General features: G+C 48.5%; 95 protein-coding genes and 1 tRNA gene (1 of these 96 only partly in view). 23 read left to right on the forward strand and 73 right to left on the reverse strand.

Annotation, left to right across the window (positions count from 1 at the left end):
* Positions 1-187: 187 nt before the first annotated feature.
* Positions 188-466: a hypothetical protein gene (locus ACFVU8_RS19850; RefSeq protein ID WP_387429576.1), complete on the forward strand. Its 279-nt coding sequence runs from the start codon at positions 188-190 to the stop codon at positions 464-466.
* 100 nt (positions 467-566) lie between these two features.
* Here ACFVU8_RS19850 and ACFVU8_RS19855 read toward each other — a convergent pair whose 3' ends face one another.
* Positions 567-1,775, reverse strand: coding sequence for a GTP-binding protein (locus tag ACFVU8_RS19855; RefSeq protein ID WP_387429578.1), 1,209 nt, complete (start codon positions 1,773-1,775; stop codon positions 567-569).
* Positions 1,776-1,825: 50 nt separating this feature from the next.
* A complete protein-coding gene (rpmG, locus tag ACFVU8_RS19860; RefSeq protein WP_175370466.1) occupies positions 1,826-1,975 on the reverse strand; it encodes a 50S ribosomal protein L33 in 150 nt (49 codons plus the stop codon).
* Positions 1,976-2,169: 194 nt separating this feature from the next.
* On the opposite strand from rpmG, the gene ACFVU8_RS19865 reads away from it, so the two are divergent.
* Genes ACFVU8_RS19865 through ACFVU8_RS19875 form a run of 3 tightly spaced genes read left to right on the forward strand, consistent with a single transcriptional unit; the run spans position 2,170 to position 5,076 of the window.
* Positions 2,170-3,198: a CobW family GTP-binding protein gene (locus tag ACFVU8_RS19865; protein WP_387429580.1), complete on the forward strand. Its 1,029-nt coding sequence runs from the start codon at positions 2,170-2,172 to the stop codon at positions 3,196-3,198.
* Positions 3,195-4,184 carry a permease gene (locus tag ACFVU8_RS19870; RefSeq protein ID WP_379468652.1) on the forward strand — a complete coding sequence of 330 codons (990 nt, stop codon included), beginning with the start codon at positions 3,195-3,197 and terminating at the stop codon, positions 4,182-4,184. The genes ACFVU8_RS19865 and ACFVU8_RS19870 overlap by 4 nt, the downstream gene beginning before the upstream one ends.
* Before the next feature lie 16 nt (positions 4,185-4,200).
* Positions 4,201-5,076 carry a TIGR03943 family putative permease subunit gene (locus ACFVU8_RS19875; RefSeq protein ID WP_387429582.1) on the forward strand — a complete coding sequence of 292 codons (876 nt, stop codon included), beginning with the start codon at positions 4,201-4,203 and terminating at the stop codon, positions 5,074-5,076.
* On the opposite strand, the gene ACFVU8_RS19880 is transcribed toward ACFVU8_RS19875, so the two are convergent.
* The 5 genes from ACFVU8_RS19880 to ACFVU8_RS19900 all read right to left on the reverse strand — a co-directional run bounded on the left by ACFVU8_RS19880 (position 5,069) and on the right by ACFVU8_RS19900 (position 11,679).
* Positions 5,069-5,464, reverse strand: a complete 396-nt coding sequence (locus tag ACFVU8_RS19880) for a NusG domain II-containing protein (RefSeq protein WP_387430122.1) — start codon at positions 5,462-5,464, stop codon at positions 5,069-5,071. The genes ACFVU8_RS19875 and ACFVU8_RS19880 overlap by 8 nt on opposite strands.
* Before the next feature lie 138 nt (positions 5,465-5,602).
* A complete protein-coding gene (locus ACFVU8_RS19885; protein WP_387429584.1) occupies positions 5,603-9,082 on the reverse strand; it encodes a PAS domain S-box protein in 3,480 nt (1,159 codons plus the stop codon).
* A gap of 183 nt (positions 9,083-9,265) precedes the next feature.
* A complete protein-coding gene (locus ACFVU8_RS19890; protein ID WP_387429587.1) occupies positions 9,266-9,997 on the reverse strand; it encodes an ABC transporter permease in 732 nt (243 codons plus the stop codon).
* 15 nt (positions 9,998-10,012) lie between these two features.
* A complete protein-coding gene (locus tag ACFVU8_RS19895; RefSeq protein ID WP_387429588.1) occupies positions 10,013-10,771 on the reverse strand; it encodes an ABC transporter permease in 759 nt (252 codons plus the stop codon).
* Positions 10,768-11,679, reverse strand: a complete 912-nt coding sequence (locus tag ACFVU8_RS19900; RefSeq protein WP_387429590.1) for an ABC transporter ATP-binding protein — start codon at positions 11,677-11,679, stop codon at positions 10,768-10,770. Before ACFVU8_RS19900 ends, ACFVU8_RS19895 begins: the two co-directional genes overlap by 4 nt.
* 169 nt (positions 11,680-11,848) lie before the next feature.
* Between ACFVU8_RS19900 and ACFVU8_RS19905 the strand changes: the two genes are divergently transcribed.
* Both ACFVU8_RS19905 and ACFVU8_RS19910 read left to right on the forward strand, forming a co-directional pair.
* Positions 11,849-12,559: a response regulator transcription factor gene (locus ACFVU8_RS19905; RefSeq protein WP_387429593.1), complete on the forward strand. Its 711-nt coding sequence runs from the start codon at positions 11,849-11,851 to the stop codon at positions 12,557-12,559.
* Between the two features lie 4 nt (positions 12,560-12,563).
* Complete coding sequence (locus ACFVU8_RS19910) at positions 12,564-13,946, forward strand: sensor histidine kinase (protein WP_387429596.1); 1,383 nt, start codon at positions 12,564-12,566, stop codon at positions 13,944-13,946.
* 50 nt (positions 13,947-13,996) lie between these two features.
* Here ACFVU8_RS19910 and ACFVU8_RS19915 read toward each other — a convergent pair whose 3' ends face one another.
* Positions 13,997-14,401 carry a MerR family transcriptional regulator gene (locus ACFVU8_RS19915; RefSeq protein WP_175370472.1) on the reverse strand — a complete coding sequence of 135 codons (405 nt, stop codon included), beginning with the start codon at positions 14,399-14,401 and terminating at the stop codon, positions 13,997-13,999.
* 239 nt (positions 14,402-14,640) lie between these two features.
* Here ACFVU8_RS19915 and ACFVU8_RS19920 point away from each other — a divergent pair, with 239 nt between their 5' ends.
* Complete coding sequence (locus ACFVU8_RS19920; protein WP_387429598.1) at positions 14,641-15,561, forward strand: aldo/keto reductase; 921 nt, start codon at positions 14,641-14,643, stop codon at positions 15,559-15,561.
* Positions 15,562-16,350: 789 nt separating this feature from the next.
* Here the strand turns inward: ACFVU8_RS19920 and ACFVU8_RS19925 are convergent.
* From ACFVU8_RS19925 to ACFVU8_RS19945, 5 genes are read right to left on the reverse strand one after another with little or no spacing between them, the layout of a single operon-like run.
* Entirely contained in the window at positions 16,351-17,739 is a 1,389-nt protein-coding gene (locus ACFVU8_RS19925) for a hypothetical protein (RefSeq protein ID WP_387429601.1), read from the reverse strand.
* Positions 17,740-17,768: 29 nt separating this feature from the next.
* Positions 17,769-18,620, reverse strand: a complete 852-nt coding sequence (locus tag ACFVU8_RS19930; protein WP_387429603.1) for a carbohydrate ABC transporter permease — start codon at positions 18,618-18,620, stop codon at positions 17,769-17,771.
* A complete protein-coding gene (locus ACFVU8_RS19935) occupies positions 18,598-19,656 on the reverse strand; it encodes a carbohydrate ABC transporter permease (RefSeq protein WP_379468633.1) in 1,059 nt (352 codons plus the stop codon). The genes ACFVU8_RS19930 and ACFVU8_RS19935 overlap by 23 nt, the downstream gene beginning before the upstream one ends.
* A 13-nt stretch (positions 19,657-19,669) precedes the next feature.
* Positions 19,670-20,932: an ABC transporter substrate-binding protein gene (locus ACFVU8_RS19940; protein ID WP_387429606.1), complete on the reverse strand. Its 1,263-nt coding sequence runs from the start codon at positions 20,930-20,932 to the stop codon at positions 19,670-19,672.
* Between the two features lie 19 nt (positions 20,933-20,951).
* The gene (locus ACFVU8_RS19945; RefSeq protein ID WP_066372014.1) at positions 20,952-21,998 is read right to left on the reverse strand and encodes a LacI family DNA-binding transcriptional regulator; all 1,047 of its coding nucleotides are present in this window, start codon (positions 21,996-21,998) and stop codon (positions 20,952-20,954) included.
* A gap of 317 nt (positions 21,999-22,315) precedes the next feature.
* On the opposite strand from ACFVU8_RS19945, the gene ACFVU8_RS19950 reads away from it, so the two are divergent.
* The gene (locus ACFVU8_RS19950; protein WP_387429608.1) at positions 22,316-24,094 is read left to right on the forward strand and encodes a glycoside hydrolase family 36 protein; all 1,779 of its coding nucleotides are present in this window, start codon (positions 22,316-22,318) and stop codon (positions 24,092-24,094) included.
* 281 nt (positions 24,095-24,375) lie between these two features.
* Here the strand turns inward: ACFVU8_RS19950 and ACFVU8_RS19955 are convergent, their stop codons facing one another.
* From ACFVU8_RS19955 to ACFVU8_RS20015, 13 genes are all read right to left on the reverse strand, one after another.
* A complete protein-coding gene (locus tag ACFVU8_RS19955) occupies positions 24,376-24,984 on the reverse strand; it encodes a methyltransferase (RefSeq protein WP_387429611.1) in 609 nt (202 codons plus the stop codon).
* A gap of 727 nt (positions 24,985-25,711) precedes the next feature.
* Positions 25,712-26,335, reverse strand: a complete 624-nt coding sequence (locus ACFVU8_RS19960; protein WP_379468624.1) for an FMN-dependent NADH-azoreductase — start codon at positions 26,333-26,335, stop codon at positions 25,712-25,714.
* Positions 26,336-26,462: 127 nt separating this feature from the next.
* Positions 26,463-26,918 (reverse strand): MarR family winged helix-turn-helix transcriptional regulator, encoded by a 456-nt coding sequence (locus ACFVU8_RS19965; RefSeq protein ID WP_379468622.1) that lies wholly within the window; start codon positions 26,916-26,918, stop codon positions 26,463-26,465.
* A 47-nt stretch (positions 26,919-26,965) separates the two neighbouring features.
* Positions 26,966-27,322, reverse strand: coding sequence for a DoxX family protein (locus ACFVU8_RS19970; RefSeq protein WP_175370449.1), 357 nt, complete (start codon positions 27,320-27,322; stop codon positions 26,966-26,968).
* 177 nt (positions 27,323-27,499) lie between these two features.
* Positions 27,500-28,555: an LCP family protein gene (locus ACFVU8_RS19975; protein ID WP_387429613.1), complete on the reverse strand. Its 1,056-nt coding sequence runs from the start codon at positions 28,553-28,555 to the stop codon at positions 27,500-27,502.
* A 65-nt stretch (positions 28,556-28,620) separates the two neighbouring features.
* Positions 28,621-29,757 carry an FtsW/RodA/SpoVE family cell cycle protein gene (locus ACFVU8_RS19980; RefSeq protein ID WP_379470363.1) on the reverse strand — a complete coding sequence of 379 codons (1,137 nt, stop codon included), beginning with the start codon at positions 29,755-29,757 and terminating at the stop codon, positions 28,621-28,623.
* Positions 29,758-29,767: 10 nt separating this feature from the next.
* Positions 29,768-30,898 (reverse strand): putative lipid II flippase FtsW, encoded by a 1,131-nt coding sequence (gene ftsW, locus ACFVU8_RS19985; protein ID WP_387429616.1) that lies wholly within the window; start codon positions 30,896-30,898, stop codon positions 29,768-29,770.
* A 43-nt stretch (positions 30,899-30,941) separates the two neighbouring features.
* The gene (locus ACFVU8_RS19990; RefSeq protein WP_175370445.1) at positions 30,942-31,475 is read right to left on the reverse strand and encodes a hypothetical protein; all 534 of its coding nucleotides are present in this window, start codon (positions 31,473-31,475) and stop codon (positions 30,942-30,944) included.
* A 93-nt stretch (positions 31,476-31,568) separates the two neighbouring features.
* Positions 31,569-32,945: a sensor histidine kinase gene (locus ACFVU8_RS19995; RefSeq protein WP_387429618.1), complete on the reverse strand. Its 1,377-nt coding sequence runs from the start codon at positions 32,943-32,945 to the stop codon at positions 31,569-31,571.
* A 4-nt stretch (positions 32,946-32,949) separates the two neighbouring features.
* On the reverse strand, positions 32,950-33,654 hold the full coding sequence (locus ACFVU8_RS20000; RefSeq protein ID WP_387429621.1) for a response regulator transcription factor: 705 nt from the start codon (positions 33,652-33,654) through the stop codon (positions 32,950-32,952).
* 143 nt (positions 33,655-33,797) lie between these two features.
* Positions 33,798-35,120 (reverse strand): LLM class flavin-dependent oxidoreductase, encoded by a 1,323-nt coding sequence (locus tag ACFVU8_RS20005; protein ID WP_379470355.1) that lies wholly within the window; start codon positions 35,118-35,120, stop codon positions 33,798-33,800.
* 61 nt (positions 35,121-35,181) lie between these two features.
* Complete coding sequence (locus ACFVU8_RS20010) at positions 35,182-36,417, reverse strand: MFS transporter (RefSeq protein ID WP_379470353.1); 1,236 nt, start codon at positions 36,415-36,417, stop codon at positions 35,182-35,184.
* A 195-nt stretch (positions 36,418-36,612) separates the two neighbouring features.
* Positions 36,613-36,696 (reverse strand) — tRNA-Leu (locus ACFVU8_RS20015).
* Positions 36,697-36,940: 244 nt separating this feature from the next.
* Between ACFVU8_RS20015 and ACFVU8_RS20020 the strand changes: the two genes are divergently transcribed.
* Positions 36,941-37,699: a class I SAM-dependent methyltransferase gene (locus tag ACFVU8_RS20020; RefSeq protein ID WP_387429624.1), complete on the forward strand. Its 759-nt coding sequence runs from the start codon at positions 36,941-36,943 to the stop codon at positions 37,697-37,699.
* A gap of 210 nt (positions 37,700-37,909) precedes the next feature.
* On the opposite strand, the gene ACFVU8_RS20025 is transcribed toward ACFVU8_RS20020, so the two are convergent.
* Complete coding sequence (locus ACFVU8_RS20025) at positions 37,910-39,160, reverse strand: CynX/NimT family MFS transporter (RefSeq protein WP_387429626.1); 1,251 nt, start codon at positions 39,158-39,160, stop codon at positions 37,910-37,912.
* Positions 39,161-39,378: 218 nt separating this feature from the next.
* On the opposite strand from ACFVU8_RS20025, the gene ACFVU8_RS20030 reads away from it, so the two are divergent.
* Positions 39,379-41,094, forward strand: a complete 1,716-nt coding sequence (locus ACFVU8_RS20030) for an ABC transporter ATP-binding protein (protein WP_387429629.1) — start codon at positions 39,379-39,381, stop codon at positions 41,092-41,094.
* A gap of 239 nt (positions 41,095-41,333) precedes the next feature.
* On the opposite strand, the gene ACFVU8_RS20035 is transcribed toward ACFVU8_RS20030, so the two are convergent.
* Together ACFVU8_RS20035 and ACFVU8_RS20040 are read right to left on the reverse strand one after the other, a co-directional pair.
* Positions 41,334-42,779 carry a DEAD/DEAH box helicase gene (locus ACFVU8_RS20035; RefSeq protein WP_387429632.1) on the reverse strand — a complete coding sequence of 482 codons (1,446 nt, stop codon included), beginning with the start codon at positions 42,777-42,779 and terminating at the stop codon, positions 41,334-41,336.
* A 30-nt stretch (positions 42,780-42,809) separates the two neighbouring features.
* A complete protein-coding gene (locus tag ACFVU8_RS20040) occupies positions 42,810-43,460 on the reverse strand; it encodes an HD domain-containing protein (protein ID WP_387429635.1) in 651 nt (216 codons plus the stop codon).
* Positions 43,461-43,905: 445 nt separating this feature from the next.
* Here ACFVU8_RS20040 and ACFVU8_RS20045 point away from each other — a divergent pair, with 445 nt between their 5' ends.
* Positions 43,906-45,183 carry a histidine--tRNA ligase gene (locus tag ACFVU8_RS20045; protein WP_387429637.1) on the forward strand — a complete coding sequence of 426 codons (1,278 nt, stop codon included), beginning with the start codon at positions 43,906-43,908 and terminating at the stop codon, positions 45,181-45,183.
* 283 nt (positions 45,184-45,466) lie between these two features.
* On the opposite strand, the gene ACFVU8_RS20050 is transcribed toward ACFVU8_RS20045, so the two are convergent.
* From ACFVU8_RS20050 to ACFVU8_RS20090, 9 genes are all read right to left on the reverse strand, one after another.
* Positions 45,467-47,095, reverse strand: coding sequence for a response regulator transcription factor (locus ACFVU8_RS20050; RefSeq protein ID WP_387429640.1), 1,629 nt, complete (start codon positions 47,093-47,095; stop codon positions 45,467-45,469).
* A 753-nt stretch (positions 47,096-47,848) separates the two neighbouring features.
* Positions 47,849-49,882, reverse strand: coding sequence for a methyl-accepting chemotaxis protein (locus tag ACFVU8_RS20055; RefSeq protein ID WP_387429643.1), 2,034 nt, complete (start codon positions 49,880-49,882; stop codon positions 47,849-47,851).
* Positions 49,883-50,133: 251 nt separating this feature from the next.
* Positions 50,134-51,081, reverse strand: coding sequence for a radical SAM protein (locus ACFVU8_RS20060; protein ID WP_379470331.1), 948 nt, complete (start codon positions 51,079-51,081; stop codon positions 50,134-50,136).
* Between the two features lie 278 nt (positions 51,082-51,359).
* Positions 51,360-52,211, reverse strand: a complete 852-nt coding sequence (locus ACFVU8_RS20065) for an MBL fold metallo-hydrolase (protein WP_387429645.1) — start codon at positions 52,209-52,211, stop codon at positions 51,360-51,362.
* A 72-nt stretch (positions 52,212-52,283) separates the two neighbouring features.
* Complete coding sequence (locus ACFVU8_RS20070) at positions 52,284-53,534, reverse strand: stalk domain-containing protein (RefSeq protein WP_387429647.1); 1,251 nt, start codon at positions 53,532-53,534, stop codon at positions 52,284-52,286.
* A 113-nt stretch (positions 53,535-53,647) separates the two neighbouring features.
* Positions 53,648-54,598, reverse strand: a complete 951-nt coding sequence (locus ACFVU8_RS20075; RefSeq protein ID WP_387429648.1) for a nucleoside hydrolase — start codon at positions 54,596-54,598, stop codon at positions 53,648-53,650.
* A gap of 30 nt (positions 54,599-54,628) precedes the next feature.
* Positions 54,629-55,810 (reverse strand): MalY/PatB family protein, encoded by a 1,182-nt coding sequence (locus ACFVU8_RS20080; RefSeq protein WP_387429650.1) that lies wholly within the window; start codon positions 55,808-55,810, stop codon positions 54,629-54,631.
* A gap of 119 nt (positions 55,811-55,929) precedes the next feature.
* Positions 55,930-56,583, reverse strand: coding sequence for a deoxynucleoside kinase (locus ACFVU8_RS20085; protein WP_175370427.1), 654 nt, complete (start codon positions 56,581-56,583; stop codon positions 55,930-55,932).
* Positions 56,580-57,203, reverse strand: a complete 624-nt coding sequence (locus ACFVU8_RS20090) for a deoxynucleoside kinase (protein ID WP_387429653.1) — start codon at positions 57,201-57,203, stop codon at positions 56,580-56,582. Before ACFVU8_RS20090 ends, ACFVU8_RS20085 begins: the two co-directional genes overlap by 4 nt.
* 256 nt (positions 57,204-57,459) lie before the next feature.
* On the opposite strand from ACFVU8_RS20090, the gene ACFVU8_RS20095 reads away from it, so the two are divergent.
* Positions 57,460-58,941, forward strand: coding sequence for a stalk domain-containing protein (locus ACFVU8_RS20095; RefSeq protein ID WP_387429656.1), 1,482 nt, complete (start codon positions 57,460-57,462; stop codon positions 58,939-58,941).
* A gap of 197 nt (positions 58,942-59,138) precedes the next feature.
* Here the strand turns inward: ACFVU8_RS20095 and nspC are convergent, their stop codons facing one another.
* From nspC to ACFVU8_RS20135, 8 genes are all read right to left on the reverse strand, one after another.
* Entirely contained in the window at positions 59,139-60,275 is a 1,137-nt protein-coding gene (nspC, locus tag ACFVU8_RS20100; protein WP_387430124.1) for a carboxynorspermidine decarboxylase, read from the reverse strand.
* Positions 60,276-60,289: 14 nt separating this feature from the next.
* On the reverse strand, positions 60,290-61,489 hold the full coding sequence (locus ACFVU8_RS20105) for a saccharopine dehydrogenase family protein (protein ID WP_175370424.1): 1,200 nt from the start codon (positions 61,487-61,489) through the stop codon (positions 60,290-60,292).
* A gap of 292 nt (positions 61,490-61,781) precedes the next feature.
* Positions 61,782-63,155 carry a DUF5808 domain-containing protein gene (locus ACFVU8_RS20110; RefSeq protein ID WP_387429657.1) on the reverse strand — a complete coding sequence of 458 codons (1,374 nt, stop codon included), beginning with the start codon at positions 63,153-63,155 and terminating at the stop codon, positions 61,782-61,784.
* Between the two features lie 10 nt (positions 63,156-63,165).
* Entirely contained in the window at positions 63,166-63,561 is a 396-nt protein-coding gene (locus ACFVU8_RS20115; RefSeq protein ID WP_175370422.1) for a GntR family transcriptional regulator, read from the reverse strand.
* Between the two features lie 485 nt (positions 63,562-64,046).
* Positions 64,047-67,625, reverse strand: coding sequence for a M14 family metallopeptidase (locus ACFVU8_RS20120; RefSeq protein WP_387429660.1), 3,579 nt, complete (start codon positions 67,623-67,625; stop codon positions 64,047-64,049).
* Positions 67,626-67,991: 366 nt separating this feature from the next.
* Positions 67,992-68,264, reverse strand: coding sequence for a hypothetical protein (locus ACFVU8_RS20125; protein ID WP_387429663.1), 273 nt, complete (start codon positions 68,262-68,264; stop codon positions 67,992-67,994).
* A 721-nt stretch (positions 68,265-68,985) separates the two neighbouring features.
* Positions 68,986-73,332 (reverse strand): S-layer homology domain-containing protein, encoded by a 4,347-nt coding sequence (locus ACFVU8_RS20130; RefSeq protein ID WP_387429665.1) that lies wholly within the window; start codon positions 73,330-73,332, stop codon positions 68,986-68,988.
* 235 nt (positions 73,333-73,567) lie between these two features.
* Complete coding sequence (locus ACFVU8_RS20135; RefSeq protein ID WP_387429667.1) at positions 73,568-75,316, reverse strand: glycoside hydrolase family 13 protein; 1,749 nt, start codon at positions 75,314-75,316, stop codon at positions 73,568-73,570.
* A 279-nt stretch (positions 75,317-75,595) separates the two neighbouring features.
* Here ACFVU8_RS20135 and ACFVU8_RS20140 point away from each other — a divergent pair, with 279 nt between their 5' ends.
* Positions 75,596-76,591, forward strand: coding sequence for a LacI family DNA-binding transcriptional regulator (locus tag ACFVU8_RS20140; protein WP_387429670.1), 996 nt, complete (start codon positions 75,596-75,598; stop codon positions 76,589-76,591).
* A 43-nt stretch (positions 76,592-76,634) separates the two neighbouring features.
* On the opposite strand, the gene ACFVU8_RS20145 is transcribed toward ACFVU8_RS20140, so the two are convergent.
* Together ACFVU8_RS20145 and clpP are read right to left on the reverse strand one after the other, a co-directional pair.
* The gene (locus ACFVU8_RS20145; protein ID WP_387429672.1) at positions 76,635-76,841 is read right to left on the reverse strand and encodes a hypothetical protein; all 207 of its coding nucleotides are present in this window, start codon (positions 76,839-76,841) and stop codon (positions 76,635-76,637) included.
* A 31-nt stretch (positions 76,842-76,872) separates the two neighbouring features.
* Positions 76,873-77,454: an ATP-dependent Clp endopeptidase proteolytic subunit ClpP gene (gene clpP, locus ACFVU8_RS20150; protein ID WP_066372121.1), complete on the reverse strand. Its 582-nt coding sequence runs from the start codon at positions 77,452-77,454 to the stop codon at positions 76,873-76,875.
* 183 nt (positions 77,455-77,637) lie between these two features.
* On the opposite strand from clpP, the gene ACFVU8_RS20155 reads away from it, so the two are divergent.
* Entirely contained in the window at positions 77,638-78,369 is a 732-nt protein-coding gene (locus ACFVU8_RS20155; protein WP_387429674.1) for an RNA polymerase sigma factor, read from the forward strand.
* 36 nt (positions 78,370-78,405) lie between these two features.
* Entirely contained in the window at positions 78,406-79,287 is an 882-nt protein-coding gene (locus ACFVU8_RS20160; RefSeq protein WP_387429676.1) for an NAD-dependent epimerase/dehydratase family protein, read from the forward strand.
* A 59-nt stretch (positions 79,288-79,346) separates the two neighbouring features.
* Here the strand turns inward: ACFVU8_RS20160 and ACFVU8_RS20165 are convergent, their stop codons facing one another.
* Entirely contained in the window at positions 79,347-81,188 is a 1,842-nt protein-coding gene (locus ACFVU8_RS20165) for a methyl-accepting chemotaxis protein (RefSeq protein ID WP_387429679.1), read from the reverse strand.
* A 308-nt stretch (positions 81,189-81,496) separates the two neighbouring features.
* Here ACFVU8_RS20165 and ACFVU8_RS20170 point away from each other — a divergent pair, with 308 nt between their 5' ends.
* The gene (locus ACFVU8_RS20170) at positions 81,497-82,360 is read left to right on the forward strand and encodes a CPBP family glutamic-type intramembrane protease (RefSeq protein ID WP_387429681.1); all 864 of its coding nucleotides are present in this window, start codon (positions 81,497-81,499) and stop codon (positions 82,358-82,360) included.
* A 285-nt stretch (positions 82,361-82,645) separates the two neighbouring features.
* On the opposite strand, the gene ACFVU8_RS20175 is transcribed toward ACFVU8_RS20170, so the two are convergent.
* The 8 genes from ACFVU8_RS20175 to ACFVU8_RS20210 all read right to left on the reverse strand — a co-directional run bounded on the left by ACFVU8_RS20175 (position 82,646) and on the right by ACFVU8_RS20210 (position 92,112).
* Complete coding sequence (locus ACFVU8_RS20175) at positions 82,646-83,395, reverse strand: NADPH-dependent oxidoreductase (RefSeq protein WP_387429683.1); 750 nt, start codon at positions 83,393-83,395, stop codon at positions 82,646-82,648.
* 38 nt (positions 83,396-83,433) lie between these two features.
* Complete coding sequence (gene treR / locus ACFVU8_RS20180; protein ID WP_387429686.1) at positions 83,434-84,150, reverse strand: trehalose operon repressor; 717 nt, start codon at positions 84,148-84,150, stop codon at positions 83,434-83,436.
* A gap of 108 nt (positions 84,151-84,258) precedes the next feature.
* Entirely contained in the window at positions 84,259-86,349 is a 2,091-nt protein-coding gene (gene treP, locus ACFVU8_RS20185) for a PTS system trehalose-specific EIIBC component (protein WP_387429688.1), read from the reverse strand.
* A 39-nt stretch (positions 86,350-86,388) separates the two neighbouring features.
* Positions 86,389-88,092 carry an alpha,alpha-phosphotrehalase gene (treC, locus tag ACFVU8_RS20190; RefSeq protein WP_379464771.1) on the reverse strand — a complete coding sequence of 568 codons (1,704 nt, stop codon included), beginning with the start codon at positions 88,090-88,092 and terminating at the stop codon, positions 86,389-86,391.
* A 220-nt stretch (positions 88,093-88,312) separates the two neighbouring features.
* Positions 88,313-89,215: a LysR family transcriptional regulator gene (locus ACFVU8_RS20195; protein WP_175371320.1), complete on the reverse strand. Its 903-nt coding sequence runs from the start codon at positions 89,213-89,215 to the stop codon at positions 88,313-88,315.
* 86 nt (positions 89,216-89,301) lie between these two features.
* Positions 89,302-90,093: a helix-turn-helix transcriptional regulator gene (locus tag ACFVU8_RS20200; RefSeq protein WP_387430126.1), complete on the reverse strand. Its 792-nt coding sequence runs from the start codon at positions 90,091-90,093 to the stop codon at positions 89,302-89,304.
* Positions 90,094-90,217: 124 nt separating this feature from the next.
* Complete coding sequence (locus ACFVU8_RS20205; RefSeq protein ID WP_387429690.1) at positions 90,218-90,784, reverse strand: dihydrofolate reductase family protein; 567 nt, start codon at positions 90,782-90,784, stop codon at positions 90,218-90,220.
* A 104-nt stretch (positions 90,785-90,888) separates the two neighbouring features.
* On the reverse strand, positions 90,889-92,112 hold the full coding sequence (locus ACFVU8_RS20210) for a multidrug effflux MFS transporter (RefSeq protein ID WP_387429693.1): 1,224 nt from the start codon (positions 92,110-92,112) through the stop codon (positions 90,889-90,891).
* Between the two features lie 219 nt (positions 92,113-92,331).
* Here ACFVU8_RS20210 and ACFVU8_RS20215 point away from each other — a divergent pair, with 219 nt between their 5' ends.
* The 4 genes from ACFVU8_RS20215 (at position 92,332) to ACFVU8_RS20230 (ending at position 96,624) form a co-directional block, all read left to right on the forward strand.
* Positions 92,332-92,988 carry a helix-turn-helix transcriptional regulator gene (locus ACFVU8_RS20215; protein ID WP_387429695.1) on the forward strand — a complete coding sequence of 219 codons (657 nt, stop codon included), beginning with the start codon at positions 92,332-92,334 and terminating at the stop codon, positions 92,986-92,988.
* Positions 92,989-93,144: 156 nt separating this feature from the next.
* Positions 93,145-94,491, forward strand: coding sequence for a spore germination protein (locus ACFVU8_RS20220; RefSeq protein ID WP_387429697.1), 1,347 nt, complete (start codon positions 93,145-93,147; stop codon positions 94,489-94,491).
* The gene (locus tag ACFVU8_RS20225; RefSeq protein WP_387429700.1) at positions 94,484-95,548 is read left to right on the forward strand and encodes a GerAB/ArcD/ProY family transporter; all 1,065 of its coding nucleotides are present in this window, start codon (positions 94,484-94,486) and stop codon (positions 95,546-95,548) included. The genes ACFVU8_RS20220 and ACFVU8_RS20225 overlap by 8 nt, the downstream gene beginning before the upstream one ends.
* Positions 95,545-96,624: a Ger(x)C family spore germination protein gene (locus ACFVU8_RS20230; RefSeq protein WP_379464777.1), complete on the forward strand. Its 1,080-nt coding sequence runs from the start codon at positions 95,545-95,547 to the stop codon at positions 96,622-96,624. Before ACFVU8_RS20225 ends, ACFVU8_RS20230 begins: the two co-directional genes overlap by 4 nt.
* A gap of 103 nt (positions 96,625-96,727) precedes the next feature.
* Here ACFVU8_RS20230 and ACFVU8_RS20235 read toward each other — a convergent pair whose 3' ends face one another.
* From ACFVU8_RS20235 to ACFVU8_RS20265, 7 genes are all read right to left on the reverse strand, one after another.
* Positions 96,728-98,608, reverse strand: a complete 1,881-nt coding sequence (locus ACFVU8_RS20235; protein ID WP_387429702.1) for an amidase family protein — start codon at positions 98,606-98,608, stop codon at positions 96,728-96,730.
* 365 nt (positions 98,609-98,973) lie between these two features.
* Positions 98,974-99,870 (reverse strand): NAD-dependent epimerase/dehydratase family protein, encoded by an 897-nt coding sequence (locus tag ACFVU8_RS20240; protein ID WP_387429705.1) that lies wholly within the window; start codon positions 99,868-99,870, stop codon positions 98,974-98,976.
* Between the two features lie 207 nt (positions 99,871-100,077).
* Positions 100,078-100,947, reverse strand: a complete 870-nt coding sequence (locus ACFVU8_RS20245) for a LysR family transcriptional regulator (RefSeq protein ID WP_387429708.1) — start codon at positions 100,945-100,947, stop codon at positions 100,078-100,080.
* Positions 100,948-101,016: 69 nt separating this feature from the next.
* Positions 101,017-101,430, reverse strand: coding sequence for a VOC family protein (locus ACFVU8_RS20250; protein WP_387429710.1), 414 nt, complete (start codon positions 101,428-101,430; stop codon positions 101,017-101,019).
* 260 nt (positions 101,431-101,690) lie between these two features.
* Positions 101,691-102,383: an MBL fold metallo-hydrolase gene (locus tag ACFVU8_RS20255; RefSeq protein ID WP_379464782.1), complete on the reverse strand. Its 693-nt coding sequence runs from the start codon at positions 102,381-102,383 to the stop codon at positions 101,691-101,693.
* Between the two features lie 95 nt (positions 102,384-102,478).
* A complete protein-coding gene (locus ACFVU8_RS20260) occupies positions 102,479-102,916 on the reverse strand; it encodes a MarR family winged helix-turn-helix transcriptional regulator (protein ID WP_175371309.1) in 438 nt (145 codons plus the stop codon).
* A 69-nt stretch (positions 102,917-102,985) separates the two neighbouring features.
* Positions 102,986-103,246 (reverse strand): hypothetical protein, encoded by a 261-nt coding sequence (locus ACFVU8_RS20265; protein WP_175371308.1) that lies wholly within the window; start codon positions 103,244-103,246, stop codon positions 102,986-102,988.
* Positions 103,247-103,347: 101 nt separating this feature from the next.
* Between ACFVU8_RS20265 and ACFVU8_RS20270 the strand changes: the two genes are divergently transcribed.
* A complete protein-coding gene (locus ACFVU8_RS20270; protein ID WP_175371307.1) occupies positions 103,348-104,229 on the forward strand; it encodes a glycosyltransferase family 2 protein in 882 nt (293 codons plus the stop codon).
* 105 nt (positions 104,230-104,334) lie between these two features.
* On the opposite strand, the gene ACFVU8_RS20275 is transcribed toward ACFVU8_RS20270, so the two are convergent.
* A complete protein-coding gene (locus ACFVU8_RS20275) occupies positions 104,335-106,176 on the reverse strand; it encodes a UbiD family decarboxylase (protein WP_387429713.1) in 1,842 nt (613 codons plus the stop codon).
* Between the two features lie 153 nt (positions 106,177-106,329).
* Positions 106,330-106,956, reverse strand: coding sequence for a serine/threonine-protein kinase (locus ACFVU8_RS20280; protein ID WP_387429715.1), 627 nt, complete (start codon positions 106,954-106,956; stop codon positions 106,330-106,332).
* Positions 106,957-107,257: 301 nt separating this feature from the next.
* Between ACFVU8_RS20280 and ACFVU8_RS20285 the strand changes: the two genes are divergently transcribed.
* The gene (locus tag ACFVU8_RS20285; protein WP_387429717.1) at positions 107,258-108,460 is read left to right on the forward strand and encodes an MFS transporter; all 1,203 of its coding nucleotides are present in this window, start codon (positions 107,258-107,260) and stop codon (positions 108,458-108,460) included.
* 138 nt (positions 108,461-108,598) lie between these two features.
* Here ACFVU8_RS20285 and ACFVU8_RS20290 read toward each other — a convergent pair whose 3' ends face one another.
* The 6 genes from ACFVU8_RS20290 to ACFVU8_RS20315 form a co-directional block, all read right to left on the reverse strand.
* Positions 108,599-109,858 (reverse strand): MFS transporter, encoded by a 1,260-nt coding sequence (locus tag ACFVU8_RS20290; protein ID WP_379464788.1) that lies wholly within the window; start codon positions 109,856-109,858, stop codon positions 108,599-108,601.
* A gap of 120 nt (positions 109,859-109,978) precedes the next feature.
* Positions 109,979-110,656: a response regulator transcription factor gene (locus ACFVU8_RS20295; protein WP_387429719.1), complete on the reverse strand. Its 678-nt coding sequence runs from the start codon at positions 110,654-110,656 to the stop codon at positions 109,979-109,981.
* Positions 110,653-111,909, reverse strand: coding sequence for a sensor histidine kinase (locus ACFVU8_RS20300; protein WP_387429722.1), 1,257 nt, complete (start codon positions 111,907-111,909; stop codon positions 110,653-110,655). The genes ACFVU8_RS20295 and ACFVU8_RS20300 overlap by 4 nt, the downstream gene beginning before the upstream one ends.
* Positions 111,910-111,958: 49 nt before the next feature.
* A complete protein-coding gene (locus tag ACFVU8_RS20305; protein WP_387429725.1) occupies positions 111,959-112,414 on the reverse strand; it encodes a CcdC protein domain-containing protein in 456 nt (151 codons plus the stop codon).
* Positions 112,415-112,672: 258 nt separating this feature from the next.
* Positions 112,673-113,461: an ABC transporter ATP-binding protein gene (locus tag ACFVU8_RS20310; RefSeq protein ID WP_379464792.1), complete on the reverse strand. Its 789-nt coding sequence runs from the start codon at positions 113,459-113,461 to the stop codon at positions 112,673-112,675.
* A gap of 71 nt (positions 113,462-113,532) precedes the next feature.
* The gene (locus tag ACFVU8_RS20315; protein WP_379464793.1) at positions 113,533-114,240 is read right to left on the reverse strand and encodes a FadR/GntR family transcriptional regulator; all 708 of its coding nucleotides are present in this window, start codon (positions 114,238-114,240) and stop codon (positions 113,533-113,535) included.
* Positions 114,241-114,389: 149 nt separating this feature from the next.
* Here ACFVU8_RS20315 and ACFVU8_RS20320 point away from each other — a divergent pair, with 149 nt between their 5' ends.
* Positions 114,390-114,893 (forward strand): DUF3231 family protein, encoded by a 504-nt coding sequence (locus ACFVU8_RS20320; RefSeq protein ID WP_175371297.1) that lies wholly within the window; start codon positions 114,390-114,392, stop codon positions 114,891-114,893.
* 86 nt (positions 114,894-114,979) lie between these two features.
* Here the strand turns inward: ACFVU8_RS20320 and ACFVU8_RS20325 are convergent, their stop codons facing one another.
* A protein-coding gene (locus ACFVU8_RS20325; RefSeq protein ID WP_387429728.1) for an alpha/beta hydrolase crosses the window boundary here: on the reverse strand, positions 114,980-115,343 show its final stretch. It continues 566 nt past the right edge of the window; 364 of the gene's 930 nt are visible here — the last part of the coding sequence; its start codon lies off the right edge, out of view; it ends in the stop codon at positions 114,980-114,982.

The raw sequence follows: 115,343 nt of genomic DNA on the forward strand, positions 1-115,343 counted from the left end.
GTACGGGGTTACGGGGTTACGGGGTTACGGGGTTACGGGGTTACGGGGTTACGGGGTTACGGGGTTACGGGGTTACGGGGTTACGGGGTTACGGGGTTACGGGGTTCGCAGGGCTCGTGGGGCTCGTGGGGTTCGCGGGGGTCGCGGGGGTCGTGGGGGTGTGGGGGTCGCGGGGGTCGCGGGGGTCGTGGGGGTCGTGGGGGTCGTGGGGTTCGTCGGGTTCGTCGGGTTCGTGGGGTTCGTGGGGTTCGCGGGGGTCGCGGGGGTCGCGGGGGTCGTGGGGGTCGTGGGGGTCGTGGGGGTCGTGGGGTTCGCGGGGGTCGCGGGGGTCGTGGGGGTCGTCGGGTTCGTGGGGTTCGTGGGGTTCGTGGGGTCCCTCGGGTTACTGAGGTTTGGAATATTTGCGACCTTAAGCTCAAGCCTCTACTTCAGCAGAATAACGCCTGCACTTCTGTTTGAATCTTAATTTCACTTAATATAGATCAGGCATTGAGCAAAAAAACCGGAATCCCCATTTAGATTCCGGTTTCATAAATAGCAATAAGGAGCCTGCAGCTTAGCTCCTGCTATTCCGCAGCCGCTGCGAGCAATTGCTCCGCTGGCCATGGCAACGGATTATTGAACGTTGCCCAGTCCTGCTTCATTTCTTCAGCAGTCAGAAGGCAGCGATCCAGCCGGGCTTCGATCTCCGAGCGGTCTGCACTAACGCCGATGAACACGATCTCGTTGATCCGGTCGCCCCACTCTTCGTCCCACTTAGCCTTAATCTCAGGCTCGCTCTCCAATACCTCCAGTTGCTGTTCCTTCGCCATCGATGCCAGCCAGTACCCTGCCGGCCCGAATTGAATCGACGGGCCAGCCTGGCTCAGGCTGCCAGCAATATCGCCTTTCGCCGCCAGCCACACGAAGCCCTTGGCCCGTACGATTTCATCCGGCCAATTGCTGAAGAAGAAACTCAGCCGCTGCGGATGGAACGGTGTTCTGCGCCGGTACACAAAGGAGCTGATGCCATATTCCTCGGTCTCCGGCGTATGCTCCTCCTTATTCAGCTCGGCAATCCAGCCGGAGGACAGACTTGTTTTCTCAAAATCAAACAGGCCCGTGTTAAGAATTTCCTTGGGATCAACAACACCGTTAACGGTGCGGATGATCTTGGCTGTAGGCTGAAGCTTGCGAAGTACCGCTTCCAGCTTGTTCAGTTCTTTTTCCTCCACCAGATCGCATTTGTTCAGCAGCAGCACATCACAGGTCTCAATCTGGTCGATCAGCAGATCCACGATATCGCGGACATCCCCTTCACCAGCGGTTTCCCCACGATCCAGCAGGCTGTCTCCGGAAGCAAAATCATGCCAGAAGCGGTTCGCATCCACCACGGTAACCATCGTATCCAGGCGGGCCAGTGTGGTCAGATCAATATCCAGATCGGGATCTTCGTACGTAAAGGTCTGAGCTACAGGCACAGGCTCGCTGATGCCGGAGGATTCGATCAGAATATAATCAAAACGGCCTTCCAATGCCAGCTTCTCCACTTCACGCAACAGATCGTCACGCAAGGTGCAGCAGATGCAGCCGTTGGACATTTCCACCAGCTTTTCCTCCGTGCGGGACAACGCCCCGCCCGATTTCACCAGATTGGCATCGACATTGACTTCGCTCATATCATTGACGATAACAGCGACCTTCAAGCCTTCACGGTTGTTCAGAATATGATTCAGCAGTGTAGTTTTGCCTGAACCCAGATAGCCGCTGAGTACAGTTACAGGAATTTTTGTCATTGGTGTTTCCCCTTTCGGTGTTCAAATTTCAGGTTGTACTATGAACCGTCTTAACGAGTCTCGCGGTGCAGCGTCACTTTTTTCAAACGAGGGCTGTACTTTTTCATCTCAAGCCGCTCCGGGTGATTCTTCTTATTCTTGGTTGTGGTGTAATTGCGATCGCCGGTTTCTGTACATGCCAAAGTTACGGTAACTCTCATTTCATTCATCCCTTTCTTTATTCGTAATAATTACGATTAACAAATCATACACGCTTTATTCACCAGATGTCAACAACTAGGGCGTAAAATTTCGAAAGGCTGTTATTTATGGTCTTTCCAGTAGACCTATGACATAGAGATGGAAATATGAATCTATGATTCTTGTTACAAAGAATGAGGCAGGAGTGAGGAAAATGAAGATACCTGTAATCATACTCAGCGGTTTTCTGGGAAGCGGTAAGACCACGCTGTTATTGTCCCTGCTGCAAGAGAGCAAGCAGAGAGGCCTGAATCCGGGCATTGTGATGAATGAGCTGGGGCAACGGGATGTGGATGGCTATATTTTGCAGGAGCATACCGGAATGACTGTAGAAAAGCTACTGGACGGATGTATATGCTGCAGCCGCAAGGAGGAGCTCGGGGAATGTCTTCAAGTGCTGCTGGCAAGGCGTCCGGATGCCATATTCATAGAACTGACCGGCGTAGCGAATCCGGAAGAAATCGCCCATGCACTGCTGGAAACGCCTCTGCGGGACCGGCTTACGTTGCATTTTACCGCTACAGTACTGGATGCAGAGAATACGCTGGAATATAACAGTCGATTATCGGCTGACCGACACCTTGTACGAACACTGCGCCAACAGATCCGTTCGGCGGACCTCATCATCGTGAACAAGAGCGATCTCGTAGAGCAAGAGACGTTATGGAAGATAGAGAAAGCGGTGCGTAAGCAGAACATTGAGGCAGAAATCGTGTACACCCATTATAGTAAAATCAATCTGGTACCCCTGCTGGCCGGCATCACTCCCCGGGAACTTCACATTCCGGCGCCACAGCGCGCACCCCGGACCTTCAAAAGCGCTGCAATGACCAGGGTCCTGCCGGACTCCGGCGGAACGGCATTGAAGGAACATGACACCGCACAGGAAACTTCCTATTCCCAGGTCGCTGCATTGACGCTGACTTTTCCACAGGGAGCGCCAACACAGCTCACTAGAAGACAGTTCGAAACCTTCTTCCGAGAATGCGGCGACAGTCTGTTGCGCGCTAAAGGCCATGTGATCCTATCGGACGATGAGCCGGTCCAGCTTGTCCAATATGCTGGCATGCGGACAACTTGGGAAGCCTCCAGCTATCCCGGTCTGCCCTATGTGGTCTGCATCGGATTGAATCTGAACGAAGCGCTGCTGACTGAACGCTGGTCCGCCTTGTTCCGCTCTTGACCTCTTTTTCACCGGTAAAAATATTCCCGCTGCTCCTGCCCGCAGCCTTCCTGCTTATTCTTGGCATCGTGTGGCTGCCGGGCCATCTGGAGCTGCTGGATAACGCGTATCTCCATTCCTTCAAAGCAAGCTTCATCGGCATTCTGCTGGAGGCACTGCCATTTGTGCTTGCCGGGGCTCTGCTGTCCTCCCTGCTGCGGGTGTTCGTGCCGGACGAAATGATCTCGCGGTGGATTCCGCGCAGCCCTGTACCCGCCATTCTTTTCGCTTGTCTGCTGGGTGTGCTGTTCCCGGTCTGCGAATGCGGCATGATTCCGCTAGTCCGCCGCCTGATTCATAAAGGTATGCCTGTGTATGTAGCGATCGTCTTCATTCTCTCCGGTCCGATTCTGAACCCCGTGGTATACGGGGCCACAATTACCGCCTTCCGTACCCACCCGGAGCTGGCCTATGCCCGCATGGGCCTGGCCTTTGCAGTCGCTTTTATCATCGGCCTGATCGTTTATTTCACCAACACTAAGTCCCCTCTCCGTCTGTCTGCCCGGCAGGAGAATGGAGTGGATCATCATCAAAGTGCACGCGGTGGCAAAGCTGCTGCCGTATTCGTACACACCTCCGACGAATTTTTTGAAATGGGCAAATATTTGATCATCGGCTGTTTGTTGACGTCCGGTATCCAGACCTTTATGGTGCAGGATAGTCTGGCAGCCATCGGCGGAAAACCACTGGGCTCTTATTTTTTCATGATGGGACTAGCCTTCTTGCTCTCCCTCTGCTCCACCTCGGATGCCTTTGTAGCCTCAACCTTTCTGCATTCTTTCCCGGCGGGTTCCTTGCTGGCCTTTATGGTGCTGGGTCCGATGCTTGATTTTAAAAATGCGCTGATGCTGCTCTCGCTGTTCAAAACGCGATTTGCCTTATTCCTGTTCTTCCTGATCTTCTCAACGGTGTTCATCGGGTCAGTATGGATGTCAGGATGGTTGTAGTTAGGAGGGAAGGACCTTGAATGAATCCCGGAGCATTCGGCTCCATTATCTGCTCAGGGCAGTACTTCTGCTGGCCTTTGCCCTCTATATTGGTCATTTGACACAGCAGGATGCCCTACATTATTATGTGGCACCTAAGCTGGCACGCTGGATCAAACTCTGCCCCATCCCTTTGACCCTGATGGCGCTCAGCCTGACGGTACAGGCACTGTTTGGCAAGGGTGCTGCCTTATGCGACTGCGACCACCGTCTTCCCCGGTGGGGTATCAGAAGCACTGTCCTGTATGGATTGTTTCTCCTGCCGCTGCTGTTCGGCTTCCTGCTGCCCGATCGGCCACTGGGAAGTCTGGCTGCATCTGTGAAGGGGATTGAGCTTACGTATAACATTAAGGAACCGGACCGCGAGGTCCAATTTAATACCAACGATCCTTTTGAAGTCGAGTTTGCCCAGTTGGCGAAGCTGCTGTACAGTCAGCCTGTAATTCCGGTCTATCCGGATATTTTCTCCGAGACTTTCGGGGCTATAGAGAGATATAAACAGGACTTTGAGGGCAAAGATATTGCCGTATCCGGTTTTGTGTACCGAGAGAATGCCACAACTACTGATGGCCCGTTTGCCTTGAGCCGCTTTCTGGTACAATGCTGTACCGCGGATGCCACACCGTTTGGGATTATGGTGTATCCCGGAACGCAAAAAAGCCTGCCCGCAGACACCTGGGTAGAGGTCCGGGGCAAGCTTCATGTTGGAAAATACAAAGGCAAGGATGTCGTGCAGATCGCTGCGGTGTCGGTCACACCCATCCCGCGGCCTGCTACACCCTATATCTATACCAGTCCCGACTCCGTAGCGGAGTGGTCAAAGTTACAATCCTCTGGCAAAAGTATTAGATAATAGCATCCAGCTCATCTTCATCACCCGATGACTTATTCGGATTAAAGACCTCAACCATAATCCGGGCCGGTATGCAGATGATCTGCTGCCTAGGTCTGGAGATAAAGCCCATTTCCAGCGCAATCCGCAGCGGTGCGTCTGAATAAGTCATCTGGATTCCGTAATCGAACACCTTGAGCGTGTTGTGTCCGTATTGGGTCTTGATATCGATAATCTGCTCTTCTTTGGTCAGGGGTACGGTCTTGTACTCCTTGCCATCCACTGTAATCAGGGCCATCAGATCCCCTTGTTTGTAATGGTCATTCAAGCTGTTGAACCATTTGATTCCATAAATAGAGCCGGCTGCGAGCAGCACCAGCAGAATGATAATGAAATCGCCGCGCTTCATCTTTTGCAAAGTAGATACCCTCTCACTAACCTAATTAAAATTTAAAATACGTAATAATTACGAACAAACTAAATATAGTTAGTGGATGGTTATTTGTCAACACTCAAGCATCCTTCGCGATCTGCTCAAGTCTTGACTTCAAGCGCCACTGCGAATCCGGGCCGACCAGTCACGCAGCACCCGGTCCAACTCCTTAACGTGAAGCGGCTTCGAGATGAAATCCTGCATACCTGCTCTCATGCACATTTCCTTGTCTTCTTTCCGGGCAAAGGCGGTCGCAGCGACAATCACCGGGCTAAGTCCCAGCCGCTCCCGGATAAGGCCCGTAGCCTCAATCCCATCCATCACAGGCATCTGGATATCCATGAACACCAGGTCATAGGAGCCGGACAGCACCGCTTCCACTGCCTCAGCACCGTTCAGGGCCACATCCGCTGCGTACCCCCGCTTTTTCAAGTACGCCAGCAGCAGCTGCCGGTTGACCGGGTGATCTTCAGCGACCAGAATAGACAACGGCCCATATTTGCCTCCGGCCAGTTCACCCGCCAAAATTGCGGGTTTATCATGCCGGGATTTTCCAGCTGAGCTGTTACTAACGGGCTCCGGCTGCCATTCTTCTCCCGGTAAGGTAACCTGTACGGTAAAGTAGAACTCAGAACCTTCGCCTTCCCGGCTCACTGCTCCAATTCCGCCACCCAGCAGTTCGGCCAGTTTCTTGCTGATCGCAAGTCCAAGACCCGTTCCGCCATACTTCCGGTTGATAGAAGGATGCAGCTGGGAGAAGGACTGGAAGAGAAGTCCCTGACTACCCAGCGGAATACCGATCCCCGTATCCTCTACCGAGAACTTGAGGACAACTTGTCCGGAATCCAGCCGCTCGTGGAGCTTCACAGAGATGCGGATATCCCCTTCCTCCGTGAATTTCACCGCATTCCCCACCAGGTTAACGAGAATCTGCCGCAGCCGCGCTTCATCAGTGACAACCACTGGCGGCAGGGCTGGATCAAGTTCGCTTGTCAGGAGCAGCCCCTTCTCCTTCACTTTGGGGTAGAACACCTCGCTTACATTTTGGATAACCTGAGTAAGCTCCAGTGGTCGTGGTTCCAGTGTCATCATCCCGGCTTCAATTTTACTAAAATCGAGAACTTCGTTCAGAATATGCAGCAGAGCCTCGCCGCTTTTATTGATAATATGCGTATAATAGCTTTGCTCCTCGTTAAGCTCCGTTCCCGTGAGCAAGTCAGCCATGCCGATAATACCGTTCATCGGGGTCCGCAGCTCATGGCTCATAATCGCCAGGAATTCTGATTTAGCCCGATCCGCCTGCTCGGCGGATTCCTTAGCGCGTACAATCTCTTTCTCTTCCGTGATATCACGGAAGACGACGACGGCTCCCTTGCGCTCACCGTTGTCAAACAGTGGAGTCAGGCGGTATTTTACGAGGAAGCTGGAACCGTCCTGCCGCCAGAACACTCCCTCCCGCTCTTCATATGTAACATTCTCCGACAAAGCCTGAATCAGCGTCTTCTGGCTGCCGGAATACGGCTCACCGTCCAGCCAAGTCTGCTGGATAGTCAGCAGATGACTGCTGGCCGACCACTCTCCCGGCTCATATCCGAGCATTCCCGCAGCGGCTGGATTAATGAACATCATCTCACCAGCCAGATTCACCCCGAAGATACCTTCAGAGACGGAGTTCAAAATCAAAGCATGTTCGTAGCTCAGCTTCTCGATCTGCTCCAAGTGGCGTTTGCGTTCCGTAATATCACTGGTGATGGCGAACACACCCGCCACCTCACCACTGACCATAATCGGCACATAGATAACGCTCACCTCGACCACATGTCCGTCCCGGTGAATGAGACGGCTCTCGAAGGTCTGGGCCTCTCCGCCTGAAGCCAACTCGAAGCGCCGGAGAACGTTGTCCATTTCATCCGGATCGACCACTTCGGTGAATTCGGACAACAGCAAATTGTCCCGCGAGTACCCGGTTAGATGCAGCAAGCTTGAATTCACAGAAAGAGTCCTGCCCTGCAGATCCATGGCACTGATCGCCGACGGATTGTATTCAAACAGGGATTTGTAGCGGTTTTCACTTTCCAGAAGCTTCATTTCATACTGCTTCCGTTCGGCAATATCTCGGGTCACACCTACAAGTTCGGACACCTCTCCGTCGCCGGAGTAGATATAACGGAAGGTCGTCTCTGTCCAGATATATGACCCGTCCTTGCGCCGAAAGCGGAACACTACCGGCTCCAGCTTCTCGCCGTTCATGCAGCTTTGCAGATAAATCTGTACCCGGTCCGCATCCTCGGGATGAATGTAGGCTATACCGGAAGTCCCGACCATTTCCTCAGGGGTATAGCCCAACATGGCCTGACAGATCGGAGATGCATACAAATAGGTTACATGCTCATCCGCAGCATAGCGGGTAATAAAGTCCAGAGAATTCTCCGAAATCAGGCGATAATTCCGTTCACTCTCCCGCAGCTGCGCCTCCATGCGGCGACGTTCCGTTACATCCTGCACCACTCCGCTGAGCTGGAGCGCCTTCCCACCTTCGTCCAGTGTGACCTGCCAATGAGATTCAATGTATTTGACTTCCCCTTCATTGGTCATGATCTGGAAAATCGCCTCACCGTCAGTTCCGTCCTTCACCGTCTTCCTGAGCATGCCTAGAACCTTCATGAAGTCCTCTGGCTTGATGCAGGAAATAATCTGCTTGTGGTCACAAAGCGAATGATTGCCATAGTCCTCCCTGAAGCCGAAAATATAACGCAGCTCCTTCGAGACAGTCAGGGCGCTGTTCACAATATCCCATTCCCAGGAACCCATGCCCGCCAGGTATTGGGCTGTCGCCAGCATATCCTCATATTTCTTACGCTCTGTGATATTACGGGCGATGGCGAGTACCTTCTCAACCTCACCTTCTTCATTGCGCATGGCCTGGAATGTACTTTCGATCCACAGGTACCGGCCATCCTTATGCCTGGCTCTGCGCACAGCTACCTCATTATCCGAATATAGCTTACCTTCTTCTATCATCTCACGGACATCCTGGGGATGATAATAGTCAACTCTCTTGTTTCCTAGCATTTCCTGCGGCGTATAGCCAAGCAGATTCTCTACCGAAGGTGACACATAATATAGCGTACCGTCTGGCTCCCCGTAAGAAATCATATCCGGTGTATTTCGGGTAATAAGATTGTACAGGTGCTGGCTCTCCAGATTGCGTTTCTCCGCATGTTTGCGCTCCGTAATATCCGTCGCCTCCGCGACCAGATACAACGGCCCCTCTCCAGCTTCTCCGTGAATCAGAAACACATGGAGCGAGGCCCAGATGACCGAACCATCACTGCGTAACAAACGCACCTCCAGATCAACTGCCGATCCGGACTCTTGAAGAAGACGATTCACCAGAAGATCCGGTTCTGGGAACTCACAATCGTCTTTATGTACCAAATTGGAATAATGTCTATTTAAAAGATCTTCCTCTATGTATCCCAGCATTTCGCAAAGCGCAGGATTGGAATGCAAAAGAGTCCCCTCTTTCACAGAGACTACCGCGATGCCGCTGGAAGATTGCATATACAATTGCTTAAAGATAAAGTCATGCACTGGTGGAGCCTCCTCTAAAGAATGGGGACGACAAACGTAATTGACAAATTTTAATATCAGTATACCTTTATTTCGGTAAATAAGCCTGATAATTGAGGCCTAAATGTATTGAATGCAAAAAACGAAAGCTCCCTTGAACATTTCAAGGGAGCGCATGAATACACTTAGAGGACGGTAAACCGGTCAGGCGATAACATCTCTTTGACTCATCCGCCTGATAGAATAAATGCTGAGAATAATAAAATACAGAAGATTCATGAGCACCCAGATAAATTGCTGATGCGGGGACAAACCGCCCTGTCCAAGCACCCCCATGCCTATGGTGAGCAGTGAATGGGGAAAGAACATCCCCAGTTTTGCCACATACATGCCAAGCCCGGCAAAAGCCGCGCACAGCCCAATCCCGATCGGCAGTGCAAAGCTGCGGATCACCAAGGACAGACTGAATTGCAAGGCGGCTACGGAGAGCGAGGCAACCCAGCCGCGTACCATCCACCCTATGACTTCGGGAGGGAACTGCGCCGGAAGTCCTAATAAATGCCCTGCAGCTATATAGAGCAGGAAGAAAAAGAACTGAACCAGTAACAGCAGCGCGGCACAAATCGCCATTTTGGCATAATAAATACTCGCTACAGAGACAGGAGCCGTCATGATCATGTTCCAATTCTTGTTCATGTGCTCCAGCCTGCACAGGGCTGCGCAGCAGATAGCAATGAGCACAGGAAAGAAAAATTCGCTGTAGAACAAGCCCACTTGTGTCCACAGGCTATACCATTCTTTTTGCAGCACACCCTGGTTCATGGCATAGTTCGCACTTCCAATCAGAACACTGGCCACAGGCAGAGCTAGCAGCACAATCCAGATGCGCAAGCGGCGCAATTTCAGCCACTCCGCAGACAATGTTTGCTTCAGCATACGAATCCCCTCCTCTTATATGTCCTGTCTGGAAATGTGCCGGCTTCCCGCGATATAGATAACAACACCGAGCACGACAAGAATGGACGCTTGCGGCAGCAGGGCTCCCCAATCAATAGCAGTAAACTGTATGGCATTGTTAACATAGCTTTGCCGTACCGGGCTTAACCCGTTGTAGTTCGACCATATGAAATATTGGCGCACGGCCTGAGGAAAAAAATCACCCGTCATGCCGAAGAATCCACCAAGCATCCCGAGACAGAGCGCAAAGGACTGGTTCTTCACAGCCAGAGACAGCCATTGCTGCAGGGCGATTATGACCATATTGGTCAGTAAAGTCCCGGCCATAAATTGCACCATAAGACCTAAAGGAAATGATTCCCATAACCCTTTGCCGATCCCGAAAGCCGCAGCAGCAGCGATTTGCAAGAGTGAGACCCCCAGCAGGATGACGCAGGCACAAATATATTTGGCTAAGTACAGCTGTCCCCTCCTAACCGAAACAGACAAAAGTAGCTTCCATGTGTTTCCTTTATGCTCCATGTCACTGATCCGGGACACACATACCGCCGACAGAATCGGCAGAAACAAGCCATTCATAGAGGAAAGTGTAGCCAGCAGTGGCATCCATTCTTCCTGATCCGGATGACGGGCCAATGACATACTTACTGCCATAAAAGCTCCAGCGAGCTCAACGCCAAGAAACAGCGTGGCCATCAAAAACAGCCGTTTACGCCGAATCTTATAAAATTCAAGGGAAATCAGCTGAATCACAGGCTCCGCTCCTTTCCTGTCAGCTCCAGGAAGATATGCTCCAGGTTTTTTTTATGCTCCTCGATCCGCAGCACGTCAATATTCGCCGCCACCAGCCTCCGGTTGACCGCCGCGGCCTCTTCATCCCCGAGCCCTGCAAAAGCGATCCGGTCCTCGAACAGCTGTGGCGAATAGCCTTCTGCAGCGAGAAAACGCTGTGCACGGGAATTATCAGCGGTTTTTATCATAATCATGGGATAACTTCTTCGCTGCAGTTCCTCCATACTTCCTTGAAACAGAAGCTTTCCTTGGTGGATAATCCCCACGGAAGTGGCAATCTGCTCAATCTCGGCCAGCAAATGACTGGACAGCAGCACCGTCATACCAAAACGCTCCGGCAGGGACTTGATCAGCTCGCGGATTTCTCCGATCCCAGCGGGATCAAGACCATTAGTCGGCTCGTCCAGAACAAGCAGCTTCGGCCAGGACACCAGAGCCATAGCAATACCCAGACGCTGCTTCATGCCAAGGGAATATTGCCCCGCCTTCTTGTCCTTATGCTTATCCAGCCTCACGATCTTCAAAGCCTCCGTCACATTATTGTCTGGCACTCTCCTAAGCCGCTGCACCACCCGCATATTCTCAAGCCCGGTGAGATGCCCGTAATACGATGGGGATTCAATAAGCGAACCCGTCCGGTCTAGAATCTGGCGGCGTTCCTCTGCAAAATCCTTCCCGAACACCTTTACCTTACCTTCTGTAGGTTTAGCAAGTCCGAGGATCATTTTCAACGTAGTAGACTTACCAGCGCCGTTAGGACCGAGAAAACCATAGATGTCTCCTTCTCTTACAGTTAGATTCATATCCTGCACGGAGTAGGTGCTGCCGTATCGCTTTGACAATTTGCTGGTGGAAATCACTTCACTCATAAGGTTGGCTCCTGTCTTTGTGGATTTAAGAATTCTAACCAGAGTATGGCAGAGAGACCTTTACCCAAACTGACGGCTACCTTACGTTAAGCTTAAATTGCTTCCAAGGATCTCATAGGGACAGAAATCAGGATGGAAATTCTGTATAATTAACACAGGTGATCAATAAATGGAAAATATAAAGAACAAAAAATTGCTTATCGTTGACGACGAACAAGCAATCAGGGAAATGATTGACGGATTTTTACGCAAGGATGGTTTTACCCGTATCTATCACGCATCCCATTACGCCGAAGCTCTGGACTTATGCCGCACCGTCAAGCCAGATATAGCCATACTTGATGTCATGCTGCCGGATGGTGACGGTTTCTCCCTGTTGACGGCACTGCGCCAATTCTCAAGTATGCCCGTTCTTTTCCTGTCTGCAAAAGGTGAAGATGAAGACCGTCTGCTCGGGCTCGGCCTGGGCGCGGACGATTACATAGTCAAACCGTTTCTGCCCCGGGAATTGTTGCTCCGCCTGATTGCCGTGCTGCGACGGGTCTATGCGCCGCCCAAGGAAGAACCGCGACCTGTCTTTACGCTGGGGAACCGGATTATTGATCTGGAAAGCGGCATGGTTAAAAGCGCCAGCGGAGAGCAGGCTCTGACTGCGAAGGAACATGCCCTGCTAACCAAACTGCACGCCCAGCAGGGTCGCATCGTCACCAGTGACATGCTGTGCCAGGCCGCTTGGGGGGATGACTACTACGGCTACGAGAATACGTTGATGGTCCATATCCGCAGAATTCGCGAGAAGATTGAAGCAGACCCATCCGCGCCCACTTCCCTGTTGACTGTCAGAGGCCTGGGATACAAGCTGATGATCAAGGGGGAATAACCTCATGGATGGCACTATCACCATCTTGAAGCGTTTTATCAGTACCACCATGCTGATCTCCATCCTGCTGCTCGTGCTTAATCTGCTTCTGCTTGGGCTATGGATCTTTAAAGGAATGAATGAGGGGAATTCGCCGAACACCGTAGTCCGGCAAGTGGCGGAAAATCTCAAGGTCTCCGGGCAAGCTTACTCCCTGGCCCCTGAAGCGGCCCAACTGCTGGATCAACACCGCGCATGGGCTATGCTGCTCGATCAGAGCGGCCAGTTGGTCTGGAGTCACAAGCTTCCAGAAGAACTCCCCGCAAGCTATTCCATCACGGATGTAGCCAAGTTCTCACGAAGCTTCCTGATGGACTACCCTGTCTTTGTCTGGGAGGTTGGTGAAGGGCTGGTGGTGGCGGGATATCCGAAGCACAGCTTGGCGAAATACCAGAATATCTATCCTGTGGGGTGGGTAGAAGAGTTGCCGACGAGAACCGCACTCCTTCTCATTGCCAACATCGTTCTGGTCCTGTTGCTGTCACTATTCATCGGTTCAAGACTGATCCGCTCTATTCGTCCACTAACCCGCGGAATTCAGGCCCTTGCGGATGATACAGAAGTACATGTGGAGCCTGTTGGCGTATTGAGGGAACTGGCCAAGCGGATTAATGGTGTATCCGAATTATTGAAGCAGAAGCGTTCCGCGCTGATCTCCAGGGACGAGGCACGATCCAATTGGATTGCCGGTATTTCCCATGATATACGTACCCCGCTATCGCTGGTGCTGGGCTATGCAAGCGTGCTTGAAGAGAACGCTGAACTTCCGGAGGAATCCAGGCATCAGGCAGGAATGATTACCCGGCAAGGTGAGAAGCTGCGCACACTGATCAGCGATCTGAACTTAGTTTCCATGCTGGAGTATGAAATGCAGCCGTTGCAAATAAAGTTGCTGCGCTTATCAGCGCTGGCACGGAATGCGGCCTCCGAGTACCTGAACAACGGTCTGGCGGAGCAGTTCGTGCTGGAGGTCGATATCGCCGATGAAGGCGTTCAGGTACAGGGCGATGAGAAATTGCTTCTGCGCGCAATTGCCAACCTGATCCAGAACTGCATTAACCATAACCCCGGCGGCTGCCGCATTGTTCTCCAGACCTTAACAGGCACGGATAAGAATATCGGCCGCCTCATTGTGGCAGACGATGGAGGAGGCATTCCGCCAGATATGATACCAGACTTATTAGAGCTGCCCTACTCGGCCAAAAGACAACGCCCCCTCCAGGATGGCCACGGCCTGGGGCTGCCCATGGTAGCCCGAATTGCCAAAGCCCATCACGGCAGATTGATCCTGAGCAGTGGATCAGATAGCGGGCTGACAGCCGAACTTGAACTGCCCCGTCACAAATAGAGTGTAAAAAAAACAGCTCCCGAGAAATACTCTCCTCGAGAGCTGTTTGTTCAATTCGCTTCTTCCTCTGCCTGCTGCTGGGGCTGGGAGGACGTTTCGTTTTCCAAGGAAGAGAAGTAGGCAATCTTGTGATCGATCTTTTTGGAAAACTGTTGGAAAAACTCGATTTTGCGGTCAATCTCCTGCTTGTGCTCCATCAGCAGCTTCCGCCGTTCCGGCAGAGTCCCGCCGCCTTCTTTGGACAAGGCAACAAACTGCTTAATTTCCGCAATCGGCATTCCTGTATCCTTCAAACAACAAATCAGAGAGATCAAGTCAATATCTTCGTCGTGAAAGCAGCGATTGCCATTCTCGTCTCTGGCGACCAGAGGCAATACGCCTTCTTTCTCATAGTAACGCAGGGTATATGGACTTAATCCGCTTTTTTGCGAGATGGTTTTGATACTGTATCCCATGGGTTGACTCCATTCTGCCGCTTGCTCCGGCACCGCTTAATCATCAAAAGAAAAAACTCTACTACTATATAGGTTTCAAACACAATACTAGTGGTTAACGCTAAATTAGGTCGCTACAAGTTCGAAGGGTTGTACCGATGACCCAATGACAATAATATAACATAAAACTATTGCCTTCTAGTAACCTCTAAGGTTTACAATTTATCATGAAGCTATCAAATGAAGGAGTGAATGTTGAAATGGCAGCGAAAATTAATGTAGGCAACGGTACACTTGAAGTCTCCCAGATTTCCCTGGGCTGTATGCGGATTGCGGATTTGTCCCCGAAGGAAGCGGAGGCGCACATCCTTACCTCACTGGAATTGGGTATTGATTTCTTTGACCATGCCGATATTTATGCCGGCGGCAAAGCTGAGGAAGTATTCGGAGATGTGCTCGTCAATAACCCTGGCTTGCGTGACAAAGTCCTGATCCAGAGCAAATGCGGTATCCGTAAAGGTTTGTTCGACTTTTCCAAGGAGCATATCCTGAGTTCCGTAGAAGGCAGCTTGAAGCGCCTGAAAACCGATTATTTGGATGTTCTGCTGCTGCATCGTCCGGACACCCTTTTCGAACCGGAAGAAGTAGCTGAAGCTTTCGATATTCTGGAGCAAAAAGGCCTGGTCAAACACTTCGGTGTCAGCAACCAGAAGCCGCTGCAAATTGAATTACTCAAGAAAAATGTTAAGCAAAAGCTGCTGTTCAACCAACTGCAACTGAGTATTACCAATACAGGTATGATCGACACAGGCTTCAATGTCAATATGGCGAATCCAGCTTCTATCGACCATGACGGTAGCATCCTGGAATACAGCCGTCTGCATGACATGACCATTCAGCCATGGTCGCCGTTCCAATACGGCTTCTTCGAAGGCGTATTCCTGGGAAGCGACAAGTATCCTGAGCTGAATCAGGTCGTTAACCGTCTGGCTGACGAAAAAGGCGTGGCCGATACAGCTATTGCTATCGCCTGGCTGCTGAGACATCCGGCTAAAATGCAGCCGATTGTTGGCACGACCAACACTCAGCGTCTGCGCGATATCGCCAAAGCTACAGACATCACTCTGTCCAAAGAAGAATGGTACGAGATCTACCGCGCTGCTGGTAACGTGTTGCCATAAAAAATTGGGCAGCGCCTCTGCTGCACATTTTGCCGACGGTATGTTTACGACTGCATGTTTACGACTGCGTGTTCACGACTGCGTGTTTACGACTGCGTGTCAGCCACTGAATGGGGACATCCTGGCCTCCGGGCTAGCTTGGATCCGTAACATCCACATGTGTCCGCGTCCGCCTACCAAATAAAAGCCTCAAATGCCACATGAATGTGGATTTGAGGCTTTTTTTCTCAGTGCTATACGGTTATCCCAAGCGCAAAGCTCTTTTTCCATAGGAGAATTAGCACCGTGTCATCATAGGCTGTCTGTCGACAGATTTCAACCACTAGAAACGGTATAGTCCCATTCACCAGTCGTCTTAGCAGTGAAAAAGAGGGCACCCTCCCCAACCAAGAGCATTTTTGTACCTTATTTCTCTTCAATATAGGAAAATGAGGGGAATAAGGGCATTATTGTATCTTATTTTTCGAAAAAGTACGCTGAATGGGGTATTCTGGAATATTTAAGGTACAAAATTGCACTTAATTGCCAAATTCATAGTTTCTCATGAAAATTAAGGTACCAAATTGCTCTTATTTCGAAGCCTCCCGATCCCATTCCCCCTCTTCACCCGCTCATGTAGAAAGGCTGGCTCAGAGAGCCAGCCTTAAGTTATGTTCTCGCCAGTCTGCGACAGCCTTGAGCTACGTTCTCGCTAACCCGGGCCAGCCCTGTACAAAGTGCATCTGACCAGCTATCCGTGTTTTGAATCCAATCAGCTTTAACCAACGCCTGTGGATTACAGTTTAAAGATTAACCTTGTGGCTTAGCGGACACCGCATGTGTTTCGCCTTCAGCGATCTCTACGGTAATATAGCTAACCTGTTCTCCGCCTACTGTGGTTTCCTGTTTTGCAGCTATGCCTTTACCGTTATAGTAGAGTGTATCCACATGACCAGGGAAAGCCGCCTTCCAGACAAAAGACTCCCCAGCTTGCAGCGTCACCGCACTCTCGGTGTTGCCCTTATGTTTTACTGTGATGGTGCGGTCGAGGATTGGGACTTCTCCCAGCTCCGCCCATTCCAGTGATTGCGCCAGTCTAGGCAGGGTGCTGATTACGGATGCTCCGTCACCGGCAATACCCATCAGTCCGGCAGCTACGGAACCAACCACACAATAAGACACTTCCGGGTAATCCCGGCGGTCCAGGGACGGGTCCACCAATTCCTTCAATTCCTTGAAGGCTTCTTCGTTCTCTCCGTACCGGTAGAAAATATCCGGCAGGTAGGTTTTACCTTCGACATTGGCCACACGATTGATTTTGACATCCTCCAGCGCTTTATTCAGCTTCTCACGATTCCCGATGGAACCATAATAGAGCGGGAGGAAATTACCCTCAGCATGATAGACCTTTACGAATGACCGGTCCTGTAGCATCGCACCATAGAAACGGTCTTTCCCTTCGTTCCACCAGTCCTTCTCATAACGCTGTTCCAGTTCATCTGCCTTGTTATCATACTGCTGGGCAACTTCAGCTAGACCTCTGAGACGGGCTAACTGAGCGAACGATCGGTATCCCGCAACCTGTGATCCGATCATGTCCCCGCCAAGCAGCGGGTGAAGTCCAGCCTCGTTAAAGGTAGCCAGACCTCTACGACCGTACTCAGGGTAATACTCCAAAATCCCGTCGCCGTCTTTGTCCCAAGTCTTTGTATATTCATTTAATGTTAGTTCGAAAAATTTCTGCAGCTGACTGTCATTCAAATAGTAGTCATCGCCTGTCCACTCATATTGACGCCAGCTGGTATGAATAATATCGAAGTTTGCCGGAAGATTGTACCAGAAATCCTCATCATTCTCGTAGTCCACCGGGGCAGGCACGTTGTCCTTGGTAATCTCCCAATACGTACACCAATCCCGTGATTCGGCAATGTTCTCGGCAAAACGCATGATCATATTTTTGGTATGATATCGAAGCCCCAGTACCGCAGCTCCAGTGCTATGATGCATTACATCACGGATACAAAATGCCTCACGTTCAGGCAATGCAGCTTCGTACCACAGCCCGACGGCATCTTCACCGAAATGAGCGTATTCAAGTGCCTGGCGTTTGGCCCAGACAAAACCTTCATTAAGATCTTTATCGGAGGATTGAAAAGTTACTGCACCAGCTTTGGCTTTAATCTCTCTCTCATTGGTCATGCTAAGGTCACTCCTGTCCTTTGTCTATATTAGCTTTCCTTGGAACCTGAGAAGGTCAGACCTTCCATAAATGCTTTTTGTGCTGAGAAGAACAGCAGGATACATGGCAATGTAATGACGACAGCCGCAGCCATCAGCAGGTTGGTATCTGTAGCATAAGTACCCTGGAATCCGGCCAACCCCAGCGTAAGCGTCTTCCATTTATCACTGTTGATATAAATCAGCGGTCCCATGAAGTTGTTCCAGGAGCCCATGAAGACCATAACACCGACAGCCATCAAGGCTGGTTTGGACAACGGAAGGAAGATCGTACGCCAGATTTTAAAATAACCACAACCGTCGATAATTGCCGCCTCTTCGAGACCAACAGGCAATCGGGAGTAGAATTGGCGCATTAAGAAAATATAGAACGCCGAGCCGAAGAAGGCAGGAACGATCAGCGGGTACAGCGTATCCAGCATGCCCAGCTTTTTAAATAGAATAAATTGCGGAATCATTGTGACTTCACCAGGTAGCAGCATCGTCGATAGAACCAGCACGAACAGGAACCCGCTTCCTCTCACCTTAAACCGGGCGAAAGCGTAGCCGACAAGCGAACAGGAAAGAACCGTACCGATTATCGGCAAGATGGTTGTAATCACGGTGTTAAGCAGATATTGCGGGAACGGAAAGGCAGTCAGTGCCTTGGCATAGTTACCCCAGCGCCAGTGTTCCGGCCAAATGCTCATCCCGGAGGCTGCAAGCTCCTCCAGACTCCGCAGTGAGGCGGAGACCATCCAGATAAAGGGATATAGAAATGCTACGCTCCCGATTAAAAGCAGGAGATAGGCCAGCCAATGCACCTTTTTCTTGGTAGAATTACGCTCTTTTTTGACGGACACGACGCTTCCTCCCTCCGTTTTGCTCTGTTTCGTAGTACACCCATAAAGCACTGCTGCGGAATACAATCGCGGTGAATATCAGAATAATCACGAAGAGTACCCAGGCCAGCGCTGATCCGTAGCCCATTTTGAACCACATAAAAGCATTTTGATACAGGTAATAAGCATAGAACAGCAAGGAGTTATCCGGCCCCCCGTTGATCATGAAGCCTTGGGTAAAGGTCTGGAATGCCCCGATCATACTTGTTACCGCGTTGAAGAACAGGATCGGCGAAATCTGTGGCAAGGTCACGTGCCATACCTTTCTCGCAGCCGTGGCGCCGTCGATCTCGGCCGCTTCATACAAGCTTTGCGGAATATCCGACAAGCCCGCCAGATAGATGATCATGTTGCCGCCGACCGTCCAGAGGCTCATAATAATGACCGCAGGCATCGACCAGTCCGGACTGGAGAACCAGCCAGGTCCTTCAATACCTACCAGACGCAGCAGTGAATTGACGAGACCAACATTCGGATTGAAAATCCAGATGAACAGTACCATCTGTGCAACACCCTGCACCAGGGTAGGAAGATAATAAATCGTACGAAAAATATAAATGCCGCGCAGCTTCAGGTTCATCAGAATCGCAATCGCAAACGACAGAATGACCTGCAACGGTACGCTTACCAGCGTGTAATAGAACGTCACGGATAATGATTTATAGAACAATGTGTCTTTGAACAACATCTTGTAATTGTTCAGCCCTATCCACTGCGGGTCGCTGACAACTTCCCATTTGGTGAAGCTGATATAGAAGGAGAAAATCATCGGACCTACCGTAAACAGCAGGAAGCCGATCACCCAGACCGAGACGAACATGTAGAAGCTTGCCGTTTTGGTATGCATGATTCTCTTCTTCACAAGCAGCCTTGTAATGGCAAAAATAATAGCGAACACCAGCGCGATAACGGTCAGAAAAGGGAGAAGCGGCAGCAAAGCTGCCGGCATCCCTATTCCTTCATAGAAATTGTAGATCCCTTCTATTAGTCCATTCATAAGTATGCTCCCGTTAGTTTTGTTGTAAAATATTGTTGATCTTCTCAGCTACCTGCGGGAATACTTCCTTGACATCCTTAGTGCCGATTCCGATCGGCGTTGTATCGTCGATGGCTTTCATCTCATTGTTGATCTCATTGGTACTCTTCTGAGCTTCTTGTGTATGCTGCTTCTCGGCGGCAAGCACGAAGGCTGCCATGTTTTTGTTAGGAGCGACAGCTTCGAATGCACTTGTAGCACTAGGGATAACAGGCACTCCGTATGCATTTTTATTGCCACCGATGATTTTCTGTGCCTCTTCGTTTTGTGTCATATGGCTAATGAAAAGCTTGGCTGCTTCTGCATTCTTGCTGCTCTTGCTGAGCGCCAATCCGTTAACTTCTTTGGAACCGCCGTTGCCAGGGAATGGCACGAGATCCCATTTAAAGTTCTGTACATCCGCCATCTGCGGCAGGTACCAAGGACCAAAGTCGGTAAACATGCCGATTCTGCCGCCCAGATACCAGTTCATCATGTTCTGGCCTTGTTTCTCACTATCATTAGGTACGATGCCCTCTTGTTTGGTGGAGACAATAAACTCGGCAGCTGCAATCGCTTCCGGTGAATCAAGTGCGGATTTACTCAGATCATCAGTGTAGAACTGGCCGCCGAACGAATAGATCCAGTTGCCGAGCCACAGCGGCTCCGAACCGAAAATTTTGTTGGTCCCTTCACCAGAAGTAAGCTTTTGGGAAATATCCTTGAATTCTTCAGTAGTCATCGGCACGGTTTGACTTGGAAGCGGAATATTATTTTTCTGGAAAAGATCCACATTAATCGCCATTACCTTTGGTTTGATAATGAAAGGCTCGGCATATACTTTGCCATCCACACTCATTGAATCCACAAAGGAAGGCGAGCTGAACAGCGATTTATCAATTTGTAATTCCTGGAAAGCGTTCGCAAAACCCGGTAAATCCCCTCCGGAGATCAGCATGACATCGGGGGTGGTTCCTCCGGCAATCATCGTCTGCAATTTGGTCAGATAGTCCTTTTGAATCCATTGACTTTCTACTTTGATATCAGGGTAAGTCTTCTGGAAGTTGTCAATGGCCTGCTTGATCGCATCAGCTTCACTTTGAGCTCCCCAGAAAGCAAACGTGATCTTCCCTTTGGCAGCCCCGCTGTTTCCGCCGGAATTCGAAGAGCTGCTATCGCTCCCTGAATTGCCGGAACAGGCAGATAAAGCGATTACAACAAGCAGAGATAAAACAATCAAAGACCACTTTTTCATCATGTATTCCCCCTAAGAATGTTTAACTAGTTGATGACCGAATTTCCGCACCACAGCTGCTTCTAATCATCAGCTTGGACGGCAGCACGATCTTTAACGGTACTTCTCTGCCCCCGATACGTTCGAGCAGCATTTTCACTGCGCTCTGTCCCATTTGCTCGGTATAGATCTTCACCGTGGTCAATGGCGGGTTGGCATAAGAGGCCATTTCAATATCATCAATGCCAACTAATGCGATATCTCTAGGTACCTTCAAGCCAGCTTCCTTCAGCGCCCTACCGGCGGCAATCGCCATAGGATCAGAACCAATCAGGAAAGCTTCCGGCAAATTCTGCTTCTCAATCACTTCCTGCATAAGCTGATATCCGGTGGACATGGAGAAATCTTTGCCGATGTGAACATGCTCTGGCAGGTACAAATTCTTTTGCTTCATATACGCTTCAAAGCTGCTTTGCCGTTGGTCCACAGAATCCGTACCGGAGTTGGAACCAAAACGGTTAATGAAATCGCGAGAGCTAATCAGACCGATCCTAGTATAGCCAAGTCCGGTAAGATGATCCAAAGCCGTTCGTGTAACTTTATCAAAATCAACCACAACAGAATCAAAGCGGTTCTCATCCGGCGAGTAATCGACAAAGACGACATTCTGAATCCGGCTAAAGAACAGATTATAAGGATCAAACTCAAACTTCCCGATGACGATCAAACCATCCAATCCTGAAAGGCTTTCATAAGAATCATGGTTCACCCAGCGGATCGTCCGCGTAATGTGAAGCCCCAATTGATTGAATTCCTTCTCAATTTGCAGTCTGATGGACAGGTAGTACGGGTCCTCCGATTCAAATTGTTCCGAACAGAAGGTCACTAGTCCAATCTTGTAATCCTTCAACTGTGCCGCCTGATTAGTCTGACGTCGTTGACTTCCTTTATATTGCAGCTGTTCCGCAGCGGAAATAATCTTTCTTCTTGTCTCTTCCAATACCGAAAGGGAAGGATCTCCGTTCAGCACACGGGAAACTGTGGATGCAGATACACCAGCTAGACTTGCGATATCACGAATAGTTGCCACGACTAATCACCTTTTCACTTCATATTTGGGAAACACCCCTTATGATCATTTTATAATTCCGCCAAGCTTTTGCCAATCAAAATGTATTTTGTTTACTAAACATTAGTGAACTAATGTGTGAATTCAATATAACAGAGATCAAAACGTTTGACAATACCTAATTGTCTCCGCTTACATATTACTTCAGGGTCTGATAATACGGTTATTCTAATCAATAATGACTAAATCAAAGTTTTTGTTTACTATACGTTTCGTAAATAATATACTCTAAACAGTAAACATTAGCCCATTATCTATTTTCGCAAGCAGGAGGCATTATGAAAACTTTAATCAACAACACTTGTCCCACTGTCACTGTCGTCAGCGACAGTCCCTTATTCGACAGCACAACTGAAATCGAAACCGTCACAGAAAATCTGTTCCTGGTTCATATCAAGCTCAAGGCCACACAGAAAGAATATCCTCCAGTGTGCACTGTTGAGTGGTCCATCCCTGCCGTAGATGTTCATTCCTTATGGCACCCTGGAACGGATCGCAATAAAGCGTTTCAGGTGGATTGGGGTGATGGCTTCCAGTCGAAGAGCACTTCCCTGGCACCTGTAGCTTCCCTATACAATCTGGACGGACGAAACCGTTTGACCTTCGCTTTTACCGACGCCTTGAACAATGTATCGATTAAAGCGGGTATCCATGAAGAAGACTCGACCTTCCTCTGTTCTGTTACGTTATTTGAGGAAGCCATGCCGAAGATAGATCATTATGAAGCCACTCTACGAATCGACCGCAGAGATATTTCTTACAATAAAGCGTTGGAGGAAGTAACCGCTTGGTGGGAGACCCTTCCTGGCTACAAACCTTCCGTAGTCCCTGATGTAGCTCTCCGTCCGATGTACTCCACCTGGTATTCCTATCACCAGGAGCTGACCGCAGCCGAATTAGAGGAGCAATCCAAGCTAGCCAAGGAACTCGGCTGTGACACTATCATTGTCGATGATGGATGGCAGACGGACGATAATAATCGGGGTTATGCTTTTACTGGTGACTGGGAAGTGTATGAGGGCAAGATTCCAGACATGAAGTCGCATGTCGATACCGTTCATAAGCTGGGCCTGAAATACATGTTATGGTACTCCGTACCATTCGTGGGCAAGTCCAGCAAAGTATGGAGCCAGTTCGAGAACAAGCTCCTGCGGATTGACGAGAAGCTGAACGCGGGCGTGCTGGACCCACGATACCCGGATGTGCGGGAATATCTGATCAACACCTACGAACAAGCGATCATTGGGTGGGATATCGACGGTCTGAAGCTTGATTTCGTGGATAGCTTCCGCCTAAGTCCGGATCAGCAGGAAGGCACAGCAGAAGGCCGGGATCATGAGTCGGTTCCTGAAGCAGTGGATCGTTTGCTCTCTGATGTCATGGAACGTCTAAGAGCTATCAAACCGGATATTCTCATTGAATTCCGCCAGACCTATATCGGCCCGCTGATGCGAAAATACGGCAACATGTTCCGCGCAAATGATTGCCCTAACGATTCCATTCAGAACCGGGTTCGCACACTAGATCTGCGGCTCCTGTCCGGAAATACAGCTGTTCATTCCGACATGATCATGTTCAATCCCAATGAACCTGTAGAGAGCGCGGCAATGCAATTGGTCAATGTGATCTTCTCTGTACCGCAAATCTCTTTACGACTTAACGAGATTGGTCAGGAATATTTGTCCATGCTGCGCTTCTGGCTGGCATTCAGCAGAGATCATGGAGATGTCCTGCTGCGGGGCGAGTTGTCTCCGCAACAACCGGAGCTGTTGTACCCGCTCGTGACTGCACGCAAGGACGACACTCAGATCATCGCCATTTATGCTGATGTTATTGTGCCTGTAGAGCAGGACTTTACTCAATTATTTATCGTGAACGGCACCTATAGCGAACGGGTAGTAATCAGAAGCACCCTCTCCCCTGCTCGCTATGAGATCCAGGTTAAGGACTGCTGCGGACAAATTATCAGCTCGGAGATCGCAGAAATGGGTAGAGGCTTACTTGAAGTAGCAGTTCCTAAAGCGGGGCTGGTGAGCTTTAAACGAGTGGACGCGTAGTAATCGTGTCTGAACAGATTGTCTTTCTGAGTACTAAAAGGGACTCCTGCTCACAGCGATCAAATATCATACGAACCCAAAAACCGCTGGATTCTTTTAATCCAGCGGTTTTTTATAGTGTTATCCTCTGCAGTAATGAGAAAAGGCATTACCATGTGCATCCTGTAAATGAACGCCCGCTGATAATCCCCCTATCGAATTGTTTCATTTCACATCAAAGCTTGAGCCGTAAACTATTATCCCACTCTTAAGAAAACACGAAGTACTGGCGTATCAGTTGTTTATGCAATTGCGCTTTTTCTGCGTAAAATGACAAAGCTGGCTGAGGAGTGATCAGGGTACAATTGCGGGATGCGCTCTACAATTTGAAAATCGCTGAACTGCGCGAGTCTGCTCAGTAAGTCCCGGTCTTTGATCGTATAAATGACCTGTTCATCATCACCGGTATCAAGTTTGGAGTAAATAACGACGACATCACGTGACGTATTAAGTACATGCGACAGTGTTGCCTGAAAGTGGCCTTCATCAATAATATGGTAAAGTACATCTAAACAGACTGTCATATCGGCCTGCAATCCTTGTTGATCTCCTGTCCAAGTCAGCGGATGGTACGTAGCAAAAGCTTTGGTATGGTCATCGCCGTACTTTTCCCGGCATATTCGTACCGATTCCGATGAAATATCAAGCCCAATGTATTCCGGATAGTTGATTAATCCCAGCTGATGTCCATCGCCGCAGCCAAATTCAATCACCTCGTTGACGTTATAACGCTCAATACAGGCGTTGACAACCGCGGCTTTGAACTCTGCCAGCACACCGTAAGATCCAGATCCCGAGTTTCCGCCTGTCTTATACGTTTGTTCCCAGTAGTTAATGTAATCAAAGGCCATTTGCATCCTCCGTTTGCTTAATTAGTTGTAAGCTCAGGTCCCGGCAATTCAAGAGCCCTTGTATAGAATTGGAACATTGGAAGTCGAGCCCTTCTATAATGGGAGTTGTTAGAAGCATATGCGGGGATTGATGCAATGTGACATTAAAAAGCAAAAAGCGATGATGAGCGAACCGGGAAGTTTGAAACTGTAGGCGCAAAGGTCTCGCCTGAAAGCTTTCCATAGGAAATCTAGCACTGGTACATAGACTGTCGACAGATTTCAACCACTAGAGAGGTTTGACCACCTCCTTGGGCTAAGTACGCCGTGAGGTGCACACGGTGCGGAAGAAGAGGGATCTTCCCCTCCACCAGTCGTCTTAACCGTGAAATAGAGGGCCACCTCCCCAACTAACAGCATTTTTGTACCTTATTTTTCTTTAATTTGTCTACATGAAGGGAACTAAGGGCATTTTTGTATCTTATTTTTCGAAAAAGCGCGCTGGACGGGGTGTTCTGGAAGATTTAAGGTACAATATTGCACTTAATCTTCATTCCCCCTTAGGCTACGGAGAATTTAAGGTACGAAAATGCCGTTAATTACACGTCGACACTTCTTATGGTAAGTTCCCCTTTTCTGGGCTGTGCTTGTTTTGTTTATTTTCCTGCCGATGCCGATTGTCCTGGCCGGCCTAGTAAATGAAACAAGCCCCCTGGCAAAAAGCCAGGGAGCTTGTTATGTCATCCTATTAGAATGTTGCAGCCACTTTAGCTACTTGTTCCAGTCCCTCGGCAATAATAGCTGCCGAACGATCTTGGTTTTGGTTATGACCTTCAATAATAATCTCTTCAGCTTGAATTCCGAACATACCCAGTGCAGTCTTCACTGGCTTCACAGCAGATTCCAAAGCAGACATCGGCTCACTGGAGTATACTCCGCCGCGGGCATTCAGCAACACAACTTTCTTGTCGCCCGCCAGTCCAACCGGACCCTCGGAAGTATATTTGAATGTCTTTCCTGCTTGTGCAAGATAAGAAATATATGTGATGAGCGGTGCAGGTGCCGTGAAATTCCAAAGAGGGAACGCAATGACCACTTTATCAGCAGCAAGGAATTGGTCCAAATAACCGTTCACTGTTGCAGTCAAGGATGCTTCTTCCGGCGTCAAATCCCAACCTTGGCTTATTTTATATAATCCAGTAATGGCAGTGTTGCCATAGTAGGGTAGGTTAGCTTCGTATAGATCCAGCTCTGTCACGGCATCCTGTGGATGTGACTCTTTGTACGCTCCCAAGAACGCTTCATACATTTTCACACTTACCGCTTGTTCTGCCGGACGATCATTTACCTTTACGAATAATACATTTGCCATTTTAATTTCTCTCCCTTTGTCTATTATATTTATAAAGTGCAGCTTCTAAAAATAAGCTTGTTTCTAATGACCTTGTACCTCCTGCGCTCCTTGCAGGTACTGGATCACCTCCTTATCAGAATTTCCATCAGGACTTCAACTTGCTCTGAGCCTGTAAGCCCAGCTTCTTTAACAATTCCGTCAGTTGATGCTTATCCTCATCCGTTAATACAGAGAACATATCGGCTATAGTCTGCGTATGTTTGGGGAAAATATCATCGAACAGAACTTGTCCTTCATCTGTCAGCTTAATCATCACCAATCTCCGATCCTCTGAGCTCACTTCCCTTTGAACAAGCCCCTTCTTTTCCAGCTTATCCACCACGTAGGTGACGCTCCCGCTAGGGATCGAGAATTTCTCGCCGATCTTTTGAATAGCATGAGGACCTTTATTGTATAGAAACTCCAGAATATGAAAGGCCCCGATATCCACTCCGTACCTGCTGATATCCTTCTTCATAAACTCGGATACAGATTGCGCGGATTTCATATATACCCTGAGCAAACGCAGGTCAAGCTGGTGTTGATCATTATCCAAATTCATTTCAATTACCACCTTCATTGACAACTAAAGGGGGATTTTTGAACGTTTTAACCGATTAACGCCCCCCAATTTATAAATAATACCACAAGCCCGAGAATCAATAATACGAAAGGCATTCCCAGCTTGGAGGCAGGATCTTTCACGCGGACATGTGTAGCAACTGCCCCGATCATGGTCACCACAACGACTATTCCACCGATAGCCGCAAATTGTTCTTTCCAGATCCCGATAGCCATGAATACGCCCCCCGCCAATTCAACCAGACCTGTGAAAATACGGAACGCTGCCGGAAGCCCGTAACGCTTGAACTCTTCCACCATCTGCTTCGAACCAAACTTCGTGAAACCGAACATAAGGAAGCCCAAAGCCAAGATGGACTGCAATACAATCGATAAAATACTCATAAATAATATCCCCCATCACTTATAATATAATTATTTATCTTAAAGATATTTATAATAATATTAGGATAATTATCGTAAGTCAATTACTTTTTTTCACTAACAAAAAAAAGAAACCCGAGATCATCAAAATGACCGGGTTTCTCGATACACAAAAAGCTGTAAAGCATCAACTTAACATCAATCCATCGTCCCCACTGCTTTCAGGTTGAACGAACTGCTTGTACTAATGCCGGCTTCATCTCGCAGGGTAGTGAGCGCCGTTTGTAGATCCTCTTTTTTCACGTAAACATAAGGGCTTTTCCAAAGGGTCTCCATATGTAATGAACGAATATGCTCCGGTTTGATCTTAGGGAAATTGAACACCCATTGCTGGAGCTCCTCTCCAGGAATATCTGACTTTACATTATTGCCGATAATGTCGAGCACTCTTCCCCATTGCGAAATCCCTTGAAAAGCACCCAGCTTGTCAACGATCTGCTTGATAACTTGCTGCTGCCGATCATTACGTGCAAAGTCAGAGGACTCGCCGGTGCCTTGATTCGATTTGCGATACCGGACAAAGTCCAGTACCTGTTTGCCATTTAGTTTCTGCAATCCCTTTTTCAAATCGATATTCGTCCCATCTGCAGTATCAATGTATTTCATATCCATGTCGACATCAATGTCCAGTCCGCCCAGCAAGTCTACCGTCTGCCTTAACACATCAAAATTCACCACGACCATATGATCAATTGGAATGCTTAGTAGATCGCTAAAAAATTGCTTCGTATTAGGAATGGCCTGCGACTTATCTTTAATATAGTGGTAAGCATAATAGTAATTGGCTTTGCGGGAAGGCAAAGATTTCGGTTTAAGCAGTAAATCACGCGGCAGCGATAATAGACTGGTGGACCTGGTTTGCGGATTATAGCTGACGAGCATCAGCACATCCGTATTCATCACCCCGCCGCCCCCATCCCGGCTATCTACACCGGCGAGCAGAAAGATCATCGGCTCAATGTTCTCCTTTTTATTATTGTTATCGGTCTCCATTGGAAGAGCCAAAGGTTGAACGACTGCCGCCGGGGCCGCCATACGCTGAATGGCCGTGTCTGTCTTTTGATACAAATATCCCACATACAGCCCCACTCCAACTAGGAGAGCAGCGATGACAAGACTTATACCCGTCACAACTTTGCGGGTCGTGCTCCACTTACTTTTACTTTTACTTTTACTTTTGCTCTTTCTAGACATGATTCTCTCCACTCCACTTCATTAGCGTTCAATACTGTATATATCCAATGTCCATAACCTGCCTTCTACTTCTCAGATGGTTCAATGAAAATTTCATCCTTATGAACTTTAACACTTAGCACCAAACCAATCGCCAGGATATTACTGAGCAGTGAACTGCCGCCATAACTGATGAATGGTAATGAAATTCCAGTCAGGGGCAGCAAACCGATATGCATTCCGATATTTACGGAAACCTGAAAGATTAACATGGCGATAAAACCGACAACCAAATAGGACCCTGCACGTTCTCTACTGTCCATAGCGATAAAGATCATCCGATACACGAGCAGTAAGTACAGAAGCAGCAGCACAGCAGAACCTATAAAACCATAATTCTCCCCAATGACGACATAGATTGAATCAGAATATGCGTAAGGAATAAATCCTCTACGAACATAAACCCCCTCACTTCCGGACAAGCCTCCGGCTCCTATTGCTGTCATTGCATTTTTAACATGCCAAGATTTATCAGGATCACTGGTTGGATCTAGAAAGACTTGAATCCTGGACATTTGATGGGGCTTTACAATCTTGGATAACAATTCGAAGTCGGCATTAAATAACCATAATATAGTTCCAATCGAAGCGATTACTGTGCCAAGAATCAGAATCATATAAATTGCCCGGATATTGCCAACCCAAAGCATGCTAAGTAGTATCCCTACAAAAACTAGCGCCGTACCCAAATCCGGTTGTTGCAAGATTAAGACGAAAGGGAGAACAAAAATTCCGCAGACCGGTAATAAATCTTGAATGAAGCGGAGCTCTCTCCCCTCTCGTTTTCCGAGCACATGGGCAATTAGCAGCACTGTGGAGATTTTCGCCAACTCCGAAGGCTGAAGCTGAAAGCTTCCGATACTAAGCCACCGGGAGGCACCATTAATGTGTTCTCCAACAAACTTGACCAACACGAGCATCCCAATACTCATTCCATAGAGAAGGTAAGCCAGCTTGCCCAATAGAACTTTGTAATCAATCAATGCGATCATTAACATCGGAATACAAAATGCACCAAAGAGATATAGATAATTAATTTGAAGTCCCGCTAGATGTGTATCTGCTGTTGCTCCATGAATAGCAAGGGTTCCAATGGAAACGAGACACGTCACAAGAATAAGTGTGGATAGATCCAGTTTTGCAAACTTGCTGGTGATAAACATATGACTACCTCTATTTTGTTGAATTTCTGGAGTTTTCTTGACGTCTTCTATGGTTATCTCGTGAAATGCTAAGAAGAATCCCGGTACTGGCCAAACATAGAATGAGCGATGATCCACCATAGCTAATAAAAGGGAGCGGTACTCCCGTAATCGGCAGACTGCCAATTACAGATCCAACATTCAGCAGGGATTGAATAAATATCATCATCACAATACCCATTCCCAGCATGAGACCGAATGGATCACTACTCCTTATTGCAGTAATAAACCCTCGCCAGATGAACAGAAAAAATACAACGAAGAGCATAAATGTACCGACAAACCCCAATTCTTCGCCAACCACAGCAAAGATAAAGTCGGTATGAGCTTCCGGCAAATATAATAGTTTCTGCACACCTTGGCCAATCCCGGTTCCAGTGAGGCCTCCATTGCCCAAAGCATATAATGACTGAGTAAGCTGATAGCCCGAGCCTTGCAGATCATCCAGCGGATTCAGAAAAGCGCTGACGCGATCAAGACGATAACTTTTACTAACCGCAAGATAAACAAACATAGGCACGAGAGCCATGCTAAGCAACAACATATGACGGAGGTCAACATCACCGACCCAGAGGATCGTTACTGCAATAAAGAATAGAATCAACACGGTTCCGAAATCCGGTTGTCTCATGATCAGCAGCAGGATCGTGCCGATGACCAAGATAATGGGCAGTAAGCCATTCCGGAAATTACGGATTCGCTCCCCTTTTCTGCTAATGATGGCCGACAAATATACGATAACGGTTAACTTACTAAACTCCGACGGCTGCAAATTAAAACCACCCAGAACAAACCATCGTCTTGCACCATTAATGTCCGCTCCTCCTATTAAGACGAGAACGAGCATGACTAAGGAGAACGTGAGCAGAATCGGCGAAGCTTTTTTCCATACAGAAAAAGGTATACACATAAAAATGAGCATCACAAATAATCCGGTGAGCGCAAATACGCCTTGTTTCATGACGTAGTGCCACGGACTATCATGTTTTATGAAAGCAGCAGGATAACTGGCGCTAAAAATCATAATCAAACCAAATCCGACCAGTAACAGCGTCAAGAAAAACAGGGAAAAATCGGGGCGACCTCTTATTTTAAGTTTCAAATCATAGATCACCTCCACCATGCCAGCACCATTCACGAAAGGATTACTTCAGATTGAGTTCCCCGTGATAAGCCTTCTTAGAAAATAGCTTTAGCTTATCCTGACTTAACTTATAAACGTCCAGACCATTGCCAGCCTCACCCAATGACCAGCCTAGGGCAAGCTCGTTAAAGCCGTCATGATCTAAATCCAGAAATCCGGCATACTCCAGACCATATCCAAAACCCTGGATCTCTGAAACCACTTTCCATTCTTCGTTTTGTTGCTTGAAAAGTGCGGCTTTTAACGGCTTCCCCGCCTCTTTGTTGTCTTCATAGACAACGACAGCTTCATCAATTCCGTCTCCATCCATATCTCCGAAAGAGATATCATGACCCTCTTGTCCCTGTAAAGGGGCGACCAGTTGCGCCTTATCCGGCAACAGCTTGATCAGCTCCTGACTGGTATCATAGCGCTGTTTGCTCGCTTCGGATAAGGGAGGCTTTATCATATCTATAGGTGTTGCCGGAACCCGGCATCCGCCAAGCAACCATAACGTTGTCAGCATGACACCTATTTTTATGAATTTGCTGGACATTGGGATCATCGACTCCTCGCTTATCCGCTCTTTACATATTTTATCTGCGGAAGGGATTAAAGTGGTTATGAAATAGTTAAATTTGCGGATCACTTATACTGGAAGTTCTATTTGAACCCATGTTCCCTCTCCTGGCACACTGTCTATTCTCAATACTCCATGATGCAGCTTAATGATCTGATCCGATATGGACAGACCGAGTCCGCTGCCAGAAGCATGTGGATCACCTTTATAAAATTTGTGCAGTACATTCTCTAAATCAGCCTCTGCGATCCCTGAGCCGGTATCTTCTACCGTAATCACAACTTTTCCCGGAATGGTGTGGGCTTCAATCAGAATATGGCCTGAAGGTGGAGTGAATTTGAGTGAATTATCAATAAGATTAATCATGATTTGCTTGAGACGATTCTCATCTGCTTGAAGGACAGGCAGGGGTTCCTTGACACTTACTTCGAGTGAGATACCTTGCCGGGCCGCTCTTGGGGCCAGTTGCCTCCCGATATGCTGCAGCAATTCCTTCAGATCCACTGGTGCGGGGTCTATGGCTATTCTGCCGTTATCCAGCTTGGAGAAATCGAGCAGCTCGTCCACCATATGAGTTAATCTGTCACTTTCGGATTCAATAATTTCAAGTCCATCTTGAAGCAGAGGCCGGTTCTCGCCCCCATTGGCCTTCAATGTGATGGCCCAGCCTTTTATGGAGGTTAACGGGGTGCGCAGTTCATGGGATACCGATGAGATAAAATCATTCTTAAGCTGTTCACTCTTGGAAATTCGACTCGCCATCATATTCAAAGTATCTGCCAAGGAACCCAGCTCATCCTGATAGCGCTTGTGCACTCTTATGCTGAAATCCCCTTCAGTCATTTTATCTGCGGCTTGTTTAAGGTCTTTGATGGATCTGGTAATAGTCCAAGATAGCAATAAACCAAGAATTGTCACAATCACAATCACCAGCAATCCGACACCGATTAGTAAAATTGTAATTTGATCCACTGTATGTATGGTCTCTGTTAAAGATGTGATGAACCTGACTTCCCCGACGATGACCTCATTTGCTTGTAACGGATAGGCGACTGCTAAAATGGACTCCCCAGTCACAGGGTCCTTCCCTCTCCAGGTGCCAGGCTGACCATGAATCGCTGACTGCACATCCGCAGTTATAACCTTATCGCCTTGAAGTCCATTCGAATCCTGCAAAAGCCGACCCGATGAACTAATAATCTGCACCTGCGCGTCAGAATGGTTAGCAAATCCTTTCAACAGGCGCTCCGATTCCTTCTCCAAATCTTCTTCGGCAAAATACTGCTGAAAAAAAGAAGCGGATAGCTCCGCTTGATTCATCAGGATTCGCTCTATATTGTGAAAATAATAATATCTCACGGATACATTAAGAAAAATCTCAAGTATGAGAACTGTCAGGCAAATGACTACCAGATAACTGCCTACTAATCTTTTCTGAATTCCCATCCCTTTAGCCGTCCTTCCTAAAACGATAACCTACTCCCCATGCGGTCTCGATCCAATACGGATTAGAATCGTCATCTTCGATCTTCTCCCGCAATTTGCGTACATGAACATCTACCGTTTTAGGATCGCCAATATAATCCTCACCCCATACGAGATTCATCAATTCATTCCTGGAGAGTGCAGTATCAGGATGTTCCAGGAACGTTCTGATCATTTGGAATTCCTTCGGCGTTAATTCAATTAAGACATCATGTTTAAAAACCTTATTGGCATTAAGGTCCATCCGGATCGGTCCGGCCTGCAGGACAAGCCTCTGCGGTTTTGCAACGGCTTCTGTACGGCGTAAGATGGCCTTGATACGTGCCACCAGCTCTAATGGATTAAAGGGCTTGACGATATAATCATCAGCGCCGATTTCAAGTCCTTTAATTTTGTCCAGATCCTGTCCACGTGCGGTTAAAAAAACAATAATGACCCCAGGGTCCTGCGCTCTTAGCTTCTGGCAGATTTCAAAGCCGTTACCATCCGGCAGCATAATATCCAGAACGATAACATCGGGATGATTCGTAGTGAAGCTCTGTAAAGCTTCTCCTTGATTTGCCGCCTCACTCACCACAAAGCCGTTATTGATTAAATTAATCGATATAAAACGTCTAATATTATCATCATCTTCAACAATCAGTACATGATTACGAACAGCAGTATCCACGATTTCCACCCCTATTAACCGGTTTCCTGATAAGTAAATACAAAAAAAGCTCTCCCTATAAAGAGAGAGTCTTGGGTGCAGAGGCATATTAAATCACATGTGGATATTACTCTATATTGAGGGGCTTGTCAAAAATAGCTGATTTATTGTACCGTCTCCAGTGTATAGCGGTTGGCCGGAACCTTAAGTCCCAGATTGCCCCTCAGCGTGTCATCCTCGTATTCTGTACGGAAAAGACCCCGCTGCTGCAGGACCGGAACGACCAGATCCACGAAGTCCGCCAGTCCGCCCGGTACAACGGTACGAATATTGAAGCCATCTGCAGCCCCGCCTTCAAACCATTCCTGTATCTGATCAGCAATCTGATCCGGTGTACCAATGAACGAGGTTCTTGGCGTAGAGGCCTGTAATGCTACCTGGCGCAACGTTAGTCCTTGCTCTCTGGCCTGCTGCTTGATCTTGTCCGTCGTACTACGGAAACTATTGCTCCCAAGATCACCGATCTCAGGGAAAGGTTCATCCAGCGGGAATTGGGTGAAATCGAAATGTTCAAAGTAACGGCCCAAATAATTTAGCGCCTGATCGATACTGACTAATTCAGCGATTTCCTGATATTTTTGCTCGGCTTCTTCTTCTGTTCTGCCAACGATTGGACCGATACCCGGAAAAATCAGAATATCCTCTGCTCTGCGTCCATACGCTATCGCTTTTTCCTTAACGTCACTATAAAACTCTCTTGCTTCTTCCAGTGTCTCATGGCCCGTATAGACGGCATCGGCTGATCTTGCCGCCAAATCCTTGCCGGATTCGGAAGAGCCTGCCTGAAATATGACCGGATACCCCTGCTTGGAACGCGCTACATTAAGCGGCCCCTGCACAGAAAAGTGTGTTCCTTTATGATTCAGCGTGTGCAGCTTGGTCCGGTCAAAGAAAACGTCGTTCTCCTTATCTCCGGTAAATGCATCGTCCTCCCACGAATCCCACAAGCCTTTGACTACCTCCAGATGCTCTTCCGCAATTTCGTAGCGCAAAGAATGGTTCGGATGCTCACCTTTACCAAAATTCAGCGCCGATCCTTCCAGTGGTGAAGTCACCACATTCCATCCGCTTCTTCCGCCGTTTATTTGGTCCAGAGAAGCGAATTGTCTTGCAACCGTGAACGGTTCACTATATGAAGTAGATAATGTAGCAACCAGTCCGATGTTAGAAGTGAAGCCCGCCAACGCAGATAGAAGGGTCAGAGGTTCAAAACGATTGAGAAAATGAGGATTGGACTTCTCGTTGATAAAAAGACCGTCGGCGATGAATAGCAGGTCGAACTTCCCTTCCTCTGCCTTGAGCGCCTGCTCTTTGTAGAAATCCAGACTTACGCTCGCGTTGATCGGAATATTAGGGTGGCGCCAAAAGGAGATACTGTTGCCCACCCCGTTCAAGTTTGCTCCTAACTTCAATTGTCTTTTCGCCATGTTTAAATCCTCCTCATATTGTGATATCTATATTGATCATCCTTGAAGACAGATAACGTTCTCATTTGTTCAAGCTGCTGCGAGCGGGTTCTCCCGCAATGCCCAGCTTTGTTCGATCCACCTGCTTAAATTCCTTCACCCTAACAGCCCATGCCGCTCCCAGCAGCGTAATACCCGTAAGGAGAAAAACAACAGGGATTCCAACCCAACCGCCCAGAAAACCGCCAATTAACGGCCCAAGCACAATTCCGAATTGATTTGCGGTCTGGCTCAGACTGACAGCTCTGCCCCGAAAATCGTTGTCGGCATATTTGATAATCAGTGCATTCATAGCCGGGTACACGGCGGCGAAGAACAACCCATAAATAAATCGCAGACTTCCAAAATAAATCAGGTTAAAAGCTGTCAGTTGCAGGAGACTGCCAATCCCGCCGCCCAGCAGACCGATAAACAATGTTTTCTCGTATCCGATCCGACCGCCAATTCTACCCCAACGAGGTCCCATGATCACCGTAGCAACGCCAATCGCTGAGAAGACGATTCCTGCACTAAGTGTGGCATTACTGATATCTCCGCCAATCTGAACAACGTAAATCGTTAGCACAGGTTCGATAATGAGCACGGAAGTCGAGACGAGTAAAATCAGACCATAAATCCGCATTAAACCAGGGTTGGACGCCGCTTTCTTCAAATCACCCAGGATGCTTGATTGCACTACAGTGCGGTGCTCGCGCGATTCTTTTACCCATAGAACCATAAGAGCAGACAAAAGTGTAATCACTCCTGATGCAATGAAACAGCCCCGTAGTCCGATCCAATGACTCAGCACACCACCCACAAGCGGCCCAAGAATCCCCCCGGCAGCGGTTGAGGTCGAGATGACACCCAGTGCATACCCCACATGTTTTTCAGGCGTATTCGTACCAACCAATGTGATGGAAGCTGGCGTGAAGCCGGCCATAAGTCCCTGAAAAATCCGCACCGCAATGAACATATAGGGATCATGGACAAAGTAATTCGCCATATGAGCGATAGCCAGTCCCACGCCTGAACGAATCAGCATCGACTTGCTGCCGTATTTGTCAGCCAGCGATCCCCAAAAGGGAGCACATAATCCGCTAATCAGAAAGCTGATGGAAATCGAAACGCCAGACCAAACCTCCAGTCCATTTTGAATGCCCAGATCTTCTTGCAGAAACAGAGGAAAAAACGGAACAGACAGGGTATAGGCCATATGATTGAAGAATAGTCCCAGCCACAAAATATACAGATTTCGCTTCCAATGCAGCATCATCATTCCTCATAATGTATAATTCCTATAAAATAAGTAGGTATTATTCATATTAGAATACCTCAGGTAGAATGTATAATTGAAAAGTTCAATAGGTTCATTCAAGAATTGAATCACTTCAATCCCCTGAGTTCTCCCAATGCAAAAAGGTTCGTGAATTGCTATATGAGCAATTCACGAACCTTTGTTGTTAAAACGCGATGCGGTCGAGAGGACTCGAACCTCCACAGTATTGCTACCACACGGACCTGAACCGTGCGCGTCTGCCAATTCCGCCACGACCGCATATTATGTATAGTTTGATTCATAACTGGTTTCTCTCAACCAGCGAATCAATCACCGTAATTAAGAATATACTCCTATTCCGAATGAATTGCAAGCATTATTTCAAAAAATCTATTTCATCTTTTAGATTCATAGAATGAATATAGGCATAACCAATCACCTCTATCCAATCTATATATTTCACTTATAAGACTTCGGTGTGTTACAACATAAGAAAGAGTTCACAACGAAGGGAGCATTACTTATGAATCAGTTATGGCATACCGGTACCTATGATAAAGATATGGCGTTTGTCTCACAGTTTGGGGAGTCACTGATTGACCTGCTTCAGCCCCGGCCGGGCGAGCAAATTATCGACTGGGGCTGCGGCACTGGTGATCTCGCAGCAACGATCGCTTCCCATGGCGCAGTCGTCACTGGCATCGATGCTTCTGCCGAAATGATCAGAACGGCACGCAGCAAGCATCCTGAGCTGACCTTTATTGAAGCAGACGGTCAGAACTACGTGGCGGAGCCAGCGGCAGACGCCATTTTCAGCAATGCAGCCCTCCACTGGCTGCTGGATGCTGATGGTGCGGCGGCTTCCATGGCCGCCAGCCTCAGGCCGGGCGGACGTCTGGTCGCAGAATTCGGCGCGCTGGGCAATATTGCGTCCATTGTCGCCGGGCTGCCCCGCGCCTTTGCCGCAATTGGCCAGAGCGACAAGCTGCGCCTGCCCTGGTATTTTCCCAGCACGGGGCAGTATGCCTCCCTGCTGGAGCGCCACGGGTTCACCGTGGACTTCGCCCTGTGCTTCGACCGCCCGACACCGCTGGAGGGCGCGGAGCAGGGCTTTGCGACATGGCTGAATATTTTTGCCAATGGAATTCTGACGACCCTCTCCCCTGCTGAACGTGCAGAGGTGACTTCTTGGATGGAAGAGGAGCTCAAACCGACATTGTTCCAAGAAGGGCGCTGGGTGATGGATTACCGGAGAATTCGGGTCGCGGCTTACAAACGGTAGACAAAACTCTTTTATACAATCATTACCTTGCTGTTGCCGATAGTTTGCCCCACAATAGAGATTGAACGGAAACGGACCGGTCCAAGGAATGCTGCAATACTGGGATTACGATGAAGCATGCTACCTGTATTAGATCGCTTCTGATATCACTATACGTACAGCAAAGCCGCCGGTAATTCCGGCGGCTTTACCCTGTTTATAGATGAGGCATTAGGACTGCTTGTCCACGACGCGCAGTCTCCGGTCGCCGACATATCTGTTGCTTCCCGCGCCAAGTCCCACGAGAAGCAACACTACGCTGGCGCCAAGCAGCAGGATTAGCGGCAGTGTCCAGCTGCCGGTCAGGTCATGCAATAACCCGAACAAAGCAGGTCCCGCTGCCGCCAGCATATAGCCGATGGATTGAGCCATGCCTGACAGCTCGGCGGCTTGCTGTGTGCTCCGTGTCCGCAGGCTGAAGAACATCATCACCAGTCCGAAGGAAGAACCGCCGGCGATCCCGATAGAACACGCCCACAGCAGCATCCATGACGTACTGCCCAGCCATACGCCTCCAATGCCTACTATATAGAGCACAACGATGCCGATAACGAAACTGCGCTGATTTTTCATACGTCCGGCCAGAAGAGGGATAAAAAAGGTGAATGGAAGCTGTGCAAGCTGCATAATGGACAGAATCCATCCCGCATGACTCAGAGTCATCCCCCGTTCCACCAGAATAACGGAAAACCAGGCGATCATGACATAGTAGAGCAGCGATTGCAGGCCCATAAAAATTGTAACCTGCCACGCCAATCTGGAACGCCACAGATTCCCTCCGGTAGCGCGAGCGGCTCCCGGGGAACGCTGCTCGAGATTGCGGATTTGCGGAATCCAGAGCAGTGTTGACAGGGCAGCAATGACAAACCAGATGGCCAGCGTCCCTTTCCAGCCGAGTCCGGTCTGGGTAGCCAGAGGGACACTGATGCCTGAAGCGACAGCGGCGCACAGATTCATGGATACAGAGTAGATCCCGGTCATCAGGCCGGTATTCTGTGGAAATTTACCTTTGATAAGCCCGGGCAGCAGCACATTACAGACCGCGATGGAAAGCCCAAGAATAGCCGTGCCAAGAAAGAGCATCCCCGTCCCCGCAGCAGAGCGGATCAGGATGCCTATCGACAGCAGCAACATAGATGCAACCAACACATTAGCCAGGCCGAACCGGCGAGCCAGCTTGGGGGCAAACGGGGACAACAGCGCGAAGGCTAACAGCGGCAGCGTAGTGATCGCCCCTGCTGCTGTATTGGATAAGCCCAAATCATCGCGGATCGTCTTGACCAGCGGTCCAACGGAAGTAAACGGAGCCCGCAGGGCCGCCGCTACAATTATAATTCCCAGAATAAGCAGCCAGTTGTCCATTCTGGACCGGGATGTGGATTTTTCACCGCCTGCGGCTACTTGTCCTTGTCTTGTGTTCATGATGTTATTTCCTCCTTGGGACCAAAAAAATACCCGCAGGCCAAATACCTGACAGGAATTGAACATGCTATAACCCAACCTATTATACGCTTTGTGCACGGCAAACACAGCATTGACAAATCAAAGATGCCTCTTTAGTATCCTAATAATGGAGATTATACCTGCTAATCCAGTTATAAACCCACCTACTATTAAATAAAAGAAATGAGTGAAGTAAGATGATCCGTCGGTTTGCATCCTATTATCGGCCCTACAGAAAGCTGTTTATCATCGACTTCTCCTGCGCAGTCGGCGCGGGGCTGCTCGAGCTTGCGTTTCCAGTGGCCGTTAACAAATTTATAGACGACCTGCTCCCAGGCCAGGATTGGCCGCTCATCCTCATTGCCTGTGTTGCGCTGCTGGCGATCTACGCCCTCAATACTGTGATGCAGTATATCGTGACCTACTGGGGCCACATGCTGGGAATTAACATCGAGACGGATATGCGCAAAAAAATGTTCGACCACATTCAGAAATTATCGTTCCGTTTCTTCGATAATAACAAAACCGGCCACCTGATCGGCCGGATTACCAACGACCTGAATGATATCGGCGAGATGGCGCACCATGGGCCGGAAGATATTTTCATCGCGGTCATGACCTTGGTCGGTGCCTTTATCCTAATGGCAGACATCAACCTCAAGCTCGCCATCATTACCTTCGTCATCGTTCCTATCATGGCATGGGTCATTATTTACTTCGGGCGCAATATGACTACGACCTATCGCCAGCTCTTCGGCAACGTCGGCAACTTCAATGCCCGTATTGAAGACAATGTGGGGGGTATCCGTGTGGTACAATCCTTTGCCAATGAAGATCATGAACAAGAGCTGTTCGCAGTAGATAACCAAATGTTCCGTCGCACGAAGCTGCTGGCCTATAAAATCATGGCAAAAAGCTTGTCCGTCACCTATATGATGACCCGCCTCATTACCGTCCTGGTGATGATCAGCGGCGCATGGTTCTTTATCCAGGGCGAGCTCGCCATTGGTGAGTTTGTTGCTTTCATCCTGTTGTCCAATGTCTTCTTCCGCCCAATTGAGAAGATCAACGCCGTAATCGAGAGCTATCCTAAAGGCATCGCCGGTTTCAGACGATACCTGGAAATCATAGACACCGAACCTGAGATCAGCGACAAACCGGACGCCGTAGACGTCAATGCATTACGCGGCGACATCGCCTTCCAGAATGTCACTTTCGGTTATGATGAGCAGCGGCCGGTGCTGAAGGGCATCAGCCTGAACGTCAAGGCCGGTGAGACTGTTGCCTTCGTCGGTCCTTCCGGTGCAGGGAAGACAACCATCTGCAGCCTGCTGCCCCGCTTCTATGATGTCACTGGAGGAGCGATTACCGTTGACGGCATCGATATCCGTGACTTGAAGCTGACTTCGCTGCGCAAGCAGATCGGTATTGTACAGCAGGATGTGTTCCTATTCTCCGGCACGATCCGTGAGAACATTGCTTATGGCAAGCTGGATGCCCAGCTGCCTGAGATCTGGGAAGCCGCCCGTCGGGCCCATCTGGAAGAACTCATCCAGAACCTGCCGGAGGGGATGGAGACCGTGATCGGCGAGCGTGGCGTGAAGCTGTCCGGTGGCCAGAAGCAGCGGCTGGCTATCGCGAGAATGTTCCTGAAGAATCCACCGATTCTGATTCTCGATGAAGCCACCTCGGCGCTTGATACGGAGACAGAAGCCGCAATCCAGCAGTCACTGAGCGAGTTGTCCGTGGGCCGGACCACCCTGGTCATCGCCCACCGCCTGACGACCATCAAGAATGCTGACCGGATTATCGTTGTTAACGAAGATGGTATTGCTGAGCAAGGACGCCATGATGAACTGGTTCATGCCGGTGGAATTTACAGCCGTCTGCATCAGGTGCAGTTCAACGCCTAACGTTCAATAACTCAGTAGATGTAACAGAGTATTAACTTTTACTCAAAAGAAAAGCTGTCCCAGCGTTATCTTCATGAACGCGGGACAGCTTCGGTTTAATAGGTTAACCAGAGCTTTCTGGTTGGCCTATTTTTTTGTATACAATGACCTGGAAACAGACAGCCTCCGCAGATGTCAAATTACGATGTCCTGGCTATTGCCCAGGACCAGCTTGACCTTATGGAATACCAGTACAGCGCTTATTTTTTCGCGATATGCACTTTCAGCAGCTTGCCCTTCACGGTAGTCTCCCGCATCGCCTGAAGCACCTGTGGGCCTTTGCCGTTCAGAATATCCACATAGGATACATTATCCTGTATCGTGATGATTCCGATATCTTCTGCCGTCACCCCATCGAGCTTAGCCAGGGTACCGACAAAATCCACCGCCCGAAGTTTCTTCTTCTTGCCGCCGTTAAAGTACAGCTTCATGATATCCTTGCTCAGCCCTTCGCTCCGGTCCTTCTTGCGCACTGGCTGTCTGTTGATCTTCTGCCCGAACGCTTCCTGCGCCGCCGCCACGTCATCCTCAGAAGGAGGCGGCATCACAGGGATGCTGAAGCCAATATAATCTTCAATTTCCTTGACCCATTTTTGCTCATTCGGTGTCACAAAAGTGATAGCTTTACCCGATTTGCCCCCGCGTGCGGTTCTCCCTGTCCGGTGAACATAACTTTCTTTCTCCAGCGGGATATCGTAGTTGATCACATGGGTGATATTGTCGATATCGATCCCTCGCGCGGCTACGTCGGTGGCAATCAAATAACGGAACTGCCCTCTTTTAAAAGCATTCATGACCTCAAACCGTTCATCCTGCATCATGCCGCCATGGATCTTGTCGCACGGATATTCCAGATCGGCCAGGCCGCGGAACAAATCGTTCACCTGCTCTTGGGTCCGGCAGAAGATGATGCAGCTGTCCGGATTCTCCACCGTGAGAAGATCGCTCAGCAGCGAGAATTTGGCTGCCTGTCTTACTTCAATAAGAGCATGATCGATAGTCGCCGTGGTGATACCGCTGGCCTGGATCTCAATATCCACAGGGTCATTCATGTACTTGCGGCAGAGATTCTTGACCTTGTCCGGCAACGTTGCGGAGAATAACAGGGTCACCCGATCACTCGGCAGCTTCTTGATAATTGCCTCCACTTGCTCAATGAAGCCCATGTTAAGCATTTCATCCGCTTCGTCAATAATGAGATACTTCAGTCGATTCAGCGGCAATGTGCCTCGTTCGATATGGTCAAACACGCGTCCGGGTGTCCCCACCACGACATGTGTTTTTTGTGTAAGCTCTATTTTCTGCGGGGCAAAAGGCGATTTGCCGACCAAGGCTACCGCTTTGATCCGCTTAAGGCGCCCGATGTTAGTAATATCACTCTGCACCTGCGCAGCAAGCTCCCGTGTAGGCGTCAGGATCAGCGCCTGCGGCTTATTCTCTGCCCAATCCACCAGCTGACAGACCGGAATGCCGAAGGCCGCTGTTTTTCCGCTGCCGGTTTGTGATTTTACGATCAGATCCTGCCCTGTCAGCGCCGTGGGAATAACCTTACTCTGTACTTCTGTAGGTGTTGCATAAGAGAGTGCCTCCAATGCTTTTAAAATATCTTCTTGTAGTCCATAATCCTTAAATTGTAATCCGCTCATTATTCAACCTCTTCTTTACCCAAGTAGCAGCTAGCTGCCCGCATTCCATTCCTTGTAGAACTCCTCTAGAAAATGAAGCATAAACCCATGCCGTTCCTCGGCCAGCTTACGCCCGTAAGACGTATTCATCAGATCTTTCAGCTTCAGCAGCTTTTCATAAAAATGATTGACCGCCGTTCCTTTACTGTAATCCCGGTATTCCGCTTTCAGTGACTCCTCGCGCGCCGGCAGGCCGGGATCATGCATTGGGCGTCCTTTCGCTCCCGAGAATACGAACGTGCGGGCAATACCGATCGCACCAAGTGCATCCAGACGATCCGCATCCTGTACTACCTGTCCTTCCAGCGTCTTCATCGGTTGCCCCCCGCCACCGCTGTAAGACATAGTGTCAATGATCTCGAGGATATGATCAATCTGACTATGATCCTCCAGACAGGACAGAAGCCAATTGCGGACCTTCTCCATTCCAGCTTCCTTAGAGGGGTTCAATTTCTCGTCGGCGACATCATGCAGCAGCGCCGCCATGGCACAGATGAAGGGGTCTGCCTGTTCCTGCGCCGCAATGACACAGGCGGTATTTCTGACTCTATCGGAATGCCACCAATCATGGCCCGTCGTATCCTGGCCCAGTTGCGCCTGTACAAAATCCTCTGTGCGGGAAATAATGTGTGAGGTGTTCATGGGTTTGCTCCCTTTTCGCGATAAATAATAGTACAATGAATCCATTTCATAAATCCATAAGTGAGCCTTCGGATTGAAATCCGCATTATGAAGTGGATTCACATGGACGTCTCATTATAGCCTACACACAGCCATTCGCCTACTTTATTTGAGACTACATGAAAAGTATTGGCTTGCAAGACCTAACATTATCCGTTATAATCTGCTGTAACCATGAAGAAAAAGGAGCTGATTCACCATGTGTCTTACTACAACGACCCTTATATTGAATCAACTCCATCATTACTACAAACAGCGTTAGCACCCCTGTAACTATTCAGGGTGGGCTAACGCTTTCGCGTTTGGCCTCCCTGCGGCATATGAGAACGCGCAGGACCAAGAGGTCCTGCGCGTTTTTTTGTTCTTTTTTATCTACTACCATGCCAATTTAAAGGAGCTGCCAACCATGCAAAATGTTAAAGGAACCTATGATTACTTCGGAAAAGAGCAACGTCTACGGAAAAAGGTTCAAACCCTCCTCGAAGAACAATTCGCGCTATATGATTATGAATCTATGGACACCACATTGCTGAACGAATTGGAACTACTGACCTCAAAGTATGCCGGAGGTGATGAGATCCTGAAGGAGATGTACCAGCTCAGCGATCAGGGAGAACGCAGATTGGGACTTCGTTATGATCTAACCATTCCTTTTGCCAAGGTGATTGCTCTGAATCCCGGGATTGAGCTGCCGTTCAAGCGTTATGAGATCGGAAAAGTGTTCCGTGACGGTCCGGTCAAGCGGGGACGGCTGCGGGAATTCCTGCAATGTGATGCCGATGTCGTCGGCATTTCCGGCCCTGAGGCAGAAGCCGAGCTGATGCAGCTCGCAGATGAGGTCTTCCGTAAGCTGGAGATCCCTGTCTTGATGAAATGGAACAACCGGCGCTTTCTGGGCGAGATTCTTGAAGCTCTTGGCGTCCCAGCCGCCGACAGCTTATCGGTAATGCTAACCCTAGATAAGCTGCAAAAAGTCGGTGTCGCTGGCGTGAAAAGTGAGCTGACGGCTAAGGGACTTAACAGCGATACAACCGCCGCCATTCTCGAACTGATCGGGCTGGAGAATCCCGGCTTTGAACAACTGTGTAGTAAGTACAACCTGACCGGACAACCTGGGGCTGTGGAGGTACTGGCCCTTCAGACCCTGATCTCAAAAATCGGGCTGCAGGAGATCTGTCAATTCGATCCGTTCCTGTCGCGGGGCCTCTCCTTCTACACCGGTACGGTATATGAAATTTTCGATGCCTCCGGCACTTTCACTTCCAGTCTCGGCGGTGGCGGAAGATATGACGCCATCATTGGGAAGCTCGTTGAACGGGAAGATATGGCGTACCCGACGGTTGGATTGTCTTTTGGCATGGAATCGATTATGGCACTCCTGGGTGAACGCAAGATGGAGGAGAATAACGCCTCCGTCATGATTGTCCCAATAGGCGACGATACACTAGCGCAGGCTCTGATGACCGCCGCCCAGCTTCGTAAGGAAGGTATCCGTACCTCTATTGAGACCGGGAAGCGGAAGCTCAAAAAAGTGTTGGCCTCTGCCTCCACCAAGGGCATCCGATATGTGGTCCTGATCGGTGAAAATGAAGCTAACGAAGGGATTGTACGGCTGAAGGATATGCGGGAGCAATGCGAATATGCAGTCGTTCCAGATGAAGCTATCTACCTGATCACCAAGTAGTTGAGCTTAGCGGATCAAAAAGTGATCCAGTGACTTAAGAAGCCCTTGCGAATCTTCTCCGATATAAGCTGGCTGCATGGTAGCCCAAAACCGCTGACCTGTGGGGCCTGCTGCTTTGGGGTTCTCTCGTTGCTTCGCCGCTTGGAGCCAGCGACAGCAGAAAGAGGTACAGGAGCCTCTCCTGTACCTCGGGACTGTCCCAACCTTAAGGGACACGGATTCTTTTTTTCTAATGAATGACTGTTCCTTGTTCCTTCCGATTGTTCGATCTCCCACCAATTTCCTATGCCTCTGAACGCATCTTATTATAGCGCTCCCGATACTCTTTGGGGGTCTTGCCGTAGTGCTTCTTGAAAGCAGCGCTGAACTCATCTGGTCCTGCATAACCGACGACCACAGCAATTTCGGAGAGCTTCAGTATGTTCTCCTGAAGGAATGGCTCAGCTTTTGCTGCCCTCACACCACCCAAATAGCCACTCAAACTGGAACCGACATGCTGCTTGAACAACCGCGACAAGTCTGCTTCATTCATATGGTATTTGTTCGCCAGGATTGGAAGCCTCAATTCGTAACCATAATTGACCTCCACGTACTTTCTGACCGCCTCAACCAGCAGCACTCCATCCCGGTTTTCAGTCTTCTTCACTTCCTCCATCACAAGCTGAGCCCTTTCGCTGAGATCTTCCAGCAACCATTCACGGGAGCGATGACCGGAAAGCAGCGACTGTCCATTCCATAGATACTTCTGAAGCGAGGAACCGCCGGAAGCATACTTCCCGGCCAGAGCCACCAAGAGCAGCAGGACTCGCAGCGCCAGAAAGTTGTACTCAGCGGCAGAATGATCTTCTACACGCTCATTTGTAAAAATACCTTCCAGTTGTTCACGGACAGCCTGCATCTCGCATAGTTCAATACTTTTGGCCAATTTTCGTTCCATACCTGGGGAGAATGGGGGCAGGGTCTGAAGCTCCGTGCCATTATCAGCATCACCCTCTCTGCTGCGGCACCAATTCGATAGAGCAGATGCAAATCCGTTCTTCAAGTTCTTAAGTCCTCTGAATTCCATCCCGACTCCTGCTGCACTGTCCAGCATCAATTCTGCGCCAGCAGCCTTTTGTAGTTCCTGTAAGAACCGGCTGCTCTTGTTCTCTTGTACAGCCTCCTTCTTAAAAGAGATCAGGAAATACATCATCGCCGGGTTCCCGAAATCGCTGAACGGATAAACACCTTTCCACCTGGCTGCCGTCTCACGGCATAGACTCTGAAAACCCTGATACAGCAATTCGCGCCGTTCTTGCCGCTCAGTCGCCCATGCAGGCGGCAGATGCATCTCCACTGCCACAAACTGCCCCCGCAGGTCATTCCCGGCAAGTGGGACCAATCCCAGCTGCGCAAGCCGTTCTCTTACAGCTCTGGTGCTGTACCACTCCCCCTTCACCAGTTGCAGCAGATAATCCTCCTGTAGAAGCCACAGCTGCTCGCTTCGTACAGCCGTTTTCGCTTTCAACCTGGAAGGCTGAGCAGAGGCCTGTCCTTCGCGAAGATCAGCGGCAAGTTTGGCAAGCAGTGCATTCAGTTCGTCTCGCGCAACAGGCTTCAGCAAGTAATCCTTCACGCCAAGCCTGACGGCTTCGCGCAGATCCTCAAAGTCAGAGTATCCCGACAGCGCCACTGTCCGCAGACCGGGATACTTTTCCTTGCATATCCGGATGAATTCGATTCCTTCCATCTGCGGCATCCGCATATCCGAAATGATTACCTGGGGCAAGGGCTTTCGCTTCAATAGCTTCAACGCTTCGCTCGCGCTCCCCGCCTCTGACACAATCTCGAACCCCGCAGCCTTCCAGTCAATCTTGGACTTGATGCTGCTGCGAACACTCTTCTCATCGTCAACTAGCATTACCCCGTACATTCTTTCAGCCCCTTGTTCAGAACGACGTACACGCTGTCTGCCGTTCAGGGAAAGCAGCCCACGTGCTCATTTATAATTAACAGTATGTTCCAAACAACAGGAAACCAGACGAATACAGGCATCTTTATTAAAAAGGGTTGTCCCAAAAGTGCACGGTCCCCTTCATGTAGAAAAAAATATTCATACACCCTGCTACGAGAGAGGGGATTTGTCATACTAATTCAAAAAGGTGATGTGGTAGAGCCAGCTTGCTTCTTGTTCTGTCTGGTAACGGACCCCAGAGACGTTATCTCCGAATAACCCGACCATTTCAGAAAATAACGGACTCCAAAGACGTTATGAGCAGAAATCCTGTATGAAATCCACTGTTTGGGAGGAAATAGCGTCCCCTAAGTCCGTTACATGTTCCAGATGCTGCTTGATGTGCAGATAACGACGATAGGGTCCGTTAGCCCCCATGCATGAGCTTCAACCTTCTGAGGCAATTCGTTAGCAATTCGTTTGCCTTTCGTTAGCCTTTCGTTTGCCCCTCCCTTGCTCAAGAGGCGTCGACCACAAAAAGAACATGGCGGGTTCAGGACTCCTCCTGAGTTACCGCCATGTTCTTTTTAAACATTATTTTTATGCAAATGGGCTGTTCTCAACAAAGAATATACCCAAGCTGTGGGACCGCCCCAACACATGCTATAAGAACAACTTTCGCTCCTTGTCGCTCTCTGTTACCTTCTTGCATTCGCCTTATAGCAGCTTGTTCTAAATTTTAAATTTCTCAACAAGTGCCAGCATTTCCTTGGCACTCTGTGTGTTAGCATCTGCCATCGCGGCTTCTTCAAAGCTCTTTTCCACAATATCCGCCGTTTTTACTGCAATATCCTGCACGCCAACGGCGCCTTCATTCACTGTTGCCGCCACTTGATTTACAGCAACGGTAATGCTCGTTATACCCTCACTCAAGTGATCCGCAGCGGATTCGAATTGATGCATCAGTGCATTGACCATCTGAGCATCCGTATTATAGCGCTCACTGACTTCTACCAGTCGCCCGTAGTCTCCCAGTACATTTTGGTCGATAAAATCAAGGATCGCCTCGGAGTTGTCTTTCATCTGCTCAACAGAAGAATGTACATTCTGCACAACGCCCTGAATACCAGCCGCTGTCGCAGAGGATTTCTCAGCCAGCTTACGAATCTCCCCGGCTACCACCGCGAATCCCCTGCCTGCTTCTCCCGCCCGCGCAGCCTCGATCGCCGCATTCAAGGCCAAAAGATTCGTCTGACTCGTAATCGAGAGAATCGTATCGGTCAGTACATTGATCTCCGCAATGGCATGGGAGCGCTCGATCGCTTTTTCCATATCGGTACGTACAGATTCATAGATCGCTTTGGCCTTATCCGTAGATGACATCGCATCATGCTGGAGTGCCAGCGCCCGCTGCGTAATCTGGCTGGACACTTCTGCACCCTCCCTGGCTCTACCGGAAATCATATGTACATGGGTCTCAATCTCATGGATGGCTGCTGTCATTTCCTCAGTTGAAGCCGCCGTCTCCTCCATACCCGCTGACAGCTGCTCTGCTGTGGTCGAGTTGTCATGCGCATTTTCGCGCACCTCACTTGATAGCTTCTCCAGCGTTTCAGCATTGCCCAGCACCTTGGTCGAGATCGCAAGCAGGCTGCCAGCCATCTCCCGAAGCACTACTCGTGTCTCGAACATTGCCTTGGCAATGGTGCCTGTCTCATCCCTATTCTTTTTCAAATACTCGTACTGTGCATCATACTTCAGGTCCAGCTTGGCCGTCCGATTAATCATCTCAGTCAGCTTAACAATCGGAGACGAGATTCTACCTGCCAGCCATAATCCGGTGATCAAAGTAACCAACAAAATCCCCAGACCCAGCAGCAAAATGAACTTCGTCATCTCCTCAGCCGGTTTCTTGATTTCGTGAATATCGCCGGTCAATACCAGTGTCCATTTCGTATCCGGAAGCACCGTGTAAGAGGCTTTCTTCTCCGAACCTTTATATACATATTCCACAGAAGCGTTCTTTGGCATAACCCCAGCTTTGACCTGCTCTACGACAGACTTGATTTGTGCGTTCTCCACAGCGGTTCCAACTTTACTCTCATCGGGATGATAGAGAATAATTCCTGTCTCATCCACAAGGTAGGCATAGGAAGATGGGGCATTAACTGCTTTGGTATTATCCAAATATTGCGTGATACTATTGGCCGTTACGGCAGAGGCTGTGAATCCGACCATTTTGCCGTCACTTTTCACCGGGTGAACAAAAGCAATTATGAACGCACCCGTCGATTTCGATTTTAGCGTCTCGCTGATCACCGGCGCACCGGAGGCCAGCACGCTTTTCGTATAGGCTCTATCCCCTACGCTAACTCCCAGTAATTTCGTGTCGCTGTCTCCGACGATCGTCCCATTCATATCAACCACAAACATATGCTCCAGATTGCCGGCGTCTTTCACCAGGCCCTGCAGCCTATTGTTCACCTCGTTTTGCAAAGGGTCGCCAGCCTGAATGGCTCCTTTACCCGCTTTGTGGAGCAGTTCGGCGATCTCCGTCTGTCCGGCAACCAATGCAATACTTCTCTTTTCCTTGTCGATCATGGCTTCAATATTCTCTGCTTTGTTGTCCGTAACTTGCTCCATTGAAGATTCTGTGAGATTGAGTATCGTGTGGGTTGACTTGTTGTAGGTAAATATACCCATTACTGCAGTGGAAAACAGTGTTACTGCAATCAGCATAACCGATAATTTCATTCGAATCTTCATCGTACTCGACACCCTTCCGGCATGATCTAATCTTGTCAGGAATTCAATTATTGCAATCAATTTTATTACCATTACTATCGGATGTGGGCCCGGGTTAATGAATATAAAAAGTCGAAAAACAATAAAATAGATCATATTTTGTCGAAATGTAAATTTTAATGTTTTAAAAGTTTAAATGAATGAAAAAAAGGCGGTGTTCCCACCGCCCTGCCTGGTCTTTCATCCTACTTTATGAGGTAGTATCCGGTTCTTTAGACCTTTTGCGGAAACAAAGCATCCCTCGCTGGACAAGGCTGCTTATCCAGAAATTGAGCCAGTGGTCCTGGCATGTTGCTGTACAGATCTTTAAGAGAAGTTCCATTATAAATGTTGCCGATGATAACAGGATGACACAGTTCGGAGATCAGGATATCACCGTTGCCATGCAAATGGAGCTGTTTCTTGCCTTCGATGCAATGCGGGAAATATACTCCCGGCTGTTCCTGAAAGCCCATCTCCTCCATAAAGCGGTCCATGCAAGTAAAGTAGAGTGTGGTATCGTCCTTTTTACGCGAAATCAAATCGTTCACAGCCTGCTTAAGCTGCTCCCGGGCGGCAATGGCTTTCCAACCGGTATGTCCCATGATGATGCTGTTCTGAATCTCATGAGTACGTACACCCATATCATAGACGTGATCACTAATTTCCTTCATGTTATCCTGGGTTTCGCTGAACAGCAGCGTCTCCAGTACGGTGTCCACCGGGGTCGCCGCGAAAAGGCTGATATTTTCTCTAATCTTCTTATAGATACTTGGGTGAATATTATAATACTTGGAAAAGGCCTCCGCCGTAGTGAAGTTGAAGGAGATATGTATAGTGGTCAATCCAGCTTCCACCAATTTATCAATTCGTTCGGCGCTAAGCAGACTGCCATTGGAGTTCAACTGCGTCTGAATGCCGCGTGAGGCACAGTAAGCTACAATTTCTACGCAATCCTGATATTTCAACGTTACTTCACCGCCGGACAGACGTACTCTTTTGAGCCCGGGCAATTCTTCCAGAATACGAATCACTTCCTTGCCATCGATACTTTGCCCGTCATTCCGGTTGTAGGCACAGCAGTAATCGCAGCGGAAATTACAGTTAGAGGTGACCCCAACTTCCAGCCCCTCCAGTTCGTATGTTAACGGTTTATCCAGCTCCAGAGATTTATATTTCATGTTCACAAGTCCTCCTGCAAAATAGTAAGTATGATAAATGAATTCAACCTTAGTGATTATAAAGGTTTGCAGAGCAGGTTTATGTGACTTTTATTCTATGTAGACCGAAACCAAATTAGATAGCGCTCCTACAGTTCCAATCTCCCCCCTTCGTTCCTCCTCGCTTTTTGTTACATTCTTTTGTTCTTCTTATAAATACAAAAACAACCACAGCAAAAACCCCCTCACAACTTCGAGGGGGTTCCGCTTCATTATCTTATCTATTACAAATGATCGTTCTATTTGCTGTTCAGAAAAGCCTTAGGCGACACATAGATGAATCGTTCCGCCCGGGCCATCACATGGAATTTCTGCTCCGGGAAATGACGGTAGAGATAATCCACAAAGTAGCCCGGATTCTCGGCATTTCCAGCAAAAATATCATAGTGCAGCGGGATAACCGTCTCGAATCCCGCTACGGCCGCGAACTCGACAGCCTCCCGGTAATCCATATTGCCGGCAATATCGCGCTGGTTGCGGAAATAATCACGCCCGTTGATTGGCAGCATCGCCAAATCAATGGTCTGACGGCTGACTGTCTCAATTAACTCTGGGAATAACACGGTGTCCCCGGCATGATAGAGCGTGACTCCATTCAGCTGAAGAATGTATCCGACATAATGCGGAAGTCCTTCGCTGTCTCTGTCCAACTGCTCATGCGAGGCTGTGACAGGCAATACCTTCAGTTTAGGTCCGAGTTCTATCCAGTTCTCCGGATTCGCAGTCAGCAGTTGATCTTCCTGCACACCCAGTTCGTGCAGCGGTGCTGCGCATACGGCCGGAGCCATAAAGCGGACATCGGCATTGTTCTTCACGATGGAAGGAATCGAACCTGTATCCAGATGGTCAAGATGATCATGTGTAATCAAGCAGATATCAGCGTTCGTGATATCTTCAGGTCCGATCGGCGCGGGATACGTGCGATGCGGATTCTCGGATACATACGGATCTATGTAGACGGTAAGGCCGTCTCCTTTGATAATGACACTTTCCTGCCCAAGAAACCATACCGCCAGAGTACCGTAAGGAACCTCTGTTTCATTTACTTCCTGGATAATTATTTGACCTTTACGCGAGTTCTGTGTATTCATAGCTGTCTCCTGCCTTTCTGCTTGAAGCCTGCTGCTATCCTGTTCAACAGACGTTTTTTCGGATGCATATCCCTAGAATTCCACGGATTTGCTCATTTCAGCCAAGGCTGGTTGCCCGATAATGCCGATCCGCCAGATAGCAATGCCTTTGAGACCATATCGCTTAGCCAACCCGATCTTGGCATTAACTGAGCTCTCATTCTCGCTATATACGGAAATACCGAGAATCAGCTTGTCCTTGTTGACCTGCTGCAGGGCTAGCCGGATACCCTCATCGACCTTGTTAATCGGTTCAGGCCGGGATTCATCCTCATAGGCATAAGCCATAATGATCAGGTCATCCGCTACGCTTCCGAGTGTCTTGTAATCATAACCTTTATAAGAGCTATTAAGCGGGTGAAGAATAACGGTAAGCTTCAAGCCTGCTGCCTTGGCTTTGGTGGACAGGTTCTTCACAAAAGCATTGTACTCTCCCTGAACCTTGGCCTTGTCCCCCGTAAGTCCGAGACCCTCTAAATCGAGTGCAATACCTTTAAACCCTTTTTGGGACGCGGTATCCACAATACTGGTTATAGTCTGCTCCTGAAGCACCTTGTCCTCCAGGTTCTTAGTCAGCTCAAGCTTCCCATCCACTGAATAGACCATCAGGTAAGGCTCGGTTCCTCCGGCAGCCGCATCCAGAACAAGAGATTCCGGTGTCACATCTCCCGCTGGCTTCGGCCATCTGAAATCATCACCTGTGGTTGTAAAATTCCCGCTGCGGTCAATCCGGCTCCAGCCGAAAGCTACGGCGTCGAAGCTCGGGATCAGCGACACCTCGCCATAAGCTCCCTGTGCGTAGAAGCCGAGCTTATACATGTCCGTCTTCGGCGAAGTGATAGAGACCGTCTTGGTGGCCTGATCCCAGGTCACCGCCGCACCGAACTGCCCGCTGAAGAAGCTCAGCGGAATCATCGTGGTACCACGCACATTTTGCGGAGCGACGGCTAGCTTGACCGTCCCGCCATTAACGGTGGCATCCTTGCTGCCGAGTGTAAGCACAACTACCTTGGCGTCAGCAGCATCCACCTTGGTGGCTGTGATCTGCTTGGCACCCTGATTCCACTCTACCTTGATGCCCAGAGCCTCAGATATCGCCCGGAAGGGCACCATGGTCGTTCCATTCATCATAGCTGGCTCCACCGGGAAGGGTAAGGGATATCCGTCCAGGATGATCTTTACCCCATCAGATGCTCCGGCGGCCTCGGTAGTACTTGCCTGCAGGGCTGAGGCACTGCCCAAGGTGATAGCGAGGCATAATAAGAGTTTGCTGAACCGTTTCATAAGGAGTCTCCAATCTAAGAGAATATGAATTTTCAGTTTGCTATTCTATTTTTCTCCCTATCATTTTACCAAATATGATATATATAGCAAATTAAAGAAGACAAAGTGCATGTTTATATGAAGGCACTGAGGAACACACCCACCGCACGCTCCGTATCAACCTCAACTGCTACCTCGATGAACTCTCCAACTTTAGGCTGAGGACGCAGATCTGCAACGACCATACCAGCAGTATGTTCTCCCTTGCACTCCACCCGTACTTTCATCTGACGAGTTGTGACTAGGTCCGGTTGCAAAGCTACCATCAATGCTAAAGGATCATGCAGCGGCGCGCTTTCGATGAAATAGTTCACTTCCTGATAGAATTTGAAATAGTGAGATAGCGACTCTTCCATGAACGCGATGATCTCCCGATTCTCTTCCCGTCCCTGACGCTGTAGGAGATTCAGGTGCTCCCGCGTAATAACCGTCTTCTGAGTAACATCCAGTCCTACCATCGTCAGTGGCAGACCCGAGGTGAATACATGGTCGGCTGCCTCAGGATCTCCCCATATATTGGCTTCCGCTACTGGCGTTTTGTTCCCCGGTCTGAAGACTGTGCCCCCCATCACAACAACCTTCTTCAACAGATTCTTCAGATTCGGTTCCAGCTCCAAAGCATGCGACAGGTTTGTCAGATGGGCCAGCGTGACCAGTACGATCTCACCGGGATTCTCCTTGGCAATGCGAACGATAAACTCCGCTGCTGTTTCTTTGACCGGTTGCTGGCTGGAGGAAGCCAGTTCCACCCCGCCGATCCCGTTCTCACCATGAACGCCGGTTGCATATCCTGCGGTCTTTTTCGCTAATGCTGTGCCTGCACCAACGGCAACCGGAATCTCATACCCAGGCTGTGCCAGTGCCAGCAGTCGGAGCGTATTCTCCGTAGCCTGCTCCACATCCACATTTCCAAAAATAGTCGTAATCCCCTCGATCACCACATTCGGTGCCTTCAAGGCATATAAAATCGCCAATGCATCGTCTATCCCTGTGTCTACATCTAAAATGAGTCTAGTTTGATTCATCACTGTTGCCTCCTTATAAAATACATAATGTTATTGTCCGTTTATGGTACCGGCAGCTCTGACAAAGCGCTCCAGCGCTTCCTGCAGCGTGGAACGGGGACAGGCGAGATTGATCCGCAGATAACCTTCGCCCTCGGTGCCGAAGATCGAGCCTTCATTGAAGGCGATCTGGGCTTCCTTGTACATTAACTTCTTGAGGCCCGGAACATCTAGTCCAAGTGCACGGCAGTCAATCCATAACAGGTATGTCCCATCCGGACGGGTAATGCCGATCTGCGGCAGATGACGTTTCAAATAATCGGTTGCATATTCTACATTGCCGGCAATGTATTGAATTAGCTCCTCCAGCCAATCTTCGCTTTCATTGTAAGCAGCCTTAACGACCTCAGCGGCAAAATAACCAAGATTGTTAAGCCCCAGCGCATTCAGTCTACGCTTGAATTTTCGCCGCAGCACTGGGTTAGAAGCCACAATAATAGAGGTTTGCAGTCCCGGCAGATTGAAGGTCTTCGTCACAGACAGTGCTGTCACCGTGATGTCCGCCAGTTCCGGAGACAACCTAGCAAACGAGAGGTATTTATGACCCTGAAACTCCATATCGCAATGAATACCATCCGAGATAACCGTCACTCCATACCGCAGACATAACTCACCTAGACGCAGCAATTCATCACGTTCCCATATCCGGCCGACAGGATTATGCGGACTACACAGAATCATCAGTTTTGCTCCGTCCTGCATTAATCTCTCCAGACCTTCATAATCCATCTCATAACGGCCATCGCACTGCAAAAGCGGATTCTTGACCAACGTCCGGCCATTCATTTCGATCACATCGTAGAATGGGTGATACACAGGTGTCTGAATAATCACTCCATCCCCCGGCCCGCTGAATAGTTCCACACACAATCCCAAGCTGACTACGACACCCGGTGAATTTACGATCCACTCCGGCTTCAGTGCCCAGTCATGCCTTCTCCCAAACCAGGAGATAATCGCTTCCTGATAGGAGTCATCACTGATGCTATATCCATAAAGTCCCTGCTCCGCACGACGCAGCAGCGCCTCCTTCACGGCAGGCGGGCTTTCAAAGTCCATATCAGCTACCCACAAAGGCAGAATATCCTCATTCCCAAACAGCTTTCCGCATTCATCCCATTTGACGGAACCCGTATTGCGGCGGTTAATTATACGTTCAAAATCATACTTCAACTATCGTCACCTCATCATCTTGTTGTTCAAATATTGTAACATGGGGCGGGCAAATTAAACATGCATCCCTCTGATGACAGCAAAAAGACGGCATCTAAGCGTGCCGCCTTTTCCAGAAATTATATTTTTGCTCCCGAGCCCGCAATGGTCCGACCCACCTGCTCCAGGATATCGGAGAGGGACGCCGGATCATGCACGTCATAGTCATCAATGTTCAGGCGCAGCACCGGACAAGCCTTGAATTCATCAATCCATATCGAATACCGGCGGTGCATCTGCTCCCAGTAAGAAACATCTGTCTGAATCTCCATCTCACGGCCACGTTCATTAATCCGGGTTAGGATGGATGGCAGACTGCCCTCAATGTAGATCAGCACATCCGGGTGCGGGAAGTACGGAGTCATTACCATGGCTTCATAAAGACTGGTGTAGGTCTCATAATCCGTCTTGGACATCGTCCCTTGATCTGCATGCATTTTGGCAAAAATACCAGTGTCCTCATAAATGGAACGGTCCTGCACGAACCCTCCGCCCATCTCGAACATCTTCTTCTGCTCCTTGAAGCGTTCAGCCAGAAAATAGATTTGCAGGTGGAAGCTCCACCGCTCAAAATCATGATAGAACTTCTCCAGGTAAGGGTTATGATCCACCTGCTCCAGTGAGGTCTGGAAGCCAAGCCGGCTCGCCAGCGCACCTGTCAATGTCGATTTTCCTACACCCACGGTTCCGGCCACCGTTATGATTGCGTTCTCCGGGATTTGATATTGGTTCATTCCATAAGCTCCTTTACTTTTGCGGCAATTTCTTCATAATGCATCCGATTCTCCACGAAATCGACCGTATTGCCATCTATGGTCATAATAATAGTGGACGGCTCACGGGCAGCCAGGGAACTCATCGCATCATCGTAATCCTCGATCAGCTGCTGCAGATAGGCCTTGTCCATCCCTTCTTCAAAAGAACGGCCGCGCTTAGCAATTCTAGCCAGCAAGGTATCAAGATCTGCTCTTATATATATAATGATATCCGGCTTTGGCAGATCATCAGTAAGCACATGATAGATTTGGCGGTACTTGTCCCGCTTCGTCCCCTTCAGCGTCCGCTCGCTAAAAATCAGATTCTTATAAATATGGTAATCCGAAATCACCGGCTTGCCCTTCTCTATGTACTGGGTAATCGTATCCTCCAATTGCTTGTACCGATTGCAGAGAAAGAACATCTCCAGTTGAAAGCTCCAATCGTCCATGTTCTGATAGAACTTGTCTAGGAACAGATTCTCTTCAACAATTTCCTTAATAATAGGAAGGCGTAATGTCTCTGCAAGCATCGAAGACAGCGTTGTTTTCCCTGCTCCGATCGGACCTTCCACGGCAATAAATGGCGCTTGTCTCATTGATGCTGAATTCCTCCTCCAAATACGGACCCCTGCTCTAAAAACAGACTGATTTATTGTATCATAGCAGCATCTATTTTCGCATAATAAAAATTTTAAATGATAGCTTCAGACCGTAATCTTCCCTGCATGGCCTTCTAAGATACGTATGAGTTTCTAGCTGTCCAGAAGGAAACTTTTTGAGCAAAAATGCGTCTAACTCTAGGAGAAAAACATCCTATATTTTCCCAATTAGAACGTTCGAGGTGCAAAACAAATGAATAAAAAAACATTGTTTCTCAGTCTCATGTTGGGCCTCACGCTGGCCGCAAGCGCTTCTATCGTCAGTGCTGAATCTGCTCCCGCCAGTAAAATCACGTCCTACAGTCAAGACTCCCTCATCAAAAGCGATGGCAGTCTGTGGGTATGGAGCTACAATCAGCCTGTGCCAACCCAAATCTCTGGTTTATCCGATGTGCAGGCCATGTTTGACGACGGATATGTACTGAAGAAGGATGGCTCCGTCTGGCTGTGGGAACGGAAAGGCCGTGATCTGATCATTGAACTGGTCCCTGTCAAAGGATTGGAACGGATTATTGATGTCTTCCGCTATGGACACACCACACTGGCCCTGAATGAGCAGGGCGACGTATTCGCCTCCATTCCAAATCAGGAGGAATGGGACCCCGCAACCTTTACTCCAGTAACTGGGATCGATAATGTAGCGGATATACAAGGATATTATGCTTTTGAAGAGGAACAGTACATCTTTTTGAAGAAAGACGGGTCTGTCTGGAAGGATAATAACCGATTACAGACCTTTGAGCCGGTTCAGGGGCTGAACAACGTGGTGCAGATTGCGCATAATATGGCCCTTAAGGGGGACGGCACTGTCTGGACCTGGCCCGCCACCTTTGAACGGAAGAGTGCAAAACCAAAGGCCATGACCCCGGTGCAGCTTCAACCGCTATCCAACATTAAAGCCATCAGGCATAATAGCTACTCCAACACTGCGATTGATGGGGGCTCCCGTCTCTGGTTCTGGGGGGCGACCATCACGGGTGTATCGGATGGAACTACACGGAACGATAATCCGGTACCTGTTCTCCTGAGCGGGATCAAGCATGTGCAGGATGCTTTTGTCGTGGAGAACTCTCTTCTTGCCCTGACCACGGACGGCAAGCTCTTCGCCGCCTCCACCTACCGCACCTCCATGCCTGCGGATGCCGAATTTGAACAGATTTTCTCGGATGTACAATCCATCCGCAGTGGTCCGCGCCATATCATTATGCAGAAGCAGGACGGCACACTCTGGGGCTGGGGTGTGAACAAGCATGCTGAATTGGGTTATGGTGACTATGATTTCAGCCATTATAAGCCAGTACCTGTACAGAATCCGATCTCGGTCTCGCTAAACGGTGAGAATGTAGCGCTGACCAGCGGAGTCATTACAAGGAATGGTCAGAATTTCATTCCCCTACGTTCAGTGTTCGAGAAGCTGGGTGCCAAAGTGACCTTTGATCAGATGAACAAATTAGCAACTGTGGCCCGCACCGAAGACGGCAAGCCTGCCATTACCATCAATGTCAGTGCTACGAGTGGACAGACTAGGGTGAATGATGAGTTAGTTACACTCCAGAATAAACCGTTCAATGTGAATGGCATCCTGTATCTGCCGCTGCGGTTTATCAGTGAAAAGCTGGGTGCAACCGTAGAATGGATCTCCCAGGAAGATCGGATTGCCATCACCATGAAGTAAGCAGAGCAACGAATATTAGCTGAGCTTAAGAATTAAGCATCCCGAACTGAACAAACTCTGTCTATTAGAGTTTTATCGCTTCATCGTTGGCTTCTTAAGTTCACTCCATAAGGCAATTACTTAAGCCACAAAACAACAAAGGAGCTTCCTCAAGCCGTAAACCGGCTATTGGAAGCTCCCTTTAATTACGTATAGGATTAGGACAGACGGCCGCTGAAATCCTCGAATTGGAATTCGCGGATAACCTTGATGCCCTCTTCTTCGTTATAGGAAGCAATGGCCGGCAAATTCACACCGTTGAACATGTGATTCTTCACCATGGAGTAGTGTGCCATATCCAGGAACACCAGCTTATCACCGTACTTCAAAGGCTCCTTGAAGGAGTAGTCGCCAATGACGTCTCCTGCGAGACAAGTCATGCCGCCCAATCTGTACGTATACGGATGCTCACCCGGCTCACCAGCTCCAATAATACCAGGACGGTAAGGCATAGCCAGAACGTCTGGCATATGACACTCTGCGGAGGTATCTAGAATGGCAATATCCATTCCATTGTGCATCACGTCGAGAACAGTAGCTACCAGATATCCGGTGTTCAGAGCAACTGCTTCGCCCGGCTCCAGATAAATCTCCAGATCATACTTCTCTTTCATGTACACAATACAGCGAACTAGGGTATCCAGATCATAGTCCGGACGGGTAATATGATGTCCGCCGCCGAAGTTCAGCCATTTCATACCATGCAGGTATTCACCGAACTTCTCTTCAACGACCTTCAGCGTCCGCTCCAAGGTATCGGAGTTCTGCTCACACATCGTGTGGAAATGCAGTCCATCAATACCTTCCAGCTCTTCCGGACGGAAGTTCGGCAGGGTTACACCCATTCTCGAGAAGTTGTAGCACGGATCATATAGCGGAATTTCAAGCTCCGAATATTCCGGATTAACGCGAATACCGCAGCTGATCTTCTTCGGTGCATTTTGTACCCGGTCCTTGAACCGGCTCCATTGATCGAAGGAGTTAAACACAATATGATCACTGTAGCTCATGATTTCGTCGAACTCACGGTCCATGTAAGCCGGAGCGTAGACATGAACTTCTTTGCCCATTTTCTCATAGCCAAGTCTGGCCTCGAACAAGGAGCTGGAAGTCACGCCATGCAGGTACTTGCCGACGAGCGGATACATGGAGTGCATAGAGAAACCCTTCTGGGCCAAGAGGATCTTGGCGCCAGAACGTTCCTGCACAGAATTCAAAACTTCAAGGTTGCGTACCAGCAATCTCTCATCCACAAGATAGCTGGGCGACGGCAGGCTGCTGATGTCGATACCGATTTCCTTCATTGGCCTTAGTCAAGCAGCGTTGGCGAGAAATCTTCTTGCCAAGGCAATCCTTGTTTGTTCAGTTGCTCCATGAATGGGTCTGGATCGAACTCTTCAACGTTGTATACGCCTGGTTTGTTCCAGATGCCTTTCAGGATCATCATTGCACCGATCATCGCCGGTACGCCTGTTGTGTAGGAGATCGCTTGGGAGCCTACTTCTGCGTAGCACTCTTGGTGATCGCATACGTTGTATACATAGTAAGTCTTAGGTTGGCCGTCTTTAGTACCTTGGATGATACAGCCAATGTTTGTTTTACCCTTAGTTCTTGGTCCCAGGGAAGCTGGGTCTGGCAGAATCGCCTTCAAGAACTGCAAAGGAATGATTTCTTTGCCTTCATATACAATCGGCTCGATGGAAGTCATACCTACATTCTCAAGCACCTTCAGGTGATTCAGGTAGTTCTGCGAGAAGGTCATCCAGAAACGGATCTTCTTCACGCCCTTGATGTTAACTGCGAGGGATTCCAATTCCTCATGGTACAACAGGTAAATGTCCTTTGGACCGATTTCCGGAAGGTCATATACTTTTTTCTCAGACAACGGTGGCGTTTCGATCCATTTGCCATCCTCGAAGTAACGTCCGTTTGCGGTAATTTCACGAATATTTATTTCAGGATTGAAGTTGGTTGCGAACGGGTAACCGTGATCACCTGCATTGGCATCCACAATATCAATCGTATGAATTTCATCAAAGTAGTGCTTTTGTGCATAGGCTGTGAACACGCCTGTCACGCCTGGGTCAAAGCCGCTGCCCAGCAGCGCTGTAAGGCCAGCTTTCTCGAATCTTTCCTTGTAAGCCCATTGCCAGGAGTACTCGAACTTCGCAGTATCCTGTGGTTCGTAGTTTGCAGTATCCACATAGTGAACACCGGTTGCCAGGCAGGCATCCATAATGGTCAGGTCCTGATAAGGGAGAGCCACATTAATGACAACATCCGGCCCGAAGCTCTTGATAAGCTCGATAACTTCCTCCGTATTGTCCGCATCAACTTGTGCCGTCTGAATCTTCGTACGGCCACCATCTAATTTATCTTTCAGCGCGTCGCACTTCGCAACCGTTCTGCTTGCAATACAAATCTCTTCGAACACATCCGGATTCTGGCAGCATTTATGAACAACAACACTGGAAACACCGCCAGCGCCAATAATTAACGCTTTTCCCAAATTAATAACCTCCTAAATTCCATATGCAAAATCAACAAGGCTGATTATACAGAATAGTTCCCAAATAATCAATAAAAACCGACAAAAAATGATATCTTTTGAGTAAAATCTTTGAGTTTCACTGTTAATACTCTACAATTCACCGAAATACACTGAAATGCTCTGTTTTCCTGTGATTATTACTTTTAAATTCAAAAAATCCATACGGCGAGAACTAAAATTAGACAACTAGACTATTGTATCACAGTAACCCACCAGTGGATACGAATTTTTCATAATTCAATGATATAACTCACCTATCCTGCAGATCGGCAAAAATCTTCTTCGTCTGGGAAGGATCTTTGGTATTGTACACCACATAGATATCCGGCAATTTGATCACAATATACGGCGGAGAATTTCTATACGTGTACATTTTAGTTTTCCCGTAGGTGTCAAGCTTGAAGTTGCCTATAGCTACTGTATCCACCCAGATCCCATTTGTGCGTCGTGCGCGCGGCAAAGCATCCACAAGTTTTATCTCCTCAGCATCCTTTATATTGAAGCTATAGTTGTACAGCGGATACTCAATACTCACCTGTCGGTTCTCGCCCAACGCAAAGTGTGGAGTTGAAAATTCTGCCTGAACAGTCATCCAGCCCGTCCCGATAAGGACAACTGGCAAAAATACAAACAGACTGCGATATATGCTTTTACCCACTTTTGTCCCCGTGTTAATCGTTGTGCCGATCCCTATCCGCTTTGGTACCATAAATGAGCTGTCGTTCGGGTTATTATATGTAGTCCCATTAATCCAATACTCATCATCATCGGTAACTAAGACCGCGCCTTCTCCCTGCCCAGCGATGTCCGCCGATAACGTCTGCACTTTGTGGTGTACCAGCAAAATACCGGCCACAGGCAGAACGCTAATGATCAGAGCGCCCGCTATCCATATTGCATTCCCCGGGGAGACCTCCCTCTGAAGAGCATAGGCAAGCGAAACAGCGCTAACGCTGTTTAGAACGGCGAGGCCAAGCCACAGCAGTGACCAGTACCTCAGGACGATCCTGTTGAGTTTCACATTAAGTTCATTGTCCACGCTGAACACCTTTGGTTTCATTTTGCCAAAAACCCGAAATACGATAAGCATCAGTGCCACCGTCGCCAATGCAACCGCTCCGATCACCCGGTTATCGCAGTCTCCCTGCCCCTCTATCATAAATGGAACAGCACCAATGAGCGCAGGCACTATAAACCAAAATGGGGAAATCATCATCCGCTTCTTAAGCAGCGAGAGCTTGGTATCCACACGGACAACCCTTTTCTCTCCGACAAACCATCCGTTTCTCACTTTGATCTCCTTGGCTGCCCGGTGCGCTTTCAGAAAGGGAATCCGAAGTACATACATCATGACAGCTCCCCAGACCATCGTGTAGATATAAGCCAGTGAGACGTACTTAGTCAGGAACAGGAGCGGCAGCAAAGCAAGCAATAGCCATACACTATAGGCAGCGAACCTTTTTTTACTTGTCACCTGCAGACGCGTCAGTTCTTCATCCTCCATCGCTTCAGCCGGCAGGCTCACACCAAACCACAGGCTTTCTCTGGGCTTAAGTTGACTTGCATAAGTGACCAGAATAATCGTGAAGATTAAAAGTCCTATGAACAAAAAGAGAATCTGCATAGAAGTCCCCCTATTCTGAAATAGAATTTGGTTTAAACGTCACCGCACTAAATATGGAAGTACACATCTGCATAAACTCGTCGCGGGGGATTCCCTTCAAGCTTGCTTCTGAGATGACCAGCCGCAGCTCATTCTCAAGCTTCGCTTTAAATTCCGCCTGTCCCGCCGCCAGCGGCATGACCGTAGCCCCGTGCCTGCGATCAATGGAGATAAATCCTTCATTCTTCAAAATGGCATAGGCCTTGTTCACCGTCATCGCGTTCACACCAAGGTCTTGGGCCATTTGCCTGACGGTTGGCAATTTTTCGCCGTAAGCCAGTGCTCCCGAACCTATCCCGATTACGATTTCGTTGCGGAGTTGGACATAGATCGGAAGCTCGCTTTTAAAATCCAGAGTAATGATCATAGAGCCTCCCTGTTATAGCTGTTAATTGGGTATTTGTATCACATACTCTAATACAAATAATACTTAAAGTAAATTTTTTCTATTGTATTAAGTGAAATTAAGATTCAAACAGAAGATCAGGCGTTATTCTGGTGAAGTTCGGGCTTTAGCTTTTAGCCGCAACACTCCGATGCCCCGCAGCAGTCTTCTTAACAGTGGAAAATGACTCTAGCTCCCCAACTAAGAGCATTTTTGTACCTTAAATTTCTTTAAAAGAGGCAAAAAAGGAAAATAAGGTCATTATTGTATCTTGTTCTCCTAAAATAACCTTAAAAGGACTATTCAAGGGAAATTAACGTACAATATTGTCCTTAATTCCCACTAATCCTTAGCTGCAGAGTATTTAGGGTACAAAAATGCTGTTAATTACACTTATACAAAGCAAAAGGATGCCCCTAAGCCATAACCGGCTTTGGGACATCCTTCATTCTTATCTGTTGATTCTATTACTTCAGGTTAATCAGATTGCTGATGATAACCGCAGCCTGGGCACGGTTGGCAACACCTTTTGGTCCGAACGTGTCGGCTGTCAAACCTTTAACGATACCTTCTTGGGCAAGCAGCGCTACCGCTTCTTTACCGTAAGAAGCAATGCTTCCTTTATCTTTAAAGGTTGCCAGGGTCGCGTCAGCGTCGTTTACAGACTTGCCTTTGAATTTCTTCAGGGCATTGGCGGCAATGATCGCCATTTCTTCACGTGTAATCGCACGCTTCGGATCGAACTTGCCTCCACCTACACCGTTAATCAGGCCGTTGTTGACCCCGGAAGCGATGTAGCTGTAAGACCAATCCGTTGCTTTAACATCACTGAAGGAAGCAGCGGCATTCTCATCCAGCAGGTCGAAGGCACGCACGATCATGGTGATGAATTCAGCACGTGTAACTTCTTTCAGTGGTGCGAATGAATTGTCGCTTACACCTTTGATAATACCTTTTTCCGTCAGTTCCTTAATGGCGTCTGTTGCCCAAACCACTTTACTAAGGTCAGTGAAGCTTGGCGTTGCTGCAGGCGCAGACGGTTGAACTGTTGGAGCTGGTGTTGCGGTTGGTGCAGGCGTTGCTGATGGTGCAGGTGTTGCAACAGGTCCGTTGCCACCCGATGACACTGGCGGCGGTGTCTCCAAACCACCATTGTCCATACCGTCTGCTTCAGTCGCAGCCGGAGAAGAAGCATAGATCGCATTAGCCAGCAAACGGAACTGGTTCTGCGGGTGATATTTGTTCAGTAGGTCGTTAGCAAACAATGTTACATTCAGGTTGTTCTGCTTGTAGCTCAGAGCCAATACTTGGTCCTTAGCAGCACTGCTGTTCGGCCACCAGCCGGCTTTGAAGAAATCATCGCCGTTGCCGTATTTAGCCAGCACTTCTGCACCCTCTGGAACGGCAGTGATGTAAGCCGCCGACACAGTGTACAGGTATTCAGAAGCTGCGTAAGGCGCTGTAATTACGTTATCTTGGGAGATAACCGCCTTAAACAATCCTTCATGAGCGTCAGCTCTGCCAGCTGCGTTGACTGGGTTAGAATAATCCAGACCAGGCAGAACCTTAAGATTTTTGACTGTGCTCAGAATACTTCTACCATAACCGATAAACGGTTTACCGGAAGTAATCAGATTGGTTCCCGAGTTCACAAGAACGTCGGCTGCTGCGGTATCTGTTGTTACTTTAAATCCAAGATCAGCCACAATGAAGCCAGGTGCACCGCCAATGGCGACACTTGGAGCCTTCAAGAGCTTACCTGTCTTATCTGCATCCGGATTGAATGGCACAAGATCCAGCAGATATTTGGAAGCAACGGTTCTTAAGTTTGATCTGGAGACGAGGAAGCTTCCTTTTTCATATCCATATCCGTCTTTTTCGAGCAGAGTTACAGCTTTTTTGTTCGCCAGCAGCTCATTTACTGCTTTGATCGCATCATTGTTACTGTTACGGATTACGTAGCTTTGCTCGAATGGATAGCTATCCAGATTGGTGCTAGGAATTGCAATACTGGTAACTTGCTTTGTTATTCCCTTGAAAGCATCAGCAGTGCGGATAATGTGGCGGTCGAAACCGCGCATGTCCGCGAAATTCTGTACAGTATCGGAATACATTTCATTGAAGTCGGATACGTTGAGTCCATCATACAGAACCAGGTTCGCAAATCCGCGTTTGGCCTGATGCATGTTCACGACATAGGTTCCTGCTGGGTAAGTGACAGAACCCACAGTAACACTAGTGGTGGTCTGCTCTACCTTGATGTTGTTACGAAGCAGGTATTGTACCATTTTGTACGTTTCCAGCTCATTTTTTTGCAGGTTCTTGTCAACTGGCAGCACGTAATACTCAGGGAAGAAGTTTGCATTCTCGCCCCGCGGACGGCCGATCGGCTCGTATTTCGCATTGATCAAGTTTTTATCAACTGCTTTGTTATCTTCATTATTGATGCCGCGTTTGAAAATTTCCAGCTGATTCAGGAACAGCTTCTCCTTGTTGTCCACTACATAGCTTGTTGCTCCCAGAGTAGCGTAGTAGAAAGCATCCAGTGAATCTTCGTTCAGCTCAGGAACTTCAAGCGTGTGTCCCATTGCACCTTGGTGCATTGCATATACTGCTGTATACGCTGGGGAAGCATCATCCCAACCTGTTACATAGGTACCGGAAGCACCTTTATAGTTCGGATCTTCCCTTAATTTCTCACTTTCTTCGTAAGGAACATGATAGGAATCATATTTGGTATTCGCAATCGCAGCATTCCCCATAGCATGTGCCTGATCAACCATGTTGTCCAATACCAGGTCATACTCGATGTTTGGATCATGTGGCGGAGTGCAAGGCTCGATCAAGAAACCACTGACAAATCCGTGCATATCCAGGAAGCTAAGTGGCGTCCATTTAGCGATTTGAGCCGTTACTGCTTTTGTTTCCGGTTGAGTCTGGTAAGAGTTATCCCGGTTCGGGTCTAGCAATGTAGATGTTGCGCGTGTGTTCAACGCACGGCCATCCGGATTTTCTACATAATCCAGAAGGAAGATTACGTTATCTAATGCCGTATCAATATCCAACGATACTTTTTTGGCATTGCCTTTATCGTCAGTTGTGTCATACGATACTACTTTTTGTGTCATCAGGGTGTCGAGGAACTTGATGATCACGTCTACCCCGTTAGCTTCATCAGCATGAATGTTGTTCAGCCAGATAGGTACTTTATAGTCTTTCAGTTCACCGCTTCTGATCTTCGCCTGCAATGCGGCAGGGTCATTCATCATCAGTGGCAAGGTTTCATTCAAATATTGGTCCACAGAAGCCTTGTCTTTGCCCACGATGGAGAAGTGGATCGCACGGCCTTGGGTTGAGGTACCAATTTGTTGATACTCTACGTAGCGGTTATATTTATTGTTGCTCGGCGCAGTGATACGGTCAATCGCCGGTTTAATCTCATCGTATGTATGATAGGTATCATACGGGTTCAGCTTTACTTGCTGCACTGCCACAACATGTCCGGACGGGATGGAGGCTTCCAGGTTGTAAATACCTGCACGCTTCACATACTCTGCACGGATCCCGGAGAGCGACAAATTGACACCATACAAAAGGTCAAAATGAACCAGTGCTTTGACAGTAGAACCAGAGACAGGCTCATAAGTCACCTTAATGAATGGGTCTCCCGTATAATCTCTAACTTTAGAGTCATTATTCCATTTCTTCCAAGCAGCCAGCGGCTTCATCTCTTCTGCATTTCTGCCGAAGTTCCAGATGATTTGGTCAGTGGTTGTGCCTTGCGGAAGATCGAACGTGATTTCCAGTGTTCTGGCTTCCGTCATGGAAGCTTGGTATACCTCAGTGGATATTGTAGGTGGCGCATAGACTTCCGATGTTACCGATGGCTGGGATGTCCCTTCGGAAGACCCTGCTATGTCAGCTGCAGGTGCTGTTACAGATTGCGGTGCAATCTCACTTACTTCTGGTGCGGCATAGGCTGCGGGAAGCAGTCCTGACATCACCAGGGTAAACGCAATTAATAAGGATAATAATCTTTTAGACATGGTAAACCCCCTGTATGTTCGTGTTGATAGATTTCTGGCCGAAGCATCATCTCGGCTCTATGAAGCTATGATCCTTGCATTCCTCCATTCCGGCATATCTTCTAAACCATCCGGAAAACTGACACTCCCATGTAAGAACCGGATTAATATGCAGAATAAACTATTATTATTCATATGAGATACTATAATATAGCATTTGTTTCAATTTCGGAAGCACTTTTATTAAAATATATTAAAAAAATTTAATATATTTTCTTCAGCTGAGCTAAAATAATATAATCTCTATGCGGACACACCCTCAAAAATAGCCCTCCATTGAATGGAAGACTATTTTCCAGATTTAAATAATTACATTTTCGTAATATTTTACACTCTATTTCTCTTGGCTTTGCTCCAACTGAAAAGGATACGCCCAATACCGATAACTGACGCAATTACAAGTATTGTTGTATTCCAAGTCCAAGCCCCAGCACCATATATTAATGCCTGAGTCACTACCATAACGATAGCTACGGTAAACCCTAAAATTATAATCACATCCGGTGCTTTACTGCCTTCTCTTTGTTTTTTCTTGTAGATGTTAAAAAATAAGCTGAACAAAATAATAAAGATCAGAATCGCAACTAGATAAACATTCATTTAAATCCCCCTCTTATATCAGCCTAACATGTCATATCCAAAATCTGTATGAGTCATTAATTCTAAATTTCCGACTACATTCGACATAACAAGCCACAAGAAACGAGAAAGAATGAAGGGGAGGGTGAACTGTAAGAGAGAAAGTATTCGCCTAAAAGCTTTTCGCTGGAAAGCTCGCCCCCGTAAGCCTAAGCTGTTACCTGATTTCAATCGCTAATTTTGAAGTGAAATTAAAATCCAAACTGAAGAGCAGACTTGATTCTGGTGAAGTTAAGGCTTCAGGACGCAAATTCCCCCTCCCCTTCCCCGTCTTAACAGTGAAACAATGCTTTTCATCCCCAACTAACGGCATTTTTGCACCTTATATTCATCGAAAATAGGTGAATTAGGGAAATAAGGGCATTATTGTATCTTATTTTCCGAAAAAGTACGCTTAAAGGGATAATTCGGAAGATTTAAGGTACAAAAATGCCGTTAATCACCACTAACCCTCAGCGGCAGAGTATTTAAGGTACAAAAATGCCGTTAATCACCACTAACCCTCAGCGGCAGAGTATTTAAGGTACAAAAATGCCGTTAATTCCACTTCGGGAATTCTAATAATAATTCATAACGTCATACTCAAGAATAGCCCCGTAAAACCATACCTACGCATATAAAAAAACAAGCTGTCCCTAAGTGTCAGGAACAGCTTGTTAATATCATACTCGTTCAGCGCAGATTACTCCGCTTTTTTATCAAGCAAATTCAGGATGATCGTAACTGCCTCTGCTCGTGTTGCTGTCCGGTTAGGCGCAAATTGGTTCTGGCCAACTCCGCCTACCAGACCTTCGCTCGCAGCAGCTGCAATATAAGGAGCAGCCCATGCCGGTACATCTTTGGCATCTGCGAAGGTTAGTTTAGCTTTAGGGTCCACAGTAATTCCCAGGGAACGTACGATCATGACCGTCAATTCCGCACGAGTCAGCTTCTGTTCTGGACGGAAAGATCCGTCATTGTATCCGCTGATAATCCCTTTAGATACCGCTTGTGCTACATAGGACTTCGCCCATGCCGGAATTTTATCCAAGTCCTTGAAGGTAGCACTATCGCTGTTCTCTGGAAGCTGCAATGCACGGGCCAGCATCGTGATGAACTCGGCACGGTTCACTTCCTTGTTCGGACGGAATGTGTTGTCGTCATAACCATTGACGAATCCGGCTGCAACAGCCTTTTGAATAGCTGCTGCTGCCCAGTGACTGCCAGTATCCGTCAACACAGGCTTCGCAGGCACATCCGTGCTTCCACCATTGGTTGCTGGCGCATTTGTCGGTGCAGGCGTCTGCGTTGGAGCTACCGACGGAGTAGCCGATGGCTTAGCCGAAGGTGAAGGCGTTGGTACAGACGGTGCAGATCCTCCTGTTGTCGGACTAGTTGTCGGTGTTGGCGTCGGTGTCGGAACCACTGGTGTAGGCGTTGGCACTACAGGTGTTGGTGTTGGATTAGTTGGTACTTCGCCGTCATTCTCTTTCTTGATGATACCAAACTGATCAATGATAAATGGTTCTGCATTATTCTTGTTCTGGTCGATCTCATACGTCACGGCAGTCAGCTTGTCACCATCTACAGTGATGCCAACAAAGTTCTGAACCTGACCGCGCTTAGGACGGGTGTTGTCGCTTGGGTCAGGACCGTATGGAGCGGCATGGTTCTCATCTGCCACTTCAAAGAGGTTATAATAAGCCTCTCCCAGGGCAGGCTTTTGATTCTTGTAATAGACCTTTGCTCCCGCTGTTGCCGGAATGAGATAGATTGAACCATCCGGGTTAACCGTGTATTCTAAAGTTTTTCCAGCGAGCGTTTCTGTAATCTTCTCTGTAGCTGCAGCAGTCCCGTCAGCCTTAATCGGCTTGGTACGGGCATAGATATGGTCATGTCCTTGCAGGACAAAATCAATCCCCAGCTCGGCCATAATCGGAGCAATTTTAGTTCTTACGCCATTCGAGCCCATGATATCTTTGTCCGTTGCGTGATTGGATGTTGTGTATGGGCCTTTATGAATATTCACAATAATCCAGCGCTTACCGGCTTTATGGGCCTCTTGTACATCTTTCTTCAACCACTCTACTTGCTCGTTGCTGAAGTTAGCATATTGATCGGAATTTTCGTTGCTGTTCAGGACCACGAAATGAGCGTTGCTGTAATCATAGGAATAGTACGCGCCAGTCACAGTCGCTGAACCAGCTGCTTCCTGAATATTGAAATGCTCATAGAAGGCATTCGCTTTATCTTCATGATTACCTGCCGACGGGGCAATGGTTGTGTTAAGCAGACTATCCTGCGAATGGCCAAGCAGCCAATCCCATTGCGTCTCATTGGTTCCTGTGTCTACAATATCTCCGTTATGAACCACGAATTCAGCATTCGGCACCGTCTTCAGTGCTTTAGCCAGCGTCTCGGCAGAGAGGATCGCTTCATCTTCTGATTTTGCTTGAGTATCTGCTAGATCAACGAAGGTAAATGCCCCCGATTTAGCTGCAGTACGGAAGGTTCCAGCCGCACTCCAAATACCCAATGTCTCATCACCTACACGGAAGTAGTACGACGTATTGTCTTTAAGTCCAGTCGCTTCCGCTTTATGCACCAGTTCTCCCTTAGCATTCGTGGAGACAGATGAGCGGCCTGCAAACTTGGTTGCTTGCGTAAAGTCCGGGGTAGTTCCAGTGTTCTCTACTACTTGCAGATCACTTCCCTTGGACACCAGCGGTGTATACCAAGTGAAGCCTTTAGCGCTGGTAGGGTCACCGTTAAAGGTTACCGTCACTTTGTCCACGGATGGTTGCGCCGCGATCACGCCCGCGGAGTTGGTTCTGCCGCTTACCGCTTTAATTACAAACTGATAGTTCTTCGATGCATCAAGGTTATCCACTGTGTAGCTGTAAGAGGTTACTCCGTCCTGAGCCGGAACTAGTGTACTCCAGTTAGGGGATACCAGATCATTCTTCTCATAGATGCGGTAGCCAGATACCGGTGAACCGGAAGCTGGAGCATTCCATGTCAATGTCGTCTTTCCTTCTTCACCAGCAACCGCTTGGGCTTGCTGTACAGGAGAAACCTTCACATCCGACTTTTGAATGCTGTATTGATCATACAGATCCGTTGTTCCACCGGTAGTTGTTGTATAAGCTTGGAAAGTCAACTTGTCGCTTGTAATCGTTACACCTGTGAACATTTCCTTGCCAGGCTGTTCGTATTTAGCTGCAAAAGGGAATGGACCCGCCTTCTCGTTAACGTTATATTTCTTGTTACCAGCAGCATTCGTAATCAGATACAGCGTACCGCCTGGATCTTTAACCTCACCGTCCGCATCCGGTACGATATCCGTTAGCGGTTCATTGTTTAGCATTTGATAGCTGCGTGTATAAGTGTGGTCATGCCCGCCAATGACCATATCAATACCCAGTTCGTCGAACACCTTCGTTAATTGAGTCCGGTAGAACAGAACATCAGCGTCTTTCGTGTGGCTGGCTACAGAGTATGGCGATTTGTGCAACAGCACGATTTTCCATTTCTTATCTGTCTTGGCTACTTCATTGCGCAGCCATTCTACTTGCTTGTAGTAGATTTCATTATTGGCAGCGTTGGTGCTTGTGCCATAATATTCGGTGTTAATGATCATAAAGTGTGCAGGGCCGTAGTCCAGCGCATACACTGAGCCGTCCGGCTTAGCGCCTGTGTTCGACACATTTGGCAGATTAAAGTGTCCTGCATAGTTGCTGTAGTTCTTGCTCTCATGGTTACCGACGAGTGGAACGAGTGGTGTATTCTTCAAAATGGCCTTTGGCTTATCAAAGAACCATCCCCACTGCTCTTCCAGATCACCGTTATCCACCAAATCGCCGGAGTTCAGAATGAATTCCACACCCGGGAACTTACCAAGGCCCTCTTGCAGCGTATGATTCCAGATATCAAAATCCGCCTCACTAGTACCCTGAGAGTCCGTAGTATAGAGGAATTGGAATGCCTTATTGTCAGCTTTTTCTGTGGTGAATGTTCCGATATCACTCCAGTTTCCAGCTTGTCCATCACCAACACGGTAAGCATAGGCTGTCCCCGGCTGCAAGCCTTCCGCAAGCGCTTTATGGCTGGTGATTACTTTGGTTTTGTTAGCAGTTTTGTCCGCCTTGGACTGAAACACGCTGGCAGGTGTGGATGTTCCCTCGAAGCTCAGGACTCCGGCTTCCGGAAACTGACCATCAACTAATTTCGAGGCTTCTACTACCTCCAGCTTGGTGCCCGTTATCGTCTCCGATGCATACCAGGCAAATCCCATACTAGTCTGCGGATTGCCGTTGAATGTCAGGGCAATCGATTCCGGCTTTCCTGCACCCGGAACCACAGGGTCCACTGGAGGATAAGCAATCAGGCTCATCGCCCAATAAAGATCGGAGCTGGATCCTCTGCCCTGATGCACTTCAGCCGAAAGCTCATTGTTTCCGTCCTGAAGATTCGCCTTAATAATCTCTGTAAGATCGACTTTCGCCGTATTGGGATTACCATTGTTAAGCGTGCTCTTCGTTAAGTAATTGACAGGGCCTGCCGGCATACCTTCACGGTAAATTTCTGTGCCGTTCAAGTACAGGATCATGCCATCGTCGAATCCGAAAGATCCCATGATCCGATTATACGCACCAAGCTGAGCAGTATTTACATTCAGATTAGTACGGAAATAGGACGTCATATATTTATTGGATTTATCTCCGCCGTAACTAATTTCTGTTTTCAGTGGGCCAAATTCGGAGGTGCTGACTCCGCTGCCATCATCTTTGTACCCTAGTGGAGCTTGTCCTGATTTCCAAGTGGAATCATCATAGACAGCCTGCCATACTGTACCTTGATCGGTACCGTTATCGAGATACTTCCATGAAGCATTGCCTTCCAGTAATGTCAGAGGTTGAAGTGCCAACGCCCGCAGGTCTGCACCTTCGTTATTATCCGCTGCATAAACGGTAAATCCGTTCGCTGCAATCCCCAATACCATAATCAGGGCTAGTGTCATCGATACCGCTTTTTTAAACAACTTACTCATTTGGGCCTCCCCTATACGTGGTGTTTTTATTTATGTACCGGTTTATGGTAACAACCCAATGTGTTCACTATGTGAGAAGGAACTCAAGAGAACGTAAAAAAAACCTGCAAAACAGGGCTTCCTTTACACACTATTTGAACAAGCACACCAATAAATGGAATAGCGCATCCTTTTTAACAGAAAAAAAATCCTCCGACACAAGTTAGCGCATGGTCGAAGGATTTTGAAATACCTACTACACAGGTTCAGTTAAGACAGAGGAATCACTTGGCAGCAATGGAGCGTTAGCATCCGTACTCTCCTGATCAGCAGGCACACCCGCCAACAGATAGACACGAGACTCGTAAGGCCGCAGAGCTACCGTCTCGATAGATCCGCCCGAATCTACAGCATAATTATGCAGCATCAGTTGATGAGAATCGAAGTGTAATTCTGCAGGCAAATCGAACAGAGCTTCCTGGGCAGTCAGATTCGACATCACGAGCAGCTTCTCAGCGCCAAGCGTACGGGTATAGGCGTAGATGCATTCATGGTCAGCCAGCAGCAGATCATAGGTACCATAGATCGCCACTGAATGCTGCGCCCGGAGCGCGATAAGCTTTTTATAATGATGATAAATGGAGTCCGGGTCCTGCTGCGCACGTTCGACGTTGATCTCCAAATAGTTAGGATTGATCTTCATCCACGGCTTCCCGCTGGTAAAACCGCCATTCTCGCTGCCGTCCCATTGCATCGGTGTTCTGGAATTGTCACGTCCGTTCTTCCAGATGACCTCCATGATCTCCTCATGGCTACGACCGGCTGCGGTCTCAATGCGATACATATTCTTCATTGCCACATCGTCGTAATCATCCATGGAGTCGAATCTCACATTCGTCATCCCGATTTCCTGCCCCTGATAAATAAACGGAGTTCCCTGCATGAGAAAATACATCGTTGCCAGCGATTTGGCCGATTCCAGCCAGTATTCGCCGTCGTTCCCCCAAGTGGAGACAGAACGCGGCTGATCATGGTTCTCGATAAATAGCGCGTTCCAGCCCCGGTCCTCCAGCCCTTTCTGCCAGCGGGACAAAGCGGATTTTAGCGCAATGATATCAAGCCCGCCGGTAACACTCTTATTCCACAAGGCCAAATGTTCAAATTGGAAAATCATATTGAACTTGCCCTGCTTCTCACCCACCCACTGCTCCGCCTGCTCAACGCTTACTCCACTCGCTTCGCCAACTGTCATGATATCGTAGCGGTCAAAAGTCTCCTGCTTCAGTTCCTGCAAAAACTCGTGAATGCCTTCCCGGTTCATATGACCGTCTGTCGATGGAACATAAGGGAGGTTATTAGGATTCGGAAGATTAGGAAAGCCCGCTACCTTCTTGATATGTGAAATGGCATCCACCCGGAAACCATCGATCCCCTTGTCCAGCCACCAGTTGACCATACCATACAATTCCTGGCGAACCTCCGGATTCTCCCAGTTAAGATCAGGCTGTCTCTTGGAGAAGACATGCATGAAATATTGCCCGCTCATCTCGTCCAGCTCCCACGCAGAGCCGCTGAAAATACTTTCCCAGTTGTTCGGCTCATGGCCATCGACCGGATCGCTCCAAATATAATAATCCCGTTTCGGATTATCCTTGCCTGAACGCGCCTCAACAAACCACGGATGCTCGTCCGAGGTATGGTTAATGACCAGATCCAGAATGAGCTTCATCCCCCGGGCGTGCACCTCACGCAGCAGTTGATCGAAGTCCTCCATGCTGCCGAACTCTTCCATAATGTCCTGATAGTCAGAGATATCATATCCATTGTCATCATTAGGGGATTTATAGATCGGGCAAATCCAGATGACATTAATCCCAAGGTCCTGCAAATAATCCAGTCTGGAAATGATCCCCTGCAAATCGCCGATACCATCTCCGTTGCTGTCCATAAAGCTTCTCGGGTAGATCTGGTAGGCTGCAGCCTCTTTCCACCATGCTCTATTCATGTATACGCTCCTTTAAATAACTACGGTTTAAGTTTAGTCAGGAAAATTTTTTCCTGATTTTCATTCAAAACACCCTATAAACTTATTAATCACATCAAAAATACATTATTTTCGGTAAAAAAACATAAAATCAACAGGAAATTATTTTCCCATAGCGATCATTATAGGATTTTTTATTTTCCCGGTCAACACATATCTTTGGATTCTAACGGGATTCCATGATATGCTGGTGTCGCATGAGAACTGGATAACAAGCCTGGAAAGTTATGGTGATCTGAAGTGAAAGTAACCATTAAAGATATCGCCAAAATGGCCGATGTCTCTATCTCCACCGTTTCGAGGGTGGTCAATAACAGCAAGCCCGTCAACGATGAGGTACGCAAGCGGGTGCTCGACGCCATTAAGCAAACCAATTACCGGCCTGATCTCACTGGAGGTAGCGCCGGAGGCAGCAATGACAATCTGATCGGTGTCATTATTCCGCAGAGCAACAATACAGTGCTGGATGATTTCAATCTCGGGATTCGCAATCTCGCGGAGTTATATGGCTATGAAGTGATCGTAGGGTTGACGGACAGTAGTATGGAGAGTGAGCTGCACTATCTGGATTTGTTCAGACGTCTTGGCACGCGGGGAAATATTCTGGTCGGTTCGATGCCGCAGCAAGAGCACATGGAGCTTATCGCCGCTTCATCCGCGCCTTGTGTTCTGGCCGGGCAAGCTTCACAGATTCCCTCCTTACCTTCTGTTCATCTGGACAACATCACTGCTTCCTATGAAGCGGTAACCTATTTGATCCAAAAGGGACATCGTAGCATCGCTATGATTCGTGCGGCTGGAGAAAGTGCAGTTGGGGGCGATCGTTACCGTGGTTACCGGCAGGCACTTGATGATGCGGGGATACATATCAATGAGAGCTTGGTTGTGGAAAGCGGGTTCTCGGTGGAAAACGGGCGGCTGGCTATGAAAAACATCCTGAGTAGCGGGCAGCAACCTACAGCCGTATTCTGCTCGACAGACTGGATGGCGGTGGGGGCGATGAATTATCTCATCGACAGCGGCCTGCGCATCCCTGAGGATGTGGCTGTCTTTGGTTTTGACAACAGCTATGTGGCCTCCCTTGTCCGCCCGAAGCTGTCCTCTGTGGAATATTCCGGCACAGAAATAGGGAGAACCGCGACGCGGACCCTGATCAAGCTGATCAAGGGCGAGGCGGTCTCCCCCAGCCATGCCAATGTGGCGCATCATTTGAAGATTCGGGAAAGTACGGGTTAGGGAGGTTAACTTCCCTGGCCCATTTTTTTAGATCACATGAAGATTATTGAGCAAAACCTATCCGCGGATGCACATGCTCCTTAATATCAAGCGTAATGGCCTGAATAGATGTGATAGGGATGTACATCTCCTGATATTCTGTTACGTATTTAAGATACTTGTCTCCAGTTTCCTTCAGCACTCCGCCTCTGACACTAGTACCGTCAAGAAAATGTATTGCGACTTCTCTTCCCTCTAAAGCTTCCACCATAATACTTCCTCCTTCTCTTACAGTAGTTTTTTTACAGATGAGTAATAATCTTGTCGATAATTCCATATTCCAGCGCTTCCTCAGCGGTCATGAAGAAATCACGGTCCATATCCTTCTCGACCTTTTCCACGGACTGCCCCGTTCTCTCAGCTGTAATCTGAACCACTTTGGACCGCAGTTGCAAAATACGCTTCGCGCTGATGGCGATATCACTGGCTTGCCCCTGCGCGCCGCCACTTGGCTGATGAATCATAATCTCACTGCTCGGAAGCGCACACCGTTTTCCTTTCGCCCCGGATAGCAATAGTAAAGAACCGAAGGACATGGCCATTCCTGTGCAAATGGTGTTCACCTGCGGCTTGATTAACTGCATCGTATCGTAAATACTGAAGCCAGCGGTAGTGACACCACCGGGACTGTTAATGTACATATGAATGTCTTTGTCCGGATCTTCTGCCGCGAGGTAGAGCAGCTGGGCTACGATACTATTAGCCATTCCATCTTCAATCTGCGACCCGACGAATACAATCCGGTCCTTCAGCAACCGGGAATAAATATCATATGATCGTTCTCCCTGGCCGGTCTGTTCGATAACATACGGAACATAACTCATTGTATATTGCCTCCATCTCTCAATTATGTTTTGTGTTCTGACCCGTAAACGTCCCAGGGACCCGAAAGGATACGCCGCCCGCGCCAATTTTTTTTGCCGACTGCGTATCTTCATCGATACTTTATTCGTTTATTATTAAGAAGGAACAGAATTCCACCTTGCTGTAAAAAGGAGATGGTCCACATGATGACCTTTAATGATCAACCTGCCGGAATGATGCCGGATGCCCATATGACCACATTGCTGCAAGCTGCCCTGAAGCGTTATTGTCTCTCATTGACCCAATCACCTTGGGATGCGGAAGATCTCGCACAGGATACCTGGATCAAAGTACTTAGCTATCTGCAAAAAGCAGAGCACAGAAATATCGAGGCACTGCTTCTGCGAACCGCCAGAAATACATGGATAGATACTGTACGACGCAAGATGACCTTCGCCCGAATTCTGGGACTTCAGCCTCCAGCGGCAGAAGGTATGGAAGACAGCTGCACCGCCGGAACTGAAGCTGCTTTCCAGGCTCTGCTGGAGCATCTCTCACCGCTGCAGCGAACGGTCTTTCTGCTCCGCGATGTGCTTGGGCATTCCGCCCTGGAAGCGGCGGAGCTGCTGAACACCACGGAAGGTGCGGTCAAGGCTGCACTGCACCGGGCACGCCAATCCCTGCCAGACGTACGGAAAGAGCTAGCAGATGAAGGGCCGCGCTGGCGGGAAGATTCAGACTACCTGCTTCACCTCCAGCGTCTTGCCGCCGCCTACGAGAAAGGACAGGTTGCAGAATTGATCCGACTGTCGATGCTTGATACGGTGTGGGATACTGTCGTTGCTGTGGCTGTATCATCTGGCCAAACGATCACCGCTGGAGGCTACGGAGCGACTGGCTGGACAGGACAGCCTGAGATGAGAATGATCGCTTAATCTAATTCAAATACTGGGACTGCAAGGAGAGCGATGATGAGATATATATTAGTACTTGGAGGAACACGTTTTTTTGGCAAACGCCTGGTGGAACGCCTCCTGGAGGATAAAGATTGCGAAGTGACAATCATGACACGCGGGGAAACCGCAGACTCCTTCGGTAACCGTGTCCGCAGAGTTCACGTTAACCGTAGGGATCAAGCCGCTCTGGCTGACGCGGTAGGGGACCGGGAATGGGATGTCGTCTATGACAACATCTGCTTTTCACCTAACGATGCCGCAGCGGCCTGTAACATATTTGACGGCAAAGCCAAGCGTTACATCCTCACCTCAAGCCTGTCGGTCTATGATTTCAGTGATCGGATGATCACTGAAGAAGATTTTGATGCGGCGGCGTACCCGCTGCAATATGGTGAAGCAGAGGACTTTAGCTATAAAGAAGGCAAAAGACTGGCCGAGGCCGTTCTGATCCAGCGTGCCTCTTTTCCAGTAGCTGCCGTCCGGATTCCGATTGTGCTTGGCACGGACGACTATACACGCCGGCTGCATTTTCATATTGAACATATCCGCGGGGGCGAACCCATCGCAATTGATCCCCAGCCGCAAATGTCCTTCATCCGTTCCGATGAAGCTGCAGATTTTCTGTATTGGCTAGGGGGTTCCAATATCACCGGACCTGTCAATGCCTGCTCGAATGGCGCCCTGCAGATGGGCGAACTGCTCAGCATGATTGAAACTGTCGTCGGGCAAAAGGCTATGATTGTGGAAGAGGCTCCAACGGAGCATAGCTCTCCATTCTATATCCGCCAGCCGTGGTTTATGGACACAACAAAAGCCAGGTCGGCAGGATATTCCTTCCTCGACCTGGCTACATGGATGCCAGAACTGATCACTTCGTTAAATCGTTCATATGAGTGAAACTGTCAAATTATAGCGAAAAATTGCCCGGGTAATATTTGAAAAAAGCAAGCCCGGCTCTAGGCTGAACTTGCTTTAGGGTAAGGAACAACGGTTTCCGTAGCCGAAGATGCAGCATCACTGCTCTCCGCCTTTACCCGTTTCCCTAGCGGAAGTGATTCGGAATGATTGACCGAATCGCTTCCGCTATTTATTTTGAACACATTGATCTCCTGGAACAGCTTCTGTGAGATTTCATGAATATCAACTGCCTGCCGGGCAATGGCGGCGATGGACTGATCCTGCTGAATGCTGGAAGCATTCACTTCCTGTACCCCTGCCGCTGTCTCCTCAGCAATAGCAGCCACGGAGTGCACAGACTCGGCAAGCCGGGTATTCATCCCGCGCGTCTCATCCACCTTGTCATGAATATGGCCGATCTGTTTGCTGATCTCGGCAATCGACTGGTCAATCGCCACAAAAGATGCCAGCGTCTCTTCAACCTTCTCTTCTTGCTCCTCCAGATTCCCGCGTGTCTCCAGCATATCTTTCTGGAAGTCTTCCATCCCTTGTTGAAGTTCAGCGATAATCTCGCGAATATGCCCTGAGGAAACCTTCGTCTGATCGGCCAGTTGTCTAACCTCATCTGCGATCACTGCAAAACCTTTGCCGTGCACCCCGGCTCTAGCAGCTTCAATCGCAGCATTCAGTGACAAAATGTTCGTCTGGCTGGAAATTTCCGTGATGGTCTGGGTAATACGCGAAATATCCCGCGACTGTTCAGCAAGCCTGTCCAGCGTATGATACACTTTGCCCACTGATTGACGGGACTGCCCCGAAACTTCCCGAAGGGCGGTTACCGCTGCCGAACCACTGCGTGTATTTAGATTGGCCGTTTCACTGGTCGTCAACATGACCTCTGTATACTCCGTGATCTCTTGAATGCCGCGCTCCAATTCCTGAATCAGTCCGGCACTCTGCTCAGACTGCCCGGCCTGTTGATCAGCACCGGATGAAATATCCTGGATTGTTCTGACGATATCCTGGTTCGTATGAGCAGTAATAGCTGACGACTGCTGGAAAGAATTCGAATAATCCGCCAGAGAAGAAGCCACCGTCTGTGTCTGCTGCAGCATTTCTCTAACCCGGCCCACCATATGGTCAAAATGATGACTTAAACGCCCAAGCTCATCGTTATATGGAGAATTGATTTGTTCCCTCAGGTCTCCTTCGGATATTTTGCGTAATGCCGCTTGCAGCTTACGAACAGGATTCAGGAACGAACGAATCAGCACCACAGCAATCACAAAGGTGAAGATCAAGACAAAGATAGCTGCATAGAGCACAACTGCATTGGTATTCTTCAGCAGATCAAAGGACACTCCTTGGGCTTGCTCGGCATTTTCTGCCGCCGCAGCGTACAGCTTCCCATTGCTCTCCAGCATGATGCCGTTTAGCTCCTGTGCCTTCGTATGTAGTTCATCGATTTTATCTAGAACGGTCATCGGATCAAGACTGCTGTCATTCAAAGTCTGAACCAACTCGTCGACAACGCCCGTGTACTCTTTGGCATGGCCCTGCAATTGCTGCAGTCCCTCCTGTGCGGGTGTACCCGATCCAAACTCTACTTTAGCCATTTCCGCATATAATTTCTTCTCCTTCTCCTTGAAAGCATCAGCCCATTCCAGATCACTTGTCCCGGCCAGCGAGGCTTCCACACTCTTCATTTCCTGCAGCAGCTGCGTAAGCGTAGAGACTGTGATTCTATTTTCCATCTCTGTTTTTTGCGTTTCCATGGATTTCTCGATCTGATTGATTTTGTACCCCTGGTAAACGGCCACCCCTAAAAAAATCAGTGCTACAGCGGAAAAGCTCAGGATCAGCTTCCATTTCATCGAAAGATGCATGCGGGTTACCTTCAAAAGAATCATCCCTCCATCAAAAGCCTCATGTGCCAGTAGGTACATTCTACCAACACATATTGATTGTAGGAGCCAGATATTAAATGTTCCGCACACTTTTGTTCGGCGAACGTAAAGATTGTTTTAACAATGTGTGAAAGTGAAGGGGACAGCTAATACAAGTCCAGGGGGTTCCCTCGACCGAAGGCCCGTTCCTGCTCGACTTTGGTCTGGGAAAAATTCTGGACTTGAGATTGTTCTGGTCAGGATATAACACTTGCTATACTTCTACGTGGACATACATACTTTTGATAAAAGGGGATTACATCATGAAAACAAATGTTGGCAGCACGCCTGTCACGAGTACAAATGGGGATATGGAACGTATTCGCTCCGCCAGACGGGGATTACTTGTCTTTTTTGCAATACTTATCCCGCTCTCCATTCTTGGTTATGTGCTATCAATGAAACAAGAGATCTACGTCCTGTTCCTGATGTGGACACCAGGACTGGCCTCCATCTTCACCCGCTTGATACTGCGTGAAGGCATATCAGACATCTCCTTGAAAATTGGCGGAAAGCGTACACTGAAGACCTTGCCTTTTATACTACTGTTTCCTGTAGTTATTGGTCTGGTCGGCTACGGAATCGCTTGGATCACAGGCCTGGTACAATTCGACACACCGGATACATTCATTAAAGCATCACCTGTTGTTGTGTTTATAGGGTTGTTACTTGCACAAATGGTCCTTGGCACATTGGAAGGTTTGATCGGTGGTGTCGGCGAAGAACTGGGCTGGCGTGGCTATATGCTCACCCGGCTGATTGACGCCCGTGTTCCCCAACCGATACTTATCAGTGGACTCATCTGGGGCGTATGGCATCTCCCCTTGATCCTTGCCGGGAACTATTATTCAGGGCCGTATCCTGTGCTCTCCGTTATCCTCTTTATGATTTCGGTTACCTCCATGGGATATGTCATTGGACGTATACGGTTAACAACTGGTAGCTTGTGGGCTGCGGCGTTCCTGCATGCTTCATGGAACGCTATCATTCAGGATGTCTTCGATGCCTTCTCCAAAGGGGATAACGCACTGCTCTGGACGGGAGAGTCCGGCATTCTGGTGGCTCTTGCCTTGCTGGCAGCGGCAGTAATCATTTCACGGAAACCGCTGTTGGCAAGAAAATTGTAATTATAACTGAACTTAAGATTTTTATATGGTTAAGGTTGTCATTGCGGAAAATGTTTGGACTTCCGGCCGCTGTTGTCTCCAGATTTCTTGGGATTATACCGCTATTCGCGGATAAAATCCGGAGACAAAGGCGTCGCTTTCGCTCCTACAGTTCCAAAATTCCCCTCCATTCCGTTACCCATATGTTAAATTCCCTAGTTCAATCTATATAATATAAAAAGAAGCATTCCTGCCAAATACGGCTTTGGAATGCTTCTTTGCGCTAACCTGCACAGCGGACCTTTCTTATTCCTCCCGCTCCTTATCATACATAAACCCTTGCTGTTTGAGAGTATTCCGGGCATCGCCGTACACAGGATTATTGGCATAAAAATGGGCGACCCAACTAGTCCAGCTTCGTTCAGGAAGACCTTGCTGCTGCAAGGATTGACGATGCGTCTCATTGTAAGCCTGTAGTAACCCAGTCTGATCAAGGTTGTATTGCTCTACGTGGTAAACAGCCTCCATAGGCAGACGGGATTTCTTCGGGCTCTCCGCGCCGGGATATCCGACACACAGACCTGCGATAGGAAAAACATACTTCGGCAGCTGCAATAGCTCAATCACAGCCTTCGTATTGCGGCGGACCCCGCCGATCGGAATGGTTCCGAGACCCAGCGATTCTGCGGCCGTGATTGCACCAGCCATAGCAAGACCAACATCTGCCGCCCCAACTAACAGTGCATCCACATCGGAAGCCGCTTCAAAAGACTGGCCTTCTAACTCGCTTGCCAATCCCGCCCGGTAAAAGTCCATGCAGAACACGAGAAACACCGGTGCCTCGGCCACATGCTTTTGATTCCCGCTCAGTTCTGCGAGCCGCTGTTTCCGCTCCTGATTATGGACCGCGATGATCGTGAACTGTTGACCGTGGACCCAGGAAGGTGCGGCTTGAGCCGAAGCAATAATATTTTGCAAATCCTCCGTACTCACTGCCCGGTCAGAATAGTTCCGGTAAGAGCGGTGGTTCGTTAACGTTCGTATAACCTCATTCACAAAAGTTCATCCTTTCTGTCTTCACTAACTATAAAAACCTAAGGAATCCGCCGGGCAAAATCCACGAATTGGAACTTGTCCAAGCGGTGCCTCGATTCTGTATACTGAAACAAGGTTGTATCTTCCAGAAATACAAAGTTGCGGACAAGCACTACATGGGTCAGTCCGTTCAGATCCAGTAGCGCCCGATCCTCATCCGTAGCCTCTTCGACAGAAATCTCCTTTTTGGCATAACTGATCACCAGATTCAATGTCTGCTCCAAATATTCATAGATAGAGCCCGCGGCCAGTTCCTCTGTTAGCAGAACGACTTTGTCCGGCCGAAAATAATCTTTGTCCAGGATAATACGCTCGCCTTCAATTTCTCGGACCCGGATTACCTCCCAAACAGGTGCCCCCGGCTCTATCTGCAAATAATCCGCAATAGACGGCGAAGCCTCGGTACAGACGGTCCTTTGTACAAGGGTACGCGTCGGACGGCCGATTTTACCCGACATCTCCTTGAAGCTGGTAAGCCCCGTGACCGGAAAGTTCATGCGCCCGATATCCAGCACATAAGAACCCTTGCCTCTAATTTTCTGGATAAACCCGTGCTGTACTAGTAAATTTAGCGCTTTGCGGACGGTTTCCCGCGAGGTAGAGTACGAACTCATTAGTTCATTCTCCGAAGGCAGTTTGGTCCCAGGAGGAATCTTGCCTGACTGAATTCGTTTTGCATACGTATTAAAAATGCTCTGATATATATTTTCCTTCAATTCCATCACCGCTTACCATTTTACCATAATTCTATGTGAAAAAAAGAAACGGGCATTGTCCTTTGCTGGACGATGCCCGTTTCTGCTCACACTATGATTGATTTTCTCTTACTCTGCATTCAAGCGGATTTTCAAGCTGACGTTCCTCCCAGCCGCTACTGCGCCTGGCGCAGCCTCTTCCACGCCTGCAATGATATCCTGACCATCTGGAATGATAATCGGTGTAATCAGCGGTAATCCTGCCGCAGAAATCGCCGCCATATCAAATTCCAGCAAGAGCTGCCCAGCCTTGACCTCGTCCCCGATGTTGACATGGCTTGTAAAAGCGCTGCCTTTCAGGGACACCGTGTTGATACCGACATGGATCAGTACCTGTACGCCAGTGCTATGTTCCAGAATAACGGCATGCTTGCTCTTGATGATATGTGCCACTGTACCATCGAAAGGCGCGATCACCCGTCCTTCTTCCGGCTCTATGGCGATGCCTTGCCCCATCTGTCTTTCGGCAAAAGCCGGGTCAGGAACATTCTCCAGCGGTACTGCTTGACCCGTCAGTGGAGCATAAATATTCAGTACCCGGGTACCATCTTCCTCTGTAACGATGCCGGAGGATGGAATACCAGATTCAGCCGCCACGGAGGTAGCCGACCCTGCATCAACCTTATCGGTAGCGCTACCGGAAGCTTTCACACCTTGTACAGGAGTCTCTGTATGCGCTGCGTGATTCTCGGAAGCTGCTTTAGTTGTTACCGCAGCTGTACCAGCTGATCCTGCGGCAATCGTCCCTTCTTTACGCCCGACAATTTTGCCATACAATACGGTTAAACCAAATGGCACAACTAGCACGATGCCCATCCCGATGAAGAACACACCCCATTGTTTTGGGAAGATCGACAGGAAGCCGGGAATACCCCCGATCCCAACCGAGGACGCCAACACATGGTTTATGGTTAACAGTACGCCGCCAATTGCCGAGCCGATCATCCCGAAAATGAATGGATATTTATAACGGAGATTCACCCCGAAGATCGCTGGTTCCGTAATACCAAGGAATGCCGAGATCGAAGAAGTGGCTGCGAGCCCTTTCGCCTTTTGCTCTCTCAGCACAAGCATCATCGCAAGTGCCGCTGCACCTTGAGCAATATTGGAGAGTGCCAGCATCGGCCAGAGGAACGTTCCGCCCTCGCTGCCGATCAATTGCACATCGACCGCGAGGAAGGTATGTTGCATCCCCGTAACCACGAGCAAAGCGTATAACCCGCCATAAAGCAATCCCCCGAGTGCTGGTAGCGTATTAAATACATGTACAAGGCCGGAGGTAATGGCATTACCCAGGGCAAAAGTTACCGGACCGATCACCGTAAACGCCAGGAAGCCGGTAATTAACAGTGCGACCGGGGCCACAACAAGTAATTTGATAGAATCGGCCACTCTTTTATTCAGGAAGCCCTCAATCCTTGCCAAAATGTAAGCGGAGACCAAAACGGGCAGCACCTGTCCCTGATAGCCGATCTTCTCAATATGCCAGCCGAAGAGGTTCCATACCGGTATCGTTCCCTTAGTAGAAGCCTCAGCATAACTGTAGGCACTAAGCAGATCCGGGTGGACCAGAATCAGACCGAGTACAATCCCTAACAGCGGACTGCCGCCGAACCGGTTCACTGCCGACCAACCGATCAGCGCAGGAAGGAAGGTAAAGGCAGTATTGGCAATCAGGTTAATAATAGAGGCGATGCCCGTCCACTCAGGATAGACCTGCACCAATGACTGGCCTTCGAAGAAAATCCCCGGACCGGTCAGAATATTGTTAAGTCCCAGCAGAAGACCTGAAGTTACAATAGCCGGAAGGATCGGAATGAAGATATCCGCCAGCGTTTTAATCGCCCGCTGAAGCGGATTCTGCTTCTTCCCGGCTGAGTTCTTGACATCCTCTTTGGATGAGCGCGGCCCGCCTGTAATTGCGATCATTTCATCATATACTTTATCTACGAGTCCCGGTCCAATGACAACCTGGAACTGGCCTTGAGAGGAGAAATGGCCTTTAACGAGATCGTTACTCTCCAGAAGCGCATGATCCACCTTGTCTTCATCCGCCAATGAGAAGCGAAGCCGGGTGACACAATGGGTAGCCACTTCAATATTGTCTTTGCCGCCGACGGCCCGAATAATCTCTTCTACATTTTTTTTATCAACAGCCATGGGATTCACTCCTTTATCACTGTATTTCCGTATTGATTCTTAGTTAATAACCCACATACACGAGGCATAAGGCGACAGCTTCAGCTCTGTTCCCAGTTCTGGAACCATCTCTGTATTGGCAATGAGCAGTTCATACGACTTGCCCGCCAGCGCTGCTTCTGCAAAAGACTCGGGCAGCGTGAATGTCGCCGGCTGGCCGCTGAAATTGGAGACTACCACCAGCGTTTCCTTGTCAGAGACCCGTGCATAAGCAAATACCTGGGGATGACCTTCATCCAGACGCTCATAACGGCCATCAGTCAGAACTGCCAGCGATTTGCGCAAGCCAATCAGCTTGCGGTAATGATGGAGAATCGAATCCGGGTCGTCTAACTGCTGCTGCACATTGATCTCCTGGTAACGCTCGTCCACCTTAATCCACGGCGTCCCCGTAGTAAATCCGGCCTGTGGACTGTCATTCCACTGCATCGGTGTGCGGGAATTGTCGCGGGAACGCTCCCGGATAATATCCATTGCTTCCTCTGGCGTTTTTCCCCGTTCCAGAAGAATACCGTACATGTTCCGGGACTCAATATCCCGCAGCTCGCTCATGTCTGTCCAATGAGGATTAGGCATACCAATCTCTTCCCCTTGATAGACATAAGGCGTACCTTGCAGACCATGCAGGGTAGTCGCCAGCATCTTAGCGCTTTCTACACGGTAACGTCCGTCATCGGCAAAACGGGACAACGCCCGCGGCTGGTCATGATTGTTGAAGAACAGCGCGTTCCAGCCCCCGCCTTCCTGCATGCCCTGCTGCCAGCGGGACAGAAGGCTTTTCAGAGCCTCAAAATCATACGGCATAAGCTCCCACTTCTGCCCGTTCGGATAATCCACCTTCAGATGATGGAAATTGAACGTCATAGAGAATTCCTTCTCATCCGGATTGGAGTAACGGAGACAGTGCTCCAGCGTGGTGGAAGACATCTCTCCTACCGTGATCGCGTTGTAAGGACCAAATACCTGCTCATATAATCCTTTAACGTACTCATGCACCCTTGGACCATCGGTATAGTAGCGCCGTCCATCGCCGGGAAGAATGCTGCCATCATCGTCGGGGAACGCCTGATCCTTGGAGATGAGATTGATCACATCCATTCTGAAACCGCTAACGCCTTTGTCCGCCCAAAATCTCATCAGCTTAACGACCTCTTCGCGCACCGCCGGATTCTCCCAATTGAGATCGGCCTGCGTCTTGTCGAACAGGGTCAAGAAATACTGGCCAGAGGCTTCATCATACTGCCAGGCGGAACCTCCGAATTTGGACTGCCAGTTATTCGGCGGGCCTCCATCCGGCTTCGGGTCCTTCCAAATATAATAGTCCCGGTACGGATTATCCTTGGAGCTTTTGGACGCTTGGAACCAACGATGCTCTGTTGAAGAATGGTTAACCACGATGTCAAGCATAAGATGCATGCCACGCCTTTGGACACCTTCCATCAGCTCATCAAAATCCGCCATTGTTCCAAACTCCGGGTTGATTTGGCAATAATCCGCCACATCGTATCCGTTATCATTTTGCGGAGACACATAAACCGGCTGAAGCCAGATAATATCAATACCGAGCTGCTGCAAATAGTCGAGCTTGCCTGTTAGACCCCGGATATCACCTTCACCGCTGCCTGTTGAATCCATAAAGCTTTTGGGATATACCTGATAAACTGTAGAACGCCTCCACCAATCCTGCGCTTTTGAAATAATCACAGTTTAGTCCTCCTTGCCAAGCAAATATTTTAATCCTGTATATACAAGTTCATTAGCCTTATCATAGTATTACTTGTATATACATGTTGTCAATCGGAAGAATTTATTCCCTTTCTCCATCTATAAAAAAACGGTTATTGCTTCTAGGAGCAATAACCGTTACTTAACCTATTCCCTATATTCTAAATCAATATTCACACGCAACAGAACGATCTGTACATTATTCAGCAATCGCTTGCTGGAGCGCCTCGACATAGGCAAGGGCAAGCTTGGACAACGCCGCATTCTTATGGCTGATCCAGCCGACATTAATGGTCTCGTCACAATCCAGAGGCACCGGAATGATCTCATTGCCGTTCAGGTCCGCGCTCAGCACCCCGGTAGAAATCGTATATCCGTTCAGACCGATCAGCAGATTGAAGAGGGTTGCTCTGTCATTCACCCGGATGCTTTTCTGATGGGACAAGGTACTTAGAATCTCCTCGGAGAAGTGAAAAGAATTATATTCCCCCTGCTCAAAAGACAGGTAAGGATAATGTTGAAGCTGGTCAACCGTTACGATGGACTGCTTCGCCAGCGGGTTGTTAATGCTGATAAAAATATGCGGTTTGGCCAGAAACAGGCTGTGGAATTCCAGGTTCGCCGATTGCAGCAGCTTGTTGATGACCTTGGCGTTAAACTCATTCAGGTACAGGATGCCAATCTCGCTGCGCAGACTTTTGACATCCTCAATAATTTCATGGGTCTTCGTCTCACGCAGTGCCAATTCATATTCATCATGACCATATTCACGGACGAGATTCACGAACGCATTGACCGCAAAGGCATAGTGCTGTGTGGACACAGAAAAATGCTGCGGAGACGGTTTCGCATCGAGATACCGGTTCTCCAGCAGTTCCGCCTGTTCCACGACTTGCCTGGCGTATCCAAGAAATTCGGCTCCCTCCAGAGAGAGTGATATCCCTTTGTTGGTGCGTTCAAAGATCGTAATCCCCAGTTCTTTCTCAAGCTCTCTGATGGCATTGGACAAGCTCGGCTGGGAAATAAACAAGCGCTTAGCCGCCTCGTTCATAGAGCCACGGCTTGCCACTTCAATGACATATTTCAACTGTTGTAAGGTCAATAGAATAATCCTCTCTATATTTCAATTGCTTAGAGGGGATGTGTCCCCACCTCTCTTCCCTCTATTATATAATACATTTCAAGTTTTTACTTGCTGGCATACATCGTTCTGTTAAGAAAATGATTCATCAAGAGTGGTAAGGAAATCAGGATCGGGGGGTCACCAAATTCAGGAGGATGCAAGATCATTTCCTGAAAAGGTACCGGTGAATGCGATGTTACAACCAGTGGCTCCCTCAAACGAGTTCGCAAAGTGGTGTACGGCAGCAAAAAATCAAGGGCCTTCATCCCCCATGAGACGGAGGTAGCCATCAAATAATAGCTGCCTGGCTTTACATTCGTAAAGCGAAAATCGCCCATATTGTGCAATAGCATCCCATACAGCGGCAGGCCTTCAGGAATGGGCTTGGCAAACAATCCGACCAGAGTGACCCCCTGAAATGGCACCTCTGTCCCCACTGTCCCCTCGATTGTACCTATTCGAGTGGCCTCAGGCCGCCACTCCTTCCAACCTCCAAGGCTCTGCAGAGACCTCAGATGCTCCTCCGCTTGAAGCCGTGAATGCCTGAATTCAGACGGTGTCACGCCGACCCGTTCGACAAAACGGGTCGTGAAGGTACCCTGGCTTTGCTGACCAATCTCAAGGGAGATATCACGGACACTCTGGTTTGTACGCAGCAGCAGATCCTTTGCTTTTTGCAGCCGAAGAGAAGAAACATAATAAAGCGGCGGAATCCCGATTCTTTGTTTAAATATACGTGTAAAGTGAAAGGGACTGTAGCCCGCATAGTTAGCCAGCCGGGACAGTGGAAGGGGTTCATAGAGGTGGCGGTGAATATAGGCAATGACCCCGTCAATTTCTGCATACTGGTTGGACATAGGCATGACAATCCCCCAGGAATATTTTGTGCTGAAAAGAACGTAAGTTCGCCATAATTTTACCATAATTTTCACACATAATAAACTAAAAACCTCCACATCTCTGTGGAGGCCTTATCACTGCTCAATGACGATATTTCAGGCTGCTGGACGGCTGGTATACATGTAGCACCACCCCAGCATCAAATACTCTCGTGTCTAGTAGCTTAAGCGGCAGTGCTTGATGCATGTCCTTAAAGAGCGGAATGCCTTCTCCCAGCACCACAGGATGGATCATCAGCTGGTATTCATCAACCAACCCCAGCTTCATCAGGGACTGAGCAAAGCCAGCACCCCCATGCGCAAGAATCATCTTGCCCGGCTGCAGCTTCAAGAACGCCAGCTCTTCTTCCAGGTCACTTTGTCCGATCCGTGAATTCTTCCAGTTCGCTTCCATCAGGGTTCTGGAGAACACTACTTTGGGAATTTCATTCATTGGCGCAGCATAGCTATCTGTAGAAGTTAACCAATATTCAGACATCACATCATAGGTTTTCCTGCCCATAATATGGATATCTGCCTGCCAAAGCAGATTTACTATATACTGCTCTAGCCCACTATCAAAGCTCCGGAAGACCCAGTCTAATCCGCCGCTTGGCGTGCTGATATATCCATCCAGAGAGACATTCATTTTCAGTACTACTTTGCGCATGAACTCCCTCCATCACTATCCCGACTGACTTGGCAATTTAACTGAAAGGAATATGCTCAAGTATATCATGGGACAGCATGCAGGATTTCTTATCAATTGCTATTTTACGACCTCTTCCCCGGTCGCCGAATCATAAGCATATAACAGAGAATAGTGCCAACATCAGCCGCCGCGATGACAATCCCCATCGGCAGCGCCGTTCCACTGCCGCCAAGGCCAACCAGAGGCGCTACCAACGCCCCGCCGATCATCGACAGCAGTCCTTGAAGAGCAGATGCGCTGCCCGCAGATTGTCCCTGTTGTTGCATTGCCAGGGAGAAAGCTGCCGTGCTGACAATCCCTACACTGGACACCACCATAAACAATGGAATCAGAGTAGCCAGTAGCCCGGCTCCAAGCAAGGTCATTGCGAGCAGCAGCAAACCACCGACTGCGGCGTAGATCAGCCCGGCCACCAACAGCTTCGTCTCACCGAATCGTTCCGCCAATTTACCGGTAACCTGTCCAGTGATAATAATCCCGAGGCCATTCACGGCGAAGATCAAGCTGAACATCTGGGGTGTTGCTCCGAACAAATTTTGAATTACAAACGGCGAACCAGCAATATAAGCAAACATGGCGGCAAAGACCAGTCCCTGCGAAAGAGCATATCCCATAAACATCCGGTCACTCAGCAGACGTCCAAAGGTAGCCAGTGTACTCTTCAGCCCTCCCCCCGACCGCTGTGCCTCTGGCAGAGTCTCACGCAGACCGAATAGCACGGAGGCCAGCATGACAAGCCCAATCACACCAAGCACAATGAACACTCCCGGCCACGAAGTGAATCTCAATAATTGACCGCCAGCAATCGGTGCCGCGATAGGAGCCACACCATTGATAAGCATCAACAAGGCAAAAAAACGGGTCAACTCTGTCCCGGAATACATGTCTCTTACCATCGCTCTGGCTACTACAACCCCCGCCGAGCCACCCAGACCCTGAATGAACCGAAGAACAATGAGCGCTTCAATAGATGTGCTCATGGAGCAGAGAAACGAAGTAATCACATAGAGCGATAGACCAACGATCAGAGGCATCCGCCGGCCGCGCACATCACTAAGCGGCCCGGCGACCAGCTGCCCTACTGCGAGACCCACCAAACATGCTGTCAAGCTAAGTTGGGCCAGTGACGGACTGGAATGCAGATCCTTGGCCAGATCGGGCAGTGAGGGAAGATACATATCAAGGGACAGCGGCCCAAATGCCGTGAGCGCCCCCAGAATCAAAGCAATCCACAAGCGGCCGGCTTTAGCTGGCTGCCTGGTGTTAACTTTAGAGCCAGAAATCATAATTTCTAATTCACAACCTGTCTTTAAGAGATAACGTTGTTATAATTTTATTACAACATTTATAACAAATTTATAAGACATACCTTGCCCTGTCAATCTTTAATTGAACAATGGTAAATTTATACTTCTATCCAATGAATACACAGCGCGAATTTCGCCTGCTTCACTGCTATATGTTATAATTTTTTTACAAATCCAATGGAATCAGGAGTCATTCAGATGCAGAATAACATCGATGTTGCTGGACTGCTGAAGAGCATTTCAGTTATGATCGCAGCCCTGATGGGACCATCTACGGAAGTGGTTGTGCATGACATGGAGAAGGCGGAAATCATTCATATCGAAAACGGCCATATTACCGAAAGACAGGTAGGGGATTTGGAGGACGCCAATACTATTAACCTGCTCTCTCAAAGCGCCGAGCAAAATAACACCCTGATCGGGTATTTAAGCACCGCCAAGAGCAACAAGCCACTTAAATCATCCACTCTTTTTATCAAAGATTTGGACGGTAAACTCAAATACACGCTGTGTGTCAACCAAGACATCTCCGCCTTCAAAAGCGCCATGGATCTACTGACCCACCTTACCAGCACATTTACTTATGAGGTGACCGACGTACAGCCCGGCGGCGAAACGATCAAACAAATTACGACGAAGCTCATTATGGAGGAGATTTTCAAGGCCAAGCCATTCTCTATGGACTCCAAGGAAGCCAAGCTGAAGATTATCCAGCAGCTGGACGACAAGGGTGTCTTCGACGTTAAAGACGCGGTCCCTAAAGTCTGTGAGCTGCTCTCTATCTCCCAGGCCACCCTCTATAACTATCAGCGGGAGCTACGAGTGCGCAAGGAAAAAGAGTCCACACGCAAGTAACATCAGCAGCTCCCTTCTTTCAAATCAACTGAATTATAATAAAAGACAGGCGCCGCGGACCCCATCTCCCGGCGTCCTTTTTTTGCGCTGACTCCCAGTCCCTGCGAGCGGATAAAAAAATGGAAACCATCACAGAATATGAGCGAGGTGGTTATTATGAGCAACTTGATCGAGCAGGACTGGGAAAAGGATTTGATTTACACTTTCGATTTGAACAGCGATTTCTCCATAAAGACGGTCACGCTGTTCGATCAAACGGTAAAAGTATATTATCTTAGCTCGCTCGTGGACCTTACGAGTACGTTGGTTACATGGGATCAGGTCATTTCAGCGACTGGAGAAGAAGATCACTCCCTGGCGAGAGACCTTCTTCCACTGGAGTTTACAGTAGATGGCTCCTATCAGGAAGTCACCGATTCCCTCCTCAAAGGTAAACTGATCGCTAAGGACCCGGATTCCGGTAAGCCACTCGTACTGGATGCAGATTTGTGGCCGCTAAACCGCTCTATCTCAGCTTCAGAGAACGAGAATCCGCTTCAGTCTTCTATTGATGGATTCACGGAAAAACTGGATACCAATATAGGCCTGATCCGCAGGAGAATCAGCAATAAAGAACTCGTCATCGAATCGTATATCCTGGGAACCAATTCCCACAGGGAGATCGCACTCATCTATATGAAAAATGCATCTAACCCCAAGGTTGTCCAATCTGTCAAAGACCGGCTCAACAGAAACAAGCATAAAGATGTCATCCATGTAAATGGCCTGCTGCAGGTACTGGAGCAGCCTAAGTATTCGCTGGTTCCCATCTATCTGACTTCAGAGCTGCCGGGAGAGGCCGCACAGAACCTGCTGGATGGAAAAGTGGTTATTCTGATGGACTTGTTTCCTAACGCCTACTCTTTTCCAGCCATCGTCAAAGATCTGTGGTCTTTCAAGCTGGACTTAAACTACCCTTACTTGTATCTCCTGTTCTTCCGCTGTATCCGTATTGCAGGGATCGCCTTCGCGATTATTATGCCCGGACTGTATGTTGTGCTTAATTCTGTAAATCCGGAACTTTTACGGATTCAGTTGGCGATTTCTGTCGCGAAAAGCAGGGAAGGCGTTCCCTATCCCTCATTTGTAGAAGTGATGCTGATGCTGCTCCTCATGGAAATGGTGATTGAGGCTACTATCCGGCTACCCAAGAACATCGGCCCCACGATCACGATGGTTGGAGGCATTATCCTCGGGCAAGCGATTGTACAAGCCCGGCTGGTGAGCAATCTGCTGATTATTATTCTGGCCGCAACGACCATCTCCAATTTCACAATGGCTGGTTATCTCAATACGATTGGAATTCGCATCTTCAAATACGTCGTCCTGGTTCTGAGTTCTATTTATGGCATCTTGGGATTACAGGTAGCAATGATCTGGCTGTTCATCTATTTTGCCGCACTCAAGACGTTTTCGGTGCCCTATTTAAGCCTTAGCACGAAAGGAAAGAGTCCGGATGACTAAACCCATGGTTGTCATGCTGTTTATCCAACTGCATCTGACAGCGATGCTGTCCATTTTTACCGTGAGAATTCTGGAAGTCACCTCGCTTGCCCATTGGGAAGCCATTCTGCTTGACTGTGTGCTGGAGATGCTGCTGGTCTGGATCTACCTGAAGGGTTTATCCCGATTCCCGGGAAAAAACATGATCGAAATCATTTCCGAAACAACGGGATCATGGCTGGCCCGGCTGATTCTTCTTCCTTTCGCAGTCTTTCTGTTCTTCCACCTCACCTTGTTAAACCGTTACCAAATTTTCAAAATCAACGTAGTTTTGCTTCAGGATACTCCGCTTTGGGCCATCACTTTGATCTATATGGCTCTCCCCTTGTATGCAGCCTGCAAAGGGTTCTCTGTCATTCTCCGCATCAGTGCGGCGCTATTCATCTTCTACATTCCTTTTGTGCTGTTCTCACTATTCATCAGTGCTCATAATTTTGACTTTCATAACATCTTTCCAATCTGGGACCCGAAAATGACCTTTTTGGCCCAACCCACTTATTATTCCAGCCTTATCTCTTTCTCAGGCTTTCTGTTTCTTGGCATGCTATCCCTCGACAAACCTTTCAAGCCCAGCAGATTAATGTTGGTTATGATTATCCTTGCCTTTTTCTACCTCTCCACCGTTTATGTCCCGTTACTTATTTTCAGCGAGGAGGTCGCTATCACTTTTCAATATCCCAACGTCCTGGCCTCAGACACGATTGATCTGGAATGGGTCGTCTTCGATTGGCTGCCTACATTCTCGGTGGTCTCCTCCACCGGTCTGGGCATTCTGGAAGCAGCTACGACACTCTGGACAGCTACGACTCTAATTAAGAAACTGTTTCTGCCTATCAACGAAGTGTGGATCGCCTCAGGTTTGACCTTAGCCATGTTTTTGCTCAGCATGCTGGTTAAAAATAGTTCTGACCTGAATCATTTCTTACTAATGAACAGCATCCCAGGAATTTATAGCATGCTCGTACTCCCGCTCGCTGTGGCTTTGTCCGGCTTATGGAAAAGGAGGGCCTCCGCTTGAAGCGCAGAATCATTCCCCGGCTGCTGCTCGCATTCTGCCTCCCTTGTCTGCTGAGTGGCTGCTGGGATATCAAAGACATCAACAAACGTTATCTCCCTGTGGTGATGGGCATCTGTGACGGAAAAACTGAAACCTACCACGTAACCCTTCAGGTTCCTACTGTTACCGGGACGACCCAAATTCTGGAGCAGGAAGCCAAGTCCATCAGCAAAGCCCTTGATTTGATCCGGACCAAATCCGAAAAGCATGTCGATCTTCTCCATTTGCGGTTGATCCTGATCAGTGAGGAAATGGCCGAAAAAGGAATCGACGACATTATAGACTACGCCATTCGGGCCGATGATATCTCCATCAAAGGCATGGTAGCCATTGTTACCGGAGACTTCCAGAAGGCACTGCACCATCAAGTCGGACCGACGCCAGAGGTGTCCTCCTATGATTATTTCAGTGAAGAAGCCGGCTGGACGCCCAATGTATCGCTTGTCCGGTTGTGGGAGGCTTATAAAGTTAGTCGCTCTTACACACAAGATACAGCTATTCCGCTGGTGGAGGCGGGAACAGACACGTTATATGAATTCAGGGGCTCCGCCATTATGAGGAACTCCAAGATGGTAGGCACATTAACGCCTGATGAGACACTGATCAACAATATTTTCTCTGAAAAATATACCGGCGGAACCATTGAGACTGCTGAAGATGCCAGCATCCTGATTAAGAAGGCCACGGTTCGTCATCGAATAAAATGGGGAGACTCCGGTCCGCAGTTAAACAGCAAACTCCATCTGGATATTGAGGTTTCCGAGAACAAGCAAGGACTTTCCAATCAGGAAATCACCGAGGAGATCAAGACATCCATTGAGAAACGGGGCGCCAATATCATCGACAAGCTGCATACCCTCAAAGCAGATGTACTCGGGATTGGTCAGTTGTTCAAGCCAAAGATGACGGTAGCACAGTTGAAGGAATGGAAGGAGAAATGGTATCCGAAATTGCAATCCAAAATTGAGGTTGAGATCAATATCCGAAATAACATCTATCTGAAGGACAAGCTCAGAGAAAATAATCTCCGGATGTGATGAATTTCATATGATCTGACAATCAGAAAGCAGCGAGCCTCTCATGACAAGAGACTCGCTGCTTTGCTATGACTTTATTAGAGTTGCTTATAGAAGTTATATCTTAAGGTAGAAGTGCTGGTGCTTTGCGATTATGCGTTCCTTGCTCATAAGCATAAGCCAACTTGATCAGGGTAGCCTCGTCAAACGGACGACCCAGGAATTCCATGCCTGCTGGCAGACCTTCCGACGTGAATCCAGCCGGAACCGAGATCGCAGGGAATCCGCTGAAAGGGCTAAGTCGGTTATTGTTACCGGCTTTGGAGGATTCGCCGATCGGTACAGTGGTTTGTACAGTAGATGGATAGATAATGGCATCCAGGTTATTGTCAGCCATCACCTTCAAGAGCGCATCGCGTGTCAGCTTGGTGCGTTTCAGGACGATATCCTTATACTCCTGGGATTCCAGATCACGTGTATCACGCAGCTTATAGGTACTTTCGTTCCCTTTTAGGAATTGTCCGGAGTTGATAATCTCTGTAAGCGTATGGTAAGGCGCATCCGGCTGGTAATTCGCCAGGTATTCATTCAACTGAGATTTGAATTCATATCCACTGAGACTTGGATATTTCATGATTTCCGCCAGATTCGGGATGGTGATCGGGGTTGTAATCGCCCCTAGTTTTTTGATGTCAGCAACAGCGGCATTCATCAGATTAGTAGTCGGCATTTCTTCCGGCTTGGTGCCAAATAACTCAGTAGCCACCCCGATGCGGGCACCTCTAAGACCATTGACATCCAGGTCCTTCGTATAATCGGTCTTGGAGTGACCAACGCCATAGGCTGTTGCAACATCATTAGCGTCATAGCCAGATGAGGTTCCCAGAAGAATCGCTGCATCCGTTACGGTACGGGCTATCGGGCCGCCTACGTCCTGGGTCAGGGCCAGTGGTATGATACCATCACGGCTCGTCAAACCCACCGTTGGACGAATACCAACCAAACTGTTATACGAAGATGGAATGCGAATCGAACCACCGGTATCCGTTCCAAGGCCAGCCAAAGCAAAGTTAGCCGCTATAGATGCGCCGGTGCCTGCGCTGGACCCACCAGGATTGCGGTCAGGAGCATAAGGGTTCAAGGTCTGTCCACCCAGCGAGCTGGCTCCCGTAATACCTGAGGCGAATTCATCCAGATTGGATTTGCCGATAACGATAGCTCCGGCATCCTTGAGCTTCTTAACCATCTCCGCGTCATGTGTCGGAATAGCATCCTTCAGACAAAGACAGCCTGCGGTGGTAGGCAGATCAGCAGTAGCGTAGTTATCTTTTAGGATAATTGGAATCCCGTGGAGCGGTCCGCGAATGCCTTTGGTCTCTCTTTCTTTATCCATTGCTTCGGCAGTCTTAAGGGCATCGGAATTCACAGTGATTATCGCATTTAACTTTACGCCTTGGTGATCATACTTATTGATCCGATCCAGGTACATTTGGGTCAACTGTTTATAGGTCAGCTTCCCTTGACCGACAGCTTTTTGAATATCAGCAATTGTTGTTTCCAGCAATTCAAAGGGCTTCAGATAATCATAGAGACGGTCAGCCAGCACCTGAGCCTGCTTCTCTGTCAAAAGCGCTTTAGGTTCAAAGCGGGCTGGACTCGTTCCCTGCATAAGCTGTTTCTCATTCAGGGCTCCAATTGCCCCTGCGGAAGCTGAATTATCGGGTACATCGACGAATGGCTCTTTGGCATCTGCCAGCTTCAGCGAAGTCCCCAGCATAACAGCCAACTGTTCGCGGGACACACTCGGGGCCTCTTTCATCTGAAACGAAATGGTACTTCCAGCCCGTGAACTGGCATCGTTCATCAGGGAGACTAATTCCTGTGAAGTAACCGGTTTGATCGAAGTTGCCACTGTTGGTGCTGCAAAAGCAGACAACGGAACGGACAACATCAAGGCTCCTGTTACTAGACCGGAGATGATAGTAAATCTGGATTTTCTGAACATGATGACTCCCCCGCTTTCAAGTTATGTAATCTGGTTGACTAGTAATTCCCCCTCATTATATTTCGTGTTATATTTCCTTACAAACATAAATATTTAAGTAAAAAGCGATTTCATATTTATTTATCTCAAATTATCTGCTATTTCCGGCGTTATACTATCTATTTTGATTTATACTGTTTAGTGTTTCTTATAGAAATTGGTTGCACTAAAATGATATAGAACGTAATTTCAATATTAATATACAGAATATATGTTATATTTACTAACATTTAATCTGTTTGATATTGTTTCATATTTTTAATATGATAGATTTTCGCACACAAAAAAACGGCATTTCTGCCGTTTTTTTAAGAATGAATTCAGGATTATGAGATGCTCTTTATCCAGCTCAGCATGGGTGCTTCCGAAGGCTGCCAGCCTAACAGATTTCTTGCATGTACTGCACGCACACGACTGTTGGAGGCGATGGCAAAGCGAGCCCAGTCGCCTAGTTCTGCAATAGCCTCATCGGCCGGCCAGCTCGTTGTTTTGCCTCCAAAGCCCAGTGCTTCACTAACCGCTTTGGCGATATCCTGGAAAGACTCTTCCCCATTTTCAGCGAAGAAGTACGAAGCAGAGGGTGCTTTTTCCAGAGCCAGTCGATACAATTCCGCCAAATCCTTGATATGAACGTTAGACCAACGATTCACTCCTTTACCCACATGAACACCAGCTCCCACGGCCTTCGATTTGCGGATAACCTGTGGCAACTGATCGCTTTGTGTCGGTAAGCCGAGTGAATCACCGTAGATCATGGAAGGCACGATAACCACACTTCTCACCCACTCATCGATTCCGGCTTGGCGCACTAGATTGTTGATCGCTACCCGGTCAGCGCGGATATCCATCGGAACAAATGGTGTTTCCTCGTCATAAATATGCTCGCTTTTGGAATCGCCCCGGGCATCATCTCCCACCACACTGGAACCCGATGTGTGCAGAAAAGCTTTACCGGTACCACGCAAGGCGGCGATAAAGGTTTCTACTGCCCCTCTGTGGTCCGAGTCGGCGGTATGAATAACCGCATCGCTTAACTTAGCGTACTTGGTTAGCACTTCGTTGTCTTCAAGCGTGCCCAGTACAGGCTCTATGCCTATTTCCTTAAGAGCATCCACCTTCTTCGGATCACGCACAAGCCCATAGACTACATGTCCAGCATCAATCAGTACCTTAGCCACAGACCCGCCAATATAACCGGTTGCACCTGTCACAAATACTTTCATTGTTTCTCTTCTCCTCCTATATATTTAATATAAATAGCGGATTAGCCTAGTTGTTCAATCACCGCTTTGGTGAGTATTGAATGATTATTGCTCCCCTATTGTAGTTCTCCACAACACATAAAACAAATTATTAATTATATGATTAATCATAAATATATTTATAGTTAGTTATATAAAAAAGACCGCCCAGCTGACACTGGCCGATCTCTATTCTTCTTCACGGATAACCACCATAATCTCGCGGATCTGCGGCAAATGCTTGTGCTTAAGCTTATAAGCGAAGAACAGTTCGTTTTTCACTTTTAAATCCTCATAAATCTCTTTCGTGTTAATTCTGGCGTCTTCATTAGTCAAATATGTAGTTATAACACTAAGACCTGTGCCGTTACCTATCGCCTTCAGGATCATATGTAAATTCGGAATAACATGAACCGGTCTGATCTGCGGGCGTTTGTTAAAATGCTCTCTCCAGATCCGCCGGATGATCGGCAGCTCCAGTCCATAGCTCATCCATGGCTGCGCAGACAGCCATTGCTCTCTTGCCTCAAGATCATCCGTATCCGGTATCTCATAATGACTTGGCGCCACAATGGCAAATTCCTCGTCCATTAATTTCAGGTACTCAATTCCCGGCGTCTGCACCTTCTGGGAGGTAATGATAATATCCACCTTATCCTCTTTCAACATCTCCAGCAATTCAGTGGCAGTTCCAAAATGGGTAATCGTGCGGAAATCGTATTGATGCAGCCGCGGAAGTATTTTTTCCATATAGAACTCATGCGCTGTCCCTATCTTAATCACTGTGATCGTGGGCAGCGAAGCCGCTCTGAAATTCATTGTCGCCTCCTCTAGCGACTCGATTAGCGGGGCCAGCTGAGAGTACAGCTCCTTCCCCCGTTCGGTGGGCAACATCTTCCGTGCCGTTCGGATAAAAAGCGCTTCCCCTACCTCGGCCTCCAGAGAGGCCAGATGCTGACTCATCGCCGGCTGTGTCATCATTCGGGTCTTTGCAGCTTCAGACACCGAGTTATGCTTATAGATATTGCAGAAGCTTCTGTACCATTCAAAGTCTGCCATGCTGCCTCCTGTCTCTTTCTTTTACTAATGTCAAGACTTGTCTATTATTTAAACCTCTCAGGATAAATCTCATCCCGGCGGCATTTGACTCATGTCCATGTATAACACATTCCAGCGGTGACCGTCCGGATCAGCAAATCCGGCACCGTACATCCAGCCCTCGCCTCCGGGCTTTTTGTAGACCGTGCCGCCAGCCGCCAGCACCTTGCTTACCAGCTCATCGACTTCTTCCCGGCTCTCTGCATCAATGGACAATAAGACCTCTGTCCCCTGCTGTGTATCTGCAAGTTCATGACCTGTAAAGCTCTTAAAGGTGTCCTCAGGGAACAGCATCACCATCACTTGCTTGTCTCCAATGATCAGCCCCGCAGCCTCATCACTGTTCTCATGCCGTGGATGAAACGAAAAACCAAGCTTGCCGAAGAACTCCCGTGACCTCTGAAGGTTTTTCACCGGAAGGTTAATCCACAATTCTTTTGTCAACGCGATCGCTCCCCTTGGAGTTAAAATAGGTTTACAACTACATATTAACACGCCTGAGTCGAACATGATTACTTATGAATTGCGGTTTGGTTCTTGATCATAACCATCCATTTGAAAAAAAGAAAATTTGTTTAAAGTATGTCCATGGGATGGATTTTTAAGCAATGGAAGTTGGGCCTTATCCGGTTATAATATATGCAAAGCATCCTTTCCACTCGGAGGGCTGCTTTGCATTAACTAGCTGGGTTCTATCGTATCGATTACCGCAGCATACGCTGAAACCGGCGTGAAGCTTCCCGCATGATGGGTCTGCCATGACCGAAGCAGGCGATTCCGAAATCGTATTGACCCAATTTTTGAATACTATGCTTCCCAACTCCTATATCCTCATACCCCATACTGAAACCGAGTCCCGTCATGTTGGTTGCCACATCTGCTACGAACATAACTCCGCCATGCCCGGAATGCAAGAAACCAAGCTGACCCAGACAGTGACCCGGAAGATGAACAGCCATTAAGTCATCAGAAAAATCAGGATGCTCACCATCTGCCAATCTAACATCAACTTGAACAGGTTCGACGGGAGTCCCCTTGCCAAAGAGACGGAACAACAGTTTGTTCAGCAGACCCGGAGCCGGAGTCATCGGCCGCATCTGCAACCCATTCTCTATAATGTCGGCATCCATGGCATTTGCATAGATTTTAACATGTGGAAGCATCCGTTTCAGTGCTGCTGCGCTTCCGGCATGATCGGTATGGCAATGCGTAAGCAGAATAGACTTCAACTCCTCACGCTTGTGACCCAGCGATTCAATGGCTGTTATAATTTCATACTCACTCCCGGGTAATCCCGTATCTATCAGTACAAGCCCATGCTCCATTTCCAGCAGGTAGGCATTTACATTTTTCAGAGGTAATAAATAGATTCCATCAACTACTGGTTTGATCTTCATCAATCTCTTCCTTTCTAAATCAGAATGGGCTTACCAGAAATATATTTAGCTATGCTAAATATATTCTCAAAAAAAACCTCCTCTCTATTGTTTTTTTATTCCTCATTGGAAACATTGTTATGATTTTTCTGCATCCACACCAGCATCAGGGAGATCTCTTCCGGAGACATTCCCTGCCGGACCACGTTTTCCAGTTCCGTGATAATCTCCATACAGACCTTGCTCTGAGCCAGTCCTGCTTCCGTCAGATAAATCCGTTTGGACCGCGCATCCTGCGGATCGGACTTCCGAACCACCCAACCGCCTTCTACAAGAGCATTAAGCAGATTCGTAAGTGATGCCGGACGAATGCCAAGCCGCTCGTGTAATTCCTTCTGCGTCATGCCATCTCCAAGGGTCCACAATTGCTCCAATACATTCACCTGTCCTGAAGTAAGACCGTAGGGTGCCAACTTCCTGTCATACATAACGTTAAGATCGCGGTAAATCCGTTTATTCCAATACACGATATATCCACTGAATGGATGACCCACTTATTTAGCCTCCCTAAATAAATTATTAATCTTTTTTTCTTTGCTGTCAAGCAGTGTGTTCCTCTCAGCTTATCGCATACACCAATACTCAGTCCTCTGCCACCCGCTTCGTGCCGGTAATATCCGCAATCTCTCATAGGTAGGGGCACTCCGGTTGAACATGGTGCTTGGGGCAGATTTGGACACGGCTTCATTGGTCATGGCATCTTCCGCATCCCCATAGTCAGATTGCAGAATCAGATTGGGGTCCATACCCAGGGCCAGCAGATTTCCCGGGTTGTCTCCTAGTAAAATAATCTTCTGGAGATGCACCGGAATAGATGCAGGCATTTACTACCTGAGAATATGCCTTTTTTCATTCCTCTTGTTGCGCATTAGTGTGTCTCATCATAATTTGTTAATGAGAGACAAGTATTTAGGAGGAATGCCTGGTGCCCAGAATATCTGTAATTATGCCCGTCTATAATAACGCAATCTATTTGCAGGAAGCAGTTAACTCAATCTTATTGCAAACGTTAAGCGACCTAGAATTGATAATAATTGATGACGGATCAACCGACGGATCAGCGGGAATCATACATGAAATAAAAGACACTAGAGTAAAAAAGATATTTCATGCTGAGAATATGGGTATTGTCACTTCACTGAATCAAGGACTCGATCTGGCCCAAGGTGAGTACATCGCCCGTATAGACAGCGATGACATTGCAGCACTAAACCGCTTGGAAGTGCAGGCTTATTTTATGGACCAGAATCCCAGCATAGATATTTGCGGAACAGGATATACAACGAACTATCTCGGACCCGTCAAGCTAAATCCTATGTATCATGAAGAAATTAAGGTCTGGCTGTTATTTAATTGTTGTATTCTACATCCTTCCGTCATGATGCGCAGTCGTTCAATAGATCGTCTCGGGATTCGTTATGATCATAATTACCCTCATGCGGAGGATTATGAACTGTGGAACAGGCTATCTTCAAGCGCGCAATTGGCCAATATCCCTCATAATTTAATGTATTATCGGCCTCATGCAGGACAAATCTCCAATACACAGCGAGCAATACAAGATATTACTGCACGAAGAATCCGTGAAAGACAGCTTTCTCAACTAGGCATTCAATTATCGGATGAGGAATACGCAATAATGACTAGATTAGCTGAGTTTAGGGTTAATTCTGAAGATTTTGAGGACTATCGAACAGCAACAGGTTTTGCGAATTGGCTACTTGATCAAAATCGACAATTCCATGTATTCGATCAGGATATTTTAGCAATGGCTCTATCCAGATGTATATCAAGAGTTCCATACTAATACAAGCAACAAACGTCCAATCGCTGATGCATTGAGTAAAGGACGTGAAGACGACAACGACAATCCCGTCAGGCGCTATTTGCGCCCGGCGGGTATAAAAAAATCTTATTTCCCAGTCCGGATACCGTCCAGACTTGCACCTTTCACGAACACTCTTTCAATATTCTTCTGTACCACAGGATCCTCGATCAACGGCGGAGCCTGGTGTTGCTTGGTGCGGGCATCAATAATTACATTATCACAGGCCCAATGCTTGTGCTCATACCCGCTGTTCACACCATAGATGTCATGCGACGGATTACTGCGCGTAAATGTAGCCCACAGGAAATTATCCAGCGTTGCACTCATGAACTCACTGTCATCACAGAGAATGATCATTGGGCAGGAAGTAAGTGCTCCTCTTTGCTCAATAGACTTACATAACTCCCCAATCTCCCGCTGTGCCTCGTCGTAGCTGCCAAACGGGGATGTCTGAAGCGCCACAATACCTGGCATGATCAGCCTAGCTTCTCCAGCCCCCGGGAGATCCTTCAGAATGCCCGGTACTTCACGGCACAGCTCTCTTTTGACATCTCCAACCGCCGCGAAGACCACCTTACTGCCGGTGTTCAACCCCGTCCCTGAATAATCAAGAGTATCTATCGTCGTATTGGTCTGAAAATGAATATCCCGGCGCAGATTAATCCGCTCCAGAATATAGGCCAGGAAATTCTCAACATCATGTGTACTGACCTTCTTATCCTCTTGCGCTGTAATAAACAGGAATTTCGCCAGACTGAGCTGCCCTGTGCCCAAAATCCGGTTGGCAATGGTCAGAATCTCCGCAGGCTGTTTGATCTTCTGATACGGCGTGTATCGCTCACTTCCTATCGCAAACAACAGCGGATGCACACCCGCAGCGTCGATCGCGTGAACCTCTTTTACCCCGGGAACTTCCTGCCTTATCGCCCCTCCGGTCAATTCATGAATCAGCGCACCAAAGGCGGTGTCTTCCTGCGGAGGTCTGCCTACAACTGTGAACGGATAGATGGCATTCTGTCTGGCATATACCTTATGCACTCTCATCACTGGAAAAGGGTGAATCAGGCTGTAATATCCCAAGTGGTCGCCAAAAGGCCCCTCCGGCTTCGTCTCACCCGGATAGATCTCACCTGTGATCACGAAATCCGCATCATTGCTGATGCAGTATCCATCTACATAGCTGTAGCGGAAATGACGCCCGGACAGCAGCCCTGCAAAGGTCAGCTCGCTCATCCCTTCCGGTAATGGCATAACTGCCGATAGCGTATGTGCTGGAGGACCGCCGATAAAGATGCTTACCTTAAGCGGCTTGCCTTGCTTGTTAGCCTTGTCCTGATGGATGCCGATACCGCGGTGGATCTGATAATGAATACCAACCTCTTTGTTCAGCTCATATTCATTCCCGGTGAGTTGGACACGGTACATTCCCAGATTGGAGTTCATAATGCCCGGCTTGTCCGGGTCCTCCGAATACACCTGAGGCAATGTGACAAAAGCTCCGCCATCCCCCTGCCAGTGCTTAACCAGCGGAAGATCGGAGATCTGAATTTCCTGGAAACCGGACGGCTGGCTGCCGGATTTCTTCAGCGGCAACGCTCTTCTTGCCGCAAGTCCGGTGCCGATATATTTGAACGGATTCTTCAGTGCTTTCACTGGATCATTGCGCAAAGCAATGACATTCTGTGTGGAATCCCACGTATCGCGAAAAATAAATTTGCTGCGCTCCACTGTTCCGAACAGGTTAGACACCGCACGGAATTTCGAGCCCTTCACCTTTTCGAACAGCAATGCCGGCCCACCGGCTTCAAACACCTTCATATGAATGGCCGCCATCTCCAGATGCGGGTCCACTTCTTCGGTAATACGAACTAAATGTCCGTTTTTCTCCAGATCAATGATGCATTCTTCCAAATTACGATAGCTCATGTAATTGCTCCAATCTATTGATATCCTCTTCTATTATTCATGAGCCCAAGTCCCAGGTCAACGGCATAAGATTCAGTTTTGTCGATCTGGGACAGCTCCTCCGGAAATGTCACGTTTCATAAACTATCATTGCAGGGATAACCACAAAGCCACTCACTTCTTCCAGCGCCGCCACCGCTGATAGCCTTTGCGCATTAGCTCCAGTACGATGCGGGGAACAGGAAACACCTTTCGGGAAGCTACAGGCCGATACAGGCGGTAATATATTTTTTTAAAATCAGCCCACATGCTGCAATCTTCCTGCTTTAAAAAATCAGACACATCCACAATGAGTCCGCGCCCTTGCCGGACCATAACATTCTTGCCATGCACATCATGAGGATGAAGCCCTCTGGAGCGTGCATATTCCAGACCATCATCTATGTCCCGAATAGCCTGGTCAGTGATAGGAATGCCGCGGCGGATACAATCATAGATGGTGACTCCATCAAGCCGCTTCAAAATCAGAAATCCGTGGCCTTCGTAATAACATTCCGAATAAGATGGATGACGGCCCAGACGCCGGTATACCTCTGCTTCTTCCCTCAAGCCGGGTCTGCCGGGAGCGTACACCTTCACCGCATAATGGCCATAGTCAGGGTGACTGAATACTGCCGCATAGTTGCCCGCTCCCAATAACCGCCAAGGCTCGGGATATCGGTGAACCTGTACCGGCTCTCTGGGATTGACACTCTCAAGCGACAACTCACCCAACAAGCGTGCAATAGACGACTCTAACAATCTCTCTATTCCCTCTTCTGCCAGGTGTTGAATTCTACATCTCCCTCAATTCCGTTAAGATCGGTATAGCTATAGTTTACGATATAATATCCAAAAACACATCATTACAGGGAAACCTCATCAACAATTACGATCATACTCATGCTGTAACCCCCTCGGAGTCCATTAGTTACTTTTAAGTACCTATATTACTAATAAGTACGTACTTACCAATCCAAAACATATGGCTATATAATTGCTCTCGTTAGCAGGGAAGCAGATTTCCTGCAGTTCGAACCACATTAACATTAGGAGGATTTATATGAGTCAGTCGGTTTCACAGTCTCAACCAAAGGTCGAGGCCAAGACAGGAAGATGGGCGCTTTTCGCTCTTGCGATCAGTGCATTTGGTATCGGTACTACTGAATTTGTGCCTGTTGGTTTGATTACTACCATCGCGAATGATTTGAATATTGCCGTCACCCTGGCTGGTCTCCTCATCTCCGGCTATGCACTTGGGGTCGCCATTGGAGCACCGATTATTACCGCTCTTACTAACCGCATGAGCCGCAAATCCTTGCTCATGTCGCTGATGATTGTGTTCATCATCGGCAACATAGTTGCTGCGAATGCACCTAATTTCGAATTACTGCTAATTGCACGTTTTATAACAGCATTCTCGCATGGCGTGTTCTTCTCCATTGGTGCAACCATTGCGGTCCAACTGGTATCGCCTGAGAAAAAAGCCAGCGCGATCGCACTGATGTTCACAGGTCTAACAATTGCCATAGTCACCGGGGTTCCGCTCGGAACCTATATCGGACAGGCCTTTGGCTGGAGAGCAACATTCTGGGGCGTTGCCTTGCTTGGTGTGATAGCCATTGTGTCCAGCGCTATCCTGATTCCAAAGAACCTGAAGCAGTCTCCACCGACCAAATTCACCGATATGTTCCGTCTGCTTACTAACAGTCGTCTGCTGCTCGGATTTTTGATTACCGCGCTTGGCTATGGCGGAACGTTCGTTGCCTTCACTTATTTGACTCCGCTTTTGCATGATGTGACTGGCATTAGCCAAGGGATGATTAACATTATTCTGATCGTGTATGGTATTGCTGTTGCCTTCGGGAACTCCTTTGGCGGGAAGCTAGCCAACAAGAACCCGATTCGGGCGTTGTTCTGGATGTTCATTATTCAAGCTGCTGTCCTGGTCCTGCTGACGTTCCTGGCTCCCTTTAAAGCAGGTGGCATCATCGGCGTCATCTTGATGGGCCTGTTCGCCTTCATGAACGTACCTGGTCTACAATTGTACGTTGTCCAGCTCGCAGAAAAGTATGTCCCTAGTGCAGTTGATGTCGCATCGGCGATTAATATTGCTGCATTCAACGTAGGGATCGCTATTGGGTCGGTAGTTGGTGGTGTTGTGGTTGACCATATGGGCTATGTGCATACCCCATGGATCGGTGCCATCATGGTGTTCTTCGCCATCATTCTGACAGGCATCTCAGCCAAGCTCGAAAAAAATTAAGACGTTCTTCTTTCAGCTAATGGTGGGAGGCTTACATTAGGCTCACCTGTCTAATCAGAACAGGCCGCTTCAATCCCATTTCCCCCTTCATTCAAATAAGGGGCAGGGACTGAGCGGCCTACTATTGTTGAAAACTGCCTACTGCTGCGGCACAGCCTGCAAGTTCTCTGGTGCTCTCTGTTTCAGGATCGGGATCATCAGCAGTGCGCCAAGCAGGAACAGAACGCCGGCTCCCGCATAAATTGATACCAGCGGATAGGCGTACTTCAATGTGCCGGCCAGAGACATGGAGATCACCATCATCCCTGTGAACATTGGCATCAGCACCCCGTTCACCCGGCCCACGATGGATTCATGCGACCATTTCAAGATCATTGTGCTGATCCCGATCTGGATGCTTGGGAAGGCTAGACCGTTCACAAACTGCGCAAGCAATGTGATGCTTACACTTGTCGAGAGCCCAATAACGACCGTACACAAGGCACTAACCAGCATACCAAAGCCCAGCAGAGCCTGCGGAGGCACACGTTTCGAGAAAGCAGCAATAACCCCGCCGCCAATTAGCATAGCTGCCCCATTCACGATCAGCATGTATTGCAGAAAATCCTCCGGCTTACCCAGCCGCTCCGTTACGATAAACAAGCTTAAGGCCTGGGCTACACCAACGGCCAGACCGGCAAGAATAAAAGCCGCGCCAAGCATGCGCAGAACCGGGCTCTGCCATACATAACGGAAGCCCTCACTCAATTCCTTACGGAACTGTCCCTTGGTATTAGCCGCCCGTGGCTCGATTTTATCCTTCGGCAACCTGAACAGTACGAGTGCAGAGAGCAGGAACACTACTCCCATGACCGCTATAGAATACTCCAAGCCCAGATTGCTGTACGCAAAGGTACCCAGCATTGGTCCAAGTACCATGAAGATCGCCATCAGCGACTGAAATAGTGCCATCCCTTGCTGCAGTTGCTCCTCAGGCACATGCTGCTTGAAGAGGCGCATCCCCGAAGGCTGCGAGAATTGAGACAGGATCGCCGAGATGAAAGTCACAAAGTACACAGAGTGCCAGCTGCCAAAATGAATGGTCAGGAGAACAGCAAAAACAGATACCGCTGACAGCAAATCACACCAGATCATGGTCCGCTTGGGCCGCCAACGGTCTGCAAATGTTCCGCCAATGAAGGAGAACACAAAGATCGGCGCAAATTCGGCCAGACTGATCAATGAGATCGCATACGGATCCTTGTTTGTCTTCTCCGCAACGTACAGCAAAATGGCAAAATTGCGGACCCAGATTCCGATCTGCAGCAGTACATTAGAAAATATGATCGTCTGGATGAAGCGGTTGCTGAGAAGACTTGGTGATTTCGTTGCATTAGGCACTGCACTCAACGTTTTCAACTCTCCTTTATTAGGGGATCTCTCTATAAATATTGAAATATATGGATGAGTATAATCAGTGCGCGGATATTTGTAAATGAGTTCTTGTTAAAAAAAGACCCTCCTTTTGTAAAAGAAGGGTTACTTAACGATTCTATTGCGAATAGCAAATACAACAGCTTGTGTACGGTCGTCTGCGCTGAACTTTTGCAAGATACGGTGGACATGAGTTTTCACCGTACTCTCACCGATATAGAGCGTAGCCGCGATCTCTTCATTGCGCAGCCCGTATGCCATTTGCTGGAGAACCTCCAGCTCCCGTTCAGTCAGTGAATCGAAGGCTGGTAAGCGGTTCGGCACATGGTCCTCCTGAGGGATCGGCGCCCTGGAGCTCATAGCCTTCCCAATCACCTTGGAGGCCACTGCCGTCCGGAAAATGGCCTCGCCACGGAAGGCCGCTCGCACCGCATCCACCATATCTTCCGGAGCGGCATCCTTAAGCAAATAGCCAGCCGCACCGGAACGGATGCCATCATAGACGTAGTCTTCCTGGTCAAAGGTGGTGAGGATGACGACTTTGCAATCCGGATTATGCTCCAGAATGGCAGGTGTTGCTGCAATTCCGCTGCCACCGGGCATCTGAACATCCATCAGCACTACGTCAGGTCCGACCTGCCGGACAAGCTCCACGGCCTCCGGTCCGCTTTCTGCTTCCCCAACCACCTCCATATCGTCCTGCGCATTAATGATGTAGCGCAAACCGTGGCGAACAAGCTGCTGATCATCCACCAGTATGACACGGATCATGGATCCCTTCATGCTCTCTCCTCCTGTCTCTCTTCCCCGTCACCCAATGGCAAAGTAACCACCAGTCTCATGCCGTGCGGCTGGACTCCTTGTATCGTCAAGGTGCCACCCGCTCGCTCACAACGGGCTTCCATACTGGTCAGGCCGAACCCGGGCTGCAGTGTAGTCGCAGCCTGCCAGATTCCGTTGTCCGCAACCGTCAGCGTCAACTCCCTGTCATCGCTGATAATGCCCACTTCAACATGGGAAGCCCCCGCATGCCTAATCACATTCGTGAGTGCCTCCTGCAGCACCCGGTACAACAGCTCGGAAATCTCTGTTCCCCATTCATGATCGTCCCCGTCAGCGGACAATTCGATCGTAAGCCCGGCTTGCTCCTGCACCTGCTTGACAAGACTTTGCAAAGCCACAAAGCCAAGCCTTGCCTCATCCGTTGCCATCTGCCGGACGACAGAGCGAACATCCTGTAGACAGTGACGGGCGACGTCAAGCACGGTCCTCAGCGACCGTTCGCCTTCGGCGGCATCACTTTTCATCATAAAAGGCAATGCTTGAAGCTGTACGATGACGGAAGTCAGGCCATGGCCGATGCTATCATGAAGATCGCGGGAAATACGGGTCCGTTCCTCCAGAACAGCATAACGAAGCAGTTGTACTGTAGCCTCTTCCAGTTCATTGTGAGTATGCTGCAATTGATGATGTGCCTGCTCTAGTTCCGTATGAACCGCCTGCAATTGCTCATAATGGAGCATCCTAGACTGGGTAGCTTCCCTGCGGACCCGCACTCCCCAAAATATAATGTACGTACCCATGTGGAGAACAGAAGCGACTAAAATATCATTCTTCTGCACCCCGGACAGAAAGAAAATGAGCGCATCACCTGATATCATCATTACGCCCAGCAGAACCGAAAAAAACAACGGAAGCCGAAGCGTAGCATAGCCGATAAGATAGAAAACAAAGACAATCAGCGGTACCGAAGTACTGGACATCTGGCAATAGAGCAGTGTCAGCAGCCAGCTGAGCAGAATCATAGTTCCACGCCAGTAGGCCTTGACGATCGACGCTGGCAACCACAAGAGGACCAAATAAATCAGCACCGCCAGTATTCCCACTGCCGGGCCTGCTGCAGGGAACCTGGACGAATGCACTATAATTTGGGGAACAACATTTAGAGTATATAGAAGTATAAGACTAAGAACGATCTTGCGCTGATGAGTCAGCAGGAAACCTGCCAGAGGACCAAGCCTTTGTTTAATTTTCATAGTAGGATCCTTTGGTTTAAAATGATATCTCATTATAACATCGTTGTCTCTATCTGCCGGAATATCCTGCCAATTGTTTGTATTTCAGATAGACAAAATAGCGGCGAGCGAAGACGTTGGCAAGCGAAACGAACAGCAACCCGGTGCTTATAGACAACACAGCATGATGCGCACCCCAGTACTCCGTAAGATGGCGAATCAGCATCACGGCCAGGAAAATCACAATGCCGGCTATCGAGCCCTGCGAAGTGATTTTGCCCGTATCAGGATTCACCCGCACCTTCTGAAGCTTGCCTCTCCAAGCGCCCAGAGCAAGACCTAAGACGATACAGATCAGGTAGACCAGTAAACTGCCAGGAGTAAGGTCGATTGTAGTCACACTGGACAACATCAAATATGCAAAGAGAACCGGGGTAATCCATAAACGGGAAGGTCTGATTTCTTTTTCCCGCAGATTTAAAATTACAACAAGGATCACCACAATCACATAGTTGGTCATACTCATTTGAAATTCCTCTTTTCTGTGACAATTTGAAAGGCATGACATCATTGTACCGAAACCTCGGTTCCAAGGAGTCCACCCACAGGTTGATGCTCACACTCCACCCGGAGATGGACCTTGGGAAAAGTATCTGAAATGCCTGATGCAGGCATTTTTCCCTCTAGGCCCTGCAATAATACGTTAAGAACGCCTCAGCCTCGCGATATGGACCAAAGCAAAAAGACACAGCCCATTCAGGCTATGTCTTCATAAAAGCTTGTCTTAGTTATTTTCCGGAATGGACAGCCAGGCCCGCTGATTTTGCCAACTCACCTGAATCGGGGTTTCAAAGAAGGCCGTCAGGTTAGCGCTGGTCAGAACCTCTTGCGATTGACCTTTGGAGTAGACCTCGCCCCGCCGAATCAGCAAGGTCTGATTGAATACGGGCAGAATCTCTTCGATATGATGGGTAACGAATAATAGCGTTGGGGCATCCGGCTCCTGGGCCAACTCACTGATGCTCGTCAGCAGCGCTTCTCTGGACAGGAAATCAAGTCCGTTCGTTGCTTCATCCAGAATAAGCAGTCTAGGCGAAGCCATTAGCGCCCGGGCAATCAGAATCTTCTGCTTCTCGCCTTGCGAACAGGATTGATACGCACGATCCAGCAAATGAAGGCAGGACAGACGCTCCATCAGCTTCCGTGCCTGTTCATAATCTTCCTCACTCGGCTCGGTGTATAACCCGATGGAGGCATGTTTTCCGCTGATCACTACATTCTGTGTCTTATCGTTGGCATGCAATCTCTCTTGTAATGAGGAGCTGACCCAGCCGATGGATTTGCGCAGCTCCCGAAGGTCCACATCCCCGAATCTGTGCCCGAGCACAGACACCTGCCCCTTGGTCGGCCAGATATAACCGTTGATGACGTTTAACAGCGTCGTTTTACCCGAGCCATTAAGTCCGAGGATCGCCCAATGCTCCCCTTTGGTCACGGTCCAGTCAATTTGCTCCAGGATCGTCTTGTTCTCCCGGTACCAGCTTACATCGTTCACTTCGATCACATTCGTCATCTGCATAATCACTCCTTGAAGGAAAATGGAAGGCATTCAGCATATCATCTGATGTTTAAAACCAAAAAAATCTAATCTTGATTCAGGAACCTCTTAAGCTGTCCTACCGTCCCGTTCAAATTCTGCAACGTCCAGTGCTCGGCCGCAGGCACATCCTTGTCCCGGATCGCCAGATACAGATTCTCGTGAAAAAGGTGATGGTGTTCATGCACATTCTGATCTTTTGCCAGCATATGAAGCGCATCCAGCAGCACCGACGAAAACGTCCTGTACAGATCGGCAGCGATACTGTTTTGGCTAGCCACCGCCACTGCCAAGTGAAAAGCAATATCGGCGTTCAGGTAAGCAGCCGTATCGTCGTTGTCCAGTGCCTGCAACCTCTGATCCAGTGCGATCCGCATGTGCTCCAGGTCCTTCTCGCTCCGCCGCTCGGCAGCCAGCCGGGAAATATCCAGCTCCAGCATCTTCCTTACTTCGTATACCTCCAGCAATTCAGCTCTCCGCAGCCGGTGAACCAGTGGTTCGTGAATAATAGGATCAGCTGTCAAAAACGTGCCAAAGCCCTGCCGCTTCTCCAATAGACCTGCGTGCACCAGCACCCTGACCGCCTCGCGGATCGTCGAACGCCCGACGCCGAACTGCTCCATCAGCTCTGGTTCCGTAGGGATTTTATCACCGTGCTTGAGCTCCCCGTCGGAAATTTTCTTTTGCAGTTGATTGACCACATCATCCACCAGTTTGGGACGATTTAATGTCTTGAATGAAACTTTAGAATTCATCAGATCATCTCCTGTTATTGGATAATATCACGCTACGATTATGGGAGCAACCCTATTTTTTCTAATTCTCATTTGCTACTAAAGAATACAAACTTCATCGGATTCCCATACTAATCCAGTACGATTCAATTATTGAGAGGGGTTTGAGTATGGCTGGTATTTTAGGCGGTAATCCGAAAGATGAGCCCATGCATTATGGAGAGATTTTCAATGTATGGATGACATCAACGGCGGCAAAAGGGCTAGTATCACTCTATCGGGCATTTCAATCCCATGCTGGCGATGATGATCTAAAAAAAGTACTCGGAGATTTAATTAACCAGTCTGAACTGGAAAGCAGTGAGTGTGACGCTCTCCTTGGGACAGCCGGTATTGCTTCAGTGCCGACGCTCCCTGACCGTCCGGAGGTAAAGGTGGAGGATATTCCCGCTGGTGCCCGGTTCACCGATATGGAAATCGCCTCCAAAATCGCTGCAGATAATGCTGCTGGGTTGGTGGGCTGTAGTACCATTATGGGAATGTCCATACGCGAAGACATCGGCGCTTTGTTCGCCAAGTATCATCTCACTAAAGCAGCGATCGGTATAAAAATCCTGCACATGAACAAGAAAAAAGGCTGGCTGATCCCTCCCCCGCTACATATTAAAAGCTGAGCGCTACCATTTCCAGACATTTATTGTTTAGCCGAAACAGCCCGCGGGTATTTTTCGCGGGCTGTTCGGCTGCCGGTTCTCCAGTTTTAAATGGTGAAAGAACGCTGACCCAGCCTGTCCCGGATGAACCCACCAATATGATCTATCGCCTGTTGTGCTTCAGGCAGCATGTGGGCCAAGAATTGAAACACGCTCCACATATTCTCCCAGACTTCCAGTTCAACCTTAACGCCCGCCGCTTTGGCCCGTTCTTGCAATCGGATTGAATCGCTTAACAGCACCTCATGATCTCCAACCTGTATCCATAAATGAGGCAAGCCCTGCAGATCCATCCTTAGCAGAGATAATAAAGGGTGCTCTTTTCCTACGTTACCTACATAGTCTTCCAGTATCCTCTGATTGGCGGACCGGCTCCCTGTTGGATCAAGTGCTGCACGACTGCTATACGAT

The organism is Paenibacillus sp. NPDC058177, from assembly GCF_042883835.1.
Lineage (GTDB): Bacteria > Bacillota > Bacilli > Paenibacillales > Paenibacillaceae > Paenibacillus_AQ > Paenibacillus_AQ agri.

What these genes read in the sequence shown, in the direction of transcription:
- ACFVU8_RS19855 (WP_387429578.1), bottom strand. Translation starts at nt 1,775, where the DNA reads ATGACAAAAATTCCTGTAACTGTACTCAGCGGCTATCTGGGTTCAGGC.
- rpmG (WP_175370466.1), bottom strand. Translation starts at nt 1,975, where the DNA reads ATGAGAGTTACCGTAACTTTGGCATGTACAGAAACCGGCGATCGCAAT.
- ACFVU8_RS19865 (WP_387429580.1), top strand. Translation starts at nt 2,170, where the DNA reads ATGAAGATACCTGTAATCATACTCAGCGGTTTTCTGGGAAGCGGTAAG.
- ACFVU8_RS19880 (WP_387430122.1), bottom strand. Translation starts at nt 5,464, where the DNA reads ATGAAGCGCGGCGATTTCATTATCATTCTGCTGGTGCTGCTCGCAGCC.
- ACFVU8_RS19890 (WP_387429587.1), bottom strand. Translation starts at nt 9,997, where the DNA reads ATGCTGAAGCAAACATTGTCTGCGGAGTGGCTGAAATTGCGCCGCTTG.
- ACFVU8_RS19900 (WP_387429590.1), bottom strand. Translation starts at nt 11,679, where the DNA reads ATGAGTGAAGTGATTTCCACCAGCAAATTGTCAAAGCGATACGGCAGC.
- ACFVU8_RS19905 (WP_387429593.1), top strand. Translation starts at nt 11,849, where the DNA reads ATGGAAAATATAAAGAACAAAAAATTGCTTATCGTTGACGACGAACAA.
- ACFVU8_RS19910 (WP_387429596.1), top strand. Translation starts at nt 12,564, where the DNA reads ATGGATGGCACTATCACCATCTTGAAGCGTTTTATCAGTACCACCATG.
- ACFVU8_RS19915 (WP_175370472.1), bottom strand. Translation starts at nt 14,401, where the DNA reads ATGGGATACAGTATCAAAACCATCTCGCAAAAAAGCGGATTAAGTCCA.
- ACFVU8_RS19920 (WP_387429598.1), top strand. Translation starts at nt 14,641, where the DNA reads ATGGCAGCGAAAATTAATGTAGGCAACGGTACACTTGAAGTCTCCCAG.
- ACFVU8_RS19925 (WP_387429601.1), bottom strand. Translation starts at nt 17,739, where the DNA reads ATGACCAATGAGAGAGAGATTAAAGCCAAAGCTGGTGCAGTAACTTTT.
- ACFVU8_RS19935 (WP_379468633.1), bottom strand. Translation starts at nt 19,656, where the DNA reads ATGAATGGACTAATAGAAGGGATCTACAATTTCTATGAAGGAATAGGG.
- ACFVU8_RS19940 (WP_387429606.1), bottom strand. Translation starts at nt 20,932, where the DNA reads ATGATGAAAAAGTGGTCTTTGATTGTTTTATCTCTGCTTGTTGTAATC.
- ACFVU8_RS19950 (WP_387429608.1), top strand. Translation starts at nt 22,316, where the DNA reads ATGAAAACTTTAATCAACAACACTTGTCCCACTGTCACTGTCGTCAGC.
- ACFVU8_RS19955 (WP_387429611.1), bottom strand. Translation starts at nt 24,984, where the DNA reads ATGGCCTTTGATTACATTAACTACTGGGAACAAACGTATAAGACAGGC.
- ACFVU8_RS19960 (WP_379468624.1), bottom strand. Translation starts at nt 26,335, where the DNA reads ATGGCAAATGTATTATTCGTAAAGGTAAATGATCGTCCGGCAGAACAA.
- ACFVU8_RS19965 (WP_379468622.1), bottom strand. Translation starts at nt 26,918, where the DNA reads ATGAATTTGGATAATGATCAACACCAGCTTGACCTGCGTTTGCTCAGG.
- ACFVU8_RS19970 (WP_175370449.1), bottom strand. Translation starts at nt 27,322, where the DNA reads ATGAGTATTTTATCGATTGTATTGCAGTCCATCTTGGCTTTGGGCTTC.
- ACFVU8_RS19975 (WP_387429613.1), bottom strand. Translation starts at nt 28,555, where the DNA reads ATGTCTAGAAAGAGCAAAAGTAAAAGTAAAAGTAAAAGTAAGTGGAGC.
- ACFVU8_RS19980 (WP_379470363.1), bottom strand. Translation starts at nt 29,757, where the DNA reads ATGTTTATCACCAGCAAGTTTGCAAAACTGGATCTATCCACACTTATT.
- ACFVU8_RS19990 (WP_175370445.1), bottom strand. Translation starts at nt 31,475, where the DNA reads ATGTCCAGCAAATTCATAAAAATAGGTGTCATGCTGACAACGTTATGG.
- ACFVU8_RS19995 (WP_387429618.1), bottom strand. Translation starts at nt 32,945, where the DNA reads ATGGGAATTCAGAAAAGATTAGTAGGCAGTTATCTGGTAGTCATTTGC.
- ACFVU8_RS20005 (WP_379470355.1), bottom strand. Translation starts at nt 35,120, where the DNA reads ATGGCGAAAAGACAATTGAAGTTAGGAGCAAACTTGAACGGGGTGGGC.
- ACFVU8_RS20010 (WP_379470353.1), bottom strand. Translation starts at nt 36,417, where the DNA reads ATGATGATGCTGCATTGGAAGCGAAATCTGTATATTTTGTGGCTGGGA.
- ACFVU8_RS20020 (WP_387429624.1), top strand. Translation starts at nt 36,941, where the DNA reads ATGAATCAGTTATGGCATACCGGTACCTATGATAAAGATATGGCGTTT.
- ACFVU8_RS20025 (WP_387429626.1), bottom strand. Translation starts at nt 39,160, where the DNA reads ATGAACACAAGACAAGGACAAGTAGCCGCAGGCGGTGAAAAATCCACA.
- ACFVU8_RS20030 (WP_387429629.1), top strand. Translation starts at nt 39,379, where the DNA reads ATGATCCGTCGGTTTGCATCCTATTATCGGCCCTACAGAAAGCTGTTT.
- ACFVU8_RS20035 (WP_387429632.1), bottom strand. Translation starts at nt 42,779, where the DNA reads ATGAGCGGATTACAATTTAAGGATTATGGACTACAAGAAGATATTTTA.
- ACFVU8_RS20040 (WP_387429635.1), bottom strand. Translation starts at nt 43,460, where the DNA reads ATGAACACCTCACACATTATTTCCCGCACAGAGGATTTTGTACAGGCG.
- ACFVU8_RS20045 (WP_387429637.1), top strand. Translation starts at nt 43,906, where the DNA reads ATGCAAAATGTTAAAGGAACCTATGATTACTTCGGAAAAGAGCAACGT.
- ACFVU8_RS20050 (WP_387429640.1), bottom strand. Translation starts at nt 47,095, where the DNA reads ATGTACGGGGTAATGCTAGTTGACGATGAGAAGAGTGTTCGCAGCAGC.
- ACFVU8_RS20055 (WP_387429643.1), bottom strand. Translation starts at nt 49,882, where the DNA reads ATGAAGATTCGAATGAAATTATCGGTTATGCTGATTGCAGTAACACTG.
- ACFVU8_RS20060 (WP_379470331.1), bottom strand. Translation starts at nt 51,081, where the DNA reads ATGAAATATAAATCTCTGGAGCTGGATAAACCGTTAACATACGAACTG.
- ACFVU8_RS20065 (WP_387429645.1), bottom strand. Translation starts at nt 52,211, where the DNA reads ATGAATACACAGAACTCGCGTAAAGGTCAAATAATTATCCAGGAAGTA.
- ACFVU8_RS20070 (WP_387429647.1), bottom strand. Translation starts at nt 53,534, where the DNA reads ATGAAACGGTTCAGCAAACTCTTATTATGCCTCGCTATCACCTTGGGC.
- ACFVU8_RS20075 (WP_387429648.1), bottom strand. Translation starts at nt 54,598, where the DNA reads ATGAATCAAACTAGACTCATTTTAGATGTAGACACAGGGATAGACGAT.
- ACFVU8_RS20085 (WP_175370427.1), bottom strand. Translation starts at nt 56,583, where the DNA reads ATGAACCAATATCAAATCCCGGAGAACGCAATCATAACGGTGGCCGGA.
- ACFVU8_RS20090 (WP_387429653.1), bottom strand. Translation starts at nt 57,203, where the DNA reads ATGAGACAAGCGCCATTTATTGCCGTGGAAGGTCCGATCGGAGCAGGG.
- ACFVU8_RS20095 (WP_387429656.1), top strand. Translation starts at nt 57,460, where the DNA reads ATGAATAAAAAAACATTGTTTCTCAGTCTCATGTTGGGCCTCACGCTG.
- ACFVU8_RS20110 (WP_387429657.1), bottom strand. Translation starts at nt 63,155, where the DNA reads ATGCAGATTCTCTTTTTGTTCATAGGACTTTTAATCTTCACGATTATT.
- ACFVU8_RS20115 (WP_175370422.1), bottom strand. Translation starts at nt 63,561, where the DNA reads ATGATCATTACTCTGGATTTTAAAAGCGAGCTTCCGATCTATGTCCAA.
- ACFVU8_RS20120 (WP_387429660.1), bottom strand. Translation starts at nt 67,625, where the DNA reads ATGTCTAAAAGATTATTATCCTTATTAATTGCGTTTACCCTGGTGATG.
- ACFVU8_RS20125 (WP_387429663.1), bottom strand. Translation starts at nt 68,264, where the DNA reads ATGAATGTTTATCTAGTTGCGATTCTGATCTTTATTATTTTGTTCAGC.
- ACFVU8_RS20130 (WP_387429665.1), bottom strand. Translation starts at nt 73,332, where the DNA reads ATGAGTAAGTTGTTTAAAAAAGCGGTATCGATGACACTAGCCCTGATT.
- ACFVU8_RS20135 (WP_387429667.1), bottom strand. Translation starts at nt 75,316, where the DNA reads ATGAATAGAGCATGGTGGAAAGAGGCTGCAGCCTACCAGATCTACCCG.
- ACFVU8_RS20145 (WP_387429672.1), bottom strand. Translation starts at nt 76,841, where the DNA reads ATGGTGGAAGCTTTAGAGGGAAGAGAAGTCGCAATACATTTTCTTGAC.
- clpP (WP_066372121.1), bottom strand. Translation starts at nt 77,454, where the DNA reads ATGAGTTATGTTCCGTATGTTATCGAACAGACCGGCCAGGGAGAACGA.
- ACFVU8_RS20155 (WP_387429674.1), top strand. Translation starts at nt 77,638, where the DNA reads ATGATGACCTTTAATGATCAACCTGCCGGAATGATGCCGGATGCCCAT.
- ACFVU8_RS20160 (WP_387429676.1), top strand. Translation starts at nt 78,406, where the DNA reads ATGAGATATATATTAGTACTTGGAGGAACACGTTTTTTTGGCAAACGC.
- ACFVU8_RS20170 (WP_387429681.1), top strand. Translation starts at nt 81,497, where the DNA reads ATGAAAACAAATGTTGGCAGCACGCCTGTCACGAGTACAAATGGGGAT.
- treP (WP_387429688.1), bottom strand. Translation starts at nt 86,349, where the DNA reads ATGGCTGTTGATAAAAAAAATGTAGAAGAGATTATTCGGGCCGTCGGC.
- ACFVU8_RS20200 (WP_387430126.1), bottom strand. Translation starts at nt 90,093, where the DNA reads ATGTCCAACCAGTATGCAGAAATTGACGGGGTCATTGCCTATATTCAC.
- ACFVU8_RS20205 (WP_387429690.1), bottom strand. Translation starts at nt 90,784, where the DNA reads ATGCGCAAAGTAGTACTGAAAATGAATGTCTCTCTGGATGGATATATC.
- ACFVU8_RS20210 (WP_387429693.1), bottom strand. Translation starts at nt 92,112, where the DNA reads ATGATTTCTGGCTCTAAAGTTAACACCAGGCAGCCAGCTAAAGCCGGC.
- ACFVU8_RS20215 (WP_387429695.1), top strand. Translation starts at nt 92,332, where the DNA reads ATGCAGAATAACATCGATGTTGCTGGACTGCTGAAGAGCATTTCAGTT.
- ACFVU8_RS20220 (WP_387429697.1), top strand. Translation starts at nt 93,145, where the DNA reads ATGAGCAACTTGATCGAGCAGGACTGGGAAAAGGATTTGATTTACACT.
- ACFVU8_RS20225 (WP_387429700.1), top strand. Translation starts at nt 94,484, where the DNA reads ATGACTAAACCCATGGTTGTCATGCTGTTTATCCAACTGCATCTGACA.
- ACFVU8_RS20235 (WP_387429702.1), bottom strand. Translation starts at nt 98,608, where the DNA reads ATGTTCAGAAAATCCAGATTTACTATCATCTCCGGTCTAGTAACAGGA.
- ACFVU8_RS20240 (WP_387429705.1), bottom strand. Translation starts at nt 99,870, where the DNA reads ATGAAAGTATTTGTGACAGGTGCAACCGGTTATATTGGCGGGTCTGTG.
- ACFVU8_RS20245 (WP_387429708.1), bottom strand. Translation starts at nt 100,947, where the DNA reads ATGGCAGACTTTGAATGGTACAGAAGCTTCTGCAATATCTATAAGCAT.
- ACFVU8_RS20255 (WP_379464782.1), bottom strand. Translation starts at nt 102,383, where the DNA reads ATGAAGATCAAACCAGTAGTTGATGGAATCTATTTATTACCTCTGAAA.
- ACFVU8_RS20265 (WP_175371308.1), bottom strand. Translation starts at nt 103,246, where the DNA reads ATGCCTGCATCTATTCCGGTGCATCTCCAGAAGATTATTTTACTAGGA.
- ACFVU8_RS20275 (WP_387429713.1), bottom strand. Translation starts at nt 106,176, where the DNA reads ATGAGCTATCGTAATTTGGAAGAATGCATCATTGATCTGGAGAAAAAC.
- ACFVU8_RS20285 (WP_387429717.1), top strand. Translation starts at nt 107,258, where the DNA reads ATGAGTCAGTCGGTTTCACAGTCTCAACCAAAGGTCGAGGCCAAGACA.
- ACFVU8_RS20295 (WP_387429719.1), bottom strand. Translation starts at nt 110,656, where the DNA reads ATGAAGGGATCCATGATCCGTGTCATACTGGTGGATGATCAGCAGCTT.
- ACFVU8_RS20300 (WP_387429722.1), bottom strand. Translation starts at nt 111,909, where the DNA reads ATGAAAATTAAACAAAGGCTTGGTCCTCTGGCAGGTTTCCTGCTGACT.
- ACFVU8_RS20305 (WP_387429725.1), bottom strand. Translation starts at nt 112,414, where the DNA reads ATGAGTATGACCAACTATGTGATTGTGGTGATCCTTGTTGTAATTTTA.
- ACFVU8_RS20310 (WP_379464792.1), bottom strand. Translation starts at nt 113,461, where the DNA reads ATGACGAATGTGATCGAAGTGAACGATGTAAGCTGGTACCGGGAGAAC.
- ACFVU8_RS20315 (WP_379464793.1), bottom strand. Translation starts at nt 114,240, where the DNA reads ATGAATTCTAAAGTTTCATTCAAGACATTAAATCGTCCCAAACTGGTG.
- ACFVU8_RS20320 (WP_175371297.1), top strand. Translation starts at nt 114,390, where the DNA reads ATGGCTGGTATTTTAGGCGGTAATCCGAAAGATGAGCCCATGCATTAT.